This is a genomic window from Algoriphagus aquimarinus, from assembly GCF_007997215.1.
Lineage (GTDB): Bacteria > Bacteroidota > Bacteroidia > Cytophagales > Cyclobacteriaceae > Algoriphagus > Algoriphagus aquimarinus_A.
This window is the reverse complement of record NZ_VORW01000012.1, coordinates 1-115343: the sequence shown is the minus strand read 5'-3', so window position 1 is coordinate 115343 and position 115343 is coordinate 1. Positions and strand designations below refer to the sequence as shown.

Annotated in this window: 93 protein-coding genes and 2 tRNA genes (1 of these 95 running past the window's edge); 52 read left to right on the top strand and 43 right to left on the bottom strand. The window is 40.1% G+C overall.

Annotated elements, in window-relative coordinates; translation table 11 throughout:
• The 7 genes from ESV85_RS15635 to ESV85_RS15605 all read right to left on the bottom strand — a co-directional run.
• On the bottom strand, positions 1-969 hold the beginning of the coding sequence (locus ESV85_RS15635) for a copper-translocating P-type ATPase (RefSeq protein ID WP_146919183.1). The gene continues 1071 nt to the left of window position 1, outside the view; 969 of the gene's 2040 nt are visible here — the first part of the coding sequence; its start codon is at positions 967-969; its stop codon lies beyond the left edge, outside the window.
• A gap of 33 nt (positions 970-1002) precedes the next feature.
• Entirely contained in the window at positions 1003-3420 is a 2418-nt protein-coding gene (locus ESV85_RS15630) for a multicopper oxidase domain-containing protein (protein ID WP_146919181.1), read from the bottom strand.
• A gap of 6 nt (positions 3421-3426) precedes the next feature.
• The gene (locus ESV85_RS15625) at positions 3427-3885 is read right to left on the bottom strand and encodes a DUF305 domain-containing protein (protein WP_146919179.1); all 459 of its coding nucleotides are present in this window, start codon (positions 3883-3885) and stop codon (positions 3427-3429) included.
• 2 nt (positions 3886-3887) lie between these two features.
• Positions 3888-5117 carry a TolC family protein gene (locus tag ESV85_RS15620; protein WP_191322031.1) on the bottom strand — a complete coding sequence of 410 codons (1230 nt, stop codon included), beginning with the start codon at positions 5115-5117 and terminating at the stop codon, positions 3888-3890.
• 2 nt (positions 5118-5119) lie between these two features.
• A complete protein-coding gene (locus ESV85_RS15615; RefSeq protein WP_146919175.1) occupies positions 5120-8938 on the bottom strand; it encodes an efflux RND transporter permease subunit in 3819 nt (1272 codons plus the stop codon).
• Positions 8939-9035: 97 nt separating this feature from the next.
• Positions 9036-9452, bottom strand: a complete 417-nt coding sequence (locus ESV85_RS15610; RefSeq protein WP_146919173.1) for an HYC_CC_PP family protein — start codon at positions 9450-9452, stop codon at positions 9036-9038.
• 121 nt (positions 9453-9573) lie between these two features.
• On the bottom strand, positions 9574-9999 hold the full coding sequence (locus tag ESV85_RS15605; RefSeq protein WP_146919171.1) for a CHY zinc finger protein: 426 nt from the start codon (positions 9997-9999) through the stop codon (positions 9574-9576).
• A 352-nt stretch (positions 10000-10351) separates the two neighbouring features.
• Between ESV85_RS15605 and ESV85_RS15600 the strand changes: the two genes are divergently transcribed.
• On the top strand, positions 10352-11563 hold the full coding sequence (locus tag ESV85_RS15600; protein WP_146919169.1) for a DUF2254 domain-containing protein: 1212 nt from the start codon (positions 10352-10354) through the stop codon (positions 11561-11563).
• A 26-nt stretch (positions 11564-11589) separates the two neighbouring features.
• Here ESV85_RS15600 and ESV85_RS15595 read toward each other — a convergent pair whose 3' ends face one another.
• The 3 genes from ESV85_RS15595 to ESV85_RS15585 form a co-directional block, all read right to left on the bottom strand.
• The gene (locus tag ESV85_RS15595; protein WP_146919167.1) at positions 11590-12375 is read right to left on the bottom strand and encodes an AAA family ATPase; all 786 of its coding nucleotides are present in this window, start codon (positions 12373-12375) and stop codon (positions 11590-11592) included.
• A 453-nt stretch (positions 12376-12828) separates the two neighbouring features.
• Positions 12829-13038, bottom strand: coding sequence for a heavy-metal-associated domain-containing protein (locus ESV85_RS15590; protein ID WP_146919165.1), 210 nt, complete (start codon positions 13036-13038; stop codon positions 12829-12831).
• Positions 13039-13269: 231 nt separating this feature from the next.
• A complete protein-coding gene (locus tag ESV85_RS15585; RefSeq protein ID WP_146919163.1) occupies positions 13270-15498 on the bottom strand; it encodes a heavy metal translocating P-type ATPase in 2229 nt (742 codons plus the stop codon).
• A 324-nt stretch (positions 15499-15822) separates the two neighbouring features.
• Between ESV85_RS15585 and ESV85_RS15580 the strand changes: the two genes are divergently transcribed.
• Positions 15823-16281 carry a (2Fe-2S)-binding protein gene (locus ESV85_RS15580; protein ID WP_146919161.1) on the top strand — a complete coding sequence of 153 codons (459 nt, stop codon included), beginning with the start codon at positions 15823-15825 and terminating at the stop codon, positions 16279-16281.
• A gap of 2 nt (positions 16282-16283) precedes the next feature.
• Positions 16284-18449 carry a xanthine dehydrogenase family protein molybdopterin-binding subunit gene (locus ESV85_RS15575; RefSeq protein ID WP_146919159.1) on the top strand — a complete coding sequence of 722 codons (2166 nt, stop codon included), beginning with the start codon at positions 16284-16286 and terminating at the stop codon, positions 18447-18449.
• Positions 18450-18536: 87 nt separating this feature from the next.
• Here ESV85_RS15575 and ESV85_RS15570 read toward each other — a convergent pair whose 3' ends face one another.
• Positions 18537-18881: a hypothetical protein gene (locus ESV85_RS15570; RefSeq protein WP_146919158.1), complete on the bottom strand. Its 345-nt coding sequence runs from the start codon at positions 18879-18881 to the stop codon at positions 18537-18539.
• Between the two features lie 211 nt (positions 18882-19092).
• On the opposite strand from ESV85_RS15570, the gene ESV85_RS15565 reads away from it, so the two are divergent.
• Positions 19093-20235, top strand: a complete 1143-nt coding sequence (locus ESV85_RS15565; RefSeq protein ID WP_146919156.1) for a cysteine desulfurase family protein — start codon at positions 19093-19095, stop codon at positions 20233-20235.
• 303 nt (positions 20236-20538) lie between these two features.
• On the opposite strand, the gene ESV85_RS15560 is transcribed toward ESV85_RS15565, so the two are convergent.
• Positions 20539-21120, bottom strand: a complete 582-nt coding sequence (locus ESV85_RS15560) for an NTP transferase domain-containing protein (RefSeq protein ID WP_223276014.1) — start codon at positions 21118-21120, stop codon at positions 20539-20541.
• Positions 21121-21214: 94 nt separating this feature from the next.
• On the bottom strand, positions 21215-22321 hold the full coding sequence (locus ESV85_RS15555; RefSeq protein WP_146919152.1) for an XdhC family protein: 1107 nt from the start codon (positions 22319-22321) through the stop codon (positions 21215-21217).
• A gap of 107 nt (positions 22322-22428) precedes the next feature.
• Here ESV85_RS15555 and ESV85_RS15550 point away from each other — a divergent pair, with 107 nt between their 5' ends.
• The 5 genes from ESV85_RS15550 (at position 22429) to ESV85_RS15530 (ending at position 28174) form a co-directional block, all read left to right on the top strand.
• The gene (locus tag ESV85_RS15550; RefSeq protein WP_146919150.1) at positions 22429-22905 is read left to right on the top strand and encodes a hypothetical protein; all 477 of its coding nucleotides are present in this window, start codon (positions 22429-22431) and stop codon (positions 22903-22905) included.
• A 171-nt stretch (positions 22906-23076) separates the two neighbouring features.
• Positions 23077-24609, top strand: a complete 1533-nt coding sequence (locus tag ESV85_RS15545) for an alpha/beta hydrolase family protein (protein WP_146919149.1) — start codon at positions 23077-23079, stop codon at positions 24607-24609.
• A gap of 205 nt (positions 24610-24814) precedes the next feature.
• Complete coding sequence (locus ESV85_RS15540; protein ID WP_146919147.1) at positions 24815-25969, top strand: hypothetical protein; 1155 nt, start codon at positions 24815-24817, stop codon at positions 25967-25969.
• Positions 25969-27216 carry a ChbG/HpnK family deacetylase gene (locus tag ESV85_RS15535; RefSeq protein WP_146919145.1) on the top strand — a complete coding sequence of 416 codons (1248 nt, stop codon included), beginning with the start codon at positions 25969-25971 and terminating at the stop codon, positions 27214-27216. The genes ESV85_RS15540 and ESV85_RS15535 overlap by 1 nt, the downstream gene beginning before the upstream one ends.
• A gap of 100 nt (positions 27217-27316) precedes the next feature.
• On the top strand, positions 27317-28174 hold the full coding sequence (locus ESV85_RS15530; RefSeq protein ID WP_146919143.1) for a sugar phosphate isomerase/epimerase family protein: 858 nt from the start codon (positions 27317-27319) through the stop codon (positions 28172-28174).
• An 81-nt stretch (positions 28175-28255) separates the two neighbouring features.
• On the opposite strand, the gene ESV85_RS15525 is transcribed toward ESV85_RS15530, so the two are convergent.
• Complete coding sequence (locus ESV85_RS15525; protein WP_146919141.1) at positions 28256-29167, bottom strand: oxidoreductase; 912 nt, start codon at positions 29165-29167, stop codon at positions 28256-28258.
• Between the two features lie 161 nt (positions 29168-29328).
• Between ESV85_RS15525 and ESV85_RS15520 the strand changes: the two genes are divergently transcribed.
• From ESV85_RS15520 to ESV85_RS15505, 4 genes are all read left to right on the top strand, one after another.
• Positions 29329-31353 (top strand): M13 family metallopeptidase, encoded by a 2025-nt coding sequence (locus ESV85_RS15520; RefSeq protein WP_146919138.1) that lies wholly within the window; start codon positions 29329-29331, stop codon positions 31351-31353.
• A 9-nt stretch (positions 31354-31362) separates the two neighbouring features.
• Entirely contained in the window at positions 31363-32373 is a 1011-nt protein-coding gene (locus tag ESV85_RS15515) for a phosphotriesterase (protein WP_146919136.1), read from the top strand.
• Between the two features lie 140 nt (positions 32374-32513).
• Positions 32514-32774: a hypothetical protein gene (locus tag ESV85_RS15510; protein WP_146919134.1), complete on the top strand. Its 261-nt coding sequence runs from the start codon at positions 32514-32516 to the stop codon at positions 32772-32774.
• A gap of 109 nt (positions 32775-32883) precedes the next feature.
• Positions 32884-35727, top strand: a complete 2844-nt coding sequence (locus ESV85_RS15505) for a M16 family metallopeptidase (RefSeq protein WP_146919132.1) — start codon at positions 32884-32886, stop codon at positions 35725-35727.
• A 167-nt stretch (positions 35728-35894) separates the two neighbouring features.
• Here the strand turns inward: ESV85_RS15505 and ESV85_RS15500 are convergent, their stop codons facing one another.
• On the bottom strand, positions 35895-37940 hold the full coding sequence (locus ESV85_RS15500) for a glutamine--tRNA ligase/YqeY domain fusion protein (protein WP_146919130.1): 2046 nt from the start codon (positions 37938-37940) through the stop codon (positions 35895-35897).
• A 194-nt stretch (positions 37941-38134) separates the two neighbouring features.
• Here ESV85_RS15500 and ESV85_RS15495 point away from each other — a divergent pair, with 194 nt between their 5' ends.
• The 7 genes from ESV85_RS15495 to ESV85_RS15465 all read left to right on the top strand — a co-directional run bounded on the left by ESV85_RS15495 (position 38135) and on the right by ESV85_RS15465 (position 46929).
• Positions 38135-38875, top strand: coding sequence for a glucosamine-6-phosphate deaminase (locus tag ESV85_RS15495; protein ID WP_146919128.1), 741 nt, complete (start codon positions 38135-38137; stop codon positions 38873-38875).
• A gap of 101 nt (positions 38876-38976) precedes the next feature.
• A complete protein-coding gene (locus ESV85_RS15490) occupies positions 38977-40305 on the top strand; it encodes a sugar MFS transporter (protein ID WP_146919126.1) in 1329 nt (442 codons plus the stop codon).
• Positions 40306-40393: 88 nt separating this feature from the next.
• On the top strand, positions 40394-41539 hold the full coding sequence (locus ESV85_RS15485) for an N-acetylglucosamine-6-phosphate deacetylase (protein ID WP_146919124.1): 1146 nt from the start codon (positions 40394-40396) through the stop codon (positions 41537-41539).
• A 127-nt stretch (positions 41540-41666) separates the two neighbouring features.
• Positions 41667-43004 (top strand): Gfo/Idh/MocA family protein, encoded by a 1338-nt coding sequence (locus ESV85_RS15480; RefSeq protein ID WP_146919122.1) that lies wholly within the window; start codon positions 41667-41669, stop codon positions 43002-43004.
• 5 nt (positions 43005-43009) lie between these two features.
• A complete protein-coding gene (locus ESV85_RS15475; RefSeq protein WP_146919120.1) occupies positions 43010-44128 on the top strand; it encodes an acyltransferase family protein in 1119 nt (372 codons plus the stop codon).
• 75 nt (positions 44129-44203) lie between these two features.
• Positions 44204-45205 (top strand): Gfo/Idh/MocA family protein, encoded by a 1002-nt coding sequence (locus tag ESV85_RS15470; RefSeq protein ID WP_146919118.1) that lies wholly within the window; start codon positions 44204-44206, stop codon positions 45203-45205.
• A 203-nt stretch (positions 45206-45408) separates the two neighbouring features.
• Positions 45409-46929, top strand: a complete 1521-nt coding sequence (locus ESV85_RS15465; protein WP_146919116.1) for a GH3 auxin-responsive promoter family protein — start codon at positions 45409-45411, stop codon at positions 46927-46929.
• Here ESV85_RS15465 and ESV85_RS15460 read toward each other — a convergent pair.
• Positions 46913-47578: a hypothetical protein gene (locus ESV85_RS15460; RefSeq protein ID WP_146919114.1), complete on the bottom strand. Its 666-nt coding sequence runs from the start codon at positions 47576-47578 to the stop codon at positions 46913-46915. The two genes, ESV85_RS15465 and ESV85_RS15460, sit on opposite strands and share 17 nt — an antisense overlap.
• 487 nt (positions 47579-48065) lie before the next feature.
• Here ESV85_RS15460 and ESV85_RS15455 point away from each other — a divergent pair, with 487 nt between their 5' ends.
• From ESV85_RS15455 to ESV85_RS15425, 7 genes are all read left to right on the top strand, one after another.
• Positions 48066-48911, top strand: coding sequence for a prohibitin family protein (locus ESV85_RS15455; RefSeq protein ID WP_146919112.1), 846 nt, complete (start codon positions 48066-48068; stop codon positions 48909-48911).
• 1613 nt (positions 48912-50524) lie between these two features.
• A complete protein-coding gene (locus ESV85_RS15450; RefSeq protein WP_146919111.1) occupies positions 50525-52162 on the top strand; it encodes a type I restriction-modification system subunit M in 1638 nt (545 codons plus the stop codon).
• A 143-nt stretch (positions 52163-52305) separates the two neighbouring features.
• Positions 52306-52683, top strand: a complete 378-nt coding sequence (locus tag ESV85_RS15445; RefSeq protein ID WP_146919109.1) for a GxxExxY protein — start codon at positions 52306-52308, stop codon at positions 52681-52683.
• Between the two features lie 201 nt (positions 52684-52884).
• On the top strand, positions 52885-53823 hold the full coding sequence (locus ESV85_RS15440) for an ORF6N domain-containing protein (RefSeq protein ID WP_146919107.1): 939 nt from the start codon (positions 52885-52887) through the stop codon (positions 53821-53823).
• Complete coding sequence (locus ESV85_RS15435) at positions 53816-55198, top strand: restriction endonuclease subunit S (RefSeq protein WP_146919105.1); 1383 nt, start codon at positions 53816-53818, stop codon at positions 55196-55198. The genes ESV85_RS15440 and ESV85_RS15435 overlap by 8 nt, the downstream gene beginning before the upstream one ends.
• Positions 55199-55228: 30 nt before the next feature.
• The gene (locus tag ESV85_RS15430; RefSeq protein ID WP_146919103.1) at positions 55229-57457 is read left to right on the top strand and encodes an AAA family ATPase; all 2229 of its coding nucleotides are present in this window, start codon (positions 55229-55231) and stop codon (positions 57455-57457) included.
• On the top strand, positions 57454-60627 hold the full coding sequence (locus ESV85_RS15425) for a type I restriction endonuclease subunit R (RefSeq protein ID WP_146919101.1): 3174 nt from the start codon (positions 57454-57456) through the stop codon (positions 60625-60627). The genes ESV85_RS15430 and ESV85_RS15425 overlap by 4 nt, the downstream gene beginning before the upstream one ends.
• Positions 60628-60667: 40 nt before the next feature.
• On the opposite strand, the gene ESV85_RS15420 is transcribed toward ESV85_RS15425, so the two are convergent.
• Positions 60668-62473, bottom strand: a complete 1806-nt coding sequence (locus tag ESV85_RS15420; RefSeq protein WP_146919100.1) for a serine hydrolase domain-containing protein — start codon at positions 62471-62473, stop codon at positions 60668-60670.
• A 412-nt stretch (positions 62474-62885) separates the two neighbouring features.
• Here ESV85_RS15420 and ESV85_RS15415 point away from each other — a divergent pair, with 412 nt between their 5' ends.
• Together ESV85_RS15415 and ESV85_RS15410 are read left to right on the top strand one after the other, a co-directional pair.
• Complete coding sequence (locus ESV85_RS15415; RefSeq protein ID WP_191322030.1) at positions 62886-63776, top strand: sensor histidine kinase; 891 nt, start codon at positions 62886-62888, stop codon at positions 63774-63776.
• A gap of 4 nt (positions 63777-63780) precedes the next feature.
• Positions 63781-64533, top strand: a complete 753-nt coding sequence (locus ESV85_RS15410; protein WP_146919096.1) for a LytR/AlgR family response regulator transcription factor — start codon at positions 63781-63783, stop codon at positions 64531-64533.
• A gap of 213 nt (positions 64534-64746) precedes the next feature.
• Here the strand turns inward: ESV85_RS15410 and ESV85_RS15405 are convergent, their stop codons facing one another.
• Positions 64747-65502: a sulfite exporter TauE/SafE family protein gene (locus ESV85_RS15405; protein WP_146919094.1), complete on the bottom strand. Its 756-nt coding sequence runs from the start codon at positions 65500-65502 to the stop codon at positions 64747-64749.
• A 258-nt stretch (positions 65503-65760) separates the two neighbouring features.
• Between ESV85_RS15405 and ESV85_RS15400 the strand changes: the two genes are divergently transcribed.
• From ESV85_RS15400 to ESV85_RS15390, 4 genes are all read left to right on the top strand, one after another.
• Positions 65761-67206, top strand: coding sequence for an SLC13 family permease (locus ESV85_RS15400; protein ID WP_223276013.1), 1446 nt, complete (start codon positions 65761-65763; stop codon positions 67204-67206).
• A 733-nt stretch (positions 67207-67939) separates the two neighbouring features.
• On the top strand, positions 67940-68110 hold the full coding sequence (locus tag ESV85_RS22340) for a hypothetical protein (RefSeq protein ID WP_191322029.1): 171 nt from the start codon (positions 67940-67942) through the stop codon (positions 68108-68110).
• Positions 68111-68136: 26 nt separating this feature from the next.
• Positions 68137-69540, top strand: coding sequence for a sensor histidine kinase (locus ESV85_RS15395; RefSeq protein WP_146919091.1), 1404 nt, complete (start codon positions 68137-68139; stop codon positions 69538-69540).
• A gap of 1 nt (position 69541) precedes the next feature.
• On the top strand, positions 69542-70222 hold the full coding sequence (locus ESV85_RS15390; protein WP_146919089.1) for a LytR/AlgR family response regulator transcription factor: 681 nt from the start codon (positions 69542-69544) through the stop codon (positions 70220-70222).
• Positions 70223-70234: 12 nt separating this feature from the next.
• Here the strand turns inward: ESV85_RS15390 and ESV85_RS15385 are convergent, their stop codons facing one another.
• Complete coding sequence (locus tag ESV85_RS15385; protein WP_146919087.1) at positions 70235-71107, bottom strand: AraC family transcriptional regulator; 873 nt, start codon at positions 71105-71107, stop codon at positions 70235-70237.
• 142 nt (positions 71108-71249) lie between these two features.
• Between ESV85_RS15385 and ESV85_RS15380 the strand changes: the two genes are divergently transcribed.
• From ESV85_RS15380 to ESV85_RS15365, 4 genes are read left to right on the top strand one after another with little or no spacing between them, the layout of a single operon-like run.
• Positions 71250-74765, top strand: a complete 3516-nt coding sequence (locus tag ESV85_RS15380; protein WP_223276012.1) for a PVC-type heme-binding CxxCH protein — start codon at positions 71250-71252, stop codon at positions 74763-74765.
• Positions 74766-74768: 3 nt separating this feature from the next.
• Complete coding sequence (locus tag ESV85_RS15375) at positions 74769-75629, top strand: sugar phosphate isomerase/epimerase family protein (protein WP_146919083.1); 861 nt, start codon at positions 74769-74771, stop codon at positions 75627-75629.
• A 44-nt stretch (positions 75630-75673) separates the two neighbouring features.
• On the top strand, positions 75674-76792 hold the full coding sequence (locus ESV85_RS15370) for a Gfo/Idh/MocA family protein (protein ID WP_146919082.1): 1119 nt from the start codon (positions 75674-75676) through the stop codon (positions 76790-76792).
• 59 nt (positions 76793-76851) lie between these two features.
• Positions 76852-77316 carry a c-type cytochrome gene (locus ESV85_RS15365; protein ID WP_146919080.1) on the top strand — a complete coding sequence of 155 codons (465 nt, stop codon included), beginning with the start codon at positions 76852-76854 and terminating at the stop codon, positions 77314-77316.
• A gap of 193 nt (positions 77317-77509) precedes the next feature.
• Here ESV85_RS15365 and ESV85_RS15360 read toward each other — a convergent pair whose 3' ends face one another.
• Entirely contained in the window at positions 77510-77884 is a 375-nt protein-coding gene (locus tag ESV85_RS15360; protein WP_146919078.1) for a hypothetical protein, read from the bottom strand.
• Positions 77885-78132: 248 nt separating this feature from the next.
• Between ESV85_RS15360 and ESV85_RS15355 the strand changes: the two genes are divergently transcribed.
• From ESV85_RS15355 to ESV85_RS15320, 9 genes are all read left to right on the top strand, one after another.
• Positions 78133-78849 carry an SGNH/GDSL hydrolase family protein gene (locus ESV85_RS15355; protein ID WP_146919076.1) on the top strand — a complete coding sequence of 239 codons (717 nt, stop codon included), beginning with the start codon at positions 78133-78135 and terminating at the stop codon, positions 78847-78849.
• Between the two features lie 229 nt (positions 78850-79078).
• Positions 79079-79336, top strand: coding sequence for a hypothetical protein (locus ESV85_RS22335; protein WP_191322028.1), 258 nt, complete (start codon positions 79079-79081; stop codon positions 79334-79336).
• A gap of 268 nt (positions 79337-79604) precedes the next feature.
• The gene (locus tag ESV85_RS15350; protein WP_146919074.1) at positions 79605-80897 is read left to right on the top strand and encodes a tyrosine-type recombinase/integrase; all 1293 of its coding nucleotides are present in this window, start codon (positions 79605-79607) and stop codon (positions 80895-80897) included.
• A gap of 56 nt (positions 80898-80953) precedes the next feature.
• Entirely contained in the window at positions 80954-82087 is a 1134-nt protein-coding gene (locus tag ESV85_RS15345) for a hypothetical protein (protein WP_146919072.1), read from the top strand.
• A 109-nt stretch (positions 82088-82196) separates the two neighbouring features.
• A complete protein-coding gene (locus tag ESV85_RS15340) occupies positions 82197-82547 on the top strand; it encodes a helix-turn-helix domain-containing protein (RefSeq protein ID WP_146919070.1) in 351 nt (116 codons plus the stop codon).
• On the top strand, positions 82540-82848 hold the full coding sequence (locus ESV85_RS15335) for a hypothetical protein (protein ID WP_146919069.1): 309 nt from the start codon (positions 82540-82542) through the stop codon (positions 82846-82848). Before ESV85_RS15340 ends, ESV85_RS15335 begins: the two co-directional genes overlap by 8 nt.
• A complete protein-coding gene (locus tag ESV85_RS15330; protein ID WP_146919067.1) occupies positions 82839-84410 on the top strand; it encodes a phage/plasmid primase, P4 family in 1572 nt (523 codons plus the stop codon). The genes ESV85_RS15335 and ESV85_RS15330 overlap by 10 nt, the downstream gene beginning before the upstream one ends.
• A complete protein-coding gene (locus ESV85_RS15325) occupies positions 84391-85512 on the top strand; it encodes a DUF6371 domain-containing protein (RefSeq protein ID WP_223276011.1) in 1122 nt (373 codons plus the stop codon). The genes ESV85_RS15330 and ESV85_RS15325 overlap by 20 nt, the downstream gene beginning before the upstream one ends.
• A gap of 37 nt (positions 85513-85549) precedes the next feature.
• On the top strand, positions 85550-86143 hold the full coding sequence (locus ESV85_RS15320) for a hypothetical protein (RefSeq protein WP_146919063.1): 594 nt from the start codon (positions 85550-85552) through the stop codon (positions 86141-86143).
• Positions 86144-86220: 77 nt separating this feature from the next.
• Here ESV85_RS15320 and ESV85_RS15315 read toward each other — a convergent pair whose 3' ends face one another.
• From ESV85_RS15315 to ESV85_RS15300, 4 genes are all read right to left on the bottom strand, one after another.
• On the bottom strand, positions 86221-86709 hold the full coding sequence (locus ESV85_RS15315; RefSeq protein WP_146919061.1) for a DUF4468 domain-containing protein: 489 nt from the start codon (positions 86707-86709) through the stop codon (positions 86221-86223).
• A 245-nt stretch (positions 86710-86954) separates the two neighbouring features.
• Positions 86955-87027 (bottom strand) — tRNA-Thr (locus ESV85_RS15310).
• Positions 87028-87127: 100 nt separating this feature from the next.
• On the bottom strand, positions 87128-89278 hold the full coding sequence (locus ESV85_RS15305) for a DUF349 domain-containing protein (protein WP_146919059.1): 2151 nt from the start codon (positions 89276-89278) through the stop codon (positions 87128-87130).
• 48 nt (positions 89279-89326) lie between these two features.
• Entirely contained in the window at positions 89327-89896 is a 570-nt protein-coding gene (locus tag ESV85_RS15300) for a YqgE/AlgH family protein (RefSeq protein ID WP_146919057.1), read from the bottom strand.
• Between the two features lie 102 nt (positions 89897-89998).
• Here ESV85_RS15300 and pdxH point away from each other — a divergent pair, with 102 nt between their 5' ends.
• Positions 89999-90631, top strand: coding sequence for a pyridoxamine 5'-phosphate oxidase (gene pdxH, locus ESV85_RS15295; RefSeq protein ID WP_146919056.1), 633 nt, complete (start codon positions 89999-90001; stop codon positions 90629-90631).
• On the opposite strand, the gene bshB1 is transcribed toward pdxH, so the two are convergent.
• From bshB1 to ESV85_RS15255, 8 genes are all read right to left on the bottom strand, one after another.
• The gene (gene bshB1, locus ESV85_RS15290) at positions 90632-91351 is read right to left on the bottom strand and encodes a bacillithiol biosynthesis deacetylase BshB1 (RefSeq protein WP_146919054.1); all 720 of its coding nucleotides are present in this window, start codon (positions 91349-91351) and stop codon (positions 90632-90634) included. It lies immediately after the preceding gene.
• 12 nt (positions 91352-91363) lie between these two features.
• The gene (locus ESV85_RS15285) at positions 91364-92407 is read right to left on the bottom strand and encodes a M23 family metallopeptidase (protein ID WP_146919052.1); all 1044 of its coding nucleotides are present in this window, start codon (positions 92405-92407) and stop codon (positions 91364-91366) included.
• A 9-nt stretch (positions 92408-92416) separates the two neighbouring features.
• A complete protein-coding gene (gene trxB, locus ESV85_RS15280) occupies positions 92417-93361 on the bottom strand; it encodes a thioredoxin-disulfide reductase (protein WP_146919050.1) in 945 nt (314 codons plus the stop codon).
• 184 nt (positions 93362-93545) lie between these two features.
• Positions 93546-94409, bottom strand: a complete 864-nt coding sequence (locus ESV85_RS15275; protein ID WP_057936313.1) for an RNA polymerase sigma factor RpoD/SigA — start codon at positions 94407-94409, stop codon at positions 93546-93548.
• Positions 94410-94497: 88 nt separating this feature from the next.
• A complete protein-coding gene (gene pnp, locus ESV85_RS15270) occupies positions 94498-96618 on the bottom strand; it encodes a polyribonucleotide nucleotidyltransferase (protein ID WP_146919048.1) in 2121 nt (706 codons plus the stop codon).
• Between the two features lie 98 nt (positions 96619-96716).
• A complete protein-coding gene (rpsO, locus tag ESV85_RS15265; RefSeq protein WP_057936311.1) occupies positions 96717-96992 on the bottom strand; it encodes a 30S ribosomal protein S15 in 276 nt (91 codons plus the stop codon).
• 60 nt (positions 96993-97052) lie between these two features.
• A complete protein-coding gene (locus ESV85_RS15260) occupies positions 97053-98849 on the bottom strand; it encodes an LptF/LptG family permease (protein ID WP_146919046.1) in 1797 nt (598 codons plus the stop codon).
• Between the two features lie 71 nt (positions 98850-98920).
• Positions 98921-99316, bottom strand: a complete 396-nt coding sequence (locus tag ESV85_RS15255; protein ID WP_146919044.1) for an START-like domain-containing protein — start codon at positions 99314-99316, stop codon at positions 98921-98923.
• Between the two features lie 360 nt (positions 99317-99676).
• On the opposite strand from ESV85_RS15255, the gene ESV85_RS15250 reads away from it, so the two are divergent.
• The 4 genes from ESV85_RS15250 (at position 99677) to ESV85_RS15235 (ending at position 102454) form a co-directional block, all read left to right on the top strand.
• Positions 99677-99750, top strand: a tRNA-Met gene (locus tag ESV85_RS15250).
• 409 nt (positions 99751-100159) lie between these two features.
• Positions 100160-100522: a GIY-YIG nuclease family protein gene (locus ESV85_RS15245; RefSeq protein WP_223276010.1), complete on the top strand. Its 363-nt coding sequence runs from the start codon at positions 100160-100162 to the stop codon at positions 100520-100522.
• A 133-nt stretch (positions 100523-100655) separates the two neighbouring features.
• Positions 100656-100916: a GIY-YIG nuclease family protein gene (locus tag ESV85_RS15240; protein WP_146919042.1), complete on the top strand. Its 261-nt coding sequence runs from the start codon at positions 100656-100658 to the stop codon at positions 100914-100916.
• A gap of 221 nt (positions 100917-101137) precedes the next feature.
• Positions 101138-102454: an Nramp family divalent metal transporter gene (locus ESV85_RS15235; protein ID WP_146919040.1), complete on the top strand. Its 1317-nt coding sequence runs from the start codon at positions 101138-101140 to the stop codon at positions 102452-102454.
• On the opposite strand, the gene ESV85_RS15230 is transcribed toward ESV85_RS15235, so the two are convergent.
• The 11 genes from ESV85_RS15230 to ESV85_RS15180 all read right to left on the bottom strand — a co-directional run bounded on the left by ESV85_RS15230 (position 102446) and on the right by ESV85_RS15180 (position 113759).
• A complete protein-coding gene (locus tag ESV85_RS15230; RefSeq protein ID WP_146919039.1) occupies positions 102446-103525 on the bottom strand; it encodes a 6-bladed beta-propeller in 1080 nt (359 codons plus the stop codon). The two genes, ESV85_RS15235 and ESV85_RS15230, sit on opposite strands and share 9 nt — an antisense overlap.
• A gap of 54 nt (positions 103526-103579) precedes the next feature.
• A complete protein-coding gene (locus ESV85_RS15225) occupies positions 103580-105034 on the bottom strand; it encodes a TlpA family protein disulfide reductase (protein ID WP_146919037.1) in 1455 nt (484 codons plus the stop codon).
• Positions 105021-106292: a carboxypeptidase-like regulatory domain-containing protein gene (locus ESV85_RS15220; protein WP_146919035.1), complete on the bottom strand. Its 1272-nt coding sequence runs from the start codon at positions 106290-106292 to the stop codon at positions 105021-105023. The genes ESV85_RS15225 and ESV85_RS15220 overlap by 14 nt, the downstream gene beginning before the upstream one ends.
• Positions 106293-106396: 104 nt before the next feature.
• The gene (rplT, locus tag ESV85_RS15215; RefSeq protein ID WP_086501406.1) at positions 106397-106741 is read right to left on the bottom strand and encodes a 50S ribosomal protein L20; all 345 of its coding nucleotides are present in this window, start codon (positions 106739-106741) and stop codon (positions 106397-106399) included.
• Positions 106742-106848: 107 nt separating this feature from the next.
• Positions 106849-107043, bottom strand: a complete 195-nt coding sequence (gene rpmI, locus ESV85_RS15210; RefSeq protein ID WP_146919034.1) for a 50S ribosomal protein L35 — start codon at positions 107041-107043, stop codon at positions 106849-106851.
• A gap of 25 nt (positions 107044-107068) precedes the next feature.
• A complete protein-coding gene (gene infC, locus ESV85_RS15205) occupies positions 107069-107623 on the bottom strand; it encodes a translation initiation factor IF-3 (protein WP_146919032.1) in 555 nt (184 codons plus the stop codon).
• Positions 107624-107710: 87 nt separating this feature from the next.
• On the bottom strand, positions 107711-109657 hold the full coding sequence (thrS, locus tag ESV85_RS15200; protein WP_146919030.1) for a threonine--tRNA ligase: 1947 nt from the start codon (positions 109655-109657) through the stop codon (positions 107711-107713).
• Positions 109658-110022: 365 nt separating this feature from the next.
• A complete protein-coding gene (locus tag ESV85_RS15195) occupies positions 110023-110337 on the bottom strand; it encodes a type II toxin-antitoxin system RelE/ParE family toxin (RefSeq protein ID WP_146919028.1) in 315 nt (104 codons plus the stop codon).
• On the bottom strand, positions 110319-110561 hold the full coding sequence (locus ESV85_RS15190; protein ID WP_146919026.1) for a hypothetical protein: 243 nt from the start codon (positions 110559-110561) through the stop codon (positions 110319-110321). Before ESV85_RS15190 ends, ESV85_RS15195 begins: the two co-directional genes overlap by 19 nt.
• A gap of 117 nt (positions 110562-110678) precedes the next feature.
• Positions 110679-111251 (bottom strand): hypothetical protein, encoded by a 573-nt coding sequence (locus ESV85_RS15185; protein ID WP_146919024.1) that lies wholly within the window; start codon positions 111249-111251, stop codon positions 110679-110681.
• A 30-nt stretch (positions 111252-111281) separates the two neighbouring features.
• Positions 111282-113759 carry a DUF5686 and carboxypeptidase-like regulatory domain-containing protein gene (locus ESV85_RS15180; RefSeq protein WP_146919022.1) on the bottom strand — a complete coding sequence of 826 codons (2478 nt, stop codon included), beginning with the start codon at positions 113757-113759 and terminating at the stop codon, positions 111282-111284.
• 166 nt (positions 113760-113925) lie between these two features.
• Here ESV85_RS15180 and lhgO point away from each other — a divergent pair, with 166 nt between their 5' ends.
• A complete protein-coding gene (gene lhgO / locus ESV85_RS15175; protein ID WP_146919020.1) occupies positions 113926-115128 on the top strand; it encodes an L-2-hydroxyglutarate oxidase in 1203 nt (400 codons plus the stop codon).
• The last annotated feature ends 215 nt before the right edge of the window (positions 115129-115343 follow it).

The following is a 115343-nucleotide window of genomic DNA, read 5'->3' as shown; positions in this document are numbered from 1 at the left end:
GACCGTGACCATGCGCTCCAATGCATAGTTGAAGTCTTTACCTAGGCTCAACCAAACTACCAAGGTGATGATGCCTGCTGACAATGCGATGTAAAACAACCACCCCGCAGCTTTATTAGCCAAATTCTGAGTTTTGGACTTGGTTTTCTGTGCCTCTGTCACTAATCCGATTACTTTGGATAAATAGGAATCTTCCCCGGTATGTTTGACTTTGATTTTGAGGGCACCGTTGTCGTTCACCGAACCACCGATTACCTGATCGTCTTTTACTTTGGCTACAGGCTTGGATTCACCGGTGAGCATGGATTCATTTACATGACTGCTTCCTTCAAGTACTTGTCCATCAGCAGGGATTTTCTCGCCAGGTCTCACCAGAATAGTGTCTCCAGATTTTAGCTCCTCAATAGGAACATCTTCTGATTCTCCATTTCCCTTAATTCTCCTAGCTTCTGAGGGCATCATTTTCGCCAGTTCTTGTAGGGCATTTGATGCACCCATTACGGATTTCATTTCTATCCAGTGACCAAGCAGCATGATGTCTATTAAACTGACTAGCTCCCAGAAGAATATTTTTCCTGCTAAGCCTAATACCACGGCAGAGCTATAGAAGTAGGCAACCGAAATGGCCAAGGCAATCAGGGTCATCATTCCAGGCTTCTTCTCTTTCAGTTCATCCACCATACCTTTTAAGAAAGGCCAGCCTCCGTAAAAGAAGACCACTGTGGAGAGTACAAATTGCAGGTATCGATCACCATCGAATCTGAACTCATAGCCTACAAGATCCTGGATCATTGGAGCCAGCACGACTATCGGCAAGGTGATCACTAGAGAAACCCAGAATCGTTTTTTGAAATCCTCGATCATGTGCATATGATGCATGCTGTGATCATGGTCTTGCATTCCTTTCATCTCATGCTTTCCCTTTTTATGAGAATCATGCTGCTGCTGATTGTGATCTGAATGTTCCATTTTCTATTTGTTTAAATAGCTATCTAAAAGATTTTAAAATCTAACCGTCAATCCACCACCAGCACCAAAGCGATTATCATAACTGCCCATCACTGAGAAGTTTCTTGAGAAAATATAACTGGCACCTGCCGACCAGGTAGTTTCACCTTTGTAATTTGAGTTTTCACCAGACTCAGGAAGTGTGTTAGTCCATCCAAAATCCATTTGGTACTCATAGTTTCCAAAAATGGTAGTTCGAGGGAAAACCATAATCTCCCTGCTAATACGAAATTCTGGTCTGAGTTTGCTATCCAGTCTCACATCCAGATTGAATAGGTAAGGGGTGAGGAATCGAATACCGACTACAGCGGTTGTACTGATTTTATCCAGACTTTTTTCGATTTCATTTTCCATATTTACCCCACCAAAGACTCTGAAATAATCATAGAGGTAGCGCTCGTAACTTACTTCTGCTTCAAAATTCTGGTTATACCCATATTCTAAATTGAGGTTGAGTTGATTTCTGATATTGGATGACATCAGACTAAGTCCTACCATTTGAGAGGATACTTTTGCTGTTCCCCAATTATATAGGCCATCGGTTTCTTTGAGCAATTTTTTCAAGGGATAACTTTTCATTCTCGGGTCTCTAGGTGTGTCGTAGGAGAAAACTCTAGCCATCCCACCAGTCAAATGATACAGGACATGACAGTGGAAAAACCAATCCCCTTCTTCTGTTCCTTCAAATTCAATTGTAATCTTCTGCATAGGCGGAACATTCACGGTATGCTTGAGTGGTGAATATTCCCCTTTGTCGTTGATTACTCTGAAGAAATGCCCGTGCAGGTGCATAGGATGATGCATCATCGTCAGATTGTTCAAGGTAATTCGAGTCACTTTTCCACCTTCGATCGTGATCTTATCAGCTTCGGCCAGTGGCACACCATTCATACTCCAGATGTATCGCCACATATTTCCTGTAAGATTCAGCAGTACTTCATTTACTGGTTCATCGACTGGGAAGCTGGTTTTTTCAGGTGATTTGAGGTAATCGTAATTGTATTCGGCAAACATATCCATGCCTGGCATTTTGTCCATAGATTTTCCCTTGTCCATTTTGCCATTCATTTCCATAGGTTTGTCCATTGGTTGACTGTGGTTCATTTTAGAATGATCCATGCCTTGCATACCAGCTTTCTTAGAAGAATCACTGGTGCTTTTTTCCTCCATATTCATCTTCGAATGATCCATTGTCATGTTAGACTTCTCCATTTTCGAGTGATCCATTTTCATGTCATTATGATCCATGTCGTCCATGTTCATTTTATCATCCATCTGCATTCCCCACTTATCCATCATTTCTTTAGGTTCCTCTTCAGCTGGTTTGAACTTCATGGCTGGGGCACCCATCTTCATGTCCATCTTTGCCATTTTCATCATCATTCCGATTTTGTCGGGACGGGGAACATCTGGTGCCACTAGCACTTTGCCATTGCCTAAATAGGAGGAAGTTTGCCCTGAACCATCTTGAACAGTTGCACGAATTTCTATTTTCCCTTCTTCAGGGATTGTCACTATGAAATCATAAGTTTCGGCGATAGCGATAAAGGTTTTATTGTGAATCACTGGCTCAACGTCCAACCCATCTGCTGAGACAAGCTGAGGATCATTTCCTCCAAACGTTAGCCAAAATTGCGAGGAAGCAGATCCATTGATAAAGCGAACACGGACTTTATCTCCTGGATTAAAATCAGGATATTCTGTTGTCGCTTTTCCATTATTTAGAAATGCATTGTAATAGATATCTGCAATATCTGCACTTTCCATGCGCTGTTTCCAGAAGTTCAACTGCGCACCAAACCCACCTCGTGCGATCACCTGATTTAAAGGAGTGGCTGTACCTTTTCTGATGTTATACCATTCATTTCCCCGTTTAAGATTCCTTAACACATTGTGGGGTTTTTGATTGGTCCAGTCTGAGAGGACTATGACTAAATCTGTATCGTATTCCAAGGTTTTTTCCTTAGGTTCTATCACAATAGAGCCATAAACACCACTTTGCTCTTGCAGCATGGTATGAGAATGATACCAATAAGTACCGGCTTGCTTTAGCGGAAACTCGTATTTCTGAGTTTCACCAGGCATGATTGGTGGTGTGGTCAGGTAGGGAACTCCATCGAAGAAATTTGGCAACAATATTCCATGCCAATGCACGGAAGTTTCCACATCCATTTCATTTTTCACATAGATTACTGCGTAGCCACCTTCCTGAAAAGTCAGGGTCGGTCCTGGAATCCCACCATTGACAGTCATGGCAGGCACAAGCTTTCCTGCTTTGGAAACCATGTCCTTTTTAATAGATAAAGTATAAGTGGCGGTGTCAATTGGTATCTGATCTGCTTTTGCATAACTAGTGATTGCGCACAGCGATAGAATCAGCACAAATGATTTAATAATATAATTTCGTGTCATGGTTTTTTATTTTTTTGCCTCAAGTCTCTCGATCATTGCTTGCATCTGAGCGATTTCCCGCTTTTGAGCTTCAATGATGTCTTGAGCCAGTTTTTGAGCCTCTGGGTCCTGAAGATGAGCTTTTTGGCTTACCATGATAGCTGAAGAGTGATGTGGAATCATAGCTTTCATCCACTGTACATCTGCGATCATAGTCTGATTTCTTAGCATAGTCAGCGTGCCAAAGAAGATGATCAGCGCGGAGCCTAAGATGATATAGTTGGCCTTTTTGTTTTCATACATTCCCCACATGAAAAGCATCATGGAAATTGCCATAGGAGCAATCATCAAAATGGTCATGTAGCTTCTAGTGGTACTGAGCATCACATGCTCAAATAAGTCTGCATTCAGAAACATGACTGCGTACATAATGACAAAGGAAACGGCCATCATTGCTACGAATTTTATATAGCTCTTGCTTTTCATAATTAGTAGGTTTTAGCGGTTACATAATTGATTTGAGCCAAGGAAGTATGGTAAGCTACCATGGCTTTAAGTTTCATTTTTTGGAATTCCAGCAGTTGCTGCTGCACTCTCAATACCTCTTCGAAGTCTTTTCCAGAATTGCTATAGCCATTGTAAAGAAGCTCTAGCGTTTGCTCTGAAGTCACAACTTGCCTGTCATAGAGTGTGATCAAACCATCTTGGATTTGCATATCGGAAGAATAGCGGTAATAGGAGCCATAAAGCTTGTTGTTGAGCTCTTCCTTTTCTAGTTTATAGGACTCCTGCATAAGTTCTGCCTCCTTTTGAGCTCCCTTATATTTGCCGCGGAAAATCGGAAGACTCATCGTGACCATAGGCATTAAGACATTCTTCCCATTATCCGCCATAACGACATCTTTTCTTTCTCCGACCAGGACATAGTCTACTCCAGCACCCAACTTTGGCATGCCTTGTTTTTGGGCTACCAGGACACTGGCTTCGCTTGCCTGAATTTTCAGATCCATGCTTTCCAGTAATGGATTTGTTTGAATAGAATCAGGTAAAACCATCCGGTCAGCGGCAGTTATTTCCAGCTTTTCTGATATCTCAACCGGAGAATCATGAGACCTAGAAAGGAGGGAATTGAACCATGAATTGCTTCCTTTTATTTTCATCTTGAGCACATCGATATTCGTCTTGGATGCCTGAATCATGATATCAACCCGTAGTGCATCTGCTAGCGAACCTTGTCCATTTTCAAATTTGGAGGTAGTCAGAGAATAGTAGGTTTCCAATATTCTCAGATTTTCCTGCTCAATAGCTATTAACTCATGAGTCTCAAGTAGAGGAAAGTAAACTGCCGCCAATTGATTGTAAAGTTGGTTTTTAGCATCCAAAAATTCCTGATACTTTGCCTCAGCCATTAAGGATGCTACATCTTCTTGTGCACGTAAGGTGCCAAACCAAGGGAACATCTGAGTTAAGGAAAAACGGGCCTTTTGAGGTCCCACACGGGTTTCTACTGGAGAGACAAAATACCCAAAGGATAGATTAGGATCTTGTAATGACCCAACTTGTGGTATTTTTTCCATGGCAGCTTCAAATGCTTTGTATTTGGCTTGAAGCCTAGGATTGTTTTCGGCGCCTACTAGAAAATAGTCTTCTAAGCTTTGCGAGGCAGCTGAGAAACTACTCCCAAGAAGCAAAAGAAAGGAAAGTGTGATAATTCTCATTTTCAGCTTTTTTTAAGTTTTCTTTCTTCCCGCATGGAATACAGCACGGGTACAATAAAATAGGTGATAGCCGCTACGATCATTCCCCCAAAAGCCGGAATAGCCATAGGTATCATGATGTCGGATCCTCTTCCTGATGAAGTTAAAATTGGAAGTAGAGCGATAATGGTGGTAGCCGAAGTCATGATTGCCGGCTTAATTCGGCGCTGTCCAGCTTCCACGATTGCCATTCGGATTCCTTTGAGGTTATCGGTTTTGTTGCGCTCAAAACTCTGATCCAAATAAGTAGCCATCAGCACTCCATCATCAGTAGCAATACCGAAGAGCGCGATGAATCCTACCCAAACGGCCACACTCAAGTTGATCTGATGAACTTGGAAGAGGTCTCGCATATTTGTCCCGAAGAGATCGAAATCAGCAAACCAGCCTTGCCCATAAAACCAAAGCGTAATAAATGCACCAGAGAATGCCATGGCGATTCCGGTGAAGACCATGAAGGTGGTGCTCACTGATTTGAACTGGAAATAGAGAATCAGAAAGATGATGACCAATACAGCTGGCACGATGATGCTTAAGCGCTTCTCAGCCCGAACTTGATTTTCATAGCTTCCAGAAAACTTGTATGTGATTCCTGCCGGCACATCCAGTTCTCCAGATTCGATTTTACTTTGAATCAACTGCCGGGCATCTTCGACTACTGTCACTTCAGAATTGCCATCTCGCTTATCAAAAAGCACATAACCTACCAAGAAAGTCTCCTCACTTTTGATGGCTTGGGGTCCTCGCTTGTATTCAAAATCAACGAGCTGTCCTAAAGGAATTTGAGCTCCTGTAGGAGTAAAAACCAATATTTTGGACAGGCTCTCAGGATCATCCCGCAACTCTCTCGGGTACCGAACACGTACAGGAAAACGCTGCCGCCCTTCCACTGTGGTGGTGACGTTCATTCCACCTATGGCTGTTTCTATGGTTTGTTGGACATTTTCTATAGTCAGTCCAAATCGCGCAATTTTCTCACGATTTATATTTAGTTCTAGGTAGGGTTTGCCTACGATTCTATCTGCGAAAACTGCTTCTTCCTTGACCGAAGGGACTTGCTTTAGAATATTTTCAAGTTGAATACCAAAGTCCTGGATAGTCTGCAAATCAGGGCCATATACTTTTATTCCCATAGGCGCACGCATACCAGTTTGAAGCATGATCAAGCGTGTTTCTATAGGCTGAAGCTTGGGTGCGGAAGTGATTCCAGGGATTTTGGTGACGGCGATGATTTCATTCCAGATGTCATCCGGAGATTTGATATGATCCCGCCAGTTTCGGAAATACATGCCATCCTCATCAGGAATCAACCCCTTCGTAGGTTTGTTTTGAGCGATTGCATCTTGATTGGAAAGCGTGTCACCAGTGGCGAAAATGAACCTATCATTATCATCAATTTTAAATCGTTGCTTATGCCCTTTGGTATTGAGGAGATACTCTGGTTTGTAATTGATAATGTTCTCATACATTGAGATCGGAGCGGGATCCAAAGCTGTTTCAGCTCTGCCTAACTTTCCGACAGTGAGATCAACTTCTGGGATATTGGTCAAAAGCATATCCAACTGACCAATGATTTTCCTGTTGTATGCGATGCCCGAGTGAGGCATGGCAGTAGGCATTAGTAGGAAACTACCTTCATTCAGGGAAGGCATAAATTCCTTCTGCATGCCAGGGAAAGTATGTGTTAGGCTTGACCAAGGTTTGCTGGATTGAATATCCCAACCAACTAGATTGGTAGCCTTAGGGATTAATCCAAAGGTGGTATTGAAACCAAGCCAAATTGTACCTCCAAAAAGAATCAAGACTGCTGGTATAGTCAGAAATACTGCTTTGTGATCCAAGCACCAGGTTAAAACACGTTTGTAATTGTATTCCAACAAGCTGAATGCCCCTAGTATCAAACTGACCACAATGGTAACGAAAATCACATTAGAGATGAGTGAATGTGAAGCACCGAGTGGTAACCAATACGTAGCCAATAGCCAAACGACTCCGACTATTGCCAGAATAATTTCCTGTTGGTTATAAATAGGACGGATGAGCTTTGGGATTTCTATCGTTTCTTTCTCTACATAGAATTTTGAGAAGGAAATAAGACCAAAGAATAATAACATTATCCCTGCCCAAGTATAGCCGTAAATCAGTGCTCCAATTCCTAGAATCAGCAATAATCCATTTCCTAGAAGTTTGTTACGCTGATTTTTGATTTTGAAACCAAAAAACACATGTGCCAGCATAGGCAGAATAAGCAAGGAAACGATCAGAGCTGCGATGAGCGCAAAAGTCTTGGTATACGCTAGAGGTCCAAATAATTTCCCCTCTGCTGCTTCCATGGTGAACACGGGGATAAAACTTACGATAGTAGTGGACACCGCTGTCAGAATTGCGGTGGCTACTTCTGAAGATCCGTTATAAATGGTAGTGATTAATTTCTGCTCGGGCGGAGCTTCGTCAATGTGCTTGATGATGTTTTCTGAAAGAATAATCCCCAAATCCACCATGGTGCCTATGGCGATGGCGATGCCTGAGAGTGCCACTATATTTGCATCTACTCCAAAAAATCGCATGGCGATAAAGACCATGAGAATAGCTATTGGCAATAAGCTCGAGATAAGAATAGAAGCTCGGAGGTTATAAACCATCACGATTACTACCAGAATGGTAATCAGGATCTCTAAGGAAAGAGCTTCCTCAAGCGTACCCAATGTTTCCTGAATCAGCGTAGATCTATCGTAAAATGGAACGATGGTCAACTGGCTAACACGACCATCGGCTAAAGTCTTTTTTGGAAGACCAGAGGCTAATTCTGTGATTTTCTCTTTCACATTATTGATGACCTGAAGGGGATTGGCGCCATATCGGGCTACTACCACGCCGCCAACTACCTCAGCCCCGTCCTTATCCAATAGTCCTCTTCGGTTGGCAGGGCCCAGGCTTACTACTCCAATGTCTTTTATCCGGATAGGAACATTTTGCTCCACAGAAACCACGGCCTCTTCTAAGTCCTCTACCTTTTTGATATAGCCCAAGCCACGCACTAAATACTCAGCTTGATTGATTTCTATGGTTTTTGCGCCTACATCCCGATTGGACTGTTTTACCGCTTCCATGACTTTCATCAAGGGTATATTGTAGGCTTTGAGTGCGTCGGGATTTACATCAACTTGATATTCCTGCACGAAACCACCTATGGATGCCACTTCGGAAACACCTTCTACGGCATTCAGACCATATTTCACAAAGAAATCCTGAACGGTTCTGATCTCATGGAGATCCCAGCCGCCAGTTGGGTTTCCTTGTTCATCTCTTCCTTCCAGCGTGTACCAATAGACTTGACCTAGAGCCGTGGCATCAGGCCCAAGTCCAGGCTGAACAGATTCTGGGAGCAATCCTGCTGGCAATGAATTGAGTTTTTCTAGAATTCTTGATCTAGACCAATAGAATTCCGTGTCTTCGTTGAAGATGACATAGATACTGGAAAAGCCGAAAATGGAGGAGCTACGAATGGATTTTACACCCGGAATTCCTAGTAGATAGGTAGTAAGAGGATAGGAGATTTGATCCTCGATATCCTGTGGAGATCTTCCTGGCCACTGCGTGAAAACTATCTGTTGATTTTCACCAATATCAGGAATGGCATCCACGGGAACTGGGCTAGAAGGCAGGGCGCCGACTTTCCATCCGAATGGAGCTGTCACAATTCCACCTACGATCAAAGCGATCAGCAGAAGAACTGTAACGAGTTTATTTTCAAGAAAATACTTGATAATTGAGTTGAGCATGATTTAATCCTGGTAAAAGGAGAAACTAGAAATAATTGGCTAAGTAGTTGAAAACCATTAGCTAAAAAGAGGTCGATCGACCTATTACCTAGAAGTATTAAATCAAGAATGATTGGAAGAGGACGCTCAAGTCCTTTTCAATCGAGGGTGGAGTAATGTAGGGGGTGGGTTGCTCTGTGGAAGTGATTGGAGTTATTCCGAAGATAAAAGTTTGTGTGAAGGCTGCAATAAAAATAAGTTGGGCAGCGTCGATTTGTACGACTTTAAGATTTTGGTCACTGTCATTGTGAACCAGTTCGAATTGGTTTTGGCAGCATTCGATAGGATCTATACTTTGATGAGAGTTGGAAGAGTCATCATGTTGCTGTGCATTCATCCCACAGTCCAAGTACTTGGTTGCCAGACCGAATTCTGCCATCATTTCCGACCCCATGCAGATATGGGTACTCTTAGCCATTCCTATGCTGGAGAGCATCAGGAGAAGTGCGAGTGCAATGGAAATGTGCTTTTTCAATGTGTTCAAATTACGAAATAATGTTCAGTAGGTTTAGTTTTTCTGGGAAAAAAGAGAAATTATCATACCTAGATCAACCGTAAGGCATTGATAATCTATATTTTGCCTATTCGATTGTAATCTATTTTTCTGAATTAGTCTCAAAATACAAATGATAATGCTTGCTACAGCCAGGGTTGAAAGCTGCTGTACAGTTTGGACAGGTATTTCCGCTGGCTTGGTATTCAGAGATTGTAAGTTCCGATCCGCAAACTCCGCATAGAATCGCTTTAGTATCAAACTCTGCTTTTGGCCAAACTTCAGGCTTGTGATCCGCTTCTTCTTCGTGGCATGAGAAGCATGGATAATACTTATCACAGCATTTAAACTTGATCGCAATCACATCCAGATCCGAATGCCAGTGTTGGCAACGAGTCTGGTTATCGACGGTTTTACCATAGATGTTTATGCCTTTGATCTCTGAGCGGACGATAGGTAGAAGTGGTTCTTGCTGTGCAAGGACTTGCATGGTAAAGAGGATAAAAAAGGAAATGAGAAGGGTTTTCATTTGAGGTCTTCTGAGAGTATTTTATGCCTTGAATAGTGAAAGGAATTCATTCAGTTTACAAATTCGAAGATAGTAGATCATAATTACAAATCCCGAATCCTAGGACTGAAGGAGGCTTCCTTTCAAGTGTCTGAGTAAACTGAGCGTACAATAATTGAGAATTTTTTTATTTGAATAAACCATCTTTTCGAGATAATAAGAAGTGGATATACTTGTGAACCTATTAAATTGAAGCTGTTTGATTAGAATTAAAAAGGTAATAAAACTCGTAATTGGATAAGAACTTCTGGATTTGGGGCTCTAATTCAACTACTTTTCAGAATACCTCAGCAAAAATAACTATCATATTCAGATGGATAAAATCAGAATTTGGCTGATTGCCAAGTATCAGACCTTCGTTTCAAGTATTGCATTTATACCAGGATTTATAAGCTTAGGGTTTTTAGTCTTGGCATTAATAATATTTTATTTTGACTTATCTGATGTTGGTCAGCAACTTAAAGTGGACATCCCTTGGCTGACCATCATAGATCCATCTACTGCCCGAAGTATCTTAGGTGCTATAGCCGGAGGGATTATTTCGCTCACAGTTTTCAGCTTCTCGATGGTGATGATCGTCCTTAGTCAGGCGGCTTCTCAGATGAGCAATAGGGTCTTAGACAAGCTCATAGGCAACCGATTTCAGCAAATTGTACTTGGGATTTATATAGGAACGATTGTTTACACTTTTTTCCTTTTCAGCACAATTAGAGATACTGGAGATTCATTTCAAATTCCTTCTCTAAGTATCCTTTTACTGACTGTTATCACCGTCTTTGATATTTTTCTCTTCATTTATTTTCTTCATTATATTACCCAGTCAGTCAAATATGACGTCATTATTGATCGAATCAAATCATCCACATTTGAAGGAATGAAGGATTTTTGCAATTCAACTACTGAAGTTAAGGAGTTAACTGAATTTGCTGCCATGTCAATTGTAAGAGCATCGAGATCGGGAATTTTTGAAGGTTTTGATTACAAAGAAATGAAGGATTTCATGTCAAAGAATAAGTGCAGCCTGCTCTCAATTTATCCCATGGGAACCTATATTCTGCGAGGTCAGCCTATACTTAAATGTAGCAGAGCTCTGGACGACGATCAAGTAGAAGAAGCATTACTCGGAATAATAATTAGTACGCAGGAGTCTGTAGAACGTAATTATGAATATGGCTTCAGGCAACTTTCTGAGATTGCTCTCAAAGCACTCAGTCCCGGAATTAACGATCCGGGAACAGCAATTATCAGCTTTAGGGCCTTGGTCGATTTACTAGGCTTTAGAGCCTTGAATTTTCCTTCTTCCACACTTTCTGGAGATGAAGATCCTTATCAAATTTATCGCAAAGAATTAAGTTTTGATTCCTTGTTTGAACGGGTGATTTGCCCGATTTGGGATTATGGGGAAGATGATAGAATGCTTAGAAGTGAGTTTAAATTATTGTTGGAGCAATTATCTTTAATCATTTCATCTACTCCTCTATTTGAACTTTTGGAAAAAGTAGACAAGAAATCAAATTCATTGTAGCACTTTTATGAAGAGCAGCTATCCATCTATAAATGCCTCAAGAAAGCTTCTGGGTTATTCAGGAAGTTTTTTAAGACGGTAAAATGCTCTGTATCCTCATAATTCACTTTCTGAATCTGATCTCCAAACTGGAATATCGTTGCATTTGGGAGAGTCATTAAGATGGGTGAGTGGGTAGCGATGATAAACTGACAGCTATGATTCTCCGCCAGATTTTTGATTAATGAGAAAAGCGCCAATTGCCTCTGAGGAGATAGGGCAGCCTCAGGTTCATCTATTAGATAAATCCCTTCAGCTTGCAACCTGCCTTCCAATACTTTTAGAAAACCCTCTCCATGGGAAACTTCAGTAAGGTTTCCATATTTTCTAAGAAGAGCCTCTTTCTGGCCTTGAACGGCCCCCACAGCCAGTTTTAAACCAGTTCCACTCAGTCTTTTTTCGAAATCAACAATGTCTCCTTTAAGTTCGTCGTCCAAATTCCGAAGTCGTTTCACGAACCCAAAGTAATCCTCGGCTCTGAAGAAAAAGCCTCTGTAAGCTTTATCTTTCCATCTGCTGATAATGCTTTCACCATAAGATTTGACTCCATCCAGCGTGTCATCTTGTTCCAAATCTGTGCTGCCAATAGCTGGCAAATTCAATTTGATCGCTAAGGCTTTGAGTAAGGTTGACTTTCCCGAACCATTTTCTCCAACAAAAATCGTCACCGGATTTTCGAAGGTCATAGTTTCCAATTCAGCCAAAGACCGTATCGAATAGGGAAACTGAGTGCTTCTGCTGGTAGGAAGATGGACTTGGTGGAGATAATACATTGGACATAGGATTATTCTAACTACAAATTTGATGATAGTACTCGATATCACAAATCTCTAGCCTCTCAACAGAAGCCAGTTTAACTTTATTCCATTTAATACTTTGTGGTTTGATTCTCTTTTTTACCCCAAGGAAACAAAGCCACAAGCTTTCATTAAATATTTTTTAAGCCTATTCTTTAGTTACTATCTATGTTTTCTATGTGCCTATGTGGTAAATTATTCCACCACATAGGCACATAGTTCTCATAGTTAAGAAATGAAAATTGATCTGTTCGTGCCCAGTCAACTTAACTTTGTTGGCTTTATCACTTTTGTGGTAAACTCATTTTTCATCACAAAGAAATAAAGTCCATAAAGTTTTAATTTACTGAAGCTTCGGAGACATATTATTCAAATTCGGTGATTGTAGGATCAAGATTGCATTCAGCTATTTATAGGGATTCCGCAGCATTACTCTGGTTTTGCGATAAATCCTGCTTTCAAGACTGTTTTGAATACTTCATCCGCTGTAATTTCCTCAGATTCTACAGTTAGGATTCTATCGTCACTTTGTAAGTCCACAGACCAGGAATCGATCTTTGGTTCGGCATTTAGAATAGGAGTGACCTTTGCTAAGCAATTGCCACAGTTGATGTTGGTTTTGAATTTTTGAGTTTTCATTTTGATAAGATTTGAAAATTTAAATATTTAAGAACTTGTCCGCCGTGGCGGATTGGAAAATTTTGGGTTTTTAATATGATACCTGGCCGGAGTTGTCACACTGAGCGAAGTCGAAGTGTAACCAAGCTACTTTTGTCCTCGACTCCGCTCGGACTGACGTAGCTATTAGTCGTATTAAGTATCCTTGGTACAATTTCAAATGATGAATGTTTAATGTTGAATAATGAGTTTTTAGATTTTTTTTCCCTTCAACCGTAAGCTATTCAACACAACGGATACAGAACTAAACGCCATTGCAGCTCCTGCAATCATAGGATCAAGTAAGAATCCGTTGATAGGAAAGAGGACTCCTGCTGCAATTGGGATACCAATCAGGTTGTAAATAAAGGCCCAGAATAGGTTTTCCTTGATGCCACGAACAGTCAGAGATGATAAATTCAAGGCTTTTGGAATTACGCTCAAGTCAGAAGAAATTATGGTCATTTTCGCCACATCCATTGCAATATCTGAACCGTGCCCCATGGCGATACTAACATCAGCTTGCGCCAAAGCTTCTGAATCGTTGATACCATCACCCACCATGGCTACTATCTTACCTTTAGCTTGGAGTTCTTTGACAAAGTTTGATTTGTCTGAAGGCATCACCTCCGCTTTGAAGTCCGTCACACCCACCTGCTTGGCCACTGCCGCAGCAGTTTGCTGATTGTCACCAGTTAACATGTAAACTTCTATTCCTTTCTCTTTTAGTTTTTGAATGGCAGATTTTGAGCTTGGTTTGATCTCATCGGAAATGGCTACTACCGCAAGGACAGTGGCTTCATTAGCAAAGAATACCACTGTTTTGGCTTCATTACTCCATGTTTTAGCTAATTCCTTCAACTCCGAATTAACTGAAATTCCATTAGCTTCGATCAATTTTGCATTTCCCACCACGAACTTTTGACCTGACTGATTTTTAGCTTCTACACCTTTTCCAGTTAAGCTCTGAAAGTCGGTAATTGATTCAGCTTTGAATCCTTCTTCGGTTAGTTTTTTACTCACAGCATCTGCCAATGGATGCTCTGACTTGGATTCAATTGCAAGAAGGATTGGTGCAAACTCAGTTTTCAATTCCTCATTTTCCCAGTTTACGTTCGAAACTGTAGGTTTACCGGCGGTGATCGTTCCTGTTTTGTCAAGGATAATCGCATTCACTTTATGTGCTATTTCCAGGCTTTCGGCATCTTTGATTAGAATGTTGTTTTCAGCACCTTTTCCTATTCCCACCATGATGGCGGTAGGAGTTGCAAGTCCCAATGCACAAGGACAGGCAATTACCAGCACTGCAACTGCATTTAATATCGCATGGGATAAAGCGTCTTCTCCACCCGCAAGCATCCAAACTGTAAAAGTCAATATTGAAATTCCGATAACAGTAGGGACAAAGATTGAAGCGATTTTATCCACCAGTTTCTGCACTGGAGCTTTACTTCCCTGAGCCTCTTGCACTCGTTTAATGATCTGTGAAAGGAGTGTTTCGCTACCGACTTTTTCAGCTTTAAAGTGAAAACTTCCTTTTTGATTAATAGTACCAGCGAAAACATCATCAGTTTCTGATTTCTCCACTGCAATAGGTTCACCGCTGATCATGCTTTCATCCACAAAAGAACTTCCCGAAATCACTTTTCCATCCACTGGGATTTTCTCCCCGGGACGAACTATGATTTCATATCCTTTTTGAACTTCAGAAATCGGAATTTCTTTCTCTTCACCATCAACTATTGCTTTCAATGTTTTGGGTTGAAGTCCCATTAGGTTCTTGAGAGCAGAGGAAGTTTTTGACTTCGCGTTTTCCTCCAACATTTTACCAAAAAGAATGAAGGTAATAATCACTGTAGCCGCTTCGTAATACACATGTGGCTCAAATCCACGGCTGATCCAGAACTCAGGAAAGAGGGTGTTGAAAAGACTGAAAATGAATGCTATGCCCGTACTCAAAGCCACCAGCGTATCCATATTGACAGTTCTGTTTTTAGCTTGCTTCCATGCGCTGATAAAAAATCTTTTCCCAAATATGGCTAGGACAGGGATAGCTAAGATTAGGGAAAACCATGCTCCAGGATGCCAGTGCATAAAAAACATCCCAATGATGAAAATTGGAAGAGTAAGAATCCCTGCTCCAATTGTATCTCTTTTTAGTTCTTGGTAATGCTCTTTTTGTTTAATTGAAACTTTTTCTTCTACATCTTCAGTATCAGTGATAAGTCCGTAGCCAATTGCAGTAAGTGCTGCATTTAAGCCTTCTGGATTGATTTCATCTGTGTATTCTACTAAAACGGTACTACTCGCGAAGTTTACCTGAGCGGATTTGACTCCGTCTGTATAGGAAAGAATAGTCTCCACACTAGATGCACATGCCGCGCAGGTCATGCCTGTTACCGGGAAAGTTTCCTTATGTACTATTTGAGTTGAATTTGGCATGAGCTTATTGGTCCGTGTTTGACATTACAAACTTAGAAAGACTCTACAAGGGAAGTGTTATGGAATTTTGGATAAAAGTTATGAGATTTTGCATGGGGTAAGCGAGAAAAGGCTTAAATCTCATATCCACAAAGTTTTAAATATTTACCTAAGGGTTTTTTATACTCCTTTTAAATGGAAAATTCGGCTTGAAACCCTAAACTGGCATAGTTACATTTTCCGAGTTGGGTTAGTTAACTAATAATGACTGTTAAAATTTTTATAATCGGTTTTCATGTAAATCTGAATTTCTTTAACTTAAACGGATAAATTTAACCAATAACCATGGCACTTATAAACCTTAAAATCAACGGCAAGGCTCATTCGGTTGATGTAGAAGAAGACACTCCACTACTTTGGGTTCTTCGAGATCATCTCGGATTAGTCGGTACAAAATACTCCTGTGGCATTGCCCAATGCGGTGCATGCACCGTCCATAGAAATGGCGAAGCAATGTTCTCCTGCATCACTCCAGCGGCTAGTCTTACAGAAGATGAGATTACTACCATAGAAGGGCTTTCTGAAAATGGAGACCATCCAGTACAAAAAGCCTGGGCAGAAGTAGATGTGGCTCAATGTGGCTACTGCCAAGCTGGTCAAATCATGAATGCTTCAGCTTTTCTTGAAAAGAATCCAAAACCATCCATGGAAGAAATAGATGAAGCTATGAACAGAAATATTTGTAGATGTGGTACTTATCATAAGATCAGAGAGGCCGTTGCGATGGCTGCTAACTCCAAATAATCATGGCAACACTGACAAAAACTAACCGAAGAGACTTCCTAAAAATTGCAGGAACCACGGCAGGAGGCTTATTCATAGGCTTCAACTGGATGAGTTGTGACTCTCCAAAAATGGAAGTGCTAAGCACTGAAGAGGTACTTGCAAATGCCAAGAATTTCAATGCATTTTTGAGCATAGCGCCATCTGGAGATATCGTGATTTATTCTCCTAATCCTGAATTGGGACAAAATATTAAAACTTCCTTTCCAATGGTCGTCGCCGAAGAATTGGATGCAGATTGGAGCAAAGTAAGAGTACTACAAGCAAATCTTGACACAGATAAATTTGAGCGACAATTAACTGGTGGCTCAGGTGCCATGCCTCACTCTTGGGAGCGACTTCGCAAAGCTGGAGCAACGGCAAAGTACCTGTTGGTCGCTGCCGCTGCCAAGAAATGGGAAGTATCTGCAGATGAATTGAATACATCAGAAGGCATTATTTACCATAAAGCCAGCGGAAAGAAAATTGGTTATGGGGAAGTAGCTAATGATGCAGCTCTTTTAACCGCACCAGATGAAATTCCATTAAAGGATAAAAAGGATTTTAAGATCATCGGTACTCCAGTAAAGAATGTGGAAAATGGAGCAATTTTCACAGGAGAGCCGCTTTTTGGACTGGATTTTTATAGAGAAGGAATGCTACATGCTATGATTCAGCGGGCACCTTTCGGAATGAAAATCAAATCCATAGATGATGCCGCTGCCAAAAATGTAGATGGAGTGAAGGATGTGATAACTTTTGAAAACAGCGTTGCTGTGGTAGGAACATCTACATGGCCACTGATGAAAGCTAAGAAGCTTCTTAATGTGGAATATGAACCAGATGGCAAAGTGGAAAGCTCAGCAGATCATGATGAGATTTTCAAAGATCTACTGGTAAATGGAAAAGCCGAAGTAAAGCGGGAAGATGGTAATGTAAATGCAGCTTTTAAAAACGCAGCTCAAGTGGTAAGCGCTGAGTACCAATGTCCATTCCTTTCTCATTCTCCGATGGAGCCAATGAATTTCTTTGCTCATGTGCAAGCAGACAAAGTAGAATTGGTTGGGCCCACACAGACACCAGAACGAGCTAGAAGTACAGCGGCTGAAATATCAGGAATTGCTCCCGAGAATATTACTGTTGAAATCACTCGATTGGGAGGTGGTTTTGGTAGAAGGCTAAGTGCTGATTATGTAGCCGAGGCAGTTCATGTTTCCAAAATGATGAATGCTCCGGTGAAACTAACCTGGAGTAGAGAAGATGATTTGACTGGTGGAGCCTACCGACCTGCTGTGCGATATAGATTCGAAGCTGCGCTGGATGCCGATGGCAATATGACTGGCTACAAACTGCGAGGAGTAGGTATGAATGCCGGAAACAGTACTAGAGAGCATAATTTTCCTGCTGGAGCTGTGGACAATCTGCTGATTGAAAATGTGAATTATGAATCATCTATAACTACTAATGCCTGGCGTGCACCAATTACCAATTTCTTGGCATACGCCGAGCAGTCCTTTCTTGATGAAGTTGCACTTGCAGCCAAGAAAGATCCTGTTGATTTTAGATTGGAACTAATGGAAAAAGCAAAAGCCAATCCAGTTGGCGGTGAATTGCAATATAATGTAGATCGTATGATCGGTGTCACAAAAGTTGCCGCAGAGAAATCAAATTGGGGTAAAAATCCAAATGTGAAGCAGGGTTTTTCTGTTTACTTCTCTCATAGAACATACGTAGCTCAAGTAGCTGATATTGAGATGGAAAATGGAACTCCTACACTAAAGAAAATACATGTAATCACCGACTGTGGAATGGTAGTCAATCCTACTGGCGCTAATCATCAAGTTCGTGGTGGAGTAGTCGATGGGATGGGACATGCGATGTACGGAAATCTAACTTTTGAAGGAGGACTTCCTACACAAACTAACTTCGATAAGTATCGATTGATACGCATGAAAGAGGTGCCAGCTGTAGATACTTACTATGTGGACAGCGGATTTGATCCTACAGGTTTGGGTGAGCCTTGCCTTCCACCAACTGGCGGAGCTATCGCAAATGCCATCTTCAGTGCAACTGAAAGAAGATTAAGAAGCCAGCCTTTTATTGATCAGAAGGAGTTTCAGGATCTAAATCTTGGAATAAAAAGAGCGTAAATAAAATGCTGTAGGGGTGAATCAATATTCACCCAAAAACAATGATTCAGCTAGGATAGGGGCGAAAGGTTTTTCGCCCCTACTTTCTTATATCTCATCCATCTCTCGTTCTGGCCAGTAAGGGCCTTTGAGGTTCAGTTTGTCATTTTCAATTTCAAATGTGATTTTCATCTGATCCCGCTTTTGGTCATGAATAGCTAAGCAGGCATTGTAATGAATTAAGTCAAATTCAAAGATGAAATCTCCAGAGCTTTCATCTTTGAATTTAATCTCAGAACCCAAATTCACTTTCTCGGCTAGCGCACCTTCTTTCTTGAAATAGTAAGAGAGGAAAATCCCTAAGTCCTTTTCATTTTCGGTTAAAACTTGCTTGATTTCCTCTTCTGTAGGTTTTTTAGATTTTGGGAGTGTTAATGTCCAGGTTTCTTGCATGATTGAAATTGGGAGAATTTAAGAATAAAGTAAGGGTTGAGGATGAATTTTTAGTCCATCATTAGGAAGGAGTCTACTGACAATAAACCACTTTTCTCAATGAGTTATCACAAGGAAAGTTGCCTATGGATGTTAGAATTTTAAATATTCCCAAAAATAACCAAATTGGAAGCGAGATAGGAACAAACAATCATCAACTCCCAACTAATAAATGAATTACCCAATTTACCTTGATTACAATGCTACTACACCCTGTGCTCCTAAAGTCATAGAAGCTATGATTCCATGGTTTGGGGAGAATTTTGGTAATGCCGCAAGTAAGTCTCATGCGTATGGTTGGGTATCTGAAAATGCAGTAGAGGAAGCACGAGAGCAAATTGCAAACTTGATAGGTGCTCAAGCCAAAGAAATCATTTTTACTTCCGGAGCTACTGAAGCAATTAATCTAGCGATTAAAGGAACTTTTGATTTTTACAAAGGAGAAAAGCAACATTACATCACCTGCCAAACCGAGCATAAAGCCGTTTTGGATTCCATGAAAGCTCTGGAGGAAAAGGGAGCTGAAGTGACTTATTTACCAGTTGATAATCAGGGGATTATTGATCTGAAATTACTTGAAGCCAGTATTCTTCCCCACACCAAAATGATTTGCCTGATGTGGGCAAATAATGAAACCGGTGTAATTCATTCCATCGAAGAAATCAAAGCATTGGCGGAGGAGAATAGTATCATCTTCCTGACCGATGCAGTGCAAGCTGCAGGCAAAATTCCAATCTCTGTAAAAGGTGTGCATCTGATGGCTATCACTGCGCATAAGCTCTATGGCCCAAAGGGTATTGGCGCGTTGTATGTCCGTCACAATCATTCACTGCCCAAGCCTTTGGCGCAGATTCACGGAGGAGGACATGAGAAAGGTTTCCGAAGCGGAACGCTGAATGTCCCAGCTATCGTAGGTTTTGGCAAAGCTGCCGAGATAAGACTATCGGAAATGAACGAAGAATCAAACCGCTTGGAAATGCTACGTGATTTGCTGGAAAACAAACTTTTATCTTTTCCAGATACTTTTCTGAATGGAAGTCAGAATAGACTTACTCATGTCACAAACATTGCTTTTGGCGGAGTAGAAGGAGTGGACTTACTTCGCAAAGTTTGCCAGAAAGTCGCTGTGAGTTCAGGTTCTGCCTGCACTAGCATTTCTCCAAAACCCTCACACGTACTTCAAGCCATGGGTTTGGATTCCGATCTGGGAAGAGCTTCGATACGATTTAGCTTGGGTAGGAATACTACTGAGCAGGATGTGATGGATGCTGTGGACTGGGTGGAGAAAGTAGTGGGGGAATTGAGGGGGAAATAGTCTCTCGCTGCGGCGCGGAGAATTATTCCCCCGCAAAGGCACTACGGCGCAATTTTTATAGTTTCGAAATACTTAGCATACCACTAACTTAAATAATTTATCTATTAAGCAAGATGGGGGAATATAGTTTAAGATACGATTACGAAATGGAAGGGGGTTTTATTTCAAAACCTTCCAGTAGACCCTTCGACTTCGCTCAGGGTGACACCTCAAAGGTTAACAGAACGTTGCGCCTCCCGATAGCTATCGGGAGCGCCGCTGCGAGAAAAAAACTGCGCCTTTGCGCCTTAGCGGGATACTACATTACAAATTCAAGTCTCTCAAATCCTCTTCAGTATCAATATCTACTTTACCTTTAGGGAAGGCTACAGTCGCTAGATCATCCTCGTGAGCAAGTACAATATTTTTAGCTCCTTCATCACCAGTAAGCTCCATCAATTCTTTAAAATAAGCTGATCCGAAAAGTATAGGAACTCCAACAACTTTGGCATACTTACAGGCTACTATGCCTTTTGATTCCTTCTCCTGAGTGTCTATAAGCTTATTCAGAATCTTTGCATCCACAAAAGGCTGATCACAAAGCATGATAATCACCTGATCAGGCTTATCGAATTTCAACATGTACTCAAGTCCAACTTTGATGCTGGAAGACATGCCTTTTTCGAAGTGGGGATTAGGAATGTTCGGGATGCTAGCTCCCGGAAAAGTCTTCTTGATCTCATCACGATTAGCACCCAATACCAATACTCTCTTATCGGCCTTAGAATCATTTGCAGCATCAATAGCCAGTTGAAGCAGGGTTTTTTCTTTGTATTTCGCTATTTGTTTTGGATAGCCAAGTCTAGTTGATTCTCCTGCTGCAAGTATGATGATTCCGGTTTTCATATGATTATAATAATTTTTAATGGCCATATGGAATCTCGCATGATTGACCAATTTCTCTGGGTGAGATTCTAGTCATGCTCGATTTCATTCATTCTTAGTGTATGGGGCCTGTCTTATTTCGCAGAAAGGTACCTTGTTTTTTTGCTAAAACCGCTTTCACCTCCGCCAAAATGGACAAAGCAATCTCTTCCGAACCCTCTGCGCCTATATCCAAACCCATTGGCGAGTAGATAGCAGCTTGATTGACAGCTAGTCCTTTCTTCTCTAGTCGCTCAATTAGCTTTTCAGACTTTTTCTTGGGGCCTAATATCCCAATATAAGGTAAGCCCAAAGGCAACAGATCTTTCAATACCTGAGCCTCGTATTCAAAATTGTGAGTCATCAACAATGCAGCTGTATGAGCGTCAGTATCCAACTCCTTTACCACTTCATCACCTGAGCCAGTCACTAGTTGACTAGCAGTTGGGAAACGTTGGGGTGTAGCTAGATTCTTTCTGCCGTCTATTACCACTACTTCAAGCCCTAAAATGTCTGCAATTTTAGCCAAGGGAATTGTATCATTTCCTGCTCCAAAAAGTAATATACTTATTACGGGTTTGATAGATTCGATGAATACTTGAAGGTCATCAAACTCTTCGAACTTACGAATGATATGATTGTTGGCATCATCTGCCTCTATTTCATTCTGAATCTGCTTCCAAAGTAAATTGTCTAGCTTTTTTTTATCACCAATAATCAGATCTTGCTTCAAAAGAACCCTTGTCCCAATCTGTTCTTGCTTGGAGTATTTCACCGAAAACACAGTGATTAGGCGACAGAAAACACGGTCTTGAATCGCAATTTTCAGTAATTCAATTGGATTTATAGAGTTTTGATAATCAATAGGTTCTATCAATACATGTATAATCCCATTGCACCCCAAACCAACTCCGAACTTCTGATCATCTTCGTCTGTAGTATCGTAGGTGACCAGCATAGACTTCTGCTGGAAGATCACCGTTTGAGCTTTGCGCAGCGCATCACCTTCCAAGCAACCACCTGATATAGCTCCAGTCAATTCTCCATCTTCGGAAACTAACATTCTGGCACCAGGTCTTCGATAAGCGGATCCATCCACTTGCACTACAGTCGCGAGAGCTACTTTTTTACCTTCTGTTTGGAAGGTTTCATACGCATGGATGATGGATTGGATTTCTTTCATAGCAATAGAGAAGGCCTAATTAGTAGAACTTCTCCAACATTTTCAAGAAGATTCATTTCGATGGTAAGGATTCTAGCAAAAATATATGGCATGCTTTAACTTGCAGTATGAAAATCCCAAGTCTCGCACAACTCAAGAAAGAACTTAGCTATCTCAATGAGAAAGAATTGATTGATTTGGTGACGGATCTGAGCAAATTCAGCAGGGACAACAAATCCTATTTATTTTTTAAGCTGAATGAGAAAGACAATCCTACACTGTATTTGGAAATGGTGCAGGAAGAACTGGAAGCAGATTTTCAAGTGTCTAGAGGAGACCATTCATATTATGCCAAGAAAGCTGCTCAAAAGCTACGTCGAAAGATGAACAAGCTGCTCAAGCTGAGTAAAATCAAAACTGATCAGATCGAAGTGCTTTTATTTTTCTGCGAAAAGCTGAAAGAATATGGCTTTCTCAGGCACAGAAATCAGGTTTTGGATAATATCTATCAAATGCAATTGGGAAAGGCGGTTAAACTCATTTCTGGCTTGCACGAAGACCTTCAGTTTGATTATGAGGGAAGAATCGATGATTTGACGGGTTAATTACCTCCTTCATACTTCTGGAAAAGTGTTGGTCGGTTTGCTTGCAAACGAAGCAAAAGATACTTTGTATTTGAATTGATTTTAAGCTTGGGTTAATCTGATTGATAGTTAATCTATTAGCTATGAACTTGAATAAAGTCCAAACTCAATGAACCCAACCTAAAACCTAGTATGAAAAAGACAATTCTATTTGCCCTACTTCTGGGAATTGGAGGGCTTGCCACAGCGCAAACTACCAAAGTTGATCTCAGTAAATATCCCGCTCCAGTCACTTTTACCAACGAGCAAGATCATGCCAATATGCAGCAGCAACTCGGCATAAAAGTGCTTAGACCAGGGCCAAGTGGCAATGAATCTGCTCCAAATGCAGCTAATTACGATGAGTCCAAAGCCAATCCATGCCCTGAACTTCCGGATATTCTGACCACCAATAATGGTCAAAAAGTCTCTTCAGCAGATATGTGGTGGAAAACCCGAAGACCAGAATTGCTGGATGCATTGGAACGAGAAATCTATGGAAAACTTCCTGATAACATTCCGAATGTAACCTGGGAAGTAAAAATCACCGACCGGGAATTTGTAGCCAGAACCCCAGTGATTGCGAAGCAACTCATAGGACATGTGGACAATAGTGCATATCCTCTAATAGATGTGGATATCAATATGATGGTGGTGGTTCCAGCAAATGCAAAAGGGCCAGTTCCGGTTTTGATGATGTTTGGTCGTCCTTCTTTTCCTGCTCCTGCGCAGCCAAATAATGAGGATATGGATATTTTGAATTCTTCTTTCAAAGAAATGATGATCAAAAACGATCCATCTTTACAAGCACTTTTTGATAAATATCCTGCTTATAATCCTGTAACAAGATTGCCGGGCACTAGTTTCTTTGCTCCGCCTACAAATGGTGAATCTCCATCAACTGAGCAGCTTCTGGCGGCAGGATGGGGGTATGCGACCATCGAACCGGCAAGCATTCAGGCTGACAACCATGCCGGAATTACTAGAGGAATTATTGGCTTGGTAAACAAAGGTCAGCCGCGTTCACCGGAAGATTGGGGGGCACTTCGAGCTTGGGCCTGGGGAGCTGCCAGAGGGTTGGATTATTTAGAAACAGACCCCTTGGTTGATGCAAAAAAAGTAGGGATCGAAGGAGTTTCCAGGTATGGAAAAGCCGCATTGGTTACCATGGCTTTTGAACCTCGTTTTGCAACAGCATTAATAGGTTCTTCAGGAAAAGGCGGAACTACTCTTCATAGAAGAGTTTTTGGCGAAGCTGTAGAAAGTCTTACTGGTGGAGAAAACTACTGGATGGCAGGAAACTACATGAAATACGGAGCGGAAGAGTCTATTTTTGGAAGAATGGATGGTTGTGATCTGACAGTAGATTCTCATGATATGCTTGCTCTTTGTGCGCCAAGACCTGTTTTTGTAAGTTATGGTATCCCTGAGAAAGGCGATTCAAAATGGCTTGATCAAAAAGGAAGCTACATGGCCGTGGTCGCTGCAGGAGTAACTTACAAACTGCTAGGAGCAACTGATCTGGGTGTGTCAAATGACTATATGAAAGAGGAAATGCCACCGTATAATACCGATATGCTGGATGGTGATTTAGCTTGGAGACAGCACGACGGTGGTCATACTGATGGTCCGAATATGCAGCATTTTATTCCTTGGGCCAATCGGGTGTTGGATTTTGAGAAGTAAATACTTCCTAAGTAGTAAGAAACAGACCAAAAGTCCCGCACTTGTTATAGACAATTGCGGGACTTTTTTTTGATTTAGCACATCAACTGGAATTGATCAAGTGAATTCACAGAAAGAATAATAAATCATAATGAATAGTATATCAGACATTTAATGATTTTTAGTAAATTCCTTTTTTATAATTTTTCAATTTTAATCAATAGCCATGACAGGACTTGTAGTACTGGATGTTTTTATCAGTTTGGTGTTTATTTTTCTCCTTTACAGTCTCTTTGCGATGACTATTATAGAGACAATCACCTCAGCGTTTAGCTCAAGAGCAAAAAATTTAATCACGGGAATTGACCGATTACTTGCAGATGATCAGCATTCAAATCGCATCAATCACACGTTTTTGAATCTCTTCTGGGTCAAAACAGACAATCCGCTTACCAAGGCATTTTACAAACATCCTTCTATCAAATACCTGGGAAATAAAGGCATTAATTCCAAGCCTTCCTATATCACAAAGGAGCGCTTTGCGGGGACCTTATTTGACTTGCTGAAACAAGGGAGTTATCTGGATGAAATAGATAATATCTCGGCTACACTTGGCATGATTCAGGAGTACGACTCCAGTGAATTGGCATCTAGAATCAAAAGCACAGAAGAGGAATTGAAAGAATGGGAGCAATCTGCTGAACCAGATAAACTGACTATAGAAGCGCTGAAGGAAGAGCTCGATTTTTTGAAAAAGGAGCATTTCCAAAGAAACAACAAGGATCATCCCTGGGAAATAGAAGGGTTTTCTCTGGGAGATGAAACTAAGTACCAATTAAAATTACTCTGGCAGAATGCCGCAAATGACAAGGCTAAATTTCGGGGTTTGATGGAAAACTGGTATGAAGATCAAATGGACCGGGTCGCCGGTTGGTATAAGCGGAAACTGACATTTTTGACCTTTATCATAGGTCTAGTCATTGCTTGCACATTTAATGTTGATACTATTAGGCTTACCACAGATCTAAGTAAAAATGAGGATATGCGGACACTGCTTGTGGAGAGTGCTAAGACTCATCTTGCGGAAAACCCAGAAGGTGGAACCACGAGTTCATTTGATGCGCAGCGAAAGTATTTAGACTCATTGAATATTACGCTCAGTAGTTACAATGACGTCTTGGGAGCCAGTAAGGAGGAAGATTATACTTTCTGGAGTTTTCTAGGTTGGCTAATCACTGCATTTGCCATTTCCCTAGGAGCGCCATTTTGGTTTGATCTGCTGAACAAGCTTATGAAAGTCAGAAACTCGGTTCAAATCCCTGTAAATACTGCACCAGCTTCTGCAGCTTCTGAAAGTACCAACACAAACGTAGTAGGCTGATGGAAACGTTCAAGGGAATAGTAAATATTCATGTTAATCTGCGACAGAATTGGCCTTCGGTCAATGCCAAGGTTTCAAAAGTGCTTAATCCTAACACTGAAGTGGAGATTTCGCATGCTGTAGTAGGGGAGCCATACCTAGATTCTGATATTTGGTACGTATTGACAAATCACTGTTTTGTGTGGAGTAAAGCCGTTTATGCCAGTTCAGAGATCCCGCTCCTAGACAAGAAAATCATTGTCACGGCTGACGACATTGGAATTGTAGATCAGATAGATGTAGGAGCGCAAATAGCCCTGAAAGAAGGGTGGATTAATTCTCTCGCTGTGCTGGTAAATCGACCAAATGATCCTAATGAGGAGTATTTAAAGCGATTTGTGGAGACACTTAAAAATCATAGAAGAAATGGCTGCACAAAAAGCCTGTTTGAAACCACACATATAGGTTTACATTTTACGATTACTTCGGGGCAGCCTGTTTCCAATTTTACTGCAGTTAGGCTATTAGTTGACAACGAGGGCAAGTTTCTGGATTTCCGGAAATTCAATAGAAATTTTGAAAAGGCAGATTATGTCAATCAGATAAAAGAGGAGTTTTTGGCGCAATACGAAAAATTCAAACGTGTATTTGGTAAGGAACCAGATCATCTCACTTCCCATCACGATGTGCTCACATTCAACAATCCACTTTTCAGCTTCATGCACACGTGGTCAAGAGAAAAGGGAATTCCTCTACGGAATCATAGATTTTTACCTTCATCCAAACGATTTTGGTACGATACCTTAGCACTCACCAATGTCAATTTGCCATCAATCGACACCATGAATTCCTGGGAAACTAGCTATGGTGCTACAGAATTCGAAAGTCCTGAGCATACTGTGGTAGAGCATTATGGCCCAATTCCACCTTTTGGAGTTACCTGCTATGAAAGCACCAAAAGGAAGAAGCAGGGCAAACTCATCAAATGGATAAGTGATTTTCTAGTTAGTACTGACACCAGCAGGGAAATAGTGATTCACCTGATCAAGTCCGATTTGCGCAATCAACGCGACTATGTTAAATTTTTTGATCCACTTCGATCATCCTATCCGGGGATAGAAATCAAATACTTCGATGGGCGGGCAGCCGAGTATCTTTCGCTCAATGAAAAGCGACCGTGGACATCTCATCCTGCACTTGATCTTTCTCCGGCTTATTTCAGACCTTTTATGAAGTCTGACGACAGTCAATCGTTCACTGTGGAATAAATTTGATAAGCTGTTCCTGTTTTTGCCATAAATGCATGTAATTTCAAAAACAAAGAATCCACATAGGCTAATTACCTGTCACTACAATAACCCAAAATCCATGAAACGTTCGGTCTCAGTTTTTGCTATTTTACTCTTTCTATTTTCCTCATCACTATTCGCTCAGACTAAAAATGCAATGTTCCCAGAAATGCCGGGAATGGTTTCATACACCTATAGAAATAGCCTTTCAAAGGATCTTCCTGCTACGCTCGATACACTGCAAGCAATGGGAATTACGGATATGGAGTTTTCGAGTCTATTCGGCCATAGTACAACAGATATCAAAATGGAATTGGACAAGCGCGGAATGCACTGCTCTTCCTTTGGGGTAGGATATAAAGATTTGATGGAAAAGACCGCAACGGTTGGCGAAAATGCGAAAGCCCTAGGTGCTGAATATGTGCGGGTGGCATGGGTTCCTCACACTGGCGCTTTTACACTTGAAGCTGCGCAGCAGACTATTGCTGATTTTAATGCAGTAGGAAAGGTACTGAAGGAGGATTATGGATTGACTTTTTGCTATCACAATCACGGCTACGAGTTTGAGCCGCATGGTGACGGAACACTCTTCGATTTGATCGTACAGGAGACAAACCCTGCTTATGTGAGCTTCGAAATGGATATCCTTTGGACATTCTTTCCTGGAGCTGATCCTGCAGCTTTGCTGACTAAATACGGAGATCGCTTCAAACTCATGCACGTGAAAGATCTGCGAAAAGGCATTGTAGGCAATATGTCTGGAGGAACTCCAACTGAAAATGATGTCACACTTGGCACTGGACAGCTAGATCTACCAGCAATTCTCAGAGCAGCGAAAAAGGCCGGAGTGAAGCATTTCTATATTGAGGATGAAAGCCCGATCTACTACCAGCAGGTTCCAAAGAGTATTGCTTATTTACAGAATTTGAAGAAGTAGGAGGGATTAGAAATTTCAGATTTCTAATTTAGGCACTCTCTAAAAATGGATGTTGTTGATTGTACTAAACAACCATATACTTTAAACAAGAAACTTCTTCCCTGTCATTTCCTCTGATACTGACCAAAGTTTCGTGGCAACTAGTAAATCATGAGATTTGCTGCTTGACTTTACTTTTGCAGGAGGGCCTTTCACTTCTCTGAAGCCAGAAGGTCCATAATATTCACCGCCTTTTGCTTCGGGATCCAGTGCAGCTCTCAATATAGGAAGTGCTCCATGTTTAGAATCCTGCCCTATGAGCGAAGCTAATGGTGAAAATAATAGGCTACCAATAGATGTCAAAAAGGCACCCAGATTTGTTCCTGAAAATCCAGGATGTGCAGATAGGGCTTTTGCATAGATTCTTGAAGAATCCAGACGTCTTTGAAGTTCGTAAGCAAACATCATACAGGCCAATTTACTCTGAGCATAAACAGACCATTTATTATAGCCTTTTTCTGCATCTAAGTTGTCAAAAGCGATCTTTCCATTTTTGTGAGCTAGGCTACTCAGCGTTACGACTCTAGCATTCGGGGTATTCTTTATGAGTGGAAAAAGCAGATTTGTGAGATGAAAATGTGCCAAATAATTCACTCCAAATTGACTTTCAAACCCATCTTTGGTGATAGATAGGGGTGGCATCATAATGCCAGCATTTTCTATCAACAGATCCAAATGATCATATTTCTTCGAAAACTCAGATGCAAATTCCTCCACAGATTGAAGACTATTTAGGTCTATCAAAATGATTTCCAGATCTGCATTGGGGACTTCCTTAATGATCTTATTCATTGCTTCATGAGCCTTTTTTTGATCTCTGGAAGCAAGGATTACGGTTGCACCTTTTTTCGCCAAAGCCAGAGCAGTTTCATACCCTAAACCAGAATTTGCTCCAGTGACAATTGCAATTTTACCTTTTTGCGAAGGGGCAGTTTCAATTGAAAAATCATTCATAAAAATAGACAACGTTGGAAATGTAAAAACAGCTGAATGCAACTTACAGAAAGCATACATAAAAATTAGTCAATTGCTAACTAATGATGATTTGTGCTTTTATAAAAGGTATTTGAGAACATATAATTTTCAATTACCTTTTTGAAAAATATCCACTAGTTATGAAAAACCTACTTTTCGCTTCACTTGCTCTTTTGATCTCCTGTAGCCAACAGAATGACCCTGATAAGTTAAAACCTGAGCGGAATTTTGTAGAAGTATCCCAAATTGACACTTCTATTAAGCCTGGTGACAATTTCTTTATGTATGTAAATGGGATCTGGTATGATACCGCCAGAATCGCAGATGATCAGTCAGGTGTGGGTTCTTATTCTTTTTTGAATATTCCTCAAAAAATGCTTTTGCAGGATATATTAGAGGAAGTTTCTGCCGGTGAGCATGCTTCAGGTAGTATAGATCAGAAAGTGGGAGATTTCTATGCTTCTGGTATGGACATGGAGGCGATCAACAAGCGTGGATTTGAACCTATCAAACCTATTTTGGCTAAGATCGAGGAGATTACTGACGTGGCTTCCTTAATGAATTTTGTAACTGAAGAAATCAAGTCAAACAACCAATCAATTCTAAGTTTAAGCATTTCTCCAGATGCGGAAAACAGCAGTATCAATATTGCACACTTTAGCCAAACTGGCTTGGGTTTGCCAGATCGGGATTATTACTTCAAAACTGATTCCTCTACCGTAGGAATTCAGAAAGCCTACTTGGATTACCTAGCTACACTTTTCGAATTGACTGGCACTGAGGCGGAGGCTGCTAGGAAAGAGGCATCAGCTGTGTATGCTATTGAGAAAAAGCTTGCTGAACCACACAAGACACGCATAGAACGAAGAATAGTAAAGGAAAACTACCATAAAATGGCTGTTTCCGAACTGGATCAAAAAGAACCGAATATTGCTTGGTCAAAAACCCTTAGCCAATTGGGGTTGAAAGCCGATTCAGTAGATGTTCGCCAACCGGCATATTACTCTACATTGAACAAAATGCTGAAGACAGTTCCTATTTCCGAATGGAAGACTTACGTCAAAGCACATACACTTTCCTCCTATGCGGATGTACTCAGCAAGCCCTTTGAAGATGCATCTTTTGCCTATGAAAAGGTTATTTCTGGCCAGTCTACGCAGTTGACTCGGCAGCAGCAGATGGCACAGAAAGTAGATCGGCAGCTGGGATTTGCTTTAGGACAATTATATGTAAAGCGATACTTCAATGAGGATGCTAAAAAGCGGGTATTAGATCTGGTGAATAACCTTCAAAAATCCTTTGAAAGCCGCATCAATAAGCTGGACTGGATGAGTGATAGTACCAAAACTCAGGCAAAGGAAAAGTTATATGCTATCACCAAGAAAATAGGCTATCCTGACGAATGGAGAGAATATAATGTAACAATAGATCAAAATAAGTATTTCGAAAATGTGTTGGCACTGCGCCAAGATCAAAGTCGCTATGAACTGGATAAATTCGGTAAGGCACCTAACAAACTAGAGTGGGGAACTACACCTTCAACAGTTACAGCCTATTACAATCCATCTTTGAATGAAATTGTGTTTCCTGCAGGGATACTTCAGTATCCTTACTTTGATTTGTATGCCGATGATGCAATCAATTACGGTGGAATCGGAATGGTAATCGGTCATGAGTTAACTCATGCATTTGATGATCAAGGAGCTCAATACGATAAGGATGGCAATGTGAAAAATTGGTGGACGGATGAAGATTATGAGAAGTTTAAAGGAAAAACCCAACAGTTAATTGATCGATATGACAGCTTTACAGTGTTGGATTCAGTGCATGTAAAGGGAGCTATGACAATTGGCGAAAACACAGCCGACAACGGGGCTTTATATATTGCCTATGAGGCATTTAAATTAACGGAACAAGGGCAAGACACGACCAAAATTGATGGATTTACCCCTGATCAGCGTTTTTGCTTGTCTATCGCTCGTATCTGGAGAGTGAAAACCCGCGATGAATTTTTGAGAACCTATGTAAATACCAATTCCCATTCTCCGGCTATTTGGAGAGTGAATGGGCCGCTGATGAATTTCGATCCATTTTATACTGCGTTCAACATTCAGCCCGGAGACCTCAATTACAAGTCTGAAGAGGAAAGAATTAAGATTTGGTAAATTTACGCTATGACAAAATTCAAATTCCCCATTATATTTCCTATAGTAATTCTATCATTTTTGGTGGCTTTAGAATGTAATGGTCAATCTATTCAAGCAAAAATAGAAACTGTAACTGGAGTTGTATCATCTGAAAATATAGGGTTTACACTTGTGCATGAACACATCATGTCAAATTTCGGTGCTGACCCAAGTGATATTGATTCCTACGATGAGGACAAACTATTCAAACAAGTCCTGCCTTATCTAAAAAGCCTAAAAGAAAGTGGAGTTGAGACAATTGTTGATTGTACTACTGCCTACTTTGGAAGACGGGTGGATTTGTTAAAAACTATTTCCGAGGCTTCAGGTGTCAAGATCATTACTAATACAGGATTCTATGGAGCTGCAGCAGATAAATATGTTCCGGAATTTGCCCGCACCGCCAGCACGAGTGAACTGGCTGCCGTTTGGATCAGTGAATTTGAAGAGGGAATAAGTGGAACTGAGATAAAGCCAGGTTTTATCAAATTAGCCTTTGACGATGGTATTCCTAGTGAGTTGGACTTGAAGCTTTTCGAGGCAGGAATCCTTACTCATCTAGCCACAGGATTAACTATAGCTGTTCATACTGGTGACAATCCCTTAGCCGTGAAAGCTCAAATAGCTTTATTAGAAAAATATAATGTGAATCTTTCAGCATGGATTTGGGTCCATGCGAGTAAGTCTTCCGATATAGGTTATTTGACAGAAATCGCTTCCAAAGGGGCATGGATATCATTGGATGGTGTCAATAAGGATAATATTACATCCTATGTAGAAATGTTAAAAGTCTTCAAATCGAAAAAGCTTTTGGAAAGAGTTTTACTGTCGCATGATGGAAACAGTTATCCTAGAGGAGGTGCTGTTAGACCTTTTGAAGCAATTTCCATTTCCCTAATTCCTACTTTGATTAAGAATGGTTTTTCTGACAGTGAAATCCATCAGCTAGTGGTAGTAAATCCTGGAAATGCTTTCTCGGTCAGGGTTAGAAAAAATTAATCATACTAATATGTTGCCGTAGGCATATGAGGTTAATTATCCATATCTCATTCACAATACAGCGATTCCAATCTTACTTCGATATCCTGTCTGATCACTTTTCCATATCTTTGAGCTAACCAACAACCACACCTTTCCACATGTTTGAAGGACCTGATTACCCTAAATCTATCACTGAAGATCTTTTTGAATTTTGGTTAGAAGATGGTAGAGCGAGTAAAATCAGCTATCATTTTTTATTGATAGTCTGGAATGTATATGACGAAAAGTACAATCCTGTCTATGTGGAAACCCGCGAGGAGATAGGAAATTATGAACTGTACCCTAATGCCAAAGGATCTGAAGCGTTGATTGCTGTGTATGATTTGTACTCGGAGTCTAGAATTAGCTTAGGGGTGTAAGGAGCTCTAGCTATTTATTTCTATTTAAATTGAACCAACCTTTCGTTCAAAACAAATAGCATCCTATCCTTATTTTTGTAATATAAATCTACTGAAAATATAAACCCCAATGTTTAATAAAATCTCCTCTTTTGTCATCCTAGTGCTGCTTGCGGTGGGTTGCGCCCAAAATCCAGAAACTTCTAAACAGGAGTTTAATGTGGAATACGAAAAGTTTGTTCTAGACAATGGACTCGAAGTTATCTTCCACATAGATCCATCTGATCCAGTTGTGGCAGTTTCACTTACTGCACATGTAGGTTCAGCACGTGAAAAAGAAGGTAGAACTGGATTCGCACATCTTTTTGAGCACCTTCTATTTTTAGAATCAGAAAACCTTGGTAAAGGTGGTCTCGATAAAATGACAGCCCGTATCGGTGGATCTGGTGCCAACGGTTCTACCAGCCGTGATAGAACGAATTACCTGCAAACTGTTCCCAATGATGCTTTGGAGAAAATGATTTGGGCAGAAGCGGATAAGCTGGGCTGGTTTATCAATACCGTGACCGACCCTGTTTTGGCGAAGGAAAAGCAGGTAGTAAAAAATGAAAAGCGTCAAGGTGTCGATAATCAGCCCTATGGACATACTTCTTATGTGATTGATAAAAATCTGTATCCTGCTGACCATCCTTACAATTGGCAGGTAATCGGTTCCTTGGAGGATCTTCAAAATGCCACACTTCCTGATGTCAAGGAGTTTTTTAGACGTTGGTATGTACCAAATAATGTTACCCTTACCCTCGTTGGTGACTTCGATCCAAAACAAGCGAAGGAATGGGTGAAAAAGTATTTTGATGAAATCCCAAAGGGAGAACCTATAGAATCTGTCACACCAAGACCTGGTAAAATTGAAACTAGCAAGAAGCTTTATTATGAAGATAATTTTGCCAGGCTTCCCGAATTGACAATGACCTGGCCTACAGTGGAGCAGTATCACGCTGATTCCTATGCATTGGATGTGCTGAGCCAATACCTTTCCAGTGGAAAGAAAGCTCCTTTAAACGTTGTTTTGATTGATAACAAAAAGCTCACTTCCAATGTGAGAATGTATAACAGAACCTCTGAATTGGCAGGGCAGACACAATTGTCCGTCCGTGCTTTTGCCGATATAGACCTGGATGATGTAGCTGAGGCTCTTGAAGAGGCATTTGTGAAATTTGAACAAGAGGGAATTTCCGAAAAAGACTTGGCCCGAATTAAGGCTGGTCAGGAAACCAATTTTTACAATGCACTTTCCAGTGTCTTGGGAAAAGGTGTACAGCTAACTCAGTACAACATCTTCGCTAAGAATCCGGGCTTTATCAACGAAGATATTCAAAACGTTTTGGCCGTTACCCCGGAGGACGTGATACGTGTCTATAATGAATACATCAAAGACAAGAATTACATAGCCACGAGTTTTGTACCTAAGGATAACCTAATTGCCGCTTTGGAAGGATCAGAAAAAGCTGAGGTTGTGGAAGAGAAAATCATTCAAGGAGCTGAGGAGAGTTTTGATGCTTCGATCCAGGCTAATTATGAAAAAGCTCCTTCCACCTTTGACAGGTCTGTTGAGCCACCTTATGGCAAAACGCCTGAAGTGACTATTCCAGCTGTTTGGGAGGATTCACTTGGCAATGGCTTACAAGTTTATGGCATAGAGAATCATGAAGTGCCCCTGATACAATTCAATATGGTGATTGATGGTGGACAGCTGCTGGACGATCCAGAAAAAGTAGGCGTGGCAAATCTTCTAGCTCAGTTAATGACTAAAGGAACTAAAACCAAAACTACTGCTGAACTGGAGGATGCTATAGATCAATTAGGAGCATCTGTGAATGTATATGCTACTACTGAGAGCACGACAATTTCTGTAAATACCTTAAGCAGAAATTACGATGAAGTAATGACTCTGGTAAAAGAAATCATCCTCGAGCCACGTTGGGATGCTGTTGAGTTTGCATTAGCGAAGCAATCTACCATCAGTAGAATTCGCCAATTGGAAGCTAGTCCAAACATGGTTGCTCAAAATGAATTCAACAAGCTGATCTACGGAGAAGGGAATATACGTTCTCAAAATATCTTAGGAAGTATTAAGTCAGTGGAAGCTATTACTATAGATGATCTAAGAACCTATTATGAAAAGTTTATTTCTCCATCCGTCACACGAATGCATGTGGTTGGCGATCTAGGTAAAGTGAACATTATTGCCTCACTGCAGAGCCTGATTACTGACTGGGAAAGTAAGGAAGTAAGTATTCCGGCCTTCGATGCACCGTCAAGACCAGAAACAGCTCAGGTTTACTTTTACGATATCCCAGATTCTAAGCAGTCTATGCTACAATTTGGGTATCCTGCACTCGCTTCTACCGATCCTGATTTTTATTCTGTAGAAGTGATGAACTACATCTTGGGAGGAGGAGGTTTTGCATCCCGACTTACGCAAGAGCTACGTGAAGGCAAAGGATATACCTATGGAATTAGATCTTCTTTTTCTGGTGGAAAAGTAGCGGGACCTTTTAGCATTAGCAGCGGTGTGCGCAGTAATGTCACCTATGAATCTGCTCAACTTGTAAAAGATATTCTTATTGATTATGCTTCAACCTACACCGCGGAAGATCTGAAAACTACTCAGAGCTTTATGATCAAAAGCAATGCACGGGCTTTCGAAACAGCTAGCGCCAAGCTCAATATGTTGGAAAACATCAGTGAGTATGGTTGGGATGCTGATTATGTAAAAGGTAGGGAGAAGACTGTGAATGAGATGACCGTAGAGCGAATTCAGGAATTGGCAGGAAGCTACCTGGATCCCAACAAGATGATTTGGTTGGTAGTAGGTGATGCCAAAACACAATTGGCAGGACTTGAAAAATTAGGTTTTGGAAAGCCAATCCTGATTAACCAAGAGAAGATCTCAATGGAAGTAGAACGGTAGATATTGGTTCTTAGTTGTTGGTTTCGCACTTGCGGACAGATGCAGATTCAACCATATTTAATAAAAAAAATCGCTCGCTGAATATTCCAGCGAGCGATTCTCTTAATGTTTTTATTAAATTTCATAAGTCACTAAACCAACTGCAAACTGCGACTGTGACTGAATCCTTAAATTCTCTTTGCTTCTCCAGCCAACTCCTCATTTTCATCCGCTATTGCAGCTTCAATAAAGGAATCAATCTCAGAATTTCTCTCCTGACCTTTATTCAACAAGACTCCTAAAGCGATCATCACACCAATGCGCGTTCCCACTTTTTTAGCAGCAGTATTGAATAGGTGAGATAATTCTTCATAACTCACTTCCTCAGCTAATTTTGCGATTTCTTCTCTGGCAGCAGCCAGTTTATCACCGGATAGATTGGTGTATTTCTTAGCGATCTTCTGAATTTCATTTATTGCAGATCTCTGCCCCTGAGGCTGGCCTCCACCTTGGTTTGGCTGCTTGTTAGGTTGATTTTGTGGTGTAGCTGCAACTGGTGCTTGCTTAGCCCAAGAATCTCTCAAGCCTACGGTTTTATTGAATACAAGCTTTTCGGCTGAAGAATCCTTATCCAAAGTAAAGTACCCAAGACGCTGAAACTGAAACTTATCATCCAAAGTTGCCTCTTTAAGGAAAGGCTCCAAATAGGCTTCCTTAATCACCTTAAGTGACTCAGGATTCACAAACTCCATAAAGTTCTTGTCCTCATGACTGTCTGGAGCTTCATCCAGGAATAGTCTGTCGTACTCGCGAATTTCCGCTTTGATCGCATGCTGAATAGAAACCCAATGCAGTGTTCCTTTTACTTTTCTTGTGCTTGCTTCTGTGCCAGATCCTGATCTTGAATCCAAGTCAGCGGTACAATGTATCTCAGTAATATTTCCAGCAGCATCTTTCACCACTGATTCACCCTTGATGATGTAAGCGCTTTTCAATCGAACCTCATTACCTAAAGTCAAACGGAAGAACTTGTTTCCAGCTTCCTCTTTGAAGTCTTCTCTTTCTATATAAAGTTCACCTGAAAATGGCAACTCATGTGTGCCTGAATTCGGGTCTTCTGGATTATTTTCAGAGTCCAGCATTTCAGTTTTACCAGCAGGGTAGTTGGTAATCACCAATTTCACTGGATCCAACACAGCCATCACACGGGTAGCTGTTTTATTCAAATCCTCACGGATACAATATTCCAATAGGGAAACGTCCGTCACAGAATCACGCTTGGAAATACCAGAAAGATCGGAGAAGTTACGTATTGAATCAGGCGTATAACCTCTTCTTCTAAGCCCGGAGATAGTTGGCATTCGAGGATCATCCCAGCCTGTCACGGTATTATTCTGCACCAGTTCAAGGAGCTTTCGCTTGCTCATCACTGTGTAGGAGAGATTTCGACGTGCAAATTCCCTCTGCTTAGGTCTAAGTTTAGCTGGATCATAGATTTGATCCAGGAACCAATCGTATAACTCACGGTGCATTTTGAATTCAAGCGTACAAAGGGAATGGGAGATCTGCTCTACGTAATCAGACTCTCCATGAGCCCAGTCATACATAGGGTAGATACACCAGTCAGTTCCGGTACGATGGTGTGCTTTTCTCACAATCCTATACAAAATAGGATCACGCATCAGCATATTAGAGGAAGCCATGTCAATTTTAGCGCGAAGCACATAGCTTCCCTGCTCAAATTCTCCAGCTTTCATCCGCTCAAATAATTCAAGATTTTCTTCCACTGAGCGATTACGGTAAGGTCCCGCAACTCCCGGGGTGGTAGGTGTTCCTTTTTGCTCAGCCATAGCCTCTGCTGACTGCTGGTCCACATAGGCCTTGCCTTCCTTAATTAATTGAACTGCCCAATCATACAACTGCTGAAAATAGTCTGAAGAGTAACATTCCGTAGCCCATTGGAAACCCAGCCATTGGATGTCATGCTTGATAGCATCCACGTATTCCTGCTCTTCCTTGCTTGGGTTGGTGTCATCAAAGCGAAGGTTTACTGGCGCATTATGCATCTCACCCAATCCAAAGTTCAGGCAAATAGAAGCTGCATGTCCAATATGTAGGTAGCCATTCGGCTCTGGGGGAAAACGAAAACGAAGTTTGTCCGGAGAAAAGCCTGCGGCCAAATCGTCTGCAATGATTTGTTCAATAAAATTAAGTGATGCGGATTCTTCAGTCATAGATCAAAATTGAAAGTCAAAATTAAGGCAAATGCCTTGAAAAGCAACTAAAGAAGGGTAGGGATTAGGTATTGGAAGAGTAGAGAATTGGAGATTGGAGAATAGACGATTGGAGATGTTGCTTTCCTGCTATTTTTAAACTTATTTCCATAATTTGAGTGCTAAACAAAACCATAGCTCAAAACCCTAATTCTATGAACTTAACGATTTGCCAGAATACCATGGAATTGGGAGCAAAAGCCTCAAAAGAAGGTGCTATTTTAATCCGTGAAGCGATCCAAAAACAAGGCTTTGCCAATATAATCTTAGCCACTGGCACCAGCCAATTTGAGACCTTAAATCAACTTCTTGCTGAAAAAGATATCGATTGGTCCAAAGTGACTGTTTTCCATTTGGATGAATATTTAGGCTTACCGATTACTCATCCAGCAAGCTTTAGAAAATATTTACTGGAACGTTTCTTTACACATTTACCTCAATTGAAAAGTTACTTTTTAATCAATGGAGAAGTCGATCCAGCTGAAGAATGTGCACGCCTTGGTGAACTGATAAGCAAACATCCCATCGATGTGGCTTTTGTGGGAATTGGTGAAAATGGACATCTCGCATTCAATGATCCTCCTGCAGATTTTGAAACGGAGGAACCCTATATTGTTGTGGATCTTGACCATGCTTGTAGGATGCAGCAATTTGGGGAGGGTTGGTTTCCCAATTTAGAGGCTGTTCCGCAGCAGGCTATCAGCATGTCTATTCGACAAATCATGAAATCGAAAGCTATTATTTGCTCCGTACCCGATAGCCGAAAAGCATTGGCAATCAAAAATTGCATAGAAGGTCCAATCAGTCCAGATCATCCAGCTTCTATCCTCCAAAGTCACCCCGATTACCAATTGTTTTTAGACGAAGGCTCCTCGTCACTGATTTCCATGCATTGATCGGAAAAGTCTTGTATTACTGAGGAAATATTTTGTATTTATAGAGATACTCAATTGATCATTTTGAGTTCACCATTCTTTATAACCAGCCCAAAAGAGCTATGCCCTCAAAAAAAATGGCCGTAAAATCGGAGTCATTAAGTCAAAAGGATACCTGGATCTCTATAGCAATCATCGGAGTCCTTTTTTTTGTCTTTGGATTCGTTTCCTGGATCAATGCCATCCTGATTCCCTATTTCAAAATAGCTTTCACACTCAGTAATTTTGATTCCTACCTGGTTGCATTCGCTTTTTACATTTCCTATTTGGTGATGTCAATTCCCTCATCCTACTTACTTAAAGCAGTCGGTTTTAAAAAGGGGATGATGTTTGGCTTTTTCATCATGGCTGTAGGTGCGTACATCTTTATTCCAGCGGCTATAGGAAGGACCTACGAAGTATTCCTGTTGGGACTTTTCACCTTGGGAACAGGTCTCGCAGTACTTCAAACTGCCGCTAATCCATACGTAACTATTTTGGGGCCTAAAGATAAAGCTGTTCAGAGGATCAGTATTATGGGGATTTTCAATAAAGGTGCAGGAATTCTGGCTCCCATCATCTTTGCTGCGGTGGTACTCAGAGTAGGAGATACCGAACTTTTCCAGCAGCTGGAAACCATGGGAGAGCTTGAAAAAAATGCTGTATTGGATGAGTTGATCCAACGAGTAATCACTCCATACGCTGTTGTGGGAACCGTGCTGGTAGGTTTGGGAATTCTGGTGCGTTTTTCACCACTTCCAGAAATCGATACGGAGCATGAAAGTGCAGAGCTTGCCGTAGCCAATTCAAGCAAAACCTCGATCTTACAATTCCCTCATTTGATTTTGGGAGCATTGGCTATTTTCCTTCATGTGGGCACCCAGGTGATTGCCATCGATACTGTGATTGGCTATGCCAACTCCTATGGAATCGGATTGATGGAAGCCAAAGTTTTTCCATCCTTTACACTTGCTTTCACCATTATCGGATACCTGATCGGGATATCATTAATTCCAAAGGTGATTTCTCAGGTCAATATTTTAAGGATATGCACGCTTTTGGGCACGACTTTCACGCTCTTGATTTTATTCACTTCCGGTGATGTTACGCTTTTTGGTATCACTACAGATGTCTCCATCTGGTTTGTGGTTCTGCTCGGCTTGGCTAATTCCTTGGTCTGGGCAGGAATCTGGCCATTGGCGCTGGACGGTCTTGGCCGATTCACCAAACTTGGAGCATCCATCATGATCATGGGGCTATGTGGTAATGCAATTTTGCCATTGTTCTACGGATACCTAGCTGATTTGTACGATGTCCGCTTTGCTTATTGGGTACTTTTCCCTTGTTATCTCTACCTAGTTTATTATGCGGCATATGGGCATAAGGTCAGAAAATGGGTTTTTGCAAAATGAAATCGAGCATGACACAAGAATATTACCTCATCAAGATTATTCTCCAAGCGAGATTCCATATGACCTTTGAAAAACAAATTATAAACAGATGAAAATCCAAGGCAACTCATACCGCGATGGATCAGCGATCGAGATTTCTTTTTCCGAAGGAATCATTGATAGCATCTCAGAAACTCAGACTCCTTTAGATCAAAACCTGATTCTAGGGCCTGGCTTTACTGATATTCAGGTCAATGGCTATGGAGGAATAGATTACAATGAGGTTCAGTCAGATCCTATGAATCTGGCCAGCATTTCCAGACTTTTATATCAAGAGGGAGTCACGACACATTTTCCCACGATTATCACCAACGATCCCGAGCAGATCAGTCAGTTAATTCTTCAGATTGTTTCCCTTCGGAAATCAGATGAATTGTCCAGAATGAGCATAGAAGGACTGCATATAGAAGGTCCGTTTATTTCTCCTATGGATGGCCCAAGAGGAGCACATCCCAAAGAATTTATCATTGCTCCTGACTGGAGTTTGGTTCAAAAGTGGCAGCTTGAAGCGAAAGGCCTGATTAAAATTATCACTCTTTCTGCGGAATGGGAAAATGCCGTTCCCTTTATCGAAAGATGTGTGGAACACGGGATTCTGGTTTCTATTGGTCATACGAATGCGACACACCAGCAAATCCTGGATGCTGTCGATGCAGGGGCTAGTTTGTCAACCCACCTTGGAAATGGAGCACATCCAATCCTTGCCCGCCATCCAAATTATATCTGGTCACAATTGTCTCAGGATGATCTGGGAGCATCCATTATTGCCGATGGATTTCATCTACCGGCGGAAGTCATTCAGGTTTTTCAGAAAGTGAAAAAAGAAGACCTTATGCTTGTTAGCGACTCAGTCTCACTGTCAGGAATGCCTGCAGGGGACTATAAGCTTCACATTGGCGGAGAAGTCACCTTAACTCCAGAAGGCAAGCTGCACCTCAAATCCAATCCTTCCATCCTCGCCGGATCGGCATCCAATATCCGTAGCGGAGTTTCTTTCTTAATCAAAAATAAGCTTGCATCCCTAGCCGAAGCTTGGGAAATGGCTTCTGTCCGTCCCGAAAAACTAGTAAACGCTGGTCATATACTATTTAAAGAGGGAGCGATTGCCGATTTGATCTTGTGTAGAAAGCAAGAAGATGGTAAGCTCGAAGTCCTCAAAACAATCAAACATGGGAGGGAAGTATTTTCCGCCTGATCCTACGCGAATCATTAACCCCAAAACCACTCACCTATGAAATCGAGCATGACTAAAAAATCACACACTAGGATGATTAAAATCCCTGCGAGATTCCATGTGACCACTAAAAAACAATTATAAAAACATGAAAAAGGAAGTAAATCGAAGGAATTTTATCAAAACCGTAGCTACTGGAAGTCTGGGTTTGGGAGTGATGAGTTCGGCACATTCATTCAATATTTTATCCCAATACCCCGTTCAGGACAAGGTTCGCGTAGCAATCATGGGTGTGAATGGGCGAGGCTCCCAGCATGTTCAGGCTTTTGCTAAAGTTCCAAATGCAGAAATCTCATACCTCTGCGATGTAGATTCCAGAGCGGTTACCAATGGTTTGGCCCTGGCTGAAAAGTCCGGAGTAACAAACAAGCCACAGGGAATTTCTGATTTCAGAAGGGCGCTGGATGATAAAAATGTAGATGCAATATCTATCGCTTTGCCAGATCACTGGCATACTCCGATGGCCTTGATGGCTTTGAAAGCTGGCAAACATGTGTATGTAGAGAAACCGGGAAGCCATAATCCAGCAGAGGGCGAATTGCTTTCAAAGGCAACTTCTGAATACGGGAAAATTGTCCAAATGGGCAATCAGCGAAGGTCATGGCCGAGAGTGCAGGAAGCAATCGCAGAACTACATGGCGGAGTAATAGGCAATGCATATTATGCCCGTGCCTGGTACACCAATTCCCGTCAATCGATTGGTTTTGGAAAGGAAGTAGCGGTTCCTGAGTGGTTGGACTTCGAACTTTGGCAGGGGCCGGCGCCGAGAGCAGCTTTCAAAGACAATCTGATTCACTACAACTGGCACTGGTTCTGGAACTGGGGCACAGGAGAAATTGTCAATAACGGGGTTCACTTTCTGGATTTGGCGCGCTGGGGATTGAATGTGGACTATGCGAAAAAAGCCTATTCCAGCGGTGGCCGTTATCACTTCAAAGACGATTGGCAGACTCCCGATACGCAGATTGCTTCATTTGATTTCGAAGACAGCAAAAGCATTCTTTGGGAAGGTAGAAGCTGCAACCGCAGAGGAATCAACGATATGGGTTCAGGCGTTTCCTTTCATGGGGAAAATGGTACACTGGAATTACTGGATAATTCCTATAAAATCTACGACAACGCAAACAAACTCATAAAAAGCGCTGAACCTACAAGCAATACGGTTGTGGATCAGCGAGGCGCTGGATTTGATATGGATATTGCACATTTCACGAATTTCACCAATGCCATTACCAAAGGAGAGAAACAAATCTCCCCGTATCAGGAAATTGTAAAAAGTGTCATGCTGTGCCATCTGGGTAATATTTCCTACCGAACTGGAAGATCTTTAGAGATTGACCAGAGTTCAGGAAGGATTTTAAATGATAAAGAAGCGATGAAGCTGTGGGGAAGAGAGTATGAAAAAGGCTGGGAACCTAAACTTTAATCCAAATGGCTTTGACTCTAACTACCAAATCGAAACGTCTAGTATCTATTGATGCATTGAGAGGTTTTGACATGTTAATGATATGTGGAGCAGATGCTTTTTTTAGTAGTCTTGAAGGCAAGACAACGTGGGGCAGGTTGAATGGGCTGGCCCTCCAATTTGAACATCCGGAGTGGATTGGCTTTACCTTCTATGACTTTATTTTCCCGCTCTTTCTTTTTATTTCGGGAGTTTCTATTCCTTTTTCATTAGGCAAAGCACAGGAGCTTCATATTTCTAAAAAAGAGATTTATAGAAAATCCTTTATCCGAATGCTCATTTTGATAGGCTTTGGCTTGTTGGTTAAAAATGCGCCTTTTCCCTTCTTTGACTGGGAACAAATCCGGCTAGGATCTGTGCTTGGAAGAATCGGGATAGCTGGATTTATCACTACGCTGCTTTGCCTCAATTTTGACTCGAAAAAACGTCTGGTGGTCGTAGGAGCCATTTTGCTGCTCTATTATGCGGCTGTTTTCTTGATTCCGGTTCCAGGCTTTGGAGCTGGAGACCTGAGTTTTGAAGGGAATTTTGTTGGATGGTTTGATAGGTCTTTCCTCCCTGGCAGGTTACTTCAAGGACAATACGATGAATTGGGAATCCTGACTACTTTTCCAGCAATCTGTCTTACGATTTTGGGAGCTTTTGGAGGGGAAATTCTGAAAAAGGATAGCCTTTCTCAACACCAAAAACTCAAGAAAATCCTGCTTACCAGTTTGATTTGTATTGTCATTGCATTGGTATGGAGCCTACATTTTCCGATTTTCAAGCGCTTGTGGACCAGTTCTTTCATACTCTTGACTTCTGGAATGTCCTTTCTTTTCCTCGGCATGTTCTACTGGATCATCGATATCCTCAAATTCCAAAAATGGTCCTTCTTCTTTGTGATTATAGGGATGAATAGTTTGACGATCTACCTTATTTACCGCTTTGTCAATTTCAGATATACCTCCAGATTGCTGTTTGAAGGACTTTACAAACCCTTAGGAGAAACCTGGCAACCAGTTATGGAAAGCCTTGGTGCATTGGCCTTGGTTTGGCTATTTCTGTATTTCCTTTACCGTAAGAAAATTTTCTTTAAAGTGTAGCCCAGTTATCGGTTTTCAGTTCCGATGCTAGTTTGAGTGCAAAATCAGTTTAATCAACACCATTCAAAGAGTTTTATGAAAAATAGTAGAAGATCTTTTATCAAGAAATCTAGCGCATTGGCAACAGCCGCAAGTCTCAGTACTTTGCCCTTTTCTCTTTTTGCAAAAACTCTAGCAGATCCAATAAGAATTGGAATTATAGGCTTGGATACTTCACATTCTCCTGCATTTACCAAACTTTTCAACGCAGAAAATCCAAGACCGGAACTGGCTGGCTTCAAAGTGACGGCAGCTTATCCTTATGGTAGCAGGGATATCAAATCCTCTATGGATAGGATTCCGGATTACATTAAGCAAGTCAAAGATTTGGGAGTAGAGATCACAGATTCTATTGAAGCTTTACTCGAAAAAGTCGATGTGGTGCTATTGGAAACCAATGACGGAAAGCCAAGACTAGCTCAGGCTAGAAAGGTAATTCAGGCAAGAAAGCCTTTTTTTATAGACAAACCTGTGGCTTCGAGTTTTGCTGATACCCAATTGATCTATCAGGAAGCTGCAAATAATAAAGTGCCCATTTTCTCCGCCTCCTCACTGAGATACATGAGCAATGCACAAGCTGTCCGCCATGAGGGGAAAATCGGAAAGGTTCTTGGTTGTGATACATTCAGTCCAGCCACCGTAGAAGCAGGGCATCCGGATTTATTTTGGTACGGAATCCACGGTGTGGAAATCCTTTTTACAGTAATGGGACCAGGATGCGAGTCCGTGAGCCGAACGCATACTCCTGATGCTGACGTAGTGACCGGAAAGTGGAAAGATGGGAGAATAGGGACTTTTAGAGGGACGAGAACGGGAAAACATGAATATGGTGGAACTGCTTTCGGCTCAGAAGGAAACTTGGTGTTGGGAAAATATGAGGGCTATGAACCCTTGGCTGTAAAAATTGCTGAATTCTTTAAGTCGGGCGTATCACCTGTGGATCCTGTGGAGACTTTAGAGATCTATGCCTTTATGGAAGCTGCCGATGAAAGCAAAAGAAGGGGAGGAGAAGCGGTTGCAGTTAGTTCTGTGATGTGAAAAGGGAGATTAGAGATTAAGAGAATGTTGAATGAAGAACATTGAATTACGAAGTAAATAGAATCCATGAGGATCAGAACAAGTCATCCCATATCAAAAATGCCGTAAATCGTACTTCGTAAATCTCATATGAATTACAAATACGACTTCTATCGTCCCCTTAAGGCATGGCCTTTGTTCATTTAGATAGCAAAAGATAACATATGGCCCTCATAGGAAAGCTCGTAAAAGCTGGTTTAGATATCACTTCAAAACTTACATCATCAGAGGAAAGCCCACAGCATTCTCAAGAAAAACAGTTAAAAGAACTTTTAAGCCAGGCAAAGAATACAGCCTTCGGAAAGTATTATGGTTTTGAGGACATTCTAAAATCTGAAAATCCTATTTCATCCTTTAGAAAAGAGGTTCCAATTTTCAATTACGAGCAAATGCATGAGCAGTGGTGGTCAAGGCAGGAACGTTTTGAGGATATTACTTGGCCTAGCAGACCAAATTTTTTTGCTAGAAGTAGCGGAACCACAGGCAACAGCAGTAAAAGAATCCCAATTACAGATGAGTTTATGGCAACCATGAAATCTGTAGGCACCTCCATGGTCAATTCACTTCATGAGTTCGATTTCCCTGAATCTCTTTTTGAGTCAGAGGTTTTAATGCTGAGCAGTTCCGCCAGTTTGGATCAAAACGTACAGGGCTTTCAGGAAGGAGAGATTTCAGGGATCAATGTGAGTAATTTCCCCGATTGGTACGACATCTTCTACAGACCGGGAAAGGAAATCGCTGCCATCAGAGACTGGGACGAGCGGGTAGAAGCCATTGCAGAGCAGGCTCCAGAGTGGAATATTGGAGCAATTGCCGGAATTCCTTCTTGGGTACTTCTCATGCTGAAGAGAATCATAGCGCGTCATCAATTGAACAATATTCATGAAATCTGGCCAAACTTTCAGGTGTATGCTTCCGGAGGAGTAGCCTTCGAAACCTACCGAGAAGATTTTGAAGCACTTTGCAGAACACCTATTACGATTTTGGATACCTACCTGGCATCAGAAGGCTTTATTGCATACAGCAGTAGACCTGATACTATGTCTATGAAATTGGCCTTGAATCACGGTTACTTTTTTGAATTTATTCCCTTTGATAAGCGAGGGATAAATGAGTCGGGAGACCCGCTCAGCGAGCCTCTTGTATTGGGAATAAATGAGGTGGAAGTAGGCAAGGAATACGTGCTATTACTGAGCTCCTGTGCGGGTGCTTGGCGTTATGTCATTGGAGATGTGATACGGTTTGAATCCCTGAATCCTCCTCAGATTAAGATTACTGGACGTACCAAATTCTTCCTAAATGTGGTTGGCTCTCAGCTTTCGGAGGAGAAAATGGATAAAGCTATACTGGAGTTAGCCGGTTATTTGAAAACCACCATCAATGAATATATGGTGGCTGCGGTGAAAAATGACCAAGGAGATTATATACATCAATGGGTGCTAGTATCTGATGTGAAATCTGAAGGGTTGGCTGAGAAACTAGATGATTTACTTAAATCAGCGAATAAAAATTACACCGTTGCCCGATCCAAAGCACTTAAGGGTATTTCAGTAAAAGTGATCTCTAAAGAGGAGTACACAGCTTTTTTGGCTCAAACAAATAGAAAAGGAGGGCAGACCAAAACTCCAAAAGTGATGAAAGAAGAAAAAATGAAGACGCTTCTGGAATTTATATCTCAACCTTAGGAAGTACTGGTGCTATTCCATCAGGGCAAAGTTCTGCGCCACGTATAGACATGTAGTACTTGCTGATTTGATTTTGATAAGCAGGAGAAATAAAGTCGTTTTCCAACAGGTATTTTTTGGCCACAATAATTTCCTCTCTAAATCCATGTCGTATAGCAATGCTATCAGCTTCATGTTCACGCTCGCGTTTGTATTGATCAGAGAGAGAGTAACGAATCCCGTAAACGATCATTCCTGCATTTGAATGGTTTTCGTAATCTATCATATGTCCCAATTCATGCGCAAACCATCCTTTCAATACTTCCTCAGGTAAATCGCCCACAATTAGATCTTCGGAGTCTAAAACTTTTTCAGACAGGCTTAATCTATATCCGCGTTTTTTCCCAAATAAATTATGGAAATCAATCACAGGTTGAGCCTGCATGGTTGAAGCACTCAATTGTTCTTGTACTACCTCAAACCCGTAACTATGCAATGGCTTGTACTGCTGCCATACTTCCAGAAAAGCCTTTCTGATATTAGTATTGATCCCATCTGAAAAAGCAGGTGAGTTGGTAGGTACAGAAGCTGCATTATCCGATTTGAAGGAAAGGGCTACTAGCGCGGTAAGGACCAACACCCCCGAAATAACTTTGTATTTGTGTCGCATTGATCTATATAGAAACAAAGAACATACCAGCATTTGGATAAGGAGGAATGGGAGATTGGAGAAAAGAGATTAGAGATTTAGAGATTAGGAGATTGGAGAATCGGTTAATACTAGCAGGCTTGGATTAGATTTACCATATGCGAAGGTGATTACAGTTGTTGTTGTTTATCACAATGGTCAGTTTCGTTGTCGCGGTGGGAAGATTCAACAATTAAACACTAAATGCGGCAGATTGGAAATTGATTTTTTACACTCTTAAAAGCTATTGTGAGTCCACATTAGACCTAAAGAAATGCTGCGAAGATTGATTATTGGAAGCAGATATTCTGCGATAAGACTCTTGATACGAACAGCATGAAATAGCTATAAATCAGTTTCTTATATTTTATAACTAAAAAATAACCTGCGATATGTGTAAGAATGCTGTGATACGATGTAACGCACTGAAGCGGTAGAAAACTCACCTTCGTGACAAAAGAAAATAACTATGACTGATCAAAGTATGAGTGACATTAAGAAAGTATGGGAAAACGGTCCCCTAAGATATTTGATCATTTTAGGTGTTTTGGTCGTGCTACTTTTTGTCTTCAAACCATGGGTTCAAGTGGGAGCAGGACAACGAGGTATTGTGCAGAACTTCGGTGCTGTGCAGGACAAGGTTTTGAGTGAGGGAATTCACTTCAAAATGCCTGTGGTGCAAACCGTAATTCTGATGGACGTTAAAATCCAGAAAGTTTTGACCGATGCTGCCTCTTCCTCTTCTGATCTTCAGGATGTGGATATGTCAGTAGCACTTAACTACCATGTGATACCTGATGCAGCAAATTTGGTGTACCAAACCATTGGCTTGCAGTTTAAGGAGCGAATCATCGATCCTGCGATCCAGGAAGTAATGAAAGCAGTTTCTGCTAGATATACAGCTGAAGAGTTGATTACCAAAAGACCTGCTGTTAGTTCTGAAATGAAAGAAGCGCTAAAAGCCAGATTACTGGAGTCAAACATCGCAGTGGATGCATTCTCTATCATGGATTTTAGTTTTTCTCAAACCTTTACAGATGCCATTGAAGCGAAGCAAACAGCCGAGCAAAATGCACTGAAAGCAAAGAGAGATTTGGACAGAATCAAAGTGGAAGCAGAGCAAACGATCGCAGCGGCTACAGCAGAAGCTGAGGCGTTAAGACTACAGAAAATGAATATTTCACCTGATTTGATTGAGCTTAGAAAGATCGAAGCCAACCTTAAAGCCATTGAGAAATGGAATGGTATTTTACCTGAGGTGACTGGTGCCGGCGCGATTCCATTTATTGGAGTAGGTGAGGTAGGGAAAAATTAAGAAGGTGTAAGATTAATAACCTCAAAGAGGTTTACCTTTTCAAAACTACCGGCTGTTCTCAGTCGGTAGTTTTTTTATGAGAATATTGCAGTAAGGTGCTTAACTTAAAAGGAGAAATCTGATTTTTTTTACCTCCGAGTCGCAATGGTCACGAAGAATTCAGCAGAGGAAATTATCACCCAGAAAAGCTCCCTAGGAGCGACATTTTTGTATCCTGCCCGCCTTGGCGGGGCCATGGGTGAAGCTTGCGGAACCCATGGTAATAAGATTAATAAACAATTCCCCTCCCGCTCAGAATCATCTTCTGGAAATGTATGTCTATGCGGGAGGATGGAAAAGGCTTTTATTTTCTTTCTCCTTGATCTTTTGCCTTGATGCAAAAGAACCAAAAGATCAAGTCTTGGCATCCCGATAGCTATCGGGACTTCAGCCGAACATGCCGAACCCTGGCCCGCTTCCTCCTTCGGCCAGGGCCACGACAGTTCACCGCGCCCTAAAAACCAGTTTTGTGGTAAATGATTTAGTGATTGCTCGTAGTAGTTTACTAATCATATGGTTTTGAATGACTACGAAGTAGTCAAACCATTAATAACTTGCCCGCCGTGGCGGGGCCACGGGTTTTAACCCGGGGTATAGAGATCAATAAATCATTCCCCCTCCCGCCCAGAATCATCTTCTGGAAACGAATACCTATGCGGGAGGATGGAAACGAATTTTATTTTGTTCCCATTGTATAGATCATCCAAGAGGTTATGATTTACGGAATTACAAATTCACGCGATACAGGTTCGGGATTGCATCCCGATAACTATTGAGACCCGAACAGCACGCTCGTGAAGCTCCATTTTTATCTCTACGTTCTTTTGCCTTGATGCAAAAGAACCAAAAGATCAAGACACAGCAAAGCTCCCACCGCACTTGCCGGACGCTGGCCCGCTGCTGTGTCGTCCCACCGCGCCCACACGAATAGCGATTGTAGTAAATGGAATAGGTGATTGCTTTTACTGGATTACATATTCCAGATTTAGTGGGGCACGACATGAACTGTAGTACTTTTTTGAATGACCACGAAGTGGTCCAACCTTTCAATAGCCATGGGTGCAACCCATGGTATCTTGGTCAACAAATCTCTATGACTCCCGCCTAAAGCCATTTTTTGGAAACGAATGCCTATGCGGGAGGATGGAAACGATTTTCATTTTTACCGCCGAGTCGCAAAGGGCACAAAGGATTCGCAAAGAAGCTTATAATCGGAAACAGCTCCGTAGGAGCGACATATCGGTAGCCCCGGGTTTCAACCCATGGTAAAAAGGTAACCGAACAATTCCCCCTCCCGCCCAAAACCTTCTTTTGGAAACGAATGCCTGTGCGGGAGGCTGGAAACGAGTTTCATTTTTATAGTGTAATTCACATCAACCAAATAGGAAAACATAAAGCATTCACATTTCAAAACAGCCAAAATATTTGATGAACCGCCTTTTCTTGGTGACGAACTTTTATATCTTTAAGTGTTCTTAGTTCTGAAATTTTTTAAAACGTATGCACGCTTCATGTTTTTGGCTTGCTTGAAATTTCAGTAAGAATCAATCAATTCTAAAAAGATCCCATACCTAATGGCTAAACAAGCAGCCCAAAAGAATCAAAAGTCCATGGAAGAAACCCTCTGGGATTCGGCCAATAAACTCAGAGGAACAGTAGAAAGCTCAGAATACAAACACGTCGTGCTGGGCTTGATCTTTTTAAAGTTTGCCAGCGATACCTTTTCCCAAAGAAGGGAAGAACTCATCGCAGAGGGCAAGGAGAAATACCTGGAGATGAAGGAATTCTACAATATGAAGAATGTCTTCTTTCTCGCTCCGGAAAGCCGCTGGAACCATGTCATCGACAATGCTAAACAGGATAACATCGCCTTGATCGTCGATACTGCCCTGCATACCATCGAAAAGAACAATCCTTCGCTTAAAGGCGCACTACCTGACAATTACTTTTCCCGACTCAATCTCGATCCCAGCAAACTTGCCGCCCTGCTCGATACCATCAATAACATCGATACCGTAGGCGATGCCGAGGAAGATGTGGTGGGGAGGATTTATGAATACTTCTTGGGTCGCTTCGCTGCTGCGGAGGGAAAAGGCGGTGGAGAATTCTATACGCCGAAGTGTATTGTAAACCTGATCGCAGAAATGCTCGAACCCTACAAGGGAAAGATCTACGATCCGGCTTGCGGTTCGGGAGGGATGTTTGTGCAGAGTATAGACTTTGTGAGAAGCCATCAGGGCAATACCAAAGACATTTCCATCTACGGGCAGGAATATACTGCCGTGACCTATAAACTGGCGAAAATGAACCTCGCCATCCGGGGGATTTCTGCCAATCTGGGTGATGTGCCAGCGGATACCTTCTTTAAAGATCAGCATCCCGATCTGAAGGCCGATTACATCATGGCCAATCCACCTTTCAACCAAAGTCAGTGGAGGGAAAAGAACGAACTGGAAGATGATTCCCGCTGGTCGGGTTTTACCACACCTCCGGCAGGAAATGCCAACTATGCCTGGATTCTGCATATGCTGAGCAAACTCTCCGAAAACGGAACGGCAGGCTTTGTCTTGGCGAATGGCTCCATGAGTACCAATACCTCCGGTGAGGGCGAGATCCGTCAGCAACTGGTGGATAAGGATATGGTGGACTGCATGATCGCGCTACCGGGTCAACTTTTCTATACCACGCAGATTCCGGTTTGTCTATGGTTTGTGACCAAAAACAAGAAGCAACGACCACATCCTGAGAATCCAGAAAAAGAGTTTCGGGATCGAAGCGGTGAGACCCTCTTTATTGATGCCCGACAAATCGGTAGCATGATTGACCGCACCCAAAAAGAACTCACCAAAGAGGATATTGCCTACATCGCCAACACCTATCACACTTGGCGCAACTTTACCCCCTCAATCCCCCTTACCCCCTCAATCCCCCTAAAGGGGGAGGAAGAAGGTTCCGACTCCCCCCTTCAGGGGGGCTGGGGGGGTGACATCCCCGGCTACTGCAAATCCGCCACCCTTTCCGAGATCCAAGCCAACGACTACGTCCTAACTCCCGGTCGCTATGTAGGCGTGGCCGAAGAGGAAGACGATGGAATTCACTTCGAGGATAAGATGGCAGAACTGACCGCCACACTGAAAAACCAAATGGCTCAAGCTGAGGAATTGGATCAGGCTATTCGAGAGAATTTAAAGGTGTTGGGATACAATGTCTGAATCACGGATTTAATAGATTAAAGGATTACACAGAAACGTAAAATGAAATATAGAGGAAGTATAGCAAGAAGGTTCAAACTATCTGTGAAATCAAATGATCCGTGTCAATCTGTGATTCTGACGAATTTAAATAGATCACAGGGATGACTGAGTTGAAACATAAGGAAATAACCGAAAAGATCATTGGGGCTGCCTTTGAGGTACACAAGGAATTAGGAAATGGATTTCAAGAAGTCATCTATCAACGGGCCTTGGCTTATGAATTCGCTCAAAAGAATTTGGAGTTTGCCAGAGAAATCGAACAGGATATCTGGTATAAGGAATTAGCGCATCCTTTGGGAACAAGACGGGCAGATTTTGTGGTGGAAGGAAAAGTATTGGTAGAGCTGAAAGCCATCAAGGAATTAGAAGATGTCCATTTGGCTCAAGCCTTAAACTACTTGAAGGCCTATCAACTTGAGGTAGGTTTGCTGATTAATTTCGGAAGCAAATCAATGACATTTAAACGATTGGTAAGATGAAATGTCTGAACCAGGGATGAAAATGTCAGAATCACGGATTAGAGGGATTAAAGGATGGCACGGAATGAAAATTCTAAAACACGGATTAAACTGATTAAAAGATTACACAGATGATAAATAGTTTAAGAATCAAGTCTAGGATTGAAAAATCCGTGAAATCCTAAAATCCGTATCAATCCGTGATTCAGACGATTTTGAGTCATGAGTAAGGATCTGCAACATATCGAAAATCGAATTTTCACCTTTCAAGATCAGCAGGTGATGATAGACCGTGATTTGGCTGAATTGTACCAAATCGAAACTAAGGTGCTCAATCAAGCCGTAAAACGAAATATTTCACGTTTTCCTGATTCATTTCGATTTCAACTCAACGAAAATGATTTATCTGAACTGGTCACAAATTGCAACCGGTTTGGACATCTGGGATTTCAAAATGTAGCCTCAAATTCAAGGTCACAAAATGTGACCTTGAATAATAAACTTGGTAAAAACATCAAGTATAGACCCTATGCATTCACCGAGCAGGGTGTCGCTATGCTCTCTGCGGTGTTAAGATCTGATATTGCCATTCAGGTCAGTATCCAAATTATGAATGCGTTTATTGCGATGCGCAAGCAACTATCGTCCAATCAATTGATCATCCAACGTATGGATCGGGTAGAATTGAAGCAATTGGAATCGGATCAAAAGTTCGAGCAGATTTTTAAAGCCTTGGAAAATAAAGATCCCGCGCCGAAGCAAGGGATTTTCTTTGATGGGCAGGTGTTTGATGCGCATCAATTTGTTTCTGACTTAGTCCGCAAGGCAGAAAAATCCATTCTACTCTTGGATAACTATGTGGATGATTCGGTGCTGTGGCTTCTGGGAAAAAGGAAAGATGGGGTAAAATGCACGATTTTCACCAAAACCATCGGCAAGCAACTCCGAATAGATCTGGATAAGTACAATGCGCAATATCCACCCATACAGATTCAGGAGTTTACGAAAGCACACGACCGATTTCTGATTCTGGACGTAAAGGAAATCTATCATATTGGAGCATCCATCAAAGATCTGGGCAAGCGCTGGTTTGCCTTCTCCAAAATGGATGCAGGAACAGTTACTATTCTGGAAAATTTAAAGGTATTGGGGTATGAGTGAGTGGGAAGAAATTGGAATTGGAGAATTGGCAACATTTAGAAATGGAGCAGGGATAAAGCAGGAATATTTCTCTGATAGGGGAGTGAAACTAGCTAGAGTTTCAGATTTTACAGATGATTCGATTGATATAAGTAAATGTAATTTTGTGTCAAAAGAACATGCCATAAAATGGAAATCACATTTTCTGAATGAAGGAGATGTTGTCGTAGCTACGGTTGGTTCTTGGCCACCTAATTGGTCGTCAGCTGTTGGTAAAGTAATTAGAATTCCCAAAGCTCTTGGAGATTTAATTCAAAATCAAAATACCTGCTGTATAATACCAGATAATACAAAACTTGATAACCGATTCCTTTTTTATATCCTAAGAACTATTGAGTTCAGATGGTTTGCAGGAAACTCAGCGGGAGGTAGTGCTAATCAGGCTCGACTTCCAGTTGCTAAACTAAAACAATTTAAAACTCTACTTCCCCCTCTTCCCGAACAAAAAGCCATAGCCCATATTTTAGGGAAGCTGGATGATAAGATCGAGCTAAACCGTCAGATGAACCAAACGCTGGAAGCCATGGCGCAAGCCTTGTTTAAAAGCTGGTTTGTGGACTTCGATCCTGTGCTGGATAACACGCTTGCAGCAGGAAATGATATTCCCAATGAATTACTGGAGATGGCTGAGAAGCGAGCGCTTGTTCCACATTCAAAGAAACTAATCTCAAAGGCCCCTGAGCTTGCCGCAAAGTTCCCTTCTTCTTTTGTCTTTAATGAGACGCTGGGGAAATGGATTCCTGAGGGGTGGGAGGTGAAATCTGTAGAAAATGCAATCCATGTAAATCCAAGCGTATCTATTAAAAAGGGGGAGGTTAGGAAATATGTTGATATGAAGGCTCTTCCCACTTCTGGCTATTCAATTGATGGTTTTATTGAGAAGGGATATAGTGGTGGAGCCAAATTCAAACAAGGAGATGTTCTATTGGCTAGAATTACACCTTGTCTAGAAAACGGTAAGACAGCAATAGTAGATTTCCTTAAAAGTGATGAAGCTGGGTTTGGATCAACTGAGTTTATTATTCTAAGAGGAAAAAATCAAATTAAAACGCCATTTGTAGCATGCTTAGCAAGATTTGAAGCATTTGTAAACCATTGCATTCAAAATATGGTAGGTTCATCTGGAAGGCAGCGAGTTCAAAATTCATGTTTTAACTCATATTTTTTAGCACTACCAGATCACGAGCTTTTGAAAAAGTTTGACTTACTATCAAAACCTAACTTCAATAAAATAACGGATAACTCAAATGAAATCGAAACACTCACTCAACTTCGAGATATGTTATTGCCGGAGTTGATTAGTGGGAGAGTGAGGGTGAAGGAGGAAATACTCTAAAGTCAATAATATTATTTAAACTACTTTTCTATGATAAATTCAATAACTGTTAAAAATGTAGCCTCTTATTCAGCTGATGGTATTTTGTTAGAAAATCTAAAACCAGTAAGTTTCATATACGGAGCAAATGGCAGTGGTAAAACCACCATTTCCAATTTTTTAGCTACTCCCAAGGAAGATAAATATGTTGATTGTAACATAGCATGGGAAGGTGATCAGGCTCTTCCTGCCTACGTTTACAATAAAGAATTTAGAGAACAAAACTTTTTCAAATCCAATATTCCCGGGGTTTTCACATTAGGTAAAGCGTCTGCTGAGCAGATGAAATTACTTGAAGAAAAGAAGATAGAAATCACAAGCCTTAGAGAAACTGCCAAAGAGGAAAAAAGGAGATTAAAAGGATTTGAAGACCAATTAGACTCTGAGTATGAAAGGTTGAAAGAAACACTTTGGGATTCCTATTATAAACCAAACAAGACAAATTTTAGTGATGCTTTCAAAGGATGTGGGACTAAAGAGTCTTTCAAAGCTAGATTGCTTAAGGAATTTAAATCAAATTCAGCCGATCTACTTACTAAAGAAGAGATATTGGAACAGGCGAAAACTATTTTCGGTGGAAAACCACAAGAAATTAGTCTATTACCGCTATTGGACTTTTCAAAACTATCAGAAATTGAAGAGTCAGATATTTGGAATAAAGCAATAGTTGGAAAAGCAGATGTACCAATTGCCCAACTTATCGGAAAGTTAAATAATAGTGATTGGGTTGATAAAGGCCAAGAATTTATTGAAGGTGAAGTTTGTCCATTTTGCCAACAAGAAACAGTTAATGAAAATTTGAAAAAACAACTTGCTGATTTCTTTGATGAATCTTATAAAAAAGAATTAGGCAAGGTTCTTAGCTATTCGAATGAATTTAAACGCCAAAGCCAAGGAATTTTAAATCAATTAGGAGAGCTTCAACAAAGGGAAAAAATATCTTCAGATACAAAAATTGATTGGGAGAAATTTGAAACAGAAGTTGAATTACTTGAAAGTAGATTAGCTGAATCCCACAGGGTAATGACGGATAAGTTAAAAGAACCAAGTCGAAAACTTTCTTTGACCTTACTTACCGACCTTTTTGCACATTTTGAGGATCAAATTACTAATGCCAATAAGTTAATAGAAGAGCATAATAGAATTGTCCGAAGTTTTAGAACTTCTCATTTATTATTGATTCAATCAGTTTGGAAATACCTAATTGAGGAAGCTAGACCAATTATTAGTGGGTATGAAAAAGCTTTTGAAGGAATAAGTTCTGTTAAATCAAAATTATTAGACATTCAAAAACAAACAATAAAAAAAGGAATTGATCTGAAAAAAGAAATTGATGACTTAACTGCAGGAACTACAGGGACTGAATTTTCAGAATTAGAAATGAATAAAATCTTGGTTTCTTATGGGTTTTTTAGTTTCAAAGTAGTAAAGTCTCCGGAAGAGAATAATTGCTACCAGATTCAAAGAGAGGATGGTACACTGGTTGAATCTACCTTAAGTGAAGGTGAAGTTACTTTTCTAACTTTTTTATATTTCTATCAATTAGCAAAAGGAGGACATTCAGAAGAATCTGTAAATGAACGTCGAATATTAGTAGTTGATGACCCAATATCAAGCTTGGACAGCAATGTTTTATTCGTTGTTAGCTCACTGCTTCGTAAATTTTTAGAAGATGTTAGGGCTGGAAAAGGTAATATTAATCAACTTCTTCTTTTTACTCATAATTCCTATTTTCACAAGCAAATGGCTATTGTGGAAGGAAGAAATCAAGAAATTGAGAACACTGGCTATTGGATCCTTCGCAAAGGAAGAAAATGTACAACAATAGAATCTCATGGAAAAAAGAATCCTATCTCAAGTACATATGAATTGCTATGGCAAGAGTTAAAATCAGAAGAAAAGAAATCAAGTGTGATGCTTCAAAATGCAATGCGAAGAATACTTGAATATTATTTCACTGTATTTGGACAGTTTTCAAATATTAAAAACCTACCCCCAAAGTTCAAAAGTTTAGAGGAACAGTTAATATGTAAGTCTCTCATAAGTTGGGTACATGGTGGCTCTCATGACATAGCGGATGAAATTCATGTTTCAGGGCATGATGATTCAGAGCAACGATATAAAGATGTTTTCAGATCAATATTTGAGGTAAATGGGCAACTAGGTCATTATAATTTGATGATGGAAATCAATGAAGAAATTTTGGAGGATAATCAATGAAATTCACCGAATCCCAACTTGAACAAGCCTTTATTACCCTCTTAGGAGAGCAGGGATATCCTTATGTGCCGGGTGAGGAGATTTTAAGAGGCAAGGAAGAAGTTTTGATTCGGGCCGATTTGCAGGGATTTTTGCTGGAGCGCTATGCTGCACAGAAAATCACTCCTTTGGAGGTCTTTTCCATTATTCGGGAATTAGAGAAGTTGCCCGCTTCCGATCTCTACGAGACGAATAAGACGATCATGAATTGGGTGCGGGATGGCTTTCTGCTGAAGCGGGAAGACCACAAACAGAAGGATATTTTTATCTCTTTGATCGATTACGAGCAGCCGGAAAAGAACCGATTTAAGTTTGTCAATCAGCTGGAGATTCAGGGTTTTGAGAAGCGCATTCCCGATGGGATTCTCTACATTAATGGTTTGCCACTGGTGGTGTTTGAGTTTAAATCTTCCATCCGGGAAACCGCCTCTTTGTTCTCTGCCTACGATCAGCTGACCAATCGTTACCGACGGGATATCCCGGATTTATTTAAGTACAATGCCTTTTGCGTGATTTCCGATGGGGTAAATACCAAGGCAGGAAGTTTTTTTGCTCCCTATGAGTTCTTCTATGCCTGGCGGAAAATCGAAGGTTTGGATCAGGAAATCGATCCAGCCACAGGAAAGTCTACCAAGGTGCATGGAATTGATGCCATGTACACGCTGATCCGTGGGATGCTGGATAAGCGCCGACTTACGGACATCATCCATAATTTTATTTACCTGCCAGATAGCTCCAAGCGGGATGAAAAGATCGTCTGCCGCTATCCACAGTACTATGCAGCGACCAAGCTGTTTGAAAACATCAAACTCCATCAGCATCCTGAAGGCGATGGAAAGGGCGGGACTTACTTTGGAGCGACAGGTTGCGGCAAGAGCTTTACCATGCTCTTTCTGACCCGCTTACTGATGAAGAGCGTGGACTTTGCCAGTCCGACCATCGTGTTGATCACTGACCGTACCGATCTTGACGATCAGTTGAGCGGACAGTTCACCAATGCCAAGGCCTTTGTGGGAGACAATGTGATCAAGTCTGTGACCAGTCGGGAGGATCTACGAAATGAACTGAAAGGCAGAAACTCTGGGGGAGTGTTCTTGACCACAATTCATAAGTTTAATGAGGACACCGAATTGCTCACGGATCGAAGCAATGTGATTTGTATTTCCGACGAGGCACATCGCAGCCAAACCAATCTGGATCAGAAGGTTCGGATTACCGAGCAGGGTGTGAAGAAGAGTTTTGGGTTTGCGAAGCATCTCCATGATTCCCTGCCGAATGCCACTTATGTGGGTTTCACAGGAACGCCGATTGATGCGACCATGGATGTGTTTGGGGAGATAGTGGATACCTACACCATGACTGAATCGGTGATGGATGATATTACCGTGAGGATCGTCTATGAGGGTCGAGCGGCCAAGGTGTTGCTGGAAAATAGAAAGCTTCAGGAAATCGAGAGCTATTATCTTATGGTTGCTGAATCTGGCGGAAATGAATACCAGATCGACGAGAGCAAGCGGCAGATGGCACAAATGGGGACGATTCTCGGAGATCCGGGAAGAATCGAAGCTATTGCAAAAGACTTTGTGGCGCACTATGAAACCCGAGTTGAAGAAGGAAGCACACTGCTAGGAAAAGCGATGTTTGTCTGCAGCAGTCGGGAAATTGCCTATATGCTTTATCAGGAAATCCTGGGGTTGCGTCCAGCTTGGGGAGAAATCCTTCATGCTGCCGAAGGAGTTGAACTCAGTGAAAGGGATAGAAAAGAGATTCTTCCTATGGCAAGAGCGAATATGGTCATGACGAGAGGAAAAGACGATAAAGAGGCGCTTTATAATCTGTTGGGTAATCAGGACTATCGAAAGGAGCTGGACCGACAGTTTAAGAATGCCAAGAGTAATTTTAAGATTGCGATTGTAGTGGATATGTGGCTCACAGGTTTTGATGTACCTTTTTTGGATACCATGTACATCGACAAACCCGTGCAGCAGCATAGTTTGATTCAGACGATTTCGAGAGTGAATCGGAAGTTTGAAGGAAAGTCAAAAGGCTTAGTGGTGGATTACATTGGCATCAAGAAGCAGATGAATTTGGCCTTGAAGCAGTATTCTACGGTGGATAGCCAGAACTTTGAGGACATCGAGCAGTCCATTATCGTGGTCAAAGATCAGTTGGATCTGCTGGAAGCGATCTTCCACAAGTTTGATTACAGTGCCTATTTCGATGGCACACCGATTCAGCAATTACATACCCTGAATAAGGCAGCGGAATTTGTGCAGCTAACCCAGCAATTGGAGCGACGCTTTATGAATCTGGTGAAGCGGATGAAAGCTGCTTATGATATTTGCTCGGGAAGCGCTGCCTTTACCAATGAAGTCAAAGACAAGATTCATTTTTTTATTGCAGTGCGCTCGATTGTATTTAAGCTGACCAAGGGAGAAAGCCCAGATACCGATCAGATGAATGCGAAAGTTCGGGAGATGATCCAGGAAGCGATTCAGAGTGAAGGGGTAGAGGAGATCTTCAAACTTGGAGAGGACGGGCAAAGCGAAGTGGATATTTTCGAGGCCGATTACTTGGCTAAGATTGATAAGATCAAGCTTCCACATACCAAGATCAAATTATTGCAAAAGTTGCTGGCCAAGGCCATTGACGAGTTCAAGCGCATCAACAAAATCAAGGGCGTTGATTTCTCCAAGCAGATGAAAACGCTGGTAGATAAATACAATGAGCGCAAGGAATCTGATGTGCTACAAAGCGAAGTGTTGGAAGACTTCACCAATGAGATCATAGATCTGTATTATGCCATGAAGAAGGAGAAAGAATCCTTTGCGGAATTGGGAATTGATTTCGAAGAGAAGGCCTTTTATGACATACTAAAGGAATTGGCCAAAAAGTATGATTTTGTATATCCTGAAGACAAATTGATTCACTTGGCTCAAGCTGTTAAAGATGTGGTAGACGACAAAGCCAAATACACCGACTGGAGCAAGCGGGATGATATCAAGGCGGAATTGAAAGTGGATTTGATTATTCTACTCGCAGAGAATGATTATCCGCCGGTTGACCGGGATGAGGTGTATAAGGAGATTTTTGAGCAAGCGGAGAATTTTAAAAAGTATCAGGGGAGGTGAGTCCCTCCTCGATATTTTATCCTTTTACTTATTCCTAAGCTCAATTGGAAGATTGAATTTTTCCTATAAACCTTTCGGATCCATCTATAAGTATAAGCTCGGTATCTGAAACAATGATTCTCAAATCCTGCATTCCGCCGTTTCTATGACCATCGATAAAGAATTCATGATCTCCCGTTTGCACTAAAACAACCTTGGAAATATGACTTGTTTTAACCGCATCATCCATAAACATTCCTTGAATTTTATCCGCTGCGTTTATACTTAAAACCATTCCTATATCTATGGTTTCAAAGTGAAATCTAACGTGAACGTTTTTGACTTCGTCTCCCTCAATTTTATAGATATTATACGAGCGAAATTCACCTGCATGGTTTACAAAATTGGCCCACATTCCTTTTAGTTGATCTTGCCCTTGGGCTGTACCTAAAAAAGCTTTCATTTGATCATTGCCATATTCGGATAACCCTTCAAATTGTTGGGTACTAAATGCTTTGGCAAAAAACAATGCAATTTCACTTGTCTTGTTATCTTCCTTTGCATCTCTTGAAAAAGAATAAGTAAATACAGACCAATTTTCTTCACCTACTGTTTCTAAATAATAGGTATTGTCTTCACTTTTCAGGACTAAAGTATGTTCATCATCCAATTGAAATTCTTTGTTTACTTGCGTGAAATTTCTGTTGTTTTGTTTTGGTAAAGGTGAAAGTTCAATGGGTTTACCAAGTAGCAGAGCGATTATTTTATCTGTAATTTCTCCTTCTACAAAGGTCATTTTCCCTTGAAATTCATCCGTTACAGGATTTACAGAAGTAGCATTGGAAAGGATTATGATTTTGATATTTTTCTCTGGAAGCGATCCCATGATAGCAGCATAGCCAGGAAGCAAACCGCTGTTATAAACCCATTTTTCGCCTTCCTTTTGATCAATTACCCAACCCAAACCAGAAGCCATTGTATTAACACCCATTTCTTGGGTAGCGGAATAGAGTTCATTTACAGAAGTGGGTTTTAATAGACTTCCATCTTCAAGAGCCTGCATAAAACGATATAAATCATCAGTTGTTGAATACATATCGGCAGCACCCTTGAGCCAAGAAGAGTGGTAAGGCGATTCAAATTTTTTAATTTCATCCATTCCCAGTCCAAAATAAGGATATGCTCTTTGGCCTAAATTGCCAGATGAATTGGAAAATGTGTTCCCCATCCCTGCAGGATTGAAAACATTCTGCTGCATATAAACCTCATAGGACTGACCACTTACCTTTTCAATAATACTTGCTAAAAGCAGATAGCCAAAATTATTGTATTCATAGGCAGTACCCGGTTCAAAATTCAATTGGGAATCTTTAAAAACATCCAAGAGAGAATCCAAAGTCACTTCATTTGTAGCTGGCATAAGACCATTACCGGCATCATCTATTCTACCAATATTAGCCTGCATTCCAGAGCTATTGTTTAGTAAATGTTGAATGGTAATCAGCTTAGAATATTCAGGTATAAAATCCGGGAAGTAGGAGGAGAGGGGAGTCTCTAAGGTCAACTTCCCTTCTTCCACCAACTTCATAATCCCTATGGCAGTTAATGATTTTGTAAGCGATGCGATACCAAATATCGACTCTTGGGTATTTTTTATTTTCTTATCAAAATCGGCATAACCAAAGCTTTTTTGATAAATAATCTCATTGTTTTCACTGATCAAAACGTTTCCAATAAATCGATTGTATGCTGTATAGCTTTCAAATAATTGGTCGATTTTTCTTTCTAAATCTTCGTTCGGATTTACTTGTCCAAAGGAGTTGAATCCTGAGATCAAGATGCATAGGATGGCAATTATTTTTTTCATGATAGTATAATTTATAGTATGGCGATGCTTAACTGTTTTACTTATATTATTTGTGGCAGATGACTACTTGAAACAACATTAGGACAAGCAGAGACCACTTAAAAATGAATGTGATTGTTGAGCTGTTTCATGTGATAAAAAGCCCTGAATATGTTAAATAAGGAAAATCACAGAATTAGATAGTTTTGTCACTAGAACGGTATAATCCATCCCTAACCTATTTTTAAATCATTAATATTCTTTTTATTGGATATGTGAAAGGAGGATACACATGAAAAAGAAATCGGAAGCCATTATCCACATTTTGATCTGGGTAATTGGGTACTTTTTAATTTTAAGCCAAACATCAACTATTGGAGATTTCAGAAAAGACACTGGACCCTACTGGATTCCCCTGCTGTTTGGAATGATTATGAACCAAACCATTTTTTATACTACAGCATTTTATCTTGTTCCAAAATTCCTTCGTCTGAAAAAGACAAAAACCCTAATCGCTTTAGTTGCGGCAGGACTTATTGGTATTACCTTATTCGAGAGTTTTATTGATTATAATTATCTGGTAAACTTCTTCTCTTCTGATAATGAGACTTTTACTATCTATTTTTTATATAATTTATTTGTCGGGTTCATCATATTGTTGGTTGCTTTATCCTATGCTTTGCTGAAATACTGGATGCAAAATGAAAAGATGAAAAGGGTATTGCTGGAAGAAAAATTATCCACAGAAATGGCTTTTTTGAAGTCGAAAATAAACCCGCATTTTTTGTTTAATGTCTTAAACAGCTTTTATGCAAAATCCTTAAAACATGATGTCCCTGAATTAGCAGATGGCATTGCAAGATTAGCCGAATTAATGCGCTACATGGTTTATGAAACAAATGAGGATAAGGTCATACTTGAAAAGGAAATTCATCATCTCAAAAATTTCATTCAAGTATATCAATTACGAATTGCTGAAGAGGATGACGTGTTCATAAATTTTTCTGTGATAGGAGATGTAACTACAGTTAAAATTAGCCCTATGTTGCTTATTCCTTTTGTGGAAAATGCGATTAAGCATGGCATTGAACCTAACACCAAATCTGTTATCGATATTTCACTGGAAATCAAAGAGAATAAGTTGTATTTTGAAGTAAGCAATACAGTACATGGACAGAGGAATGGCCTTGAAGATGAATCTTCGGGTTTTGGGCTTGACAATTTAAAAAAGAGACTTTCTATTCTTTATCCAACTACTCATACGCTGGAAACAAAAGAAGAAAATGGATTTTTCAAATCGTTCTTGAGTTTGAATCTTGACTAGAAATATGATAAGCTACGTAATCATTGATGATGAGCCTTCGGCTATTGAAGTACTTCAAATTCATTTGAATAAAATCCCATCCTTTTCACTGAAAGCTACTTTTAGAGATCCGATAGAAGGGCTTGAATATCTCCAGGAAAATCAAGTTGATCTTATATTTCTGGACATCAACATGCCCAAACTATCAGGGTTGAGTTTTCCGAAATTTTTACAAAAACCTCCCTTAATTATTTTCACAACGGCCTATTCGGAATATGCTCTGAAAAGTTATGAGCTTAAAGCAATAGACTATTTACTAAAGCCAATTGAGTTTGATCGATTGCTTCAAGCAACGATGAAAGTAAAGGACGCATTGAATCAAAATAGGGGCGTTCAAAAACCTGACCCTGAAGTTCCCTCTGAAGTGTCTGATCAAACTATTTTTATCAAAAGTGGCTCTGAATTTCATCAGTTATCCATTAAGAATATAAAATACATTGAAAGTGACGGGAATTACGTGACGTTTCATTCGGATAAGAGCCCCATATTGGCTCGCTATAAATTATCTGAAGTGTTGGATTTACTTCCTGCAAATCAGTTCGTAAAAATTCATCGCTCAAATATTATTGCAATCAAACACATAGAAACAGTCAAGAATCATTGTGTGATGATCAATGGAAAAGAGATTCCTATCAGTAGTAAGTATAGAGAAGAATTTTTGGCTTTAATAAGTGGATTAGCTTTTTTTGATAAAAGAAATTTATCTGATAAAATATAGAGAGTTCCATAGGTAGTATGACCACGAAGTGGTCCAACCATTAATAACTTGCCCGCCGTGGCGGGACCATGGTTAGATGGTAACCAAACAATTCCCCTGCCGCCCAAAACCATCTTCTGGAAATGTATGCCTATGCGGGAGGATGCCTGCCTGGCCGGTAGGCAGGGAAACGAATTTCATTCTTATCGCTGCTAGCAAATGCGGATATTCAACTTATTTAAATAGAATAATGATAGCTCCCAAAGCAGTCAATACCAATATCATTTTTCTAAATAACTCCTCATCGATCATCTTGACTAGTTTGATTCCTAATATAAATCCTAGAATAATTGCCGGAATCAATTTCACATCCAGTAGGAGGGTTTCTTTGGAAATGGTGTTCCAAAGGAAAAAATGAAAGGGTAATTTGAAAATATTGATGATCAGGAAAAGCCATGCTGCAGTACCTATAAAGTGATTTTTGGGCAGACGCATGGCTAAAAAGTAAATATTGGATATAGGATCGGCCAAGTTACCAACCATGGTCGTAAAGCCAGCCAAAGTCCCGACTCCACTAGCAAAGGCCCAGTGCGTTGGCACCGTATTCACCTTTTTTTGATCCCACCAAACAATGATAGCCAAGACTAAGAAAATAATGATGACCATAAATATTTTAAATGTTTTTTCAGGAAGATCCATACCGAACCAACTTCCCAGAATAATTCCCAAAATCATCCAGGGAAGAAATTTAGCCACATATTTCCATTGCGTATGTCTGTTGTAATAGATCACCGCAAACACATCTGCAACCACTAACAAGGGCAATACTATACCGGTGGATTGTTTGGCTTCGAAGGCTATTGCCATAAAAGTCACATTGATAATTGCTATTCCTTTGATACCAGCTTTGGACAATCCGATCACAAAAGCGGCTAAAAAACTAAGAATCCATGAAGTGGTACTGATCTCTGAGATACTGGATAAAAACATAGGTTGAGGTCAAAAGCAAAAGGCGGAAATATTTCTATTGCCCAAACATATAAAAATCAATCGAATGACTATTAAGATTGAGGCTTAGAATTAATGACTGAGAAGGACTTTGCTACATGATGGTATATATATGTTACATAATTTATATTATGTTAAATACAAAATTCAATACCCTCCATTTCCCATTTATTTTTAACTTAAGGCTTTGGATACGCTTATACCCCCACCAGCAGCTTTATGAACCATCAGCTTCCCCGAATGGGACTTCTATTAGGGCCTACAGCCTTTTTGTTGATTTATTTTTTTGTGAGTTCCCCAGGATTGAATCCACAGGCCTTAGCGATGCTAGCCTTGGCAGTTTGGATGGCGATCTGGTGGATCACTGAAGCGATTCCTATTGCCGCCACAGCATTTCTCCCGCTGATATTTATGCCTATGCTCGGGATTTTGCCTATAGCTTCCGTATCTGCGAATTACATGCATCCTACAGTGATGCTCTATATGGGCGGATTTCTCCTAGCTACGGGAATAGAGAAATGGAATCTACATCGCAGAATTGCACTTAACATAATAAACTTATTGGGAACAGATCTGCGACGTATCGTTTTGGGATTTATCCTCGCCACCGGAATTCTCTCCATGTGGATCTCCAATTCCGCTACTTCTCTGATGATGCTTCCGATAGGTTTGGCTGTAGTGAATCAGTTCAAGGATCAACTAGGTTCTTCTAATTCAGGAATTGCAGATAAACTGGGGAAAAATATAATGCTTGGAATCGCCTACGGAGCATCTATAGGCGGCGTGGCCACGCTGATCGGTACTCCTACGAATACGATTCTCGCTGCTGTAGTTTCAGATCTGTACGGCTACACCATAGGATTCAATGAATGGATGCTTTTTGGCTTTCCTCTGGCGGCTGTTTTACTGCTGATCTGTTGGTTTTATCTAGTGAATTCCGCCAACCCACTTCCAAAGAACTTTAGTCTGAATGACGGTAAAAACATCGTTTACAAGCAATTAGCAGCACTTGGAAAGATCAGTTCGGAGGAGAAAACAGTGATGATAGTCTTCGGATTAGTTTGTTTTTCCTGGATTACGAGAAGCTTTTTTCTGGAGAAATTCCTGCCGGGAATCGACGATACCATCATCGTATTGACTGGAGTAGTTTTACTCTTTGTACTCCCCTCTTCTACCAAGAATGTGCGAATTCTGGACTGGAAAACTGCCGAGAAAATCCCTTGGGGAATTCTTATTCTATTTGGTGGTGGTTTGGCTCTGGCTGGAGGTTTCAAGGAAACAGGCCTGGCTGAGTGGATTGGAACGCGATTTACCCTGATCGAGGGAATCTCTTTCTTTGTCTTACTCCTTATTATAATAGCATCGGTAAACTTCCTCACCGAGGTCACTTCCAATGTCGCCACGGCTTCTATGTTGCTTCCGATTCTAGCTTCAGTGGCGCTCAAACTTGATTTACATCCTTTCGGACTGATGGTAGGCGCTACGCTGGCTGCCAGTTGCGCCTTTATGCTACCTGTTGCCACTCCGCCCAATGCAGTGGTGTTTGGTTCCGGCTATCTGGAGATGAAGGATATGGTCAGTGCAGGTTTCTGGTTGAATGTGATTTCTATTATTCTGGTGACCTTGATGGTGTATTTTGTTCTTCCTGTGATGTGGGGAATTGATTTACAGCATAATCCTTTCTAGCAGTTAGATCAGTTTATCATTCGGCGTTCGACGTTCATCATTAGGCCATTTACGATTTACGATATGGGATTTACGGTATCCTTGATAATAGGTACATTTATTTGATCCTCATCGACTAGTTAGGTTTCAATTTTCACTTTGCTCTTGTGTCTATGCAGGGGTTTGCCTGTGGTGTCAATCAAGCTGAAATGTCAGTCTGAACTATAAAATGAAGTCCACTCCTCGAGGATCTCGTAAATCGTAATTGATATCAGCTTCACAATGACCGGTACTTCATTATTCAACATTCATCATTCATCATTAAAAAGTTTAATTCCTTATTTCAATAGCTAGATAGATGTCAAATAGCTAAGATGATCTCCAGCAAGGAAATATGGCTCGTAAATCCAAGATCGTAAGTCGTAAATGACATCAGATTGCCTGCCCAGCGACAGGAGGGCTTCAAGCTTATACTTCGCTTTCGCAATGACGCTTATCACAATTGAAATCTGGTCTAAATCCCCCTTACCCCCTTTAAGAAGGTTTCAATTCTCAACAAGCTCTTGTGTCCAAGGGGGAGTTTGCCTCTAGCATCAATCAAGCTGAAATGTCAGTCTGAACTATAAAATGAAGTCCACTCCTCGAGGATCTCGTAAATCGTACTTCGTATTTCGTAAGTTCCAATTCCTTATTCATCCCACAAACTCCCCATTTCGTCCCATACTTTTGTAAAGACTTTCTAGTAACGCTAATCTTGAACTATCAATTAGGTATAGAACTGATGAACACCAAGAAAGTCTTTTATTTGCTGATCCTTTTGGCGGTTATTTACAATCTCATGCTGATGTACACGCATGGCGAAAAGCAAGGAGAATCGGAAAAGATTACCTTGAACATCAAGACGAATCTAATTGAGTCAAGGTAGTTTAACGTATTTAATACTAGTGAATTATGAAATCAAAAAGATTGGTTTTTAGAGATGTAGAATGGTGGGTTATTACCTTCACATTTTTGATTATCGTATTGACCAACATCATGATAGCCATGTCTAATCAGAGCTATCCTATGGAGAAATTCTTTGGAATAGTCGTGCTGCCCATAGTCCTTTACATAGGTTTTTATGTGATGCATTTGGTGATTATTCCAAAGTATCTCCGGGATAACAATGTACTGCACCTCATTCTATTCAGTATACTTACCGCAGCTATCACGGCAGGACTTTCAGGGGCATGTGCCGGCGGAAATAATGTGGATGCCGAACGATTTTTTCGATTTTATTTTAGCGTTCTTCTGCTATACACTGTCTATTTAGTCATTGCAAATCTCTTAAAGAGAATGTTTTTGCCACCGGTGTTTAAGGATTTTCAGCTCTATAATGGGGTGCGCCTCTTTATGATTTTCCTTTTTGTAAGTATATTTTTATTTGCGTCCCGACTTTTTGTGAATGAAGCGATTCTGGTCATTCTCTTAATGGTAATTCCCGCAATTGCATTCTTTGTCTTTTACAATTATTACTTGCTTTACCGCAACAAACTCCAAGGCAACATCAAAGCCTATCGCTGGTTCCTATGGGGATTGATGAGCATTATTTTTCTTGTATTTATAATCATTGCTGCAGAGAATAATATCCCTGAAATCATGTTGCTGGGACTTGGGATGATCGCCTTGTTGATCTTTGTAGTGTTTCCTATCTCCAATATTGTCTTTGGGAAATATGAAGACTATATCGGCAAAATAGACACGTTATCAGTGCAAGTGAATCAAAGCTCAGCCAACCTGAGTTTTCTTCGCTCTCAGATCAATCCACACTTCCTTTTCAATGCCCTAAATACACTCTATGGCGCTGCTTTGATGGAAAATGCGGAGAAGACTTCTGATGGCATTCAGAAACTGGGAGACATGATGCGCTTTATGCTACATGAAAACCAGATGGATAGAATTCCACTTTCCAGAGAGATTACATACCTTAGGAACTACCTGGATTTGCAGATGTTGCGCTTCAAAAATGAAGCAAATCTTGAGGTAAGTGTACAGATCTCAGAAGATACCTGTGAGGGCAATATCGCTCCCATGCTATTGATTCCTTTTGTGGAAAATGCCTTCAAACACGGTATCAGCACTAAGAATAAATCCTGGATCCGAATCAGTCTTCGCTGCCTTAAGGGATCGGTGCACCTGGATGTGGTGAATAGCATTCATCCCAAAAAACAAACCGAAGATCCACGAGATGAATCTGGGATTGGATTGGAAAATGTAAAAAACAGACTGGCACATTCCTACCCACAAAAACATAACCTAACCATCGTGGCAAATGACACTGAACATTTTGTTCATTTGTCAGTCCAATTAACCTAGTATGATTCAAGCCATAGCAATAGACGATGAAAATATGGCTTTGGAAGTGATCAAAGCACATGCTTCCAAAGTCCCATTTTTAGAATTAGTAGAAGTATTTACCGATGGAGTGGAAGGCTTGGAGTACATCAAGTCAAACCCGGTTGATCTGGTTTTTCTCGATATCAATATGCCGGATATTTCCGGTGTGGAGTTGGCTGCACTGCTACCTAAGGAAACTATGGTGATTTTCACCACGGCCTATTCAGAGTTCGCAGTGCAGGGCTTTGAGTTGAAAGCTATGGACTACTTGCTCAAGCCTTTTAATCTGGTGAGATTTCTAAAAGCCTGTCAAAAAGCACAGGAATGGCTGGAACTTCAGCCCAGCAATGAGCCGCAGTTTATCTATGTGAAAACGAATGAGGGACAGTTTAAAGTACGATTTGATGAGCTGATGTGCTGCGAAGCCACGGGGAATTATGTGACTTTTCATCTGAGAAATGAGCGATTGATGAGCCGGTTGACGCTGGCCGAAATAGAGAAATCACTTCCCTCCTTTTTCCTCCGAACTCATCGATCTTATATAGTGAATATGAAGTTGGTGGATAAGGCTGAGAGGCATCAGCTCCTGATTGGAATTAATTCTTTTCCTGTCAGTAGTACTTATTTGGAGCTGGTGATGGAGAAGTTTGGGAAAAGTTGAGCGATTTCCTACTCAAAAAGGCTCCATGTACTCCTTTTTATAGTTTAGAGGAGTTTTGCCAATGCGGTCTTTGAACTGTTTGTTGAAATTAGAAAGTGTAGGAAATCCACTTTCATAGCAAATCTGACTGATATTCAGATCTCCATCATGAAGCAGTCTTCTGGCGTTGCTGATCCGTACATCACCAAGGAAGTCTGAGAAAGATTTATTCACTCGAGCTTTAAAATACCTGCTAAAAGCACTTTCAGACATATTGGCAAGGGAGGCTACATCCTGTAGCGTAATTTTTTCCTTGAAGTTTTTCAGCACATATTCCAGTATCTCGGAGATTTTATCTTTTTCATTTGCGGTATAATTACTCTTGTAGTCAATATGGGTAATAGGTTCCATTTCGGTAGAATGAGCCAGTACTTCCAGAATCTCCAATAGGCCAATGATACTTGCTCCACCTTTGCTATGAACCAGCTCCTTCATCATTTTGGTGACGGTTCGACTAGTATGACCAGTGATTTCCAATCCTCTGTCAGCTTTTGCCAGCAATTTCCCAATTTCCTCAAATTCTTCTTTTTGCAAAGCATCTTTACCCAGAAAGTGTTCCGGGAAATAGATGACAATGTCATGGGTATCCAGTCCATTTTCAGGATCAAAGTAAGCATTGTCACTTCGCCAGACATGGGGAAGGTTTGGACCGGTAAGTACCAAGTCGCCCTCTTTGAAAGGCTTCATATGATCGCCAATGTAACGGGTTCCTCTGCCCTTCAGAATTACATTCAACTGATATTCTTCATGAGAATGCCAGTATTTATCCAGGTAAGACTCCCGTAATTCCTTGATAACAAAAACCTTATTACTGGCTATTTTCGATTTTTGCAATGGTTTCTTCATAGATTATATCTGATTTATTCTACTATTCCAGTTGATTAAAGCTGTAATTAATCATAATTCAGTCATTTTTCAAGCTTAAACAGGGAGAAATGATGGGATTAATACTGGAATTTAGTAATCTAATAAATCCCCTAATCTTAATATGTATTTGAAAACCCCAAAATTACCTAAGTCACCCTTCTTTTGTATGGTGATTTTAATGTTTGCTTTCCTCGCGGGATGCGGTGGCAAAAGCAACAACAACTTCCTTTCATCCAAAGATCCTAGGCGAGTAGAGATTTTAGTTCTAGGGCATGAAAGCGAACATCACAATTCAGAGAAATTGATGATGTACTTAGAAACTCCTCTTTTCCAAAAAGGAATTAATCTCACGTACACTACAGATGTAAATGATCTGAATGAAACGAAGCTGAATAATTATGATGGCTTGATGATCTATGCCAATCATGAGAAGATCACGCCAGAGCAGGAAGCTGCGCTGAAGTCTTATATTGAAGGCGGTAAAGCGTTGATTCCTATTCACAGTGCTTCGTTTTGCTTCCAAAATTCCCCTTGGTACATCGAGGCAGTTGGCGGGCAGTTCAGTACACATGGTACGGGTGATTTCACCGCTACTATCGTAGATGCTGATCACCCTGTGATGAAAGGGATTTCTGAGTTTGAGACTTGGGATGAGACTTATGTACACAGCCAGGTAAATCCTGATATGCATGTGCTCATGGAGCGTGTGGATGAAAAAGGTAAAGAGCCTTACACTTGGGTTCGTGATCAGGGAAAAGGCCGGGTATTCTATACTGCCTATGGTCACAACGAGAAGACTTGGGAGAAAAAAGAATTCCAAAACCTTGTAGCAAACGGTATACTTTGGGCTGTAGGCGATAAAGTGAATAAGCTTTTGACAGAATACAATATTCCTACGCCACAGTTTGAGGATGCGGATATTCCTAATTATGAGAAAAATGATCCTGCACCTCGCTATCAGTTACCACTTTCTGCGGAAGAATCGATGAAGTTGATACAGGTGCCAGTAGGCTTTGAGCTGGAGTTATTTGCATCTGAACCTATGATCATCAATCCTATCGCATTTGCTTGGGATGAGAGAGGTAGACTATTTGTAATTGAAACGACTGATTATCCTAATGAGATTCGTAAAGAAGGCGGTGATGACAAAATCAAGATTTTGGAAGACACCAACGGAGATGGTAAAGCCGATAAGGTAACCGTTTTTGCTGAAGGCTTAAATATACCTACCTCAATTATGGCCGTAAATGGCGGGATGTTGATTTCTATGGCTCCTGATTTTGTGTTCCTGAAAGATACTGATGGGGATGACGTAGCTGACGTACAAGAAGTAGTGATGACAGGATGGGGTAAATTTGATACACATGCTGGTCCATCCAACTTAAAATATGGCTTTGATAATAAGATTTGGGGAGTTTTAGGATACTCAGGTTTCAACGGAGAAGTAAGCGGCAAGAAATTCAATTTCAGCCAAGGTGTTTATAGATTTACTCCTACTTGGGAAAACATGGAATTCTTAGGACGTACAAGTAATAATACTTGGGGCCTAGGATTCTCAGAAGATTTTGAGACATTCATTTCCACAGCTAACGGCCAACACTCCGTTTATTTGGCGATGGAAACTAAGTATGCTAAGAGAACTATATATAAGGGAACCCCTAATACTGCAACTGGTATTGATTCGCATTATGATATGCCTCATTTGACTCCATTCTTGAGACAGGTAGATTGGCATGGAAGCTATACAGCTGCTGCTGGACACAACTTATATACTGCAAGAAACTTCCCAAAGGAATATTGGAATCAAATGGCTTTTGTAGCTGAGCCTACGGGACGTGTGCTACACAATGCACGCTTGATTGAAGACGGTTCTGGATACAAAGAGAAAAACGCATTCAATATACTAGCCAGTTCTGACGAATGGTTTAGCCCAGTTCATGCTGAAGTAGGACCTGATGGTTCACTTTGGGTGGCTGATTGGTATAACTTTATCATCCAACATAACCCTACTCCTAGAGGTCGGGAAAATGGTGAGGGAAATGCCTACATCAATCCATTGAGAGATAGACAACATGGTAGAATCTATCGTCTTACCTACAAAGGAAATGAATCATCTAAGGTCTTCGATCTGAAAGATGCTGAATCTGATGAGCTTCTAGCTGCCATTCAAAGTGAGAACATGTTCTGGAGATTAACCGCACAGCGATTGATTGTAGAATCTAAAAACATGGACGTGATTGAAGGTTTGTATGATATCATCAACAATCAAAAAGTAGATGAAATTGGTTTAAATGCTCCTGCAATCAATGCTCTTTGGGCACTTCATGGATTAGGCGTATTGGATGGAAATAATGCAAAAGCACAGGAAGTGGTAGAAAAAGCTTTAAGCCATCCTTCTGCAGCTGTTAGAAAAAATGCTGTACGAGTAATTCCTAAAAACCAATCTGCATTAGATGCGATCTTAGCAGCTAACTTGATGGAAGATCCCAATCTTCAGGCAAGAAAAAATGCTATCGTAGCAGTTTCTGAAATGCCAACTTCAGCAGATGTTTCTAAGAAACTATTAGCTATATCTGAAAATGAGGACAATGCAAAAGATGAGTATTTACCACAGGCGATTTTTGCTGCAGCATTGACTCACCCTTCTGCTTTTGAAAGCAGAGAAGTAGCTCCAAAAGCTGAGGCTGATTCTGTAATGAGTATTGCAGATAGAATTTCCAGAAGCCTAATATCTGAATCATACACCTTAAGCCAGCGTAACGCTCTTCTATTCCCACCTGATCCTACAGGAAAAGAAATGACCATTGAGATGGTAGTTGCACCAGGCAGAGAGGCACTAGACGGCGTAATGGTAGCTCAAGGAAATGGCACCAATGGGTATAGCTTATACGTTTATAAAGACGCTTTGCATTTTGCTATCGCCCAGGATGGTGATGTGAAAATCATCAGTTCACGCAAGAAATTACCTTCAGAGCAATTCCTTGTTATCGCTACACTTAAAGAAGATGGTAGTATGAGCTTAATGATCGACGGAAACGAAGTAGCTAAGGGTAAAACCAAAGGCTTGTTTACAGGACCACTATCTCCGGAAAATGTGCGTGTAGGTCAGTTTGATTCTAATAACAAAGTTGGAGACTACGAAGGTAACTGGAGATTCTCAGGTAGAATCGGGAATGACTCAAGCCTTGATCTAAAGAAAACCTCTTCAGGTGAAGCTAGCAAAGCAGTCTCATCAATAGAAGAATCAGTTGAAGTAGTTAAAAATGGTTTGGTTACACTAACTACCATCCCTCACGAGATGTCATTTGATAAATCCGCATTTATTGTCAAAGCGGGAAGCAAACTGGTTTTGGATTTTAATAACCCTGACTTTGTTCAACACAATCTAGTTATTGGAGCCATTGGCTCACTCGAAAAAATCGGTCAGGCTGCAGACAAGATGGCCCAAGAGCTAACTGGAATGGACAAGAGCTTTGTACCTGAGATTTCTGAGGTACTTGCTTCAACAGACTTGGTTTTCCCAAATTCGACAGAAACTATTATCATGAAAGTGCCTTCTCAGAGAGGTGATTATCCATTTGTTTGTACCCTTCCTAATCACTGGAAGCAAATGAACGGCATAATGAAAGTTATATAAGCGATGCCAATTAATGTAAAATTCGGTGTAAGCACCTGGTTATGGACTTCTCCATTCAGTTCTGAAACGCTTAGCCTTTTACCAAAAATCAAAGGCTTCGGATATGATGTAGTGGAGATTCCTGTGGAAGACCCAGCATTGATAGATATCAAAGAAGTGAAACAAGCGCTTAGCGATAACGGCCTCGAGGCCGTTATCTGCGGGGCTTTTGGTACGAGCCGAGACTTCACCAATGAAGATCCTTCATTTCACAAAACCAGTTTTGATTACTTGGATCAGTGCTTTGAGATAGCTGCTGGCTTGGATGCCAAATTCGTAGCTGGACCTATGTACTCAGCCGTAGGAAAAGCCAGATTGGTTTCTCCTGAGCAGAAAAAAGTAGAATGGAATCGAGCAGTAACTAACCTACGTATAGTTTGTCAAACAGCTAGGAAATTCGGTTTGGACATTGCTTTAGAAACCTTAAATCGTTTCGAAACGGATCTGATCAATACCTGTGAGGAATTAATGAGATTGATTGACGATATCAACGAACCAGAAGCAAAGGTGATCTTGGATGGTTTTCATATGAATATAGAAGAACCAAATCCTGAAGCTGCTATTCGAAGAGCCGGAGATAAATTGATTCACTTCCAGGTTTCGGAGAATTACCGTGGAACTCCTGGGACGGGCATTACTCCTTGGGCTGCATACAAACGTGGTTTAGAAGCGATCAACTATCAGGGAGTGGTATCTATTGAAAGTTTCACGCCAGATGTGAAAGAACTTGCCGGTGCAGTATGTATCTGGAAGCCTTTGGTACCATCTCAGGATGGCTTCGCCAAAGAAGGACTTGAGTTCTTGAAAAAATGGGCTGCTGAATAAGTAAGAACAATTAACCCTTAACGATTTTTCATTATCAAAATAACATGAGTAAAAAACAATTCAATATCGCAATTATAGGCCTTGGATTTGGTGCCGAGTTTATTCCAATCTACCAGAAGCATAAACTGTCTAAAATGTATGCAATCTGCCAGAGAAATAAGGAAAAAGCTGAGGAAATCGGAAAGGCTTTCGGCATAGAGAAAGTGTACACAGACTACGACGAACTGTTAAAAGATCCGGATATCGATGCAGTTCATATCAATACACCAATTCAAAATCATGCGGAGCAATCTCTGAAAGCACTTAGAGCTGGCAAGCACGTAGCTTGTACCGTTCCTATGGCTACTTCTGTAGAAGACTGTAAGAAAATCGTCGAAGAGGTTCAGAGAACGGGCTTGACTTATATGATGATGGAGACGGTGATTTATAGCCGTGAATTTCTTTTCGTCAAAGAAATGTATGAGAAAGGCGAATTAGGAAAAATACAGTTCCTACGCGCATCTCATCAGCAGGAAATGGCTGGCTGGCCAGGATACTGGGAAGGCCTCCCTCCTATGCATTATGCGACGCATTGCGTGGGACCTGTTTTGGCTTTGCCAAAGGCTCAGGCAGAATACGTTTCATGCTTTGGTTCCGGACGTATTGATGAAGAATTGATTCCAAAGTATGGTTCTCCTTTCGCGATCGAAACGTGTCACATCAAATTCAAAGATTCAGACTTGTCTGCTGAGGTAACTAGATCGCTTTTCAATACTGCCAGACAGTATAGAGAGAGTTTTGACGTCTATGGCTCTAAAAAGTCCTTTGAGTGGACATTGGTTGAGCATGAAGACTCCGTGATCCATACTGGGGAAAGTCCTGAGAAAGTGAAAATTCCTGATTATGGACATTTGCTTCCTGAGGAAATTGCTTCATTCACCACTGCTGGAGTGTATGATGGTGATGACAATCAGCATCTATCCTTTATTCAAGGTTCAGGTCACGGTGGATCTCACCCGCACTTGGTCAATGAATTCTTGAATGCACTGGCAGAAGAGAGGGCTCCTTATCCAAATGCTAAAGAATCTGCAAATATTACGTGTGTAGGGATTTTAGCTCATGAGTCTGCAATGGACGGTGGAACAATCAAACATCTACCTGAGTTTACTCTAAACAATCATTAACCGGTCCAAATAAAAGTGTTTATTCAAATTTGGCCATTGGATATTAATAGTTTAAAAGAATGAAAATCAAAATCATATCAAAGTCAGCTACCATACTGCTAGCTGTACTATCGTTTGCATGCGGAGGAGGAGATACCACTACGGAAAAATCAGCCACAAATGAAACACCTATTGAAGTAAAGCCAGCTGAGCCAACCCCGCCTATTGTCGCAGAGCCGATCATAGAGGAAGATCAGATGGAAGAAATAATAGATGATAAGAGCAGTATCAAACTTACAGGAGAAGAAAAAATCGGTAATTCAGATTGCCTTTCCTGTCATTTGGTAGAGAGAAAAGTCGTTGGACCAGCTTTTAAGGAAATAGCCGCTGAGTATAAGCCTAATGAGGAGAATATCACCAAACTTGCAAATAAAGTAATAAATGGTGGTGCCGGTGTATGGGGAGAGGCAGCAATGCCACCGCATCCTGCATTAAGTGAGGCGGATGCCAAAGATATGGTCAAATACATTTTGAGCCTTTACTAATAGCTCATTTTAAAGCTATTAGAGCAATAATTAAATATACTTTAAAATAAAGTAGTCCTTTATACAGGACTCAAAGTAGTAAAATAGATTGGGTTACAAGATTAAAAAAGGTGGCAGAACGTTCTGCCACCTTTTTTTTATATATAGATAGATTGGGTTATTCAAACTTTTTAATATTCATAAGTAAGTATACTTACTTAACTCTTTTACCTTCAACATCGAACATGCCCAGAAGGTCACCTTTGGCATTATCATCATCCACTTTGGTGAGTGAAAGTGTTACGTCGTAGCCACTAATATTAAAGGAAGTATTAAGAACATCATCTTTGATGGTAGCTGAACTCATTTTTTTCTCCTCATTAGCCCCTTCTTCGATAAAGTAGCCAGTGGTCTTTCCATCTACTGTTTCAAACCTCATGGGGATAGTAGCATCGCCTTGAGGCGTTCCTTTGATTAGAACAGACCATTTACCTTCGAAATACTTTTCGTTAGGGCTAGAAAGAGCAAATGCAAAGCTCATAGTCACCAAAAGCATCAAGCTGCTTAGGATTGTAAATTTTCTTTTCATCTGTATTTGGGTTAATGTTTTATATTGATACAATAAGGAAAAAATACCTGAATACTCAAATTATGAGAAACGATATTTTTAGAATAAATACAGTTAAATACAGGACGCCTACTTCCACTACACGTCCTTAAGAACTCAAAATCCTTAAATTTGATTCAAATGAAAAAACTAAGGTGAAGCTTATTCAAGAATGATTGAGTAGCAACTACTATTTTACTTTATATCAACCATTAACCTGCTATACTGAGATGAGCAAAATCAAGAACTACCTGATTATTATTTTTGCCTTGCTATACACAAATTCATTTGGCCAAATATCAGAGGAAATAACATTAAAAGCTTCCTATAACTACGGGAAGTCTGTGGCTGTTTTTGGTGGCTCGGTTTCAGTCATTCCTGCTAGTGATAGTGCCAAAGAAATGTGGAAAGAACGTTTAGGTATGACTATCACCAATTATGGTGTTGGAGGCGCAGGTTTTTCTTCACTTCAGGGAAAATCCCTTCAGCAGCAAGTAGATGGAGCTGGAGTCTTTGATATCTATATCTTATGGGCTTCAACCAATGATTACACAAATAAGCGGGAAGTGGGCAGCTATACCGACTATTCTGAATTCGATGGTTTTGACGAAAACAAACTGATCACGCAGGCGGGTGGAATAAACTATTGCATCAAAAAAATCTACGAGCTCAATCCTAAAGCACAGATTTACTTTTTCACTTCCAGTAAGGCATTCAATGATAGAGGCGCTTATGATCCCTTCGCTGAAAACGGAATGCAAGCCCATGTAGCCATGCAAAAACGAATCTGTGAACTTCATGGCATCCCCTACTTAGATCAGTTTACACTAGGCGGATATAGCCTGTATAACAAAGACCTTTATTACACGGACCCCATCCATATGAATGAGGCTGGCTACAAAAAACTGGGAGAACTGCAGGTAGCTTTTCTAGCCTGGCCAAAATGAATAGTAAAAATAGTATAGTGAGTCTTTCTTTCGATCAAATAATAAACTCCTTACTACCTCTAAGTAAGGAGTTTTTTTAGTTTTCAATCCCGTGGGATGGCGAAATAATAATCTAAGTGACTGATTATTTAAGGAATAAACAGTATATTATTAAGCAAAGGAATTCATCATTCTACCTGATTTTCTGTAAGTAGGTTGAATTTCTTATACAGCTAAACCCAAAGTAATCATGAAAAGCAAAAGAAATTACCTTCCTTCAAATTTGCGGATAAATCCAAAATATCATCCTGCAATATCATTAGGCGCGAAAGTATTAAAATTAATTGCTTTAGTCGTCTTCCTTATTCCCTTCTTCATGAGGATATACAAGGACGCAACTATCAACTCATTCTTCATCACTTTCTTTAGTTGCCTTGGCATCTCTATATTTCTTATGATGGTTGCTGAAATATCAGAAGCAACTATCGATAAGGAAATTCAGATATAGGCATTAGCTAAAAAATACCTAAAACCAAAAAAGAGAAACATTTCTGTTTCTCTTTTTGAGCCTCCTATCGGGATCGAACCAATGACCTACTGATTACAAGTCAGAAATTGGCTTATTTTTTTAATATCTGTATTATTATTAAAATATTGATTTACAGCTATTTTATAGCCTTTCTTTATGTTTTTGTTTATGGTTTCTTTGTGCAAATAGCGACCTTTTTTTGTGCAAATGGTATGCAAGTGGTATCTTTGGGTAAAGCTACTTTGACATGACACGAAAAAAAGACAAAGCCAAAGATCCGGTTAAGGTCAATTTATACCTTGACACTAGGCGCAAAAAAGACAATGGATCCTATCCGGTGAAAATCCGGGTTTATGACACCTCCACTAAAAAAGCCCGACTTTATACAACTGATTTCGACCTTAGCGAAAAAGATTTCAATAAGATATTTTTTCCTGAAAAAGGCCAGCGATTCAAAAAAGAAGAAACCGACATAAAAGAGGACTTGGAAGAGTTGAAAAACCATTATTCCAATAAAGTCAAACTCTTAAACTCATTCACTTTTGAAGCGTTTGAAAAATCCCTTTCGATTACCTCCGGGGAATTGCTCAATGCCTTTTATCATTATGAAAGCTATATCCAAGAGTTAAGGGATTACAAGCGAATTTCTACGGCTTCAAGTTATGAGTTAAGCATGAAGGCATTGAAAGCTTACCTTAAGGATAAGACCGGGAAAGAACCTAAAAAGCTATTGTTTCAAAATATCACAGTCAAGTTTCTAAATGACTTTGAACTTTGGATGACTGAAAAAAATGAAAAATCCCTTACCACGGTGGGAATTTACCTTAGAGGCCTTAGAGTAATTTTTAACAGTGCTATCGAATCCAAAGCCATAGACCGGGATATTTACCCTTTCGGATCCAAGCGTTATGAGATACCAGCCTCCACCAATACTAAGAAAGCTTTTGATTCAAACGAACTCCAAACCCTTTTTCAGGCTAAAGCTGAAACTAAGGAGCAGGAAAAGGCAAAGGATTTTTGGTTTTTCTCCTTTGTATGTAATGGAATGAATATGAAGGATATTCTCCACTTAAAATGGAAAAACTTGAATAATGGTCAAATCGAATTTGTAAGGGAGAAAACCAAACGAACTAAGAAGGCAAACTCAAAGCCTATTCAAGTGCCTCTTACTGATTTTGCAAAATCATTTATTGAGAAATACGGCATCACTACACAAAACCCAAACGGATTTGTTTTCCCTATCCTATCGGAAAATGATAATGCCGAAAAACAGCATTTGGCAAAGTTGAATTTCATTCGATATGTAAACCAGCATATTAAGAAGCTAGCGAAAGCAAACGGATTGAATGAAAATATTTCGACTTATTGGGCTAGACATTCCTTTGCTACCACGGCAGTAAGGAAAAAAGCAAGCTTGGAATTTGTAAGTGAGGCATTAGGTCATTCCGACCTAAAAACCACTAAAAACTACTTTGCAGGGTTTGAGGATAAGACCAAAAAAGAGATCTTAGAGGATATTACCGATTTCATGCGAAAATAAAGGTTTTATAAAAGCCTCATTTCGTTCATTTGATTCATTTTATCAAAGCTACTTAGATGAACCAAGACCAAATTAAAATTGAAGAGGCAGTCTTAAGTCTTATAGATTTATATGTTCAAGAGGATGAAAAAGATAGGGAGTATTTCCGGCAATATCGAAAAAACAATCCCGATTCAGGTCTTCAAAAAGAGCCATTCATTACATTTTACCAAACTTTTCAAGCAAGAGTCTCTTCTCATGAAATCACAGATTTTCTTTACTATTTTGGAGAAATCCGTTTGCTAAAAACCTTCCATTATAGCCATCATGCAGATCATTTAATTGAAAGATTTAAAAAACTAGAACTTCCTATTCCTCATTTTGTTTTAGAATGCCAAAGAGAGGTTATTCATAGGGAGAAATTTATTAGAGGCTATTTTGAAAAAGATAAATTTAAGTGGTCTAAATCTAGAAGAGAGGAATTTTTCGACATAATAAAAAAAGAGGCCATTACCCATTCCATTGATCCAAAAACCAAAAGGAAATATTTAAAGAAGAAGTTTAGGGAAACAATCCAAGAAACAAGGGATATTGAAAAGGAAATTAAAGACCGATTTGGCTATCTTGTAGAAGGCTTTTTCGATGGTGAAAAATTCTCCATTTCAAAAGATGACCTAAACGAATATTTCTATCATTCCGAAATTACCTCCGGTGGTTATGGTTCATTTTTCGAAGTATATAAAGCCCTTGACAAATATGTTAGTAAAAAGAATGCTGTTTTTGCGTTAAGAAGCTTTTTGAGTGGCCAGTATGATACAAGCAAAGAAAATAAAGAGGAAATCGAAAACACTTTCAACTCCATGCCTATTGAGGATGTAAGATCCCATTTTTTACCATTAATTGAAACGAAAAATAATAATGGTCAAAATTGGATGACCAATGAAGATTTTGAGACTTTCTTAAAAAGGTCATTTGGAGGGGATACCGATTTACCTAAGCCAAAAATCAATTTGGGAACTACTGGGAAATATGCGGTGGTGAAGCTTTTTTACCTCTTTTATGAAAAATGCATTTTTGAGAACCTACATGAAAACCGAAAAAAAGATCCATTTATCCAATTACTCAAAGACTCTTTTGATACAAATAAATATGGGGACATAAGAGGCGATAATTTTAAAAGAGATAGGGTAAAACATGACTGGAATAAATGATTTTACCTTTGTTTCTTCCTTTCTTACCTTTGTTTTTACCCTCTTTACCTCGAATCAATATTGATTTTTTAGCTTTTATAGTTTGCCTCCACAATCAAATATATGATATATGGAAGCAAATCAAATCACTTTCGACAGCCTACCAAAGGCTATGGCCTCTCTCTTCGAGGAGGTAAAACAAATCAAATCCTTAATCCTGGACACCTCCACCAAAGAGGCCGGAGATCAACTCTTTACGATTCAGGAAACAGGGGAATTTCTCCACGTAAAACGGCAGACCCTTTACAGCTATGTTTCCAAAGGGATCATTCCACACCACAAGCGAGCCGGAAGGCTTTATTTCTCCAAATCGGAATTAATCGACTGGATTAAGACAGGAAACAAAAGGCCATTTGATGTGGAGGAACAAGCAAAAAAAATTATTTCCAAGCGCAAAAGGAAAGGAGGAAGTCATGAATAAGAAATTCAAAGCCTCCTCCATAGGTCTCAAAGCTACTTGTGACAAGAGTAAAGATAAGCATTTTGAAATAGAACTTGAATACCTTACCAAGTTTGGACTTACTACAATTACCCTAAAGGCCTTTCCGGTAAAGCCTTTTAGCTCCTTAATAGAATTTTGGGATCAGTCCTTCAAGTTCGGATCCGTATTTTCTGAAATCGGAGATATGCGAGCCTTTCCGGCTTTTGATCATGTTATTGATAACTATTTCGAGAGCCCGGAATTTGAGCAAAGCAGAAAGGAGGCAGGGAAATGCAACTAGAAAAAAGCGAGTTTCAAAAACACCTCAAAGAAAATCTTACAAAGGTAGAAACCAAGCCTCATGAGGATATACTCCAAGCCCTTCTAGATAGTATGGAGAAGGTGGATTTTATGATCAAAGCATTCCCGGAGTTAAAGAAACTTCAAGGCAAAATCAATGCTTTAATTGATTTTCTAGAAAAACAGCCAAACAAAGAAACGGATGAATGCAAAGCCAAACGAGAGGAAATGAAGGATCTAAATGATAAGATCGATTCCATGAAATTAAAGGAAAAGCACTATCTAGTTATTTCAGTAGAGGAGATTCTAAAGAAGGCTAAATTTCAAAAATTAGGGCTTTGTCTCAATGGAAATTTCGTTTACCTCTACAATGGAGAATATTGGAAAAGCATTGAGCAAAAGACCTTTGAAAACTTTCTTGGTGAAGCTTCACAGGTTTTGGGAATTGAAAAATTCACAGCAAAATACTTCAATTTCAGAGAGAGACTTTATAAGCAGTTTACTGCCTCCGGGTATTTACCTACACCACCAAAGCCAAAGAATAAAGTTCTTATCAATCTCAAAAACGGTACTTTCGAAATATCCGAGAAACCGAATTTAAGGGCTTTTGTTCCTACCGATTTCATGCGGTATCAATTACCATTTGCCTATAATGAGAAGGCGACAGCACCCAAATTTGAAGCTTATTTAAACCGGGTACTACCAGAGAAGGATAAGCAAGAAGTCCTTTGTGAATATTTGGGATATATCTTTATTCCAACTGAGCGGTTAAAACTCGAGAAAGCCCTCTTCCTATACGGTGGAGGCGCAAATGGAAAATCAGTCCTATATGATATTATCCGAGCCCTTTTAGGAGATCAAAATACAAGTGAATACTCCCTTCAATCCCTTACCGATGTAAGTGGATATTCCCGGGCACAAATAGCGGACAAACTTGTAAACTATGCTACAGAGATAAATGGAAGGCTTGAAAGTTCGAAATTCAAGGCTTTAGCCTCCGGGGAACCAATGGAAGCACGCTTGCCTTATCGAGATCCTTTTATCATTGAGAACTATGCCAAATTGATTTTCAATGCAAATGAGCTTCCTAAAGAAGTGGAATTTACACACGGATTTTTCAGGCGGTTTTTGATCATTCCATTTGAAGTGACCATTCCAGAAAATGAGCAAAATAAAGGCCTAGCCAAAGAGATAATCCAAGAGGAATTGCCCGGAGTATTTAATTGGGTTTTGACTGGATTAAAGAGGCTTTTAGTAAATGGTAAGTTTTCGCAAAGTCCTTCCATTGATAATGCCTTAGAGGATTTCAAGACTGAATCCGACACGGTAAAACGGTTTTTACAGGAAAACGGCTTTACTCCCGATTATGAAAAAAAGATCCTACTTAAAGACCTTTATCCTCAATACAGGGAATTTGCTTTAGAGGATGGAAATAAGCCCTTATCCAAGTCCAATTTCAAAAAGCGATTGGAGGCAAATAAGATTTTTGTTAATCGAGAAAGTGAAGGACTACAAGTGTATGTTTTACAAAAAGATTCTGAAAATGGAAACCTTACTTTTTGAAAAGCAAAGAAGTAGGATTGCACCTCTTTGCCCTTGTGGGAGATCCAATAAGGATGGCAAGTTTGCCCCTTTTAAAGGATTTCAAGATAAAGGCTATTGTCATTCATGTGGAGAAACATTTAAGCCGAAACTGAACGAATCGAACGAGCTAAAAAGAGAGAGTTTCACACCTCAAAAAGCAAAGCAAGTATCATTTATTCAACCAGCGATTTTAGAAGCTTCTTTGCAAGCTTATGTTAGAAACAATTTTGTTTCATTCCTAAAATTCACCTTTGGCGAAACCTTAGCCATTCAAGCGGTGGAAGCCTATAAAATTGGAACCTCCACAGCCAGACCGGGCGCAAATGTGTTTTGGTATGTGGATGCAAAAAACCAAGTAAGAGGAGGCAAAATAATGCTATACCATTCCGACACCGGGAGAAGAAAAAACTTCTTCTCATGGAGCCATTCCCGGTTAAACTTGGAAGGCTATAATTTCAAACCTTGCCTTTTTGGTGAACACCTACTTCGAACCGACCCTTCGAAAAGTGTTGGAATAGTAGAGAGTGAAAAAACGGCCATTATAGCCAGTTTGGTTTTCCCGGAGTTGATTTGGCTTGCAAGTGGAGGCAAAGAAGGCCTTACTCCTACCAAGTTCGAAAGCTTACAAAATCGAAATGTGTTTCTATTTCCCGACCTTACCAAACCCGGAGATCCTAAGAATTGCTTTGATCATTGGGCAAAAGAAATCAAGAAGATCCAAGGGATCATTCCGGGATTTTTTGAGGTATCGAATTTTTTCGAGAAAAGAGCCAGCATAGAAGAAAAGGAAGCGAGTTTGGATTTAGCAGACTATATTCTTACAAATGACTGGAAGCCAGAGAATGAACGAAATGAACAAAATGAGCCTCCACAAAAAACAATTATAAAAAATGATGAATCCCTATCTACAAGAGAAATTGAAAGCCTTAGAAGCCGAATTGATCAAAGAAGAAACCAGAGCAAAACAATTTGGAGAAAAATTAAAGTGGTACGAAACCAAATTAGAAATCACTTTATTTCTGAAGAAGCAATTCGAGCAAATAAAGAATTACTTAACCAAAATCGGACAAAAAGCACCTAATTAAAGCAAGTTCCCAAAAAATTAAGGTTATCCAGCCATGGCAAGACACAGCAATTTTCCCACACTCTATGATTCAGCATTACAAATTAACATTTCTAAACTGAAGGAATGGGGCTACCTAGATCCTAACCAATGGATGAAAGGTAAAATGACATGGAGCAGAAATGAAACCAAAACAGGTGAAATAGAATTTGCCGTTTCTACTCAAAAAGGCAAGGAATATCTCCACCTGAATTATAATTTCCGAGACGAACCAAGAGATTACAAAATCCAGCTAATTCGAAAACCAACCAATTTAGGAATTGGTGAAATGTGGTTTTTTAAGTGTCCCAATACAGGAAAGCTTTGCAGAAAGCTATATTCTATTGGAGGATATTTTTTGCACCGTGAAGCTTTCAAAGGATGCTTCTATAGGTCTCAAATTAGAGGCAAGTATGAAAGGTTTCTAGATAGTACTTATGGTGAATATTTTCAATCTGAGCAGATTTACCGTGAAATCCATAAAAAGCACTTGAAGAAATCCTATGCAGGAAAAGTAACCAAGAAATATTCAAAGCTTTACAAACGGCTCAAAAGAGCAGATAGCATAGATTATAGGCAAATAGAAAGGTTAATGGTTTTAAGGAGATAATTATTAAATTCAATCCACTTTGCACACAAAAAAAGGGATGTAAATAAACTACATCCCTTTTCACTTTTATTCCTCATTTACCAATCTCCGATTGAATCACCAAGCATTCTGCTTTTGAAATCTTCAATTAATTTATTCGTGGCTTCTTCAAACATGGTTGTGGTATATCCAAATTCAGTACCCATACTTTTTTGAGAATAAAATTGGGTATTAGGTGGATCAATCTCAATCCTGCATCCATTGTCTTTTACTCTAATTGTTATAATTGAGAATAATGCCTCAGTAGAAGCTATGTATGGGCTTGTACTAGTATACCCAGCCCTTACAATATATTTACCTTTAACAGTGCCGGATTCTTTATCTGTGAATTGGATTACACTTTGAGCATTATTAAATGTTTCAACCATCCACTCATTTGCTAATATAAAATTTGTATCCTTATCATGCTCGTTCTCAAAGGTTGCAATCTTTGGTTGAGGAGTTTCTTGAAGAGCCTTTGAACCAAGACAGGAGGTTAAAAAAACCGAGGCAATTAAACAGATACAGGGAAAGAAAATTTTCTTCATGCGAAAATATTTAAAAGTTAAAAGCTTATAATACTTGAAACTATGATTATTTATTGATTATCCAATTATTTAATAGCTAGGTTTAAAAATCAATGAAAAAAGTTAGAATACCGGGCTATTCTTTTAAACCTTATTATTCTATAATACAGTGCTATAATGTTATGCTTAGGACTCTTTTTTGTGCAAATGGCGTGCAAATAAAAAAGGCACTCAACAAATATTATTGCTAAGTGCCTGATTTTTAGAGCCTCCTATCGGGATCGAACCAATGACCTACTGATTACAAGTCAGTTGCTCTACCAGCTGAGCTAAGGAGGCTTTTTTCCGTATTGGTGATGCAAATATAGAGGTTCACTTTATTCGCTCCAAACCCTCAGAAAAGAAAAATCCTATCTTCCTTATTCTGAGTGAGAAAAATTTAAAACTCCCTTATTATAGACAGCTTACTTTTGAGTTTTTCGACCTCTTCTTCCGCTTTTTGGATCTTTAGATCAAACTGATCTTTCAATTTATCTGCAGTTCTAGAAGCAGCAAAGAATTCCAAATTGTTTTTCCATAAGGTGATGTTATTCTCCAATTCAGAAATTTGCTTACGAATGCCGTGCTCTTTCTTATTTAAAGTTTTCACTGCATTTGGATCCGACTGTAGCCTGTTCAGATTTAATCGGAAAAGGAAGTCCTCTCTTCCTGCTCCGTCTGGACTCAATTTTTCTAAGTATAGATCAACGGCTGTTTTAAATTGAGCCTGAATATCTTTCATCGCTTTTCTCGGCACGAAACCAAGATCATTGAATTCACTTACAAATTTTGAAAGCTCATCTTCGGATACATTTTCACCGGCAGCAGCTTCTGTAAGTTTCTTGCAAATTTCTTGCTTGCTTACCAGATTATCTTCGAATTCGGCATTTTCCTGCTTATTAGAGTCTCTTCTATTGTCAAAGAAAGTATCACAAGCCAGTTTAAAGCGCTTGTAGAGACTATCTCTGCTTTTCTCAGGTGTTGGTCCAAGTTTCTTCCATTCTTGCTGCAGCTTCACTAAAGCATTGGAAGTGTTCTGCCAATCCTTATTGTCTTTTAGCTCCTCGGCATTAGCAATCAATTCCTCTGCTTTTGCCTGATTAGTAGCTCGGATTTCATCGAGTTCCTTAAAGAATAAGTTTTTGCCATGAAAGAATTGTTTGAAAGCAGCCCAGAATGCCTTGTTGACATCTTTACCTGACTCTCGAGGCACTGGTCCTATTTTCTCCCAGTTCTTCTGAATTTCTAAGATCTCTTTAGTCTTGATATTCCAATCACGGATTCTATCTGCTTTAAAATCAGCAAATGGTTTCAAGGCTTCTATTAAAGCTTCCTTCTGATCTTGATTTACTTTGAAAACCTCTTTTTGACCTTCATAGAAATCCTTTCTTCTGTCATAAACAGCATCAGATGCTCCTTTGAATTTTTGCCATAAAGCTTCCTGCTCGTCTCTCGGAACGGGACCAATATGTTTGAATTCTTCGTGAAGGTCATTCAAAGATTTGATTGCATCTTTCAGGTCTTTTACATCCTTCAATGCTTCAGCCTTTGCAACAAGCTCTAATTTGCTTTCTAGATTCTTTTTACGATCAAGTTCTTTTAGCTCAAAATAGATGCTTCTATTATCATAGAAGCGATCCATCAAGGCATTATAACTAGCCCATAGACTTCTGTTTTGTGCTGGGGGCACTGGCCCTATACTTTTCCACTCTTCTTGTAGGGCTTTGATAGTAGCCATACTAAGTGTAGTTTCTTCTCCATCGACTAGCTCGCGGAGTTTATTTAACAACTCATTCTTAGCTGTAAAATTAGATTCCTTTTGCTTCTCAGCTTCTTTGCGAAGCGCTCCAAGCTGATGACGGTATTCGTAATAATAAGTGTTGAATTCTTTCTCCTCATCGCTTGGACGGAAGTCAAAATCATCCTCTACTCCACCTTCGGCCTTGAAATTCTCCAGCGCTTCTTCCTTCTCCTTATGGGTGAATTCATCGAATGCAGCCTTGATTTCATGAACAAGCTTATCGATTCTATAGATATTATCTTGTTTGACTTTACTTTTCAGTAGAGCAACTAGCTCGATTTTGGAAAGGACAGTAACATCAATCTCTTCTTCATGATGCTCTTCTTCTTCCTCATTCTCCTCTGTAGATTCTTCTTCATCTGTAGTTGAAGCTTCATCAGACTCGGTAGAGACTGCCGCTTCTTCAGTTTTTTCTTCGGATACTACCTCTTCGGAAGGATTTTCTGATGCAGGTAGAGTTTCTTCAGCAGTGGTGGGTGATTCTGACTCTGCAGACTCAATTTCTTCGGAAGGCGCTTCTTCGGCTACCTCATCACTAGTTTCTTTGGCTTCTGTAGTCGCAGAATCCCCATCAACTTCTTCAGTTGCAGTGGCAGATTCTATTTCAGGTTCAGACTTGCTGTCCTGATCCGCTACAATTTCTTTCTTAGCTTCAGAATTAGTTTCATTTTCGATACCCTTTACCTCTTCAGAATTGGAGGCTTGAGTCACCTTGTCCTTGTCGGACAAATCATTACTTTTCTCAGTCATAAAAACAGTACTATTAGGCGGCAATATGAGCAAAAGTAGGGATTTTGCCTAATTTAATCTTGGATCTAGTGGATAATTTGCTATTACCTTGAACTCGCCCCCCATATTTTTAAGCAAGTTTCTCCATAGTTCTTCGGGCGTAAAATCAAATGTTTTCTCACCAAGATTTTCTCTACAGATAATCCAAGTTTCATCTGAGAGCTCATCATCCAATTGGGTAGATCCCCAACCGCTATAGCCTAAGAAAAAGCGCACTGACTCCGGGTCAAACAGTCCGAGTTTAAGTTTTTCTACCAAAGATTCATAATCACCACCCCACCAAACATTCTCGCCTAAGGAGATGCTTCCTTCTAAAGCTTTTTCACCCAAGTATATGAAGTGCAGGGTATTCTGCTCTACTGGACCACCTACAAATACATCTTTATCCAAAAAGGCGAGTGCTTCAACCAGCTCTCCCAGTTTAAGAATTGAAGGTTTATTTATTATCAGCCCAAAACTCCCTTCTTCTGAATGCTCACAAAGCAGAACCACAGAGCGAACGAAATTCTCGTCCTGCAAAAATGGTTCGGAAATTAGAAGATCACCGGCTTTAGGATTACGCTGTTCATCTTTATTCATTCTGCTCAAAATCTAAATTCTTGAAAAATATAGATCATAATTTTTTAAATGCAATGCCTATGGTACTTTTATCCATAAGATTTTCTTGAAAAACAACTTACTATGAACATCTCAGCAATACGTAAAGATTATTCCATTAAATCACTGGATATCAGTGATGTTAAACTTGATCCAATAGCACAATTTAATGCCTGGTTTGATGAGGCAATAAATGCTGAAGTTCTGGAAGTCAATGCAATGACCGTTTCTACTTTAGGATTGGATGGTACTCCCAATGCTAGAATCTTATTATTGAAAGGAATAGATACCGGTTTCGTGTTTTTTACAAATTATAAAAGTGAAAAAGGTCAGGAGCTAGAAATGAATAAAACCGCTGCACTTACTTTTTTTTGGCCCGAACTAGAGCGGCAAGTTCGAGTGCGTGGTAAAGTGGAAAAGGTATTTGAAGAAGAATCTGACGCCTATTTTTTTTCCAGACCAACTGGCTCACAAATCGGTGCATGGGTATCACCACAAAGTCAAGAAATTGCTTCGAGAGACTATTTAAGCATAAAGCAAATAGCTGTTGAGAAGGAATTTGCTGAAAAAGACATGGTTCGTCCGCCACATTGGGGAGGGTATAGATTAATGGCATCTACTATAGAATTCTGGCAAGGAAGACCTAGCAGACTCCATGATAGAATTAGATACGAACTACAAGGGGATAGTTGGGTTATAGCAAGACTTGCACCCTGATTATTTTAGGTCAAAAAGATTATCAGATCCTATCATACGTTCTACCGTGAAGCCTTCACCGTATTTGACTAGGATTTTGTGACCAAATTCTCGTGCCCTAGCTTCAATAAAAGGAAGAAATTCCGGATCTGAAATAAAGCTCTTAGGTTCGGCACTGCTTGGATCATAGAATTGTGACTGAAAAGCTAAAATGCTATCGATCTTTGTCTGCCAAAAAGGTGTAATATCCATTACAAAGTCAGGTTCTATGTAATTATTTTGGATATAATGATAAACAAATTTTGGTCTCCAAGCTTCTTGAATTATTCCATTCAACTCAGTTTCAATCTTTCGAAGGCCACTCATAAAGCAAGCAGAACTTGCCAAACTTGAGCCTTTTCCATGGTCTGGATGTCTATCAGAAACGGCATTTGCCAGCACGATTTCAGGTCTGTACTTTCTGATCATTTCTATCAGTTTCAACTGATGAGCCTCATCATTTTGGAAGTAAACGTCTTTGAAACCTAAATTTTCCCGTACTGAAAGGTTTAATATTTTACTGGAGGTATCAGCCTCCTGAAGTCGTAATTCGGGAGTGCCCCTAGTTCCCATCTCACCATGAGTAAAATCAACTACTCCTACTTTGTGTCCTCTCGCTATATGAGATGCAATGGTTCCAGAACAACCTAATTCGGCATCATCAGGATGCGCAGCAAAAACTAAAATATCCAGCTTTGTCATTTTATAATTTGGCTAACGGACACGAAGATTCTGCCCTATTTTTAAAATTGAACGAGTAGAAATACCATTTAATTTAGTCAGGGAACTCACCGAAACACCGTATTTGCGTGCTATGGATCCTAAGTTCTCCCCTTTCTTCACCTTATGATAAGCATTAGTTCTAGCCTGAACAATGTTTCCAAAAAGAGCAGGGGTAATTAAATAATTTTGACTAAGTATTTTATTGTCAGAAAAATCATAAACTTTTTGAGGATCAAAGGCAAGGCCCCTGTATCGCAGTTCGTAGTGCAAATGTGATCCAGTACTTTTACCTGTGCTTCCACCCTTACCTATCAAATCTCCGGCTTTAACCTCTTGTCCTATATCAACGAGTTGTTTTGACAAATGACCATAGAGGGTCTCTAAACCATTTTTATGACGAACTACGATATAATATCCGTAGCCATATCGATCATATGATTTTACACGGACTATCCCATCAAAACCACTGTAAACAGGATCTCCAGTATTCAGATCAAGGTCTGTCCCATAATGCCATCTTCTCCATCTGTAACCATAAGGAGATGTCACCGGAGTGGTCTCTAAAGGCATCTTCCAATTGTATCCGAAAAACTCATCGTACAACTGAATATTAACTGTGTCTTTAAAGGTTTTAGGATCGAAATTGTAAATATCAATTTTGTTGGAATCCCAAGCTGAGTAATACTCGTATGCAGTAACCCATATACTGTCAATTTGAATTTGTTCGGAAACTTTGATCAGCTGGTTAGTGGGAGCCCAGATCATTATATTTTGATCTTCACTGATAATAGATTTTACTCTACCTAGTTGTACATTATTTTCAAAAATAATGGAATCAGTAACCGAGGACAATGTCTTGAGATAAGACTCCTGATCGAATGACCGGAGTTCAATATTTCTCCTCTCCTGGCCTACTGCAGAGGATTGAGTGTTGCTATTTTTCTTAATAATCTTTGGAAAAATTTGAGCATTGGCATTTAACACACCAATGCTCAAATTTATACAAAAGACTACGAATAGGATCGAATACCTCATTTATTGGGTTTAATCATTCTCAAACTCTGCCAAATATCGTTCAGCGTCCAAAGCGGCCATACAGCCTGTACCTGCTGCCGTTACTGCTTGTCGGTAGATATTGTCTTGCGCATCTCCACAAGCAAAAACTCCTTCAACGTTGGTTTTGGTACTTCCTGGGATAGTTTTGATATAGCCGGCATCATCCATATGAATATAATCTTTAAATATGCCGGTGTTTGGTTCATGACCAATAGCAACAAAGAAGCCAGAAATAGCGATTTCTGATTTTTGTCCAGTTTTATTATTGAAGATTCTTATACCATTAACTTCTTCTTCACCAAGGATCTCATCTGTCTCTGTGTTCCAAAGAATTTCGATCTTTGGATTATTCATCACACGCTTTTGCATGATCTGTGAGGCACGCATTTCATCCTTACGAATCAACATGTAAACCTTACTGCAGATATTTGATAAGTAGGAAGCTTCTTCACAAGCTGTATCTCCGGCTCCTACTATAGCAACTTCCTGTCCTCTGAAAAAGAAACCATCACAAACTGCACAGGCAGAAACACCTTTGCCATTCAGTCTAGTTTCGCTTTCTATACCTAGCCACTTAGCTGAAGCTCCAGTAGATATTAGTACCGTATCAGCATGAATGGTGATTTGTTCATCGATGATAACAGTGTGCGGCTTAGTGGTGAAATCTACACTCGTTGCCAAACCATATCTCACCTGAGTACCAAACCTTTCTGCTTGTTTTCTAAAGTCTTCCATCATCTCAGGTCCTGCTACTCCATTAGGATAACCTGGATAATTTTCTACATCATTTGTGATAGTCAGTTGACCTCCTGGCTGTCCACCAGTATATAAAACAGGTGAAAGTCCTGCTCTAGAAGCATATATCGCGGCAGTATAACCTGCAGGTCCTGATCCTACGATCAAAACTTTTACTTTTTCAATTTCTGGATTCATTAATAGTATAGTATTAAATCGAGCAAATTTTATGAATTCTACTCTAGTAACAAAGTTGCATATTGTTAAAATTCCCTAAGCTTTCGACTTAAGGAAATAATATATGAGCTACAAGCTGATACTAAGGTAGGATATAATGAAATAAAAAAGGGGGCTAATACCCCCTTTCTACTTGTGTGCTTGCTTATCCGAGGTAAGGTTTTAGTGTCTTACTACGGGAAGTATGTCTCAGTCGGCGGATAGCCTTCTCTTTGATTTGTCTTACTCGCTCTCTGGTAAGATTGAATTTCTCCCCGATTTCTTCCAAAGTCATCGCATGCTCGCCATTCAGTCCAAAGTAAAGCGTAATTACATCAGCTTCTCTTTGTGTCAAAGTGGAAAGTGCACGTTGAACTTCTTTACGAAGGGAATCATTCATCAAGCCATCATCTGGCTTTTCATCTCCGTCATTTTCCAATACATCCAAAAGGCTATTTTCTTCACCTTGAACGAATGGCGCATCCATAGATACGTGACGACCAGAGATTTTCATGGTATCCACTACCTCATTTGCAGTTACTTCAAGCACTTCCGCCAATTCCTCAGGAGATGGCTCACGCTCAAATTTCTGCTCTAGCTCGCTGAACGTCTTGCTGATCTTATTCAAAGAACCTACTCTGTTCAATGGAAGACGAACAATTCTAGACTGTTCAGCCAGTGCCTGAAGGATAGATTGTCTAATCCACCATACGGCATAGGAGATGAATTTAAATCCACGAGTTTCATCAAATCGCTGTGCAGCTTTGATCAAACCAAGGTTACCCTCATTGATCAAATCTCCCAAAGAAAGTCCTTGGTTTTGGTACTGCTTGGCAACTGAAACAACAAATCGGAGATTGGCTTTCGTCAATTTTTCAAGTGCCAATTGGTCACCTTCTCTAATTCTCTTAGCCAGTACTACCTCTTCGTCTGCTGTCAACAGGTCAACTTTTCCAATCTCTTGAAGATATTTATCCAAGGATTGACTTTCTCTGTTGGTAATCTGTTTGCTAATCTTTAGCTGCCTCATTCAGGAATATGATTTGTGAAATTTAATAGTTTAAGAAAATCAAATTAATCAAATGTTTCGATTAACCTTATGCACTAAGTGCTGGTTTTTATGGTTTTGGCAATAATGCTTTTCTTGAAAGCTTAAATTTGCCAGTTTTCTTATCGACATCGATCAATTTAACCTGTATTTCTTCTCCTGGCTCAAGTACACCGTCCATAGTTTCTATACGCTCGTGTTTGATCTCGGAGATATGAAGTAAACCATCCTTACCTGGCATAAATTCCACAAAGGCACCAAAAGGTTGAATATTTTTTACTTTACCTGTATAAGTCTCTCCTATTTCAGGCTGAGCCACGATCGCTTTGATACGAGAAAGTGCAGCATTAAGTTTATCTTGATTAGCAGAGAAAATATTGATTTTACCCTGATTGTCGATCTCTTCGATCACGATGGTAGCTCCAGTGTCTTTCTGAATTTCCTGGATTACTTTACCTCCAGGCCCGATCACAGCACCGATCAATTCCTTAGGAATCATCATGATGAATGATCTAGGAGTATGAGGCTTCAATTCTGATTTAGGAGCAGCAAGTGTCTTGGTGATTTCGTCTAAGATGTGAAGTCTACCTGCTTTTGCTTGATGCAAAGCTTCTTTCAATACAGAGTAATCTAATCCTTCAACTTTAAGATCCATCTGACAAGCAGTGATTCCCTTTGCAGTACCCGTTACTTTAAAATCCATATCTCCTAGGTGATCTTCATCTCCCAAAATATCAGAAAGAATAGAATATTTACCAGTTTTCGCGTCAGAGATCATTCCCATAGCAATACCAGTTACAGCAGATTTGATAGGAATACCTGCATCCATCAATGCCAATGAACCTGCACAAACCGTAGCCATAGACGAAGAACCATTTGACTCTAGGATGTCTGATACAATACGGATAGTGTATGGATTCTGCTCAACAGGAGGAAGAACTTTTCTCAAAGCTCTCATAGCCAAGTTACCATGACCAACTTCCCTTCTTCCAGGACCTCTATTTATTTTCACTTCTCCCGTAGAGAATCCAGGGAAATTGTAGTGAAGATAGAATTTGTTGTAACCTGAGATAGTTGCGCCATCCACCATCATCTCATCCATCTTAGTACCTAAAGTACAAGTAGTTAGCGATTGAGTTTCTCCTCTAGTGAACACAGCAGAACCGTGAGCAGATGGCAAGTAATCAACAACAGACCAGATAGGTCTTACTTCGTCGAGCTTTCTACCATCCAATCTTTTCTTCTCATTCAAGGTCAAGTTTCTAGCAGCCTCCTTGTGGACTTTGCTGAAATATGGACCGATTAGGCTTGTTTCGAATCCGTGATCTTCGCCTAAGCTAGCAACGAATTCTTCTTTGATTTCTTTGATTAAAGCTGAACGCTCAGTCTTGTTAGCAATTTGCTTGCTTACAGATGCGTAAAGTTTGTCATAAACTTCAGCTTTCATTTTATCAAAAAGAGCTGGATCAGACTTCTCGTGACTGTATTCTCTTTTTACTTCTTTTCCTACAAGCTTAGTAAGCTCGATCTGAGCCTGGCAATGTCTCTTGATTTCCTCATGAGCATATTGCATTGCTTCTAGCATCTCCTCTTCTTCGATCTCGTTAGCTTCGCCCTCTACCATAAGGATAAAGTCAAGCGAACCAGCTACGATGAATTCTAAGGAAGCAGTAGCCAACTGAGTTGGAGTTGGGTTGATGATCAACTTACCATCGATTTTCGCTACGCGAACTTCAGAGATAGGACCGTTGAAAGGAATATCAGAAACAGCCAAAGCTGCAGAGGCAGCAAGACCAGCCAAAGCATCTGGAAGCACATCCTCGTCACCACTGATAAGAGTGATTGCAATCTGAGTATCTGCATGGTAATCATCTGGAAAGATTGGGCGAATAGCTCTATCTACGATACGGCTAATCAAAATCTCGTAATCTGAAAGTCTTCCTTCTCTCTTCAAAAATCCTCCAGGAATTTTTCCTGAGGAAGCAAATTTCTCTTGGTAGTCAACAGACATTGGTAAAAAATCCACCCCTTCGCCAGCTTCTTTCTTGGATACTACTGTAGCCAAAAGCATAGCTTTTCCCATCTTCACTACTACTGATCCATCAGCTTGCTTCGCCAATGCTCCAGTTTCTATTGTAATTTCTCTGCCATCTTCTAGGGTGATGGTCTTGGTGATTAAGTTCGGTAACATAAATGATTGTTAGTTTGCGTCGTTAGTGATAAAAGTGTTCTTATAACCTTAAAAATAAAAAAGTAAGGTTCTCACTCAAGAGAACCTTACTAGATTGGTTATTTTCTGATTCCTAGCTCGGCGATGATTGATCTGTATCGCTCGATCTCTTTCTTGTGAAGGTAATCCAATAGGCTTCTTCTTTTACCTACTAGCTTCAATAAACCAAGTCTTGAGGAGTGATCCTTCTTATTTGACTTCAAATGTTCAGTCAAATGCTTGATTCTGTGTGTAAAGAGGGCAATCTGAGACTCAGGAGATCCTGTGTCAGTAGCAGATTTTAACCGTCCATGATTCTTAAATAACTCTTCTTTAATCTCTGAGGATAAATACATGTTTAGCTAAATTTTGTAAAACAACCACAAAGGTAGGGTTTATTCTGAGAAAATAAAAGGTTAATGCGCTTTTGAGCCAAGAACTTTGAAGCGCTTCTTTATACTCTTCCAAATCGCCAAATAAAAGTCCGGCTCAAACAATCTTGCATCCTTTCTGGCCTGTCTCACAAAGAAAAGACCAAAAGGCAATAAGCAAAGATTCGAAAACCAAGTTCCAAACAAAGGATCAGCTATACCTTCTTTAGCCCACTTCTCCCCTGTTATCGTCAACATATAATACACGATGAAGAAAATAATGGAAATCAGCACAGGCATCCCCAAACCGCCTTTTTTGATAATAGCTCCAAGTGGCGCACCAATCAAAAACATTGCAAAACATGCAAATGCCTGGGTGTATTTCTGATACCAAGCTATTTGGTACCTTCTATATTCCCTCTGATAGTTGTCTATTTGGCTCATCTTGACATTAAATGAGTTCTTTAGATTTCTAGAGTTAGTTAATGCCATTGAAATTGCACCCTTTTCATAGCCACGATGTTCAACAAGAGAATCAATTTGGTCTCGCTCCTTATCCGTCAAAGGCGCAGTACGAGCAACCTTGATTACTTCTTTCTTAATATTTACTTTGGCATTCGTGTCCAGCTTCGCTATTTTAATTTCGGACTTCTCTAAGTCCCTACTTTTAGGTTCGACAAATAAGGAATCACTAGCAGGTGCTTCTTTGGTAATTATGACTGGTTTTTTGTCTGCGATTAACGAATCGCTTGCTGTCCTTAATTTCCTTGATTCTGGATTATCAACTAGAATCGATGAAGTGTCTTTTTGAGCTAGGTTTTTTGACTGTTCAAGAGAATCTGATTGTGCTTGTTCTCTATTCATTTTTGCCATCCTTAAAGAGTCATCCAAAGCTTTACGGTCTAAAATCTTTGTAGGAGGTTTGAATTTTCTCTCTCTTGTAAAAAAAGGATAGATACTTTCTGCTTCTAGGTAATTCCGAAAGATCTGCTCATTGACCAACGTACCGATGGAGTCTAGCCCTACTTTAATTTGTGATATATTTTTTATAGATCTGTTAGTGGACCATGCGTCTTCAGCTGTTCTATTAAGTTTGAAGGTATTATTCAAGTCAAACACAATTTCATTTGTATCAAACGATATCCTGTCAAATTCTACGGGTTTCTCAAGAATCCCCCTTGATGGTTTAGATTCTTTATAATTTTGACCTTGATATAAGGACAGTTTCATATAGTTCTCATTGAAAAAGGGCTCCATTCTGCCCGAATCAGCCAATGTCACATTTAAATTTCCTGTTCTACCGTCAGTATGATCATAAATTAAAATGTCTTTGAGTCCAAACTCACCTACTTTTTCGTTGACTTTGATACTGTATCCAGGGATACCTGCGTAGAAAACCCCAGCTTTAATATCCAAAGCAGGCGATTTCATCCGTATATCATACAGCAAACTGAAAGTTTTGAGGTTTACTTTTGGTACTAAGAAATTATTGGAAAGATAGGCTCCAAAAGCCAGGACAATCACAAATACTCCAATCGGACGCAATGCTCTCAATAGGGATATTCCGCTACTTTTAATAGCTGTGAGTTCAAAATGCTCTCCCAGATTCCCAAAGGTCATTAAGCTGGAAAGCAATACTGCCAATGGCAATGCCATGGGTGAAATACTGATCACGAAGTAGCCAATGAGCTCCATGTAGATCCAAAAACTCAGACCCTTCCCAAAAATCTCATCGAAGTATTTCAGCATGTTGACAGTCAACAGGATGAAATCCACGACAATAAATGTCAATAAAAATGGGCCCAAAAATGACCCAAGTATAAGTTTATCTAGTTTCTTCATTATTCAAACTGCTCACAAGGCAAATACGAAGCCCTGTAGCTGAAGTTCAAATTTGGTAAAATCAATTGAGATTACCCACCAATAATTTCTTTGAGTCTTCCTATAAGACCATGCCAGATAGAAACTAGTTCTTCATCATCATAGCCATCAGAGTAATCTATCACTTTCAAAAACAAGGTTTGAGTGAGATCATTTTCTTCCAATTTAAATTCTATAAATGCATGATCTGACTCATCTGGATTTTTAGGATCATAAAATTCAAATTTCACATGAGAATTACTGCGTTGAGAAGCTAATCGGGCATAATGATCTTCTCGGTCGAAATTGAAAATATAGTTCTTATCCTCGTTTATTTTCACTTCATCTGCAAACCACTCTTCTAATCCACTCGCAGTACTTAAATAATGGAAAACTATTTTTTTGGAGGCATTGATTTGATAATCAGCTACAAACTTGTTTTTTACCATGATAATCGCTTTTACACTATGTAAAAAATCATTTTTTTAAAGAACGTCAACTTGCATTTCACAGTACAAGACCTCATATTTGCATTCCCATTCGAAAGGGAGGTTTTCTGGGGTTGACAATATACGATTCTCGACCAAATTGATTTGATTTTCGAATGCGCTTTAATATAGGCATTAATTTCAAAAATCAATACCCAAAAAATGTTTCTACCGGGTTAGAAACTGTTTGAAGTAATTGAACCAACATTAATATATAAATGGCGAGGTATCCCGATGACTATCGGGAGTAGGATTAATATCCGCCGCGGCGGACGGGAGTTTAAATCTCCCAATTGAAATATTGATAAGAAATTTTAAAATGGCGAGGTAGCTCAGTTGGTTAGAGCGCAGGATTCATAACCCTGAGGTCGGGAGTTCAAATCTCCCTCTCGCTACTCAAAGGCTTTCGGAAACGGAAGCCTTTTTTTTGTTTTAATAACAATTACTTTCTAAATGAAGCGCAGGATTCATATCCGCCGCGGCGGACGGGAGTTCAAATCTCCCTCTCGCTACTCAAAGGCTTTCGGAAACGGAAGCCTTTTTTTTGTTTTAATAACAATTACTTTCTAAATGAAGCGCAGGATTCATATCCGCCGCGGCGGACGGGAGTTCAAATCTCCCTCTCGCTACTCAAAGGCTTTCGGAAACGGAAGCCTTTTTTTTGTTTTAATAACAATTACTTTCTAAATGAAGCGCAGGATTCATATCCGCCGCGGCGGACGGGAGTTCAAATCTCCCTCTCGCTACTCAAAGGCTTTCGGAAACGGAAGCCTTTTTTTTGTTTTAATAACAATTACTTTCTAAATGAAGCGCAGGATTAATATCCGCCGCGGCGGACGGGAGTTCAAATCTCCCTCCCGCTACTCAAAGGCTTTCGGAAACGGAAGCCTTTTTTTATTTTTATTAATGGATGAATTTGTAGTCTATATTCTTTATTCGAAGTCTTTTGGTAAAACCTACACAGGAATGACTTCTGCCTTAATCACAAGATTCCATTTCCATAATTTCAAATCAACCAAAGGATTTACATTAAAATACAGACCTTGGATTGTAATTCATGTGGAATTCTTTAACTCTAAAACAGAGGCTTTAATTCGTGAAAAAGAGCTCAAATCAGGAAAAGGTAGAGATTGGTTAAGATTAAATATCCTTCCAAATTATTCTTAAGCGCAGGATTCATATCCGCTACGCCAGGGCGCACAGGCGCGGCGGACGGGAGCACACCTACAGTTGGTAAATTCAAATCTCCCTCTCGCTACTAAAGGCTTTCAGAAACGGAAGCCTTTTTTTATTTTTATTAATGGATGAATTTGTAGTCTATATTCTTTATTCGAAGTCTTTTGGTAAAACCTACACAGGAATGACTTCTGCCTTAATCACAAGATTCCATTTCCATAATTTCAAATCAACCAAAGGATTTACATTAAAATACAGACCTTGGATTGTAATTCATGTGGAATTCTTTAACTCTAAAACAGAGGCTTTAATTCGTGAAAAAGAGCTCAAATCAGGAAAAGGTAGAGATTGGTTAAGATTAAATGTCCTTCCAAATTATTCTTAAGCGCAGGATTCATATCCGCTACGCCAGGGCGCACAGGCGCGGCGGACGGGAGCCTATCAGCAGTAGGTAGATTCAAATCTCCTCCCGAAAGCTTTCGATACTACTTAAGGCTTTCAGAAATGGAAGCCTTTTTTACTTAATAGTGAATTGACTCAAATTCATCACTACTATATCCTACGGCATTTTGATCTAGCGGAAATATATTTCCCTAATTTTAGTGGATGACATCGCCCGAAATAAAAAACCCACCTACCTCCCTATTTAAAAAACTCAAGTTTCTTGGACCTGGATTTATTCTTTCAGCTTCCATCGTTGGATCTGGGGAATTAATCGCCACCACTGTGCTGGGAGCAAAAGGCGGCTATATCACCTTTTGGGTTATTCTAGTTAGCTGTCTGGTGAAAGTTGCTATCCAGCTGGAATTTGGGAAGAATGCAATCATCACCGGAAAGCCTCTAATGACCTCATTCTCTTCATTGCCAGGGCCAAAGAACTGGGCAGTTTGGAGTACATTCTTGTTGACACTTTTTAAAATTTTGCAATTAGGTGGAATGATAGGAGGTGCGGCTATCGCACTAAGCATGCTTTTGCCTCAGGTCTCTCCTATTATTCTAGCCTTCATTCTAGGAGCCGTTACAAGCCTATTGATCTATAAAAATTACTACAGCATTGTAGAACGGACATCCATGTTTATGGTCGTTGGTTTTACCGTCTTCACGCTTGCATCTGTGATAGCCCTTAGCTACAGTCCATTTGGTTTTACATTTTCGGACGTAGCAAGTGGTTTGACTTTCAGTTTGCCTTCCGATCTGATTTTTGTTGCTATAGGAGCATTTGGGATTACAGGAGTCGCAAGTGACGAGATTATTGCATACACCTATTGGTGTCTGGAGAAGGGCTACGCCAAATATGCCGGCGAAAATGATGGTAGCGAGGAATGGAAATCTCGGGCGAATGGCTGGATAAAAATCATGTACTTGGATGCAATCGTCGCGATGGTTATTTACACCGTAGTCACTGCAGCTTTTTATTTACTGGGGGCTTCCATTCTGTATGGTAACCAAGACATTCCAACAGGGAATCAACTCATTGAAACCTTAGCCAATATTTACACGCAAACCCTAGGGGAAAATGCCCGCCTTGCCTATATCTCTGGAGCATTCTTCGTGCTTTTTTCAAGTGTGTTTGCGACGCTGGCTTATTGGACCAGACTGTTTCCGGATATCTTCGGAGAATTGGGATGGATAGCTTATGATGATCTGAAAACCAGAAAAACCTGGGTTGCTATATTGGCCTGGGTTTTACCCATTCTCTGGGCTATTGCCTTTGCTTTCGTAGAGCTTCCTGCATTTATGGTCTTATCTGGAGGCGTAATCGGCTCTGTATTGCTCCTATTGGTTGTCTATGCTGCAATCCAGTTTCGAATTAAGAACAGTACCTTAAATCTAGCTTCAGGATTTTTAACCACTATTCTGTTTTGGTTAAGCGTAATTTCTATAGGCTTGGTTTCTATCTATGGTATTGTGAAGTTATTTTAGCTGAACGATTCCAATTGTAGGGTTTTGCTCTTCTGTTTCGCTGTCTGAATATTCCGATTGATGCACAAAGTAAAAGATGTCTCTTCCTAAATCCAGCGGTCTGAGAACTACGGGGTTTCCATTACCATCCAAAACTCCTTTTTGCAAATTGTATCCGATAGCACTCTCCTTTTCATATACAAACAACAAATAGTTACCATCCGAATAATACTCGCAGAATAAGAATGACTTTGAATTAATCACATTATGGATTTGAATCTTTTTTATTCCGCTCTTATCCAAAGTCTGAATCGTTTCAAAATTCATTTTTAAGAATGGAGTCAGAATCTTGTCTTTAAATTGATAAAGGGTATCATGAAGTAAAATCTGACTACCAAAATCCGGCACATACACAAAATGGTCAGGCCCTACAGTTGAGAAGTAATTCTTGATGGGAAAGTCAGAAGCTGAGCCTGATTTAAGTTTCACTTCCCTAACTGGAATGGTATCAACCACATCCAAAGATTTATTGATTTCATAAAATGAAGCCCGGTTAAGAAACCCTTCCTCCTGTGGTATTGACAACTCTTGCCTCAGCACAAACAATTTATCTTCCAAAACTGAGAAAGCATTCACATTAAATGAAAGTGCATTTTCTAAGAGTAATTCATCCTCCTTGGAATAAACGTACAGCTTCCTGGCCGATGCTACATAAAGAAGATTTGATTCTTCGTCAATGGTCATATGGGGAAAAAAATCATATTCTCCTGGCCCCTCTCCTCGTTTGCCTAATACCTTGACAAACTTCCCATCTTGATTAAATATCAAAATCCTCCTGGAAGCATCTGAAACGTAAATTTTTTCATTGAACATTTTAATATCCAATACACCTGATAATAAAGATCTATCATTCGTCTCCAGCTGAATCAGTTTTATAGACTTTGTCAGCTGTTCGAGTTGCAATTCCTGGTCTATCTTCTTCGGGATTAAAATGGTTTGAAGTGCATTTTCATCAGACCTTGAGCAACTGAAGAATACCCAACAACATAATGCTAAACCAGGTAGTAGGTAACAGAATCGATTGTATTTCATTTTTTAAGCAGGTTAAGCTGTCGGTGAAAAAAATTAGCTTTCTTTTCCTTCCTGTTATGGATCAATTAAGCTATCAAGGAAATCCCTGATTTCTTCAGTGTCTGGCCTAGGAGCATTCGGATGAATTAATTTCCCCTTTGGATCAAAAATCAAATATCTCGGAATCAGTGCTACATCCAATGCTTTCAGATATTCCGATTCGTCTTTGATCATGGCTACAAATGATTGATTTGGAATTGCAATATCATATTTGATAGCAACCTCTTCCCAAAACTTATAATTATCGTCAACTGATAAGAAGATTACTTCTACGCCCCTGCTTTTATACTCCTCATTTAAAGCCACCGATGCCGGGAAAGCTTTGATACAAGGAATGCACCAAGCAGCCCAAAGATCAACATACAAATACTTACCCCTCTTTTGGCTCAGAATCTCTTCAAATGTGATTGAGCTTTTCTGCAGTCCCATCAATTCTATATCGGGCTCAATACCTTGAAGAGCCTTATTAGATGAATTCAATAGAACCAACTGGGCAGGATTAGCTAATTTGTCACTATAACGCACAAGAACTTCATCGACTACTTTAAATGATAGAAATGGGATTTCCTTTTGTAAATAGTGAAAGAGCAGAGATTTTTCGCGGTGATTCAGCTCACTTCCGGCAAGCAGTGAATCAATTAAGTCCCTTGATTGAAGCTGCGTTTGGTTGGCAATAATCAATTCAGAAAACTCATCTAAAAAGACCGTAGTATCTAGCTGAGGTTCAATTTCATTTAAAAATGAATTGACAGCCAATTGAGAATCGAAAACCATACTATCAGTGGGGTAAGCTTCCAGTTTCTTTTGCGCCATTCTATTTTTAGAAGTGTAAAAAGCTTTGACTTCTTCAGAAATTGAACCAGTATTTGCCAAAGAATCAATCCAGCTCAACTCCTTTTGAAATCCCTGAATGGCTTCATCTTTATTTCGCTTCAGGTCCTCATTCATGTCTAATTCGAAGGGAAACGCCTTTGTTTCATTCCACAAAAAGTCGAAATCCTGGGCTTTTGAATGGGATTTACCATAAAGCTCTGTGTTCCTAAGAAGCTCCAGATTGTAAGTGTAAGAAGAGCTTTCTTTTTTGACAGATTCAAACCATGGCTTTTTGTCCTTTTCTTGGATAAGAATACTATCTCCATTTTGGAGGTAATAGGTAAACTCAAACTGGCTATTGTCTCGATAAACTAAATCAAGGGATCCTCTTTTAGTATTGATGATAAGATCTTTGCTTGACTCCTCAGAATTGAATGAGATCTCCACAGGTAGCATGTTATCATCCATGTATTTGAATACTGCCTTTCGCTGTCGAAAAAACTGATTCGTAACACTATCTTCAAAAAACAATACAATTTGGCCGGGCTCAACAGCTGCTTCTCTTTTCTCCCCCTTTTCTCCGGAATTACAAGACCAGAAAGCCGTAAGCAGCAGAAATAGAAAAAATATGTGAACCTTGCTTTTAGTCTTTCGCATTGCTCTTAAATTGTTGTTCCAGACTTTTATTCTTTTCCAAACTCCTGATAATTGCTGAATCCAGCGGATGTTTTTTGATTATATCATAGGTCTTCCAAAAACTTGAATCAAGTTCATATTCATTATTTTCAACTTCCTCATCTCTGTCAAGTGCATCTTTCGCTCGAATCTTTTTCAAATCCTCAGTCGCGGGCATATCAAACCAAAACGTACTAATATCCATTTGATGGATGCCCACATCACGATTTATCAATCTTAATTCCCTATTACGAATCATTTCCGGGTAATAGAATCCATCAACTTCTCGAAACTTCGCAAAAGTTTGATATTCCCCAGTTTGAAAAGTGATTTGATATTCTACAATCGCATGGTTTCTAGCGTTTATTTTCAAATAGCTACTACCGTTTGGAGGATCTTTGGTACTAAAAGCTATTTGATAAATCGTGTCATTTCCCACAATCTCCTCTCCCATAAATCTCCGGTAGGTTGGCAACTCTGGAATACCCATAAATCGATCACCATCTTTTCCAAACCAACTTTTGGAATGATAAGCATTACCTCGAAATCCATTATTATGATGATAGGTTTCTATAATTTCATTTAATGGCCCAATAGTACTTCCCGAGGCTTTGATTTGCTCCCTAATTCTTTGCTTCAGAATTGTCATAGTAGAGTCAACCTCACCCAATTCATCACTTTGTCTTAAGGATTCCAATTTAACTCTAAGTGCAGATCCATCTTTTAGATAGCTAACATCTTCTACCACTACTGCGGCTTCTACTAGCTTAGTGAACTCCTCGTAATTCGTAGATATTTTTCTGTAAAACCCTCTTAGCTGATGACGTTTGTCAGGATAGTTTTTGGGGATATTATCGATCGCGTTCGAAATCATCTCTTCCATAGAATGATCTTCAGGCATCACTGTCACCTCATTCAAAGAGAGTAATTGCCTTTGGAGCCTAATTATGTTTCCTGTTTTCGAAAGCGATGAGACAGGGAGCTCCAGCTTTTGATACCCTATGGAGGAGATCACTACGATTTCATCCCAGAACTGGGAAGGGAAAAAGAACTTAAACTCTCCTTGCTCATCTGCCAAAGCTGAAAAATCCGGATAGTTTTTGAGGTATAAGTATGCAAACTGGACAGGAGAGGAATCTTCCGTATCTATCACGACACCGGAAATATTATTTGTTTGCTGATTTTGAGCTAATGCGACTTGAACACAAAACAAAAAGATAGTGAAGCATAAAAATTTCATCACCTAATAAAATAAAAATCATGGATTTTATCAATAAAAGAATAGTCTGAAACCAAAAAAGCCTTCCCTCGGGAAGGCTTTTAATAAAATAAGGCAGTGCGTCCTTATTTTACAGTTTCAACTACAGCTTTAAATGCTTCTGGGTGATTCATGGCTAAATCTGCCAAAACCTTACGGTTAAGTTCGATCTCACCTTTCTTCAATAATCCCATCAATTGAGAGTAGGATACGCCGTGCATTCTTGCACCTGCGTTGATACGCTGAATCCATAAAGCTCTGAATTCTCTTTTCTTCGCTTTACGATCTCTGTACGCATACTGAAGACCTTTCTCATACTTGTTTTTGGCTACTGTCCATACGTTGCTACCTCTTCCGAAGTAACCTCTTGTGGCTTTTAGCACTTTTTTTCTTCTTGCTCTGGACGCTACCGCGTTTACCGATCTAGGCATAGTGTTTTGTTTTTTGACGCATGGTGTCCCGAATTATCGGGATCTTGGAAACCAGTGTGCCTGGTGAATAAATAAACCTTAATTAATTTTTAAGCTACTGCTGAAAATCAGATTCTCAACATGTCTCTTACTCTACCTTCGTCAGATTCGTGAACCAGACCAGTTTTGGTCAAGTTTCTCTTTCTTTTGGTAGCTTTCTTAGTTAGGATGTGGCTTTTGAAAGCGTGTTTCCTTTTGATTTTGCCGGTTCCCGTTAAAGCGAACCTCTTCTTTGCACCGGATTTGGTTTTTACCTTTGGCATTTTGCTGTATTTATTTAGTTGAAATTTATTTCTTTCCTGCCTTCGGAGCGATGAAGATGTTCATTCTCTTTCCTTCCATTTTTGGAAGCTGCTCTACTGCACCATATTCTGCCAGTGCCTGAGCAAATCTCAGAAGTAACATCTCTCCTCTTTCTTTAAAGACAATGCTTCGACCTACGAAATGCACGTATGCCTTCACTTTTGCACCTTCCTTCAAGAAGCTGATTGCATGCTTCAATTTGAAATTATAATCATGCTCATCTGTATTCGGTCCGAATCTGATTTCCTTCAAAACAATCTTAGCTGCATTGGATTTGATCTCCTTCTGCTTCTTTTTCTGCTCGTATTTAAACTTAGCGTAGTCAAGAATCTTACAAACTGGAGGATCGACGTTAGGAGAGATCTCTACAAGATCCAGGTCATTTTCTTGTGCGATTTTGATGGCTTTGTCTGTAGGAAGTAATGCATTTCCACCTTCTACGAAATCACCAACCACTCTCACTTCACGAGCTCTGATTTTCTGGTTTACTTTATAAGGTTCTTCTTGTCTACCTCTATAGGGTTGTCTTTGGTTTCTCAAGTTTGCGTTGATTGTTTTTATGAAATTGGATGCAAATATCGGAATTATTTCTAATTAAGAAAAACTGAATTAAATAATACCCAAGTATTACTTACTCAATGATGCTGAAATAATGCCTTGAAAATAGTTTATAAACTCCTCCGGAGAGAAATTACCTAGATCTCCTTCACCATGCTTACGGACAGAAAGCTTTCGCTCTTCCTGCTCCTTTTCCCCTACTATCAGCATAAAAGGCACTTTTTTAACTTCAGAGTCACGGATTTTTCTTCCGATCTTTTCATCTCTGTTGTCAATAGAACCTGATATTCCCACCTCTTCGAGGATTGACTTTATTTCTTCTGCATATTCTACATATTTCTCAGAAATAGGCAAAATATTGATCTGCTCAGGAGAAAGCCATAGCGGGAAGTTGCCTGCACAGTGCTCGATAAGCACCGCAACGAATCTCTCCAAAGAACCAAATGGCGCTCTGTGGATCATCACAGGTCTATGCTTCTGATTGTCCGATCCGATGTATTCCAACTCGAATCGTTCTGGTAAGTTATAATCTACCTGGATAGTTCCCAACTGCCATTTTCTTCCCAAAGCATCTTTGACCATGAAGTCCAGCTTAGGGCCGTAGAATGCCGCTTCGCCAAGTTCAGTGACCGTATTCAACCCTTTCTCAGCTGCTGCTTCGATAATCGCAGATTCTGCCTTGTTCCAGTTTTCATCACCACCGATATATTTGGATGGATTTTCTGGATCTCTCAAAGAAATCTGAGCAGTGTAATCATCAAAGCCTAATGCCTTAAATACATACAAAACCAAATCAATTACTTTGATAAACTCTTCCTTCACCTGATCTGGGCGACAGAAGATATGTGCGTCATCCTGAGTAAATCCTCGAACACGCGTCAATCCGTGCAATTCTCCACTTTGCTCATAGCGATATACCGTACCAAATTCCGCATAGCGAATCGGCAACTCCTTATAAGAGTGTGGCTTATTCTTATAAATCTCACAGTGATGTGGGCAGTTCATTGGCTTCAGCAAAAACTCCTCGCCTTCATGCGGAGTAGTTATTGGCTGAAATGAATCCTTGCCATATTTCTCGTAATGACCAGAAGTCTCATAAAGAGCCTTGTGTCCAATATGGGGCGTAGTTACTTGCTGATAACCAGATTTATCCTGCGCTTTTTTCATGAAATTCACTAATCGCTCACGCAAAAGAGTTCCCTTAGGAAGCCATAGCGGAAGACCAGCTCCTACTTTTTCAGAAAACATGAATAATTCTAATTCACGCCCTAGTTTTCTATGATCGCGTTTCTTAGCTTCTTCAAGTAATGTTAAATATTCAGATAGCTCTTTCGCTTTAGGGAAAGTAACACCGTAAATACGAGTAAGCATTTTGCGCTTCTCGTCTCCTCTCCAGTATGCACCAGCGATGTTGGTCAGCTTTACAGCCTTTACAAAACCGGTATTTGGGATATGTGGTCCACGGCAAAGATCTACGAAGTTTCCTTGCTGATAGAAAGTAATGGTTCCATCTTCAAGTCCTTCTAAAAGGTCGAGCTTATACTCGTCTCCTTTATCCTCGAAATAAGCAATAGCATCTTTCTTGGAAACATCAGAACGGATGTACTCATTTTTCTCACGAGCCAATTCGATCATTTTCTTCTCGATCTCCTCGAGCTCAGAACCATCCAGCGTCTTATCACCGAAATCTACATCGTAATAGAAACCAGTTTCGATCGGAGGACCGATACCGAATTTGATCCCTGGATGAAGTACTTCCAATGCTTCTGCAAGCAAGTGAGCTGAGGAGTGCCAAAACGTGTTTTTGCCTTCTCCGTCATTCCAAGTCAACAATTGGATGGTTGAATCTGAGTTGATTGCTCGGGTAGCATCCCAAACCTGTCCATTTACTTTTGCGGCTAGAACGTTTCTCGCTAAACCCTCGCTGATACTTGCAGCAATCTGTAGTCCGGTGGTTCCTTTTTCGTACTCCTTCACAGTGCCATCTGGAAGGGTAATGTTAATAAGTTGTGACATGTGTAAAATTAGTTCTGCCCATACAAGAAGGCATAAATATTAAGGTGCAAATATGCAAAACACGAATGCAACCAAAAAATATATGGGAAGGGAATATGGAAATGAGTGGATATTTTTTAATTATCTCTAATCATGTCTGTAACCGTATTTTCTTTGCTTGCTTTGGCTGGAAGACCGATGACGGGTGACCGGAGTAGCCTCAATGCTAGTGTTTAACTTACAATAAGTCGCTTTTTTGTCTTTTACTGATCCGAATTGCAGAAACACCCACTTGCTGCTGGATAAAAACACCTTATTTTTTCACTGTATAGACAATCAAAACTGGATTTTCGGAGTCTTTGGCGGCAAATGCTACTTGCGCAAAGTTATTGCACGCTCAGAAGGGCTTTAAAAAGTTTTTGAGGGTCTTGTCTGTTATCCCAAAATGCTACAATTATAATTTGTTCATCAGTGACTTTGTAATAAATACTGAAATTGCCCATTGAAGCGACTCTGATACTTTTGAAATCTGTCGATTTGTAGATAAAGGGCTTCTTAGAAATTTGATTGGTTTTTCTGCTAACTAGCTTTACAAGCTTCTTTGAATAGTTAGGGGACTTATTTCTAATTACCCAATATTCTAAAACACCGACAAATTGGAGGTCTGCCGTTTTAGTCCAAATTACCTCGCGTTTAGCCATTCAAGATTTCTTTTATCCATCGCTTCTTGGGAAATCAATTTGCCATTTTTTATATCCTCCTCACTCATTTCCAACATCATTTTTTGTTCATCTGTCAATTCCAGCTTATCGAATTCGGATATGCTTGAGGAAATTAATTTATCAAGAGCTTCTAAAAAATCTCTGTTTTTGATTGAAAGTATTTTATCGATCAATCCATTTCTTAAGTTATCAACTGTAGCCATGTCTAATACGGTTTATATCTAAATGTCGCAAATTTTATCTTTTCCCCAAATGGGATACTAGATGACCTCTTAAATATTTTACCATAAAGTGAGTTCACTTAAAAATGCTGCATAATTCTAAAAACTCTTTCCAAAACTTACTCCTGCAAATCTTGGCTCAAAGATCCATCCTTCTCTTCCGCCAGTTGGAAGAATGATAATTGGAGTATATCCCACTCGGAAAAAAAATCCGCCTTCTGGTTTTTGGTATCTGTATCCAACTCTAAGAGGAATGTAGGCGTCCAAAACCACTTTATCTTCTAATTCTAATGTTTCTGAATCAAAATCTAAAGTTCTGTCTAAGAGGGAGGTAAACCCAAAACCCATTTCCAGATGATGGTTTGATCTGCCGTAAAAGGCTGTTACCTCCAAAGGAATAACGGGAAGCCAAATCGTCTTGAAATCATTTATTTGATTACGCCACATGGAAAAGCCGGCACTCGCATTCAGCTTTAGTTTCCCTTTTTGATGGAAAATCTTGCTGTAGTTGATAGCGTATCTTCCAGAACTTCCCCCAAACTCCAAATAAACAGCATTTTTTGCTGTTAATGTCTCAGGTTCGGTTTGGGCGAAACTATCAAATGAGATCAATAAAGCCAGAGCTAAAGTGACAGTAAACGCGAGTTTTAAAAAAGTGCTACCATTTTTCATCTACCCAAAATAGTGAATATAATCCAATAACTAAAGAATCAACTGTCCTGATATTTTAACAGCAAATGGCTTGGCACCAGGATTATCCAGATAAGTGATTCTATGGAAAAAGTCTATTCTGAAGAATTTGAAAATGTTTTCTACGCCATAGCCTAATTCCACATAGGGTTTTGATGGATCCAGCCTTCCAAAGGTCACTAAAGGATTTCCCAGAGGATCAACGTTTGGTGTATTTGTAATGTTTTTATCACTCACCGACCCATAAAGAATATTGGCATTAGCCACAGCTCGCCATTTGAGCTTTTTGATCACAGGGATTCTATTCAAAAGGAAGCCCTCAAAATAGTGTCTATATCGTAAACTCGCATATTGATCTGAAGCGAATTCGTTGAAATTCATGGTATTAAAAGCTGCCGAAGTATAAAAAAGTGTTTCGTTACCAAGGTGATTGTTCAATATGGGATAGGGCACTTCGCCAAATACTTTTCCCGCAAATAACTCATACCTGGACACACCAAGCATCCCTACATTTAATCTTTGATATAGATAGAAATCAAGTTTGGAATAAGCGATATCGCCACCTAGCCATTTTATACCCTTGGCATAAGAAAGCTGTACTATCGGCCATTTGGAAGGGCCAAAAGAAGTACGCGCATTGTCATTGATTATAATAATTTCGTCTTTACCGTATCGTAAAGCAGCCTGAACTTCGGTGGTTTCAAAATTAGACTCGTATTCTCTCGTGTCTTTTTCCAGAAAATAAAAGTCGAAAAGTGGATCAAACTGCCGTACATGCAGATTGGAAGTGAATAAGAATCCTTTGAAAAACTCCCGCTGAAACTGGAAATTGTAATTAGTATTCAGAAATGGACGACGTAGCGTACCAAATCTACTTGCTGCCAGAAATACAGAATTCCCTTGGAGGCTTGCTATCTCCAATCCTACCTGATCAATTTCCTTTTGCGTAGATAAGGAAAGTGTGGTCCAATGGAATCTATCTAAAATCCGTTTAACCTTGGCAGTATACTTGAATTCCTCGTCTTGAAAACCATAGGCTCCGTAGCCTTCCAGCTCCCATTTATTACTGAATTTCACCGAAGTACGAGCTCCCATTCCCAGGCGAATTCCCTCAATATCATTGTAATTAAAAAAGCCTGGCCATGGTCCAATTTCAAACTTACCAACATTGAGGTAGCCTGTTCCAAAGAATTTTAAACCCTCGGAAAAGAAGCGAACAATAGGAATCCTTTTTAGTGTATCCACCATCTGCAATACAGCAAGCTCCTCATCACTCAGTGGATCTTGTCTGTTTATTTTCCAAAATTCATCATCTCCTGAAGCATAATCGAGCTCCAGCGTAACAGCTTGATTAAAGAAAGAAGTTGGTTTGGGCTCACCAGTGCGAATGCTATCAGCCGAGGTATAAAATTTAGCAAGCAAACCAGCCGTCTTTGGCGTGATTTGGCCTATTTTGATTTGTACACGTGATTTTGAAGGAATAAGTGGTCCTGCCTCAGTGGGAACAAGTTCCTGCTGAATTTTGATACGTTCAATAAAATTCAAATTCGCCTCCTTAGGAATAGCCAAATCCACCTGCTTCAGTGCATAAGTCTCCTTATTGATCCAGATAGTCCCTGTAAAGGCCAGATCCTGCTCTCTCCGCGGATACACTTGCAGCATATAACACGAGTCCGCACCTACAAGCACAGAGTCAAGTAAATCGTAATCGTAATAGGCTTTCCAGCCATCTGCTATCGGCGACACGAAGTCTTTCTCAACTATTGTCAACCAGTTTTTATAGAAATTGTATTCCTGAAATGCCGAACCCGTGATCTGTGATGTAGTAGATCCATCTGTAATCCCTACCCCAGTAATTCTGGATTTCTCCACTACTTCCTTACGAAGCACCGGGTTATTTCTAAAATAGAATTTAGATAAGGTTTCAGAGAAAAATACAGGCAAAATCTTCTGACCCTCATCATTGGTCAGTTGCTTGATCGAATCCAGTATAGCAGTTATTTTCTGCACAGATCTTCGATGCGAGAAATCATCAGAAACATGATCTACATCAATTTCAATCTTGGTATAGTTCTTTGACTCATAAGAACTTAAATTCCTTTTATCAAAGTACTCTTTTCGTTCTACGGCTTGGCGTATAATTTCAAACGCCGGGTTTTCTCCTGCTTCAAAAACAAAAGCTTCCATCTCAAAATCTGATGGCTTGAGTTGAAAGTTTACAGTTTGCTCTGGCTGATTTTGTAAAGCTTTACTCGCCGAAATGTAACCGAGATAGCTTACTGTTATGCTATCTGAAAGCTTTTTGGCTTCCAAGTTATAATTCCCTTCAAAATCAGAATTGACGCCAATGGTGGTTCCTTTAAGTATCACCGAAGCGAATGGAATAGGATCACCAGTCTCTGAATCAGTAATTTTCCCTTTGATCACATACTGCGCAAAGGACTGGGTACTAGCCAGAAGAAATAAGAGGAAAAAGTATCTTCTAATCATTAAATGTCAAATCCTGGGTGATTAAGGAGTTGCAAAATTATTTCAATCCAAGTTGATATCGGCATGATTTGAATTAAAAAATACTAAATGAGTAAAAAAACTGCTAACACACAGTCAGGGATTTTGAAAAATCGGCTTGTATATTTGAAGCTACAAACCGAGAAACATGATATACGATATAGCAATAATTGGTGGTGGAATTGTGGGATTGGCTACTGCTCTTAAAATTCAAAAAGCACGTCCAGACCTTAAAATAGCTATTTTGGAGAAGGAAGATCAACTTGCTAAACACCAAACAGGTAATAATAGTGGTGTGATTCACTCCGGGCTATACTATAAGCCAGGTTCACTAAAAGCTACCAATTGTATAAGTGGATACCATGAATTGATTCAGTTTTGCGAGGAAGAAAAAATTCCTTTCGAGATCACAGGAAAAGTGGTAGTTGCCACTAGAGAAGCCCAAAAACCCTTATTGCACAACTTGTATGAGAGAGGCCTTCAAAATGGTTTAGAAGGAACGAAATACATCACATTAGAAGAGCTGAAAGAATTCGAACCTCATTGTGCCGGGGTAGCTGCATTGCATGTTCCTCAGACTGGAATTGTAGATTATTTCAAAGTTGCTTTGGCCTATGGGCGAAAAATAATTCAACAGGGTGGAGAGATTTTTCTTAATCATAAAGTATTAGAAATTAAGCAACAAGAGGGAGTTAACTACATTGAAACTTCCAAGCTAACCTTCCAAAGTAAATTGGTAATTAACTGCGCTGGACTTTATTCGGATAAGGTAGCTCAGATGAGTGAAAAGGATCCAATTGATGTGAAAATCATTCCTTTTCGAGGTGAATATTTCAAGCTGAAAAAGGATAGGGAATTTCTGGTTAAGAACTTGATTTACCCTGTTCCGGATCCTAATTTCCCTTTCCTAGGCGTACACTTCACCCGAATGATGAAAGGTGGTGTGGAAGCTGGACCAAATGCAGTTTTAGCTTTCCGAAGAGAAGGTTATAAAAAATCACAAATCAATCTGAAAGAACTTGCTGAGTCTTTAGCTTGGCCAGGTTTCCAGAAAGTAGCTGCCAAATACTGGCAAACGGGTTTTGGTGAGATGTATAGATCTTTTTCAAAAGCCGCATTCACTAAAGCGCTGCAAGAATTGATTCCAGAAATACAGGAATCTGACCTTACTGAGGGCGGAGCTGGTGTGCGAGCACAAGCTTGCGATAGAACGGGTGGATTGTTGGATGATTTTTCTATTAGAGAATCTGCACATGCTATCAACGTGCTTAATGCCCCTTCTCCTGCCGCTACCAGCTCGCTAGCCATTGGAGGAACAGTGGCTGAGCTGGCGTTGAAGCGGTTTGCTTAACCTTTGAGGTGTTAGCCATCAAATGCTTAAGAAGGCAATTTGAAGGCTCTCCTCGAAGGTTTTTTTGATATTGATAATTATCAGTTTGGCGCAAGGTACTATCTTTAAAAACTAGAAGTTTTAGATTTTTTTTACCTTTACGATACCGGAGAGGAAGCATGCAGTGACTGTTCACTTGGATGTTTACCTTGTGTAGTGCCGACTTGATCGGCACT

Coding starts and splice junctions, on each gene's coding strand:
- ESV85_RS15630 (WP_146919181.1), bottom strand. CDS start 3,420: ATGACACGAAATTATATTATTAAATCATTTGTGCTGATTCTATCGCTG.
- ESV85_RS15625 (WP_146919179.1), bottom strand. CDS start 3,885: ATGAAAAGCAAGAGCTATATAAAATTCGTAGCAATGATGGCCGTTTCC.
- ESV85_RS15620 (WP_191322031.1), bottom strand. CDS start 5,117: ATGAGAATTATCACACTTTCCTTTCTTTTGCTTCTTGGGAGTAGTTTC.
- ESV85_RS15615 (WP_146919175.1), bottom strand. CDS start 8,938: ATGCTCAACTCAATTATCAAGTATTTTCTTGAAAATAAACTCGTTACA.
- ESV85_RS15605 (WP_146919171.1), bottom strand. CDS start 9,999: ATGAAAACCCTTCTCATTTCCTTTTTTATCCTCTTTACCATGCAAGTC.
- ESV85_RS15600 (WP_146919169.1), top strand. CDS start 10,352: ATGGATAAAATCAGAATTTGGCTGATTGCCAAGTATCAGACCTTCGTT.
- ESV85_RS15595 (WP_146919167.1), bottom strand. CDS start 12,375: ATGTATTATCTCCACCAAGTCCATCTTCCTACCAGCAGAAGCACTCAG.
- ESV85_RS15590 (WP_146919165.1), bottom strand. CDS start 13,038: ATGAAAACTCAAAAATTCAAAACCAACATCAACTGTGGCAATTGCTTA.
- ESV85_RS15585 (WP_146919163.1), bottom strand. CDS start 15,498: ATGCCAAATTCAACTCAAATAGTACATAAGGAAACTTTCCCGGTAACA.
- ESV85_RS15580 (WP_146919161.1), top strand. CDS start 15,823: ATGGCACTTATAAACCTTAAAATCAACGGCAAGGCTCATTCGGTTGAT.
- ESV85_RS15575 (WP_146919159.1), top strand. CDS start 16,284: ATGGCAACACTGACAAAAACTAACCGAAGAGACTTCCTAAAAATTGCA.
- ESV85_RS15570 (WP_146919158.1), bottom strand. CDS start 18,881: ATGCAAGAAACCTGGACATTAACACTCCCAAAATCTAAAAAACCTACA.
- ESV85_RS15565 (WP_146919156.1), top strand. CDS start 19,093: ATGAATTACCCAATTTACCTTGATTACAATGCTACTACACCCTGTGCT.
- ESV85_RS15560 (WP_223276014.1), bottom strand. CDS start 21,120: ATGAAAACCGGAATCATCATACTTGCAGCAGGAGAATCAACTAGACTT.
- ESV85_RS15555 (WP_146919152.1), bottom strand. CDS start 22,321: ATGAAAGAAATCCAATCCATCATCCATGCGTATGAAACCTTCCAAACA.
- ESV85_RS15550 (WP_146919150.1), top strand. CDS start 22,429: ATGAAAATCCCAAGTCTCGCACAACTCAAGAAAGAACTTAGCTATCTC.
- ESV85_RS15545 (WP_146919149.1), top strand. CDS start 23,077: ATGAAAAAGACAATTCTATTTGCCCTACTTCTGGGAATTGGAGGGCTT.
- ESV85_RS15540 (WP_146919147.1), top strand. CDS start 24,815: ATGACAGGACTTGTAGTACTGGATGTTTTTATCAGTTTGGTGTTTATT.
- ESV85_RS15535 (WP_146919145.1), top strand. CDS start 25,969: ATGGAAACGTTCAAGGGAATAGTAAATATTCATGTTAATCTGCGACAG.
- ESV85_RS15530 (WP_146919143.1), top strand. CDS start 27,317: ATGAAACGTTCGGTCTCAGTTTTTGCTATTTTACTCTTTCTATTTTCC.
- ESV85_RS15525 (WP_146919141.1), bottom strand. CDS start 29,167: ATGAATGATTTTTCAATTGAAACTGCCCCTTCGCAAAAAGGTAAAATT.
- ESV85_RS15520 (WP_146919138.1), top strand. CDS start 29,329: ATGAAAAACCTACTTTTCGCTTCACTTGCTCTTTTGATCTCCTGTAGC.
- ESV85_RS15515 (WP_146919136.1), top strand. CDS start 31,363: ATGACAAAATTCAAATTCCCCATTATATTTCCTATAGTAATTCTATCA.
- ESV85_RS15510 (WP_146919134.1), top strand. CDS start 32,514: ATGTTTGAAGGACCTGATTACCCTAAATCTATCACTGAAGATCTTTTT.
- ESV85_RS15505 (WP_146919132.1), top strand. CDS start 32,884: ATGTTTAATAAAATCTCCTCTTTTGTCATCCTAGTGCTGCTTGCGGTG.
- ESV85_RS15500 (WP_146919130.1), bottom strand. CDS start 37,940: ATGACTGAAGAATCCGCATCACTTAATTTTATTGAACAAATCATTGCA.
- ESV85_RS15495 (WP_146919128.1), top strand. CDS start 38,135: ATGAACTTAACGATTTGCCAGAATACCATGGAATTGGGAGCAAAAGCC.
- ESV85_RS15490 (WP_146919126.1), top strand. CDS start 38,977: ATGCCCTCAAAAAAAATGGCCGTAAAATCGGAGTCATTAAGTCAAAAG.
- ESV85_RS15485 (WP_146919124.1), top strand. CDS start 40,394: ATGAAAATCCAAGGCAACTCATACCGCGATGGATCAGCGATCGAGATT.
- ESV85_RS15480 (WP_146919122.1), top strand. CDS start 41,667: ATGAAAAAGGAAGTAAATCGAAGGAATTTTATCAAAACCGTAGCTACT.
- ESV85_RS15475 (WP_146919120.1), top strand. CDS start 43,010: ATGGCTTTGACTCTAACTACCAAATCGAAACGTCTAGTATCTATTGAT.
- ESV85_RS15470 (WP_146919118.1), top strand. CDS start 44,204: ATGAAAAATAGTAGAAGATCTTTTATCAAGAAATCTAGCGCATTGGCA.
- ESV85_RS15465 (WP_146919116.1), top strand. CDS start 45,409: ATGGCCCTCATAGGAAAGCTCGTAAAAGCTGGTTTAGATATCACTTCA.
- ESV85_RS15460 (WP_146919114.1), bottom strand. CDS start 47,578: ATGCGACACAAATACAAAGTTATTTCGGGGGTGTTGGTCCTTACCGCG.
- ESV85_RS15455 (WP_146919112.1), top strand. CDS start 48,066: ATGACTGATCAAAGTATGAGTGACATTAAGAAAGTATGGGAAAACGGT.
- ESV85_RS15450 (WP_146919111.1), top strand. CDS start 50,525: ATGGCTAAACAAGCAGCCCAAAAGAATCAAAAGTCCATGGAAGAAACC.
- ESV85_RS15445 (WP_146919109.1), top strand. CDS start 52,306: ATGACTGAGTTGAAACATAAGGAAATAACCGAAAAGATCATTGGGGCT.
- ESV85_RS15440 (WP_146919107.1), top strand. CDS start 52,885: ATGAGTAAGGATCTGCAACATATCGAAAATCGAATTTTCACCTTTCAA.
- ESV85_RS15435 (WP_146919105.1), top strand. CDS start 53,816: ATGAGTGAGTGGGAAGAAATTGGAATTGGAGAATTGGCAACATTTAGA.
- ESV85_RS15430 (WP_146919103.1), top strand. CDS start 55,229: ATGATAAATTCAATAACTGTTAAAAATGTAGCCTCTTATTCAGCTGAT.
- ESV85_RS15425 (WP_146919101.1), top strand. CDS start 57,454: ATGAAATTCACCGAATCCCAACTTGAACAAGCCTTTATTACCCTCTTA.
- ESV85_RS15420 (WP_146919100.1), bottom strand. CDS start 62,473: ATGAAAAAAATAATTGCCATCCTATGCATCTTGATCTCAGGATTCAAC.
- ESV85_RS15415 (WP_191322030.1), top strand. CDS start 62,886: ATGAACCAAACCATTTTTTATACTACAGCATTTTATCTTGTTCCAAAA.
- ESV85_RS15410 (WP_146919096.1), top strand. CDS start 63,781: ATGATAAGCTACGTAATCATTGATGATGAGCCTTCGGCTATTGAAGTA.
- ESV85_RS15405 (WP_146919094.1), bottom strand. CDS start 65,502: ATGTTTTTATCCAGTATCTCAGAGATCAGTACCACTTCATGGATTCTT.
- ESV85_RS15400 (WP_223276013.1), top strand. CDS start 65,761: ATGGGACTTCTATTAGGGCCTACAGCCTTTTTGTTGATTTATTTTTTT.
- ESV85_RS15395 (WP_146919091.1), top strand. CDS start 68,137: ATGAAATCAAAAAGATTGGTTTTTAGAGATGTAGAATGGTGGGTTATT.
- ESV85_RS15390 (WP_146919089.1), top strand. CDS start 69,542: ATGATTCAAGCCATAGCAATAGACGATGAAAATATGGCTTTGGAAGTG.
- ESV85_RS15385 (WP_146919087.1), bottom strand. CDS start 71,107: ATGAAGAAACCATTGCAAAAATCGAAAATAGCCAGTAATAAGGTTTTT.
- ESV85_RS15380 (WP_223276012.1), top strand. CDS start 71,250: ATGTATTTGAAAACCCCAAAATTACCTAAGTCACCCTTCTTTTGTATG.
- ESV85_RS15375 (WP_146919083.1), top strand. CDS start 74,769: ATGCCAATTAATGTAAAATTCGGTGTAAGCACCTGGTTATGGACTTCT.
- ESV85_RS15370 (WP_146919082.1), top strand. CDS start 75,674: ATGAGTAAAAAACAATTCAATATCGCAATTATAGGCCTTGGATTTGGT.
- ESV85_RS15365 (WP_146919080.1), top strand. CDS start 76,852: ATGAAAATCAAAATCATATCAAAGTCAGCTACCATACTGCTAGCTGTA.
- ESV85_RS15360 (WP_146919078.1), bottom strand. CDS start 77,884: ATGAAAAGAAAATTTACAATCCTAAGCAGCTTGATGCTTTTGGTGACT.
- ESV85_RS15355 (WP_146919076.1), top strand. CDS start 78,133: ATGAGCAAAATCAAGAACTACCTGATTATTATTTTTGCCTTGCTATAC.
- ESV85_RS22335 (WP_191322028.1), top strand. CDS start 79,079: ATGAAAAGCAAAAGAAATTACCTTCCTTCAAATTTGCGGATAAATCCA.
- ESV85_RS15350 (WP_146919074.1), top strand. CDS start 79,605: ATGACACGAAAAAAAGACAAAGCCAAAGATCCGGTTAAGGTCAATTTA.
- ESV85_RS15345 (WP_146919072.1), top strand. CDS start 80,954: ATGAACCAAGACCAAATTAAAATTGAAGAGGCAGTCTTAAGTCTTATA.
- ESV85_RS15340 (WP_146919070.1), top strand. CDS start 82,197: ATGGAAGCAAATCAAATCACTTTCGACAGCCTACCAAAGGCTATGGCC.
- ESV85_RS15335 (WP_146919069.1), top strand. CDS start 82,540: ATGAATAAGAAATTCAAAGCCTCCTCCATAGGTCTCAAAGCTACTTGT.
- ESV85_RS15330 (WP_146919067.1), top strand. CDS start 82,839: ATGCAACTAGAAAAAAGCGAGTTTCAAAAACACCTCAAAGAAAATCTT.
- ESV85_RS15325 (WP_223276011.1), top strand. CDS start 84,391: ATGGAAACCTTACTTTTTGAAAAGCAAAGAAGTAGGATTGCACCTCTT.
- ESV85_RS15320 (WP_146919063.1), top strand. CDS start 85,550: ATGGCAAGACACAGCAATTTTCCCACACTCTATGATTCAGCATTACAA.
- ESV85_RS15315 (WP_146919061.1), bottom strand. CDS start 86,709: ATGAAGAAAATTTTCTTTCCCTGTATCTGTTTAATTGCCTCGGTTTTT.
- ESV85_RS15305 (WP_146919059.1), bottom strand. CDS start 89,278: ATGACTGAGAAAAGTAATGATTTGTCCGACAAGGACAAGGTGACTCAA.
- ESV85_RS15300 (WP_146919057.1), bottom strand. CDS start 89,896: ATGAATAAAGATGAACAGCGTAATCCTAAAGCCGGTGATCTTCTAATT.
- pdxH (WP_146919056.1), top strand. CDS start 89,999: ATGAACATCTCAGCAATACGTAAAGATTATTCCATTAAATCACTGGAT.
- bshB1 (WP_146919054.1), bottom strand. CDS start 91,351: ATGACAAAGCTGGATATTTTAGTTTTTGCTGCGCATCCTGATGATGCC.
- ESV85_RS15285 (WP_146919052.1), bottom strand. CDS start 92,407: ATGAGGTATTCGATCCTATTCGTAGTCTTTTGTATAAATTTGAGCATT.
- trxB (WP_146919050.1), bottom strand. CDS start 93,361: ATGAATCCAGAAATTGAAAAAGTAAAAGTTTTGATCGTAGGATCAGGA.
- ESV85_RS15275 (WP_057936313.1), bottom strand. CDS start 94,409: ATGAGGCAGCTAAAGATTAGCAAACAGATTACCAACAGAGAAAGTCAA.
- pnp (WP_146919048.1), bottom strand. CDS start 96,618: ATGTTACCGAACTTAATCACCAAGACCATCACCCTAGAAGATGGCAGA.
- rpsO (WP_057936311.1), bottom strand. CDS start 96,992: ATGTATTTATCCTCAGAGATTAAAGAAGAGTTATTTAAGAATCATGGA.
- ESV85_RS15260 (WP_146919046.1), bottom strand. CDS start 98,849: ATGAAGAAACTAGATAAACTTATACTTGGGTCATTTTTGGGCCCATTT.
- ESV85_RS15255 (WP_146919044.1), bottom strand. CDS start 99,316: ATGGTAAAAAACAAGTTTGTAGCTGATTATCAAATCAATGCCTCCAAA.
- ESV85_RS15245 (WP_223276010.1), top strand. CDS start 100,160: ATGAAGCGCAGGATTAATATCCGCCGCGGCGGACGGGAGTTCAAATCT.
- ESV85_RS15240 (WP_146919042.1), top strand. CDS start 100,656: ATGGATGAATTTGTAGTCTATATTCTTTATTCGAAGTCTTTTGGTAAA.
- ESV85_RS15235 (WP_146919040.1), top strand. CDS start 101,138: ATGACATCGCCCGAAATAAAAAACCCACCTACCTCCCTATTTAAAAAA.
- ESV85_RS15230 (WP_146919039.1), bottom strand. CDS start 103,525: ATGAAATACAATCGATTCTGTTACCTACTACCTGGTTTAGCATTATGT.
- ESV85_RS15225 (WP_146919037.1), bottom strand. CDS start 105,034: ATGCGAAAGACTAAAAGCAAGGTTCACATATTTTTTCTATTTCTGCTG.
- ESV85_RS15220 (WP_146919035.1), bottom strand. CDS start 106,292: ATGAAATTTTTATGCTTCACTATCTTTTTGTTTTGTGTTCAAGTCGCA.
- rplT (WP_086501406.1), bottom strand. CDS start 106,741: ATGCCTAGATCGGTAAACGCGGTAGCGTCCAGAGCAAGAAGAAAAAAA.
- rpmI (WP_146919034.1), bottom strand. CDS start 107,043: ATGCCAAAGGTAAAAACCAAATCCGGTGCAAAGAAGAGGTTCGCTTTA.
- thrS (WP_146919030.1), bottom strand. CDS start 109,657: ATGTCACAACTTATTAACATTACCCTTCCAGATGGCACTGTGAAGGAG.
- ESV85_RS15195 (WP_146919028.1), bottom strand. CDS start 110,337: ATGGCTAAACGCGAGGTAATTTGGACTAAAACGGCAGACCTCCAATTT.
- ESV85_RS15190 (WP_146919026.1), bottom strand. CDS start 110,561: ATGGCTACAGTTGATAACTTAAGAAATGGATTGATCGATAAAATACTT.
- ESV85_RS15185 (WP_146919024.1), bottom strand. CDS start 111,251: ATGAAAAATGGTAGCACTTTTTTAAAACTCGCGTTTACTGTCACTTTA.
- ESV85_RS15180 (WP_146919022.1), bottom strand. CDS start 113,759: ATGATTAGAAGATACTTTTTCCTCTTATTTCTTCTGGCTAGTACCCAG.
- lhgO (WP_146919020.1), top strand. CDS start 113,926: ATGATATACGATATAGCAATAATTGGTGGTGGAATTGTGGGATTGGCT.